Origin of the sequence: Streptomyces hyaluromycini (assembly GCF_002217755.1) — a bacterium.
In the GTDB taxonomy this organism is placed as follows: Bacteria; Actinomycetota; Actinomycetes; order Streptomycetales; family Streptomycetaceae; genus Streptomyces; species Streptomyces hyaluromycini.
This window is the reverse complement of the sequence record NZ_BCFL01000040.1, coordinates 1-115343: the sequence shown is the minus strand read 5'-3', so window position 1 is coordinate 115343 and position 115343 is coordinate 1. Positions and strand designations below refer to the sequence as shown.

The window sequence follows — 115343 nt, the reverse complement described above, 5'->3', positions numbered from 1 at the left end:
AAGGCTCACTGCAGCCACCTCCTCCTCGCCCACCTCAGTGCGTGTGACCGCTCGCAGCCGCGGACGGACCCGCGTTCTTGACCGTAAGAGGCAGCAGCTTCTTGCCGGTCGGGCCGACCTGGATGTGGGTGTCCATCTGCGGCCATTCACCAACGGGCCTACAAGCGCTACCGTGCTGGTCATGGGGAAACGAACGAGGACGCGCACGGCAACCGACCGCCGTAGCTACTCAGTTGAGGCTGAGTGGTCGAAGGCCGACTTAGCACTGTTAGAGGACCTCAAGAAGGCGGAAGCCCTCCTGCCCGACGATGCACCGCGCGCACTGCTGTCGGTCCGGCTTTCGGTACTCACCGACGACACGACCTCACCCGTCCGCCAGGAACTGGACCTCCGGATACTCGCCCGCGAGCGCGGTTGTCGGGTGGTCGGCGTCGCCAGCGACCTCAACGTGTCGGCGACGAAGGTCCCACCGTGGAAGCGCAAGGAACTGGGCGACTGGCTCAACAACCGGGCCCCGGAGTTCGACGAACTGCTCTTCTGGAAGCTCGACCGCTTCGTACGACGTCTTTCCGACCTCAGCACCATGATCGACTGGTGCCTGAAGTACGGGAAGAACCTCGTCTCTAAGAACGACTCCATCGACCTGACCACGACGGCCGGGAAGATCATGGTCACGATCGTTGGCGGTATCGCCGAGATCGAGGCAGCCAACACCAGCACCCGGGTGGCGAGCCTCTGGGAGTACACCAAGACCCAGAGCGAGTGGCTGGTAGGGAAGCCCGCGTACGGCTACGAGACCGCCGAGGACGAAAACGGCAAGGTCAAGCTGGTCATCAGCGCGACTGCGCATAGGGCACTGCACTGGAGCCGCCAGGTCGCGATGAGGGAGCGTCCCGCCTCTGCCCGCCGCATGGTCAAGGTCCTGGTCCGTGCCGGCCTGTGCGGAGCAGGTCTCACCGCGTCGACCCACCTACGGCGACTGCGTAACCCTGCGCTCCTGGGCTACCGGGTGGAAGAGGACAAGGACGGAGGCATCCGCCGGTCCAAGCTCGTCATGGGAGCCGAGGGGAAGCCCATCCGCGTGGCTGACGGCGTCTTCACGGAGGACGAGTTCTACAGCCTCCAAGAGGCCTTGAACGGACAGGGCAAGGATCAGCCGAGGCGCAACCCCGATGGTGCGACGAAGTTCCTCGGAGTCGTGATCTGCGCCGACTGCGGCACCAACATGACGGTCCAGAAGAATCGCAATAACGGGAAGCTCTACCAGTACCTGAGGTGCGGCAAGTGCAAGGCCGGCGGCCACGGCGCACCGAACCCCGAGGACATCTACGCCAAGCTCGTCGAGGACGTCTTGAGGGTGCTCGGCGACGAGCCCGTCATGACGCGGGAGTACCGGCAGGGCGCCGAGGCCCGCAAAGAACAGCAGCGCCTCGAACAGTCCATCAGTTACTACATGGCTGGCCTGGAGCCCGAAGGCCGCTTCACGAAGACGCGGTTCACGAAGGAGAGGGCGGAGAAGACGCTGGACGACCTGATCAAGCAGTTGGAGGCCATCGACCCCGAGTCGGTCAATGACCGGTGGGTGGCGGTGCACAACGGCAAGTCGTTCCGAAGTCGTTGGGAGGAGGGGGGCATGGAGGCCATGGCCGCCGATCTACTCCGGGTCGGCGTGAGGTGCAAGATCACGCGGACGAAGATGAAGGACGTACGGGCACCGCACATCCACATGAAGCTAATGATCCCCAAGGACGTGCGGAACCGCCTGATACTCAAGGAAGATGACTTCGCAGAAACCTTCTGACTCGCGCCTGGCATATTGGCGCCCTGAGCACCAGCCGCGTCAGATACTACCGTCAGCAGGCTCACCGCTTGAGGAATTATTGACCGAGCCACACAAGTCCGGGAAATTGTCGCAGAAATGCAGCACCCATTCTGCAAATACAACAACCTCGGACACTGCACTCTCGATGCCGTTAAGGATGTCGCCAAACCTGTTCTTTGGAGCCCAGAACTGACTTAGAACCACGACGGCAGTCCCTGGAGCGGCCGCGAAGGAGAACTGTTCATTCCTGTGCGCGGCTCCAAAAATCTGGGGATCGATTCCATAGGACTGAGTTGGCGACTCCCCGAGCTTTGTCCCATGCTCGTCGAAAAAGAGCAGCTTGACTCCTCCAGTGAAGCCAATCAACTTATTCGTGCAAGTGAGATGCACATTGCACGTGCCCTGCAGACTACTGATGTTCACCTCGGCATCGGAAACCATATAGTGACCGTTCCCCAGGTCAACAGTAGTCGGACCCACCGAAAGTGTCTGAGGAATTACAGCTTGAACCATCTGCGCGGACATAGTCATCTGATTCACCGGAGGAGGTTGGCCATCACCCGAGCGAAGCGCCAAGAGGTTCGCCAATGCTACAGTTTCCTGCGCTTTAGATTTCACCTGGAATCGGAGGACTACCCGCCTTGAATCCACTCCAGGGCATTGACCGGGACCAAGGTCCTGAACTTGCACTGAACCTACCGGAATGGGCACCCACTGCTTGCATGTCGCCGCCCCGCCTTCGGGAGAAAAGAGCAGTTCTCCCGCGGTTTCACCCTTACGGGCAAAACCACGTAGCGCCAAGCCACCGGCTAGCGGCCCCTCCGCGAGCGTCTTGACAAACTGATCGCCGCTAACCCAATTGCCCATATCAGCCACCCTTGACCGGAATACTGGATACCTATCCTGAAGTCGTCCTTTTCCTCTTTTATTGTTATCGGCCATCCGCGGGCTCGCCAGCCGAAGTGGGTACCTATAGCCCATCTGAGTTACGGCCATCACTGCCGCCTACGAGGTAGCAACGCGTCAAACGTATGCACTCACTCGGTCAGGATGCCTTCTCTCAAGCGGTTTGCTGCGCATCAGCGCAGCGGAGTGCTCTATCTGGCGAACCAAGACGCGGGGTCGAACGCCTCTTCGGTACCGTCATCGTGAATGATCACGATCTCGCTTTCGATCACCAGGCTCGCGGTCCTGTCCTCGGTAGTCCTGGGCAGCGGCGAGCGGCGAGGCTGTCTCAGCTCACGTGTGGTCGGAGCGGTTATCAGTAACACTCCCCCTCATGCCTCGCCTCCAGGCCAAGCCGTCGAGACTCTGCGAGGTCATCGGCAACTCCCGCCGCGATGAGTACGGCGCCGGGGGTGTGGCCTGAGCCGACGTAGCGCCACTGCCGTTCTTTGACCGTGCCGGGGATGTCGGCATGACCCATGTGATCGGCGCGTTCAGCGCGCAGGAACGCGTAGGTCGTCGAATAAGCGCGGGACTTGGTGAGGATGTGACCCCGATAGCCGAGCGTGTGGGCCCAGGAGCGCAGGCGCAGATACTCGAACTCTGGTAGTCCGCCGAGGCTCCAGCAGGTGTGCATGAGGGCGCGGACGTGGTCGCTGACACGTGCCGACTTGATGTCGTCCCTGGTGGCAACCGGGTGGTCGAGGCCAGCGCCTGTCTCGCTCGCGCCCTTGGTGACGTATTTGGCCACATACGCGGCCACGGCGTCATCGTGAGGTCCGTCGCCGTCCACACGCAGAGACCGGGCGTCGACCTGATTACCCCAGCGCAGTGCCAGTTCACCCACGGCCGCGCTGTAAGGCGTGTGGACAAGGACCCGCCGGGCGGAGGCGTGTACCGCGTCGATGAGCAGTTGCGCCGTGGCCCAGGCCGGGGGTTCGTCGTCGGCCCCGGACGGCCCGTCGAGGCGTACAACGGCATGGACGTGGACGGCCGCGCGTTTCTGGTATTCGGCGACGCGGGCGAAGGACAGCCGGGCGTGGTGGGCGAAGCGGGACTGTACAAGGCCGACCGATGAGGCCAGGCGCCGCCGGACATCGATGACGAAGCGGTCCCACAGCTTGGACGCGTGCGCGTGCCACAGCACGTGGGCGGTGTAGTCGTAGCAGTCGGGGCACAGAGGTTGGCCGAGGGCGGGGGCGTCGGGGACGTGGACGGCGGCGCAGCCGAGGGGCCGCCCGTGTTCACAGGTTCCGCCGTGGCGGCGGGGACGGCATGCTTCCCCGGACCGGTGGACGGGGCCGAAGGATGGCGCGGTCAGGGTGACGAAGAGTCGGGGCCGATGGCGGACCGTCGCGGGGATGTTCTTGCCGCCAAGGAGGCCGGCGCGGACGAGGTGGTAGGTATCTCCGGCGTGGAGTCGGGAGCAGGCGGGACAGATGGTCGCCCGGCGGTTGCGGCAGCGGACGAGGAGACGTTCACCCGGTTCGGTGCGGGTGTCGTAGTGGTGGAGGATCTCGCCGGTCGTGTCGTTCAGGGTGGTGGTGGAGCCGGAGAGGTGGACGGGGTGGGCGCATCCGCCGGTTGCGGTGACCTGCTCCAGCCAGCGGGGGAAATGCGGATCCTGGACGAGGCGGATGGCGTCGCGGTCGGTTTCGGGGAGCTGACGCAGGCGCGCCGCGCGGTCGAGGGCAACGCGCCTGTCAGCCCGGGTGAACTTCGGGGGAATGGTGGTGACCTTCCAAGGTGAGCCGCCGAGGCGGCCGGTTGGGTGGGTTGTGGTGCGCCGACGTCCATGGGGTGGTCCCTTCGGTGGTCCAGTGGGTGGGGTGGTGAGTCAGCGGATGGTGCCGGTGCCCCGGCAGATGCGGCAGCGCCGCAGCCGTCCGGTCCAGGTCTTCCGTGCTCCGTCGCCCTTGCAGTGGGGGCACCTCACGCGAGGCATGGGCATGGTGGTGGTTCCTTTCTGCTCAGTTGTGGGAGAAGCCGCTGATGAACCAGGTCACGAGTTCGTGCACGGTCAGGCCCACGGGGGTCTGGCCGACGTACAGGCCGAAGAGGCCGACGCAGACGGCTTCCCAGGGGCGGACGTCGCGGGAGCGGACGAGGAGGACGGTGATGATCCCGAAGATCACCGCGAACCCGTAGGCCGTACCTTCGCCGATCACTTGCTCTCTCCTTCCACCACCGCGAGAGCGCGGACGAGGGCGGGCAGTTGAGGGGTCAGCGCGCTGTACTTCCGGGCCGTCGACACGGCCTCTTCGGTCGGGGTGAGGTGGGAGCGGGCGCGGCTCCAGCCGCCGTCCGGGCCCGTACACACGGCCACCCCGCGTTCCTGAGCGGTGATGGACTGGGCGACGGCCACGGCGTCCTTGTTGAGGTCGCCCAGGGTCATCTCTGCGGTGCCGGGGTCGTTGACCCGGTGGCAGATACGTCCGCCGAGCTGGGCGCGCAAGGCGGTGACGCCGGGGCCCAGGTCGGAGCCGACGCGTTGCCCGGCGACGACCAGGTGCAGGCCGAGGGCGGCCCCGAGCTGGGCCAGGCGCAGCAGGAGGGTGGAGCACTGCTCCGCCTCGGTCTTGCTCTCGCGGGTGCCGTCCGACAGGTACAGTTCCGCGATCTCGTCGACGATCACGACGACCGGCACCGGCCGGAGTTTCTCGGGGAGCTCCCAGATCGAGCGGACGCCGGCCGAACGGCAGGCACTCATGCGTTCCCGCATGTCGGCCGCCAGCGCGAAGAGCACGGAGACTGCTTCCTTCCGGCAGGTGGCCAGCGCGCTCAGCCGTTCAGCGAACAGGCCCAGTTCCATGCCGCCCTTGCAGTCGATCCCGATTAGAGCAACCCGCTGCGGGGCCAGCTCCGTGATCAGCCGGGCCAGCAGAGTGGACTTGCCGGACCGGGTAGCCCCGGCGATCAGCCAGTGCGGCACGAGCCGCAGGTTCATCACCCAGGCGCCACCAGATTCCAGGACACCGATGAGGGCCGACAGCAGCTCAGCCGGAGCCGTGGCTAAGCCGGGCCGCTCCAGCGGATCCGTGGCCGTCGCCGTCAGCAGGACGAACCCGCGTTCCGGAGAGGTGACCCGGACCGCATGCACCTTCCACGCATGCACCAGTGCATCCGCCGCCTTCATGTACGTCGCGGGGGTCTGCCCGGCATGCAGGCGCACAGTCACGGTCAGGCCCATGCGGGTCGCACGGGGAAAGGAGGCGCGCGGGATGAGCGGCCGGAGCGGATCGCCCTTGACGACCAGGTCGCCGAGGATCCCGCGGGGCGGGCGCCGGGACACGGCCAAGTCGTTGAGCATCGCGAGCTTGCGCCAGGTCGCCACCACTCGGAAGGCGGTGGTCGGGTAGCCGACGAGGTACCAGTGCCAGACCGGACGATGCCGGCGCACCAGGTCACCGATGACCAGCATCCAGGCCAGCACGGCGAGAGCGAACGCGATCAGGACGGGTCCCATCAGGCGTTACCGCCCTTGGTCTGTGCGGGGGTTCCGTGCACGGGGGTGATGGCGTCGGCGCGGAAGCTGAGGCCGTGCCGGTCGCCCATCGCCCATGCGAACGCGGTCAGCCCGGTGACACGGACGATCTGGCCTTCCTCGATGCCCTTGGGCTGGCCGCTCACGGCGATCTCGATTACGGAGATCCGCCGCCCGTCCTGCCGCACGGTGACCGCGACGGTCCAGACCGGGTTGCCGTCCCGGTCCCTCTTCACCTCCTGTGTCTCGGTGTTGGTGATCTTCGCTTCGGGCGCGATGGCGCACCGCAGTACGCCCAGTCGCGTCGTGTCCACGGGAATGGACTGCATTGCTTCGGTCTCCTTGGCCAGTCGATGACGCCAGACTCGCCCTGACGTCACTTGTCCTTACGAGTGATGACTATGAAGTTCTGTACGGCGAATGCGCAAGTACTTATGCTGACGAGTGATGTCGCGCGTGCGACGTGCCTACGACGACACCCCGGAGAGCCGATGTCGGAGATCCAACGCCCCGGAGCCCTCTACCAGCAGGTGGCCGCCGCGATCCGCGAAGCGATCCTGTCGGGCGAGTTCGCCCCCGACACCCTGCTGCCGTCCGAAGCCCAGCTCATGACCCGCTACGGCGTCTCCCGCCCCACCGTCCGCAACGCCATCGCGGCCCTGCGGGCGGAAGGACTGATCGACGTCCGGCACGGCAAAGGCAGCTTCGTACGCTCCAGCGGACACCCCACCCTCACCCTGGAACGGCGCATCAGCCGCACCAGTGAGGGCAAGTTCGTGATGCCCAACGGCGACACCTGGCAGGAAGCCGAGGAACCGAACACCTACCGCACCCTCACCACGAAGACCACCGGCCGACTTCTCCAACTCGGTGAAGAGGAAGCCCTGTTCGGCTGTGACCGGCTGCTCATCGACCCGGCCACCGGCACGCGTGCAATGCACCGCACGCTGATCCCGTTCGAGGTCGCCGAAGCCGTCCCCCTGCTGGGCGAAGAACCCTGCAAGCCGCCGGCGGCCATCTACTGGGTGCTCACCCAAGTCGGCGGACATGCTCTGTCGTGGACCGAGACGGTACGCGCGCACATGCCGCTGCCCGACGAGCGCACCGCACTCCAGCTCCCGGACGCGACCCCGGTCCTGCACGTCGCACGCGTCGCCCACGATGCCGACGACCGCCCCCTGGTCCTCGAAGAGCTGCGCTTCGGCGCGGACCGTGCCGAACTGGCCTACCGGATCACCGCCGACAAACAGCCCACGCGACGCGCCCGCCCCTGAGCGGAGATCCCCATCGGTCGAAACAGCCTTCACTTCCTCAAGGGCGCGCCTGCGGCGCGCCGGGGCGCCCGGCCGCCCCGGCCGGGCGTGCGGCGCGACCGCCGATCCCGTCCGGTCGCCCGACGCCCCCACCCACAGCACGCCCAGGGAGTCGAGGCGTCGACCGGCCGATGTGGGCCGGTGCCCGCGGGGCTGGGGGTCGCCGGCTGCCAAGACTTTAGGCAGCTCCCATGGGGCGAGCCTCGAAGAACAGGGGGCCGATCGGGCTCTTGCGGGCAGGTCCAAGGACTGCCCGATCCGCTGGCGAGCGTAAGGCCCCCTGTTCACTCGCCCCATGGCAGCTACCGCCCAAAGTCTCGGCCGCCGGCGACGTGCCCACGCACACCACTCACCAGCGAAAACGCCGCTCACGCTGCACCACCATCGCCATCCGCACGCGCCTCCAGGAGCGCGGCGAGCCGCTCCACCGCCCCAGGCCAGCCCACGAAGCGCACGACCCCGCGCCCGTCGTCGTACGTCGAGCCGACCGCCCTTAACTCCGACAGCTCGAAGCCCGCACCCAGAAACGCGCGGTTGAGCCGGTCGGCACTCTCCCTCGCATCCCGCCAACCAGCGAGGTAATCGACCCCAGACACCCAGAGCCCGAAGTCCGTGCCCATCGCGTCGAGCCCGTCACCGATCCACTCATCATTAGCGCCAGTCACCGCGTCACTCCCGCTCTGGTAACAGATCGTCAACTCTCTTTGGCCCAGGGCGGATACGCAGCACAGCGACCCCGGTACCATCAGGCACCGGGGATCGCTGTGTCCCCTCCCGGACCACCCCGGTTGCTGCCAGGCGCGGGGGTGGTCCGGTCTCGGTATGAGGTTGTGAGGCGTGGCCCCTGGGGCCGGGTGGGGATCCCGGCGGACAGTCCCGAGGAGCCACGCCCCGATCACCGGAGGATCTACCTCCGGCCCCTGACTGCCGCTCCCTCAGCACGAGTCGGGCGCAGGAGCGGCAGCCTGGAGATCATCAGGACGGAACGAGTCCGACTCCGTCGTCAAGATCGAAGCGGCACCAGACCGTCTTGCCTCCGCCTTGTTTCGGTGTCCACCACACCGCCGCCGCCATCCGCTGGGCGAGCATCAGCCCACGACCGCTGTCGGCCAGGACCGCCTCTGAGAACTCCGTCACCAACTCCGGCGAGTAGAAGTCACCCATGGGCAGCAGCGGGGGCGTCGAGTCCTCATCCGCAACCCCGATGAACAGCCACTTCGGGTAGAGCTTGAAGGTCACGTCGATGCGCCGAGCGCCGCCGGCATGGGCCCGGCAGCGGTCCGGCACCACGTGGTTGACGACGTTGCCGACCAGTTCCGAGACGACCAGCTGCGCGTCATACATGACGTCGTCCGGAACCGCGTCGCGGAGGAAGACGGACGTCGTGTCACGCGCGATGCGAGCCGTGCTGCTGCACTCGGCGAAGAGCGTCAGCGTCAGGAAGTGCCCGGAGGACGGATCCGGCGCCACGAACCAGTGGGCGTACGCGTCTAACTCGCTGGCCAGGTCTTCCAGCCGCCGTTCTCTCCTCGCACCCATGACACCGATCACCGGCCCTGATCACCTTTGCCGAGGCTCTCCCGGCAGGGTGACCCGAGGGTATACCCGATGTCACAGCCGTCGCTCCCCCCACTTGGGGACCCCCCTCTTGGGGACCCCCGAGCCAATCGGGCACTCTCGGGGACCACTTGGGCCCCTCCACTTGAGAAAGCCCCTGGGTAGACTCGCCAGCAGGACACGGCGCGAAGATCAACCAGAAGAGACATTTGGTCAATCACGATGGGGAAGTGAGATGACCGCAGCCGCACCGACACCAGCCGCTCTGCCGCCTCACGTTCTGGAACGCGCAGACGTGCGATCGGCGATCGCCAACCACGACTTCGGCGAGGTCTTCAGACTCGCCAAGATCCACGGAAATGTCAGCTACGCCAAGATCTCCGAGGCCGTCGGTTACAAGCGCGAGCACATCGGCAAGATGGCCCGGCCCGAGACCGACGGCATGGGTGTCCGCCCGCGTATCACGCAGTTCCACAAGATCCTGGAAGTGGTGGACGGTCTACGCATCCCCGGCCATCTCGCAGGACTCGCCCCACGCCCATGGGAGCTGGAGCAGTCGGCGAAGACCACCCAGTCGGAGGACCCGAGCACCCTGATCGCACAGGGCGGTGCGGGCATATGGGACATCGCCGAGATGCTGCGCCGCACCGAGATGTCCAGCATCAACAGCGCCGCCCTGGAGTCGATCGAAGAGGGCATCAACCAACTCGCCCGTGCATACCCGTACGCCAACGCCGACTACCTCCACGAGCGCACCCGAAACGGACTGCACTACGTCACCAAGCAGCTCGAAGGCCGAGTGACCCTGCGCCAGCACCGGGAACTACTCGTCGACGCCGGATGGCTGTTCCTGCTCAACGCTTGCGTCCAGTACGACCGAGGCCAACGTGAGGCCGCCAACCTCAGCAAGGCCGCAGCACTGCGGATCGGTGAAGAAGCCGGACACGGCGAGATCAAGGCATGGGCGTGGGAGATCGAGGCCTGGTTCGCCCTCACCCAGAGCCGCTGGCAAGACATGCTCAACGCCGTCGAGGCCGGGCACATGGCCGACCAGACCCACTCCGTCGGCGTCCAGCTCTACGCCCACAAGGCCCGCGCCGCCGCCCGCATGGGAGACGCCCGCCTGGTCCGCGACTCCCTCGACGCCGGCCGCGCCCGCCTGGACCGACTCCCCAGGCCCGACCACCCCGAACACCACTTCATCATCGACCCCGACAAGTGGGACTTCTACGAGATGGACGCCTACCGCCTCCTCGGAGACGACGAACGCGCCGCCGCCCACGCCCGCTCAGTGATCCGCATCAGCACCGGTCCCGACGGAACCGAGATCTCCCCCATGCGCGCCGCAGAAGCCCGCCTCACCCTCGGAGTCGCCGCCGCCCGCATGGGCGAGATCGAAGAAGCCATCGGCATGGGCACCACAGCGCTCGAAGCCGACCGCAAGTCCCTCCCGTCCCTGCTTTTAGTCGCCGACGAGCTGGACAAGGAACTCAGGGCCCGGTACCCCCGCGAAGCCGCCACCCGCGACTTCCACGAGCAGATCATGACCATCAAGCGAGGAACTGCACACACAGAGCTCCCGTTCTGAAGTCGACAACCATGACACCGGTTTCGGTATCTGTTGACTGACCGAGCGCATAATTCTGTGCCCCTACGCATGCAGCAAGGGCACAAAAGACGCACTTTCAAAATCTCCAGCGGAATACGTTGCTAATTCAACCAGAATTGACCTTGCGACTGTTGGCTACCTGACCCAATGTACATAAGATGGTGCATAGCGAAGGTCATGGTTCCTGCGCCTGCGACTTATTAACCTCCAGGCATCAGGGGGCGCCACGCCGGCACCTCATAATTGACCCAATACGAGGAGACTGTTGCTTCCAGTCCCCGAGAGTTGGTATGTGCCATGGATGCACTAGTCAAGACAATAGGCTGGTTTCTCGAAAAAATAATACAACTGATCATTCTCTATATCTGGCTCGCGATCTGGATAGTATCAGTTGTCGTCAAGCTTTCGATGCTTGCTTGCACGCGAGGAAAAGCAGATGTAAGGGTGATTGGCTGGAATCACAGCAAGGCCGCAAAAAGCCTACTCAACGAGGGCGAAACAGCCCAATACGTGGGCCCTGGCGGTTGGTATCACCATTACATGCAGAACTACATGAGCACAGTGGCGTACATATACTTGACGCCATGGCGGGTTCTCGTAGTCAGTAAGAACCGAGGTTGCCACGAGTTCCCGTACGCCAGTCTATATTTGCAACCAGACGCGAACGGCGGACATCTTGGGCTAGCTAATCCAGCCGATGAAGTGCATCTGGGGTTCGTTTCCGCCGAATCAATCCAGGCGGTAAAAAACGCCCGACAGAGAGCCATCTCCGCTTGACAGAAAAATTCTAGCTTCTCCCGGCTCAAAAAGGCTTCACTTGACAAAGATCGACGGGTAATTGCTTCCCAGGAATGAAATTGGGCCCGGCCGGCCGATCAATTTCTCGGCTACAAACGCATCGACGACGGAATAGGCCGGACCAGCAAACATTCCCACCACTGGAATAAAGCCGAGGCCATTTCCTGTAACAAAGCGAATAACTTGACCAGTCTTCGTGTGAGTTAGCTTGGCAATACGCTCTTGCAAGCTCTTAAAGTGTTCAGAGATTTCCTGGTCAGTCTCGGAATCGATTTCACGAAGCCAACTGCGTAGATCGCGACATTCTTGCGTGTCCCGCAATTTCAGTACTTGCTCGACGTCAATCTTTTGCTCGGGGGCCAGGGAGTCAAGTCCTGGTAGCCCACTAATTGCAACAATGCGTTCGAAGCGACGTTCCTGAGATTCAGGATCCAACTGTTCTGCGAGGAACTGGAGTCTACTTGCAAAGATCGGAACCTCCGCTTCCCGAAAGCCGCCAAGCGAGTCAAACTGCTTCATAATTTCGAGGCGTTGTTCCAGCGATGCCACCCCAAGAAGGCTTCGCTCAATAACTTTATGAACGTCAGCATCCGTAAGGCCCGTGAGCTCTTCCAGATTATTCACAACACGGAAGTCGCCATCATTTTCCAAGTCTTCCGTATAGAGTGTCACCCGTTTCGGGAGGCTCAATCCGTGGCTAGAATTTAGCTCGTAATCTACTGCAGCCCTTAGAGCATAATCCTGTCGATTAACGATAAAATCAAAGCTGTCTTTCGCGACTTGAGCTACACCCTCAGGGTAGCTGCACAGCTTTTCAACGACCCTTTTCTTGATCTTAATCTGTCGCCTCAGGTTTGTTCCTGGGATTTGATGAACCACCTGAAGTGCATTGTGAATATATTGCTCTCGCTCGCCGATCGAAATAGAGGCGATTCTATATGAATTATTCGGAAGAGGTCCACCTCTGGCTTCGGTTACGCGAAGTTCGGTGTTTTGCCCAACACTCCCAACCGTAAGGGCATCGCAGATAATTGATAGCGCACTGGAGTCTAGGAGTGCCTCAAGCCCATCCACTCCGAAGGAGCGGACAAGTGCAGGAATCTCCTGCAAATGATTTGATTCGATCGTGCAGTGTTCGAAGAGCAGAAGGCGGCGCACCAGAGCACCGACGTCTACAGCGACCCCGTCTCCTCCGGCGCTTTCTTTCCTCGTGATGGGGCCGATGTGGCGTTCTCTGATGTCCATTCAGGCATTATTGCCTATGCCTAGCCCTTAGGGGATCGATTCAGCACAAGCCGGCACCATCAGATCCGAGGCTCAGCCATGAACCGTCCAACAGCAATCCGTCTCGCTCCCGTGGATCACGGAAGCGAGACCCCCTACGAACCTAGCGGCCCAGCTGTCCGCCTCAGAACCGCTGCTGGATGAGACCAACAGCATCAGGCGTCACGTAGATGATCAGCATCGTGGGGCAGAGATGCACAGCCCAGCGGAATACTCGGGCGCCATTGCCTACGGTCTCGTACCAGGTACGGCCGTGCTCGCGGCTGAAGATCACGGACAGCAGGGCAACAATCACCGCGAACTGAATCGCGATGATCACCGCTTCAACCTCAGACACTAAAACCCCTCCTCGCGAAATGGGCGAAAAGGGGCATCCCGGGCACGCCAAGGAAGGCACCTTCCGCCTTCCTCGTCTCACCTTCCTCGGTGTTCGGCAAGTAACTGCCTAAACACCATGCGTAACGGTAGAGCCCAGGCCGCCAGCGCGCAACTCGATCATCACCGCCCCCCGCAGCGCACCGACCTCTGGAGTGGACACGCGAGAGACTCCCACCATCCAGTGCGCTAGGCCCACAGCTCTTGTGGTGCTTCTAGCAAAGCGTTGACTCCAGCGGTTCAGGCGCCACAACTCAACATGGGGCCAGGACCGGCGGGCACGCCTGCAAGAACTGGACCGTGGACCCCACCCATAGTCTGCGACTTGCAGGCTCGACATCACTGGGCCCTGCCTTGATGAGGAGAGGGCCTTGGCTGTACGCGCTCCATCCTTGACCGCGATCCGCCTTCCACGGGTCGCCCCCGCCGGGACAGGACACGCCGGTGCCGCCCAACCCGCAGTACCCGCCGGGGTTTTTGCTGCCCGAGAGGTACTGCTGGTGGTGACGCTCAGCCCGGCAGATACTGCTCGGCGCCTCCTACTATGGCCCGTTGCCACCCGCAGTGCGGGCAGCCACAGACGGCCACTTCGGGGGCCGCCGCTTCCCTCACGCCCATTCCACCTCGGAGACGATCTGCGAGGCCCGTGAAGGACCTGGCAGCGGTGTCCGGGAGGGAACCGACGGCGCCGCCGGGCGAGAACCTGGAAGGCTCACCGCAGCCAACGCCGCAGCCACCTCCTCCTCGCTCACTCCCGCCAGCGCCTCAACCACCCGATCGAGTGCCTCGCCCACCTCAGTGCGCGTGACCACTCGAAGCCGGCGACGGACCTGCGTTCTTGACCGTAAGAGGCAGCAGCTTCTTACCGGTCGGGCCGATTTGTATGGCCGTATCCATCTGCGGGCACACCCCGCAGTCGAAGCAAGGTGTCCAGCGGCAGTCCTCGACCTCTGTCTCGTCGAGGGCGTCCTGCCAGTCCTCCCAGAGCCAGTCCTTGTCCAGGCCCGAGTCGAGGTGGTCCCAGGGGAGGACCTCCTCGTAGGTGCGCTCGCGGGTGGTGTACCAGTCGACGTCCACGCCGAAGGGGGCCAGGGCCTTGTCGGCGCAGGCCATCCAGCGGTCGTAGGAGAAGTGCTCGCGCCAGCCGTCGAAGCGGCCGCCGTCCTCGTAGACGGCGCGGATGACGGCGCCGATGCGGCGGTCGCCCCGGGAGAGCAGGCCTTCGACGATGCCCGGCTTGCCGTCGTGGTAGCGGAAGCCGATCGAGCGGCCGTACTTCTTGTCGCCGCGGATCTTGTCCCTCAGCTTCTCCAGGCGCGCGTCCGTCTCCTCCGCCGACAGCTGCGGGGCCCACTGGAAGGGGGTGTGGGGCTTGGGGACGAAGCCGCCGATGGAGACCGTGCAGCGGATGTCGTTGGAGCGGGAGACCTCGCGGCCCTTGGCGATGACCTTCGTCGCCATGTCGGCGATCTGGAGGACGTCGTCGTCGGTCTCGGTGGGCAGGCCGCACATGAAGTACAGCTTCACCTGGCGCCAGCCGTTGCCGTAGGCCGTCGAGACGGTACGGATGAGGTCGTCCTCCGAGACCATCTTGTTGATGACCTTGCGGATGCGTTCCGAGCCGCCTTCGGGGGCGAAGGTCAGGCCGGAGCGGCGGCCGTTGCGCGTCAGTTCGTTCGCCAGGTCGATGTTGAAGGCGTCGACGCGGGTGGAGGGGAGGGAGAGGCCGATCTTGTCCTCGGTGTAGCGGTCGGCCAGGCCCTTGGCGATGTCGCCGATCTCCGAGTGGTCCGCGGAGGAGAGGGAGAGGAGGCCGACCTCCTCGAAGCCCGTGGCCTTCAGGCCCTTGTCGACCATCTCGCCGATGCCGGTGATCGAGCGCTCGCGCACCGGGCGGGTGATCATGCCGGCCTGGCAGAAGCGGCAGCCGCGCGTGCAGCCGCGGAAGATCTCGACGGACATGCGCTCGTGGACCGTCTCGGCCAGGGGGACCAGCGGCTGCTTGGGGTACGGCCACTCGTCCAGGTCCATGACCGTGTGCTTGGAGACGCGCCACGGGACACCCGACTTGTTGGGGACCACGCGGGCGATACGGCCGTCGGGGAGGTACTCGACGTCGTAGAACGCGGGGATGTAGACGGAGCCGGTCTTCGCCAGGCGGAAGAGGACCTCCTCGCGGCCGCCGGGGCGGCCCTCCGCCTTCCACTCGCGGATGATCTTCGTCATGTCGAGGACGGCCTGCTCGCCGTCGCCGATGATCGCCGCGTCGATGAAGTCCGCGATCGGTTCGGGGTTGAAGGCCGCGTGGCCGCCCGCCAGGACGATCGGGTCGTCGAGCGTGCGGTCCCTGGACTCCAGGGGGATGCCGGCCAGGTCCAGGGCCGTGAGCATGTTCGTGTAGCCCAGCTCCGTGGAGAAGGACAGGCCGAACACGTCGAAGGACTGCACGGGGCGGTGGCTGTCGACGGTGAACTGGGGGACGCCGTGCTCGCGCATGAGCGCCTCCAGGTCCGGCCACACGCTGTACGTGCGCTCGGCGAGGACGCCCTCCTGCTCGTTGAGGACCTCGTAGAGGATCATGACGCCCTGGTTGGGCAGGCCGACCTCGTAGGCGTCCGGGTACATGAGCGCCCAGCGGACGTCGCAGGTCTCCCACGGCTTGACCGTGGAGTTGAGCTCTCCGCCGACGTACTGGATCGGCTTCTGCACATGCGGGAGCAGAGCTTCGAGCTGCGGGAACACAGACTCGGCGACCTGAGAGGCGGCTTCGGCAGGCATCTCGCGGACCTTTGTGAGGTGGCTGGGGGGGTGCCCTCCGGCCGGAGACCGGGAAGGGTGACCATCTAGCCTAACCCGGTCGGCGGACTCCCCCGTACGTCCGGATCACACCGGCGCCCCGGCCTTGATCCTCTGCCAGGCCTCCGGTGCCCCGGCCTCCACCGCCGCCGCCCGCTGTTCCTCGTGGCCGTACAGCAGCCCGTACGTGAAGGTGCTCTCCCCTGCCGCGTGGGCCACCGCGGACAGCTCGCGCAGGGTCTCGCGGGCCATCACGCTGTCCTGGTGCTCGCCGAGCATGGTCTGGAGCGACTTCATGGACTTGAGCATGGTCTTCGCCGGCCTGCCCAGCGCGGGGCCGGCCGCCTCGGCCGCGTAGCGGGTGCGCTTGGCCTTCTTGCGGGCCTCGTGCAGGCCGAGGTCGCGGTCGTGGCCGGGGGGCTGTGCCATGGCCGTCTCGATCAGGTCGGTCACCTTGGCGAAGTCCCTCCGCACGGCCTTGGCGAGGACCTCCCCGGGGTCGCCGGCGGCCGCCTTCAGCAGGGGCGGGTCGGCGGCCAGGGCGTCCAGGGTGTCGAGGAGCGCCAGGTAGCGAGCCGAGTCGAGAACGCCGAGGAGGCGGCTGCGGGAGCCGCGTTCGCTCGCCTCGGCCCAGTGGTGCAGGCGGGCGTGGACGGGACCGTCGACGAGGGCGGGGGGTACGTCGGCGAGGCCTGCCATCAGGCGTTCGGCCAGGACCTCCTGGTCGCGGCCCACGCCCAGTTCACCGGCCAGCCATTTCAGCTCGTCGGCGATCGGGTCGGTGGCCCGGCGGTCCAGGACCTTGCCGAAGGTGCGGAAGGTGCTGCGCAGCCGGCGGGTGGCGATCCGCATGTCGTGCACGCCCTCCTCGGTGTCCAGGCGGACGGCCGGGTCGAGCTCGACGATCGCGTCGCGCTGGGCGCGGACGTAGGCCATGACGTGGTCGCCGGCCGTGTGCGGTGCACCGGGGCCCGTCTTCGGCGGGCGCGGTTTGCCGCCCTTGGTCTCGGCCAGGGCGCGGGCCAGTTTCGACGCGGACTTCGAGGGGTGTACGCCCGCCTTGCCCAGCCGTTTCTCGACCTTGTCGAGGAAGGCGGGGTCGCCGTCGTCGGCGAGTTCCACCTCGATCTCGGTCCACTGTGCCTTGCCCTCGCCGCCGAAGAGCCGGTCGGCCCGGACGCGGTCCACGCTCACCTCGGCGAGCAGGGTGCCGTCGGCGTCGACGAGGTGCCGGATGTCGCGGGTGGTGCGCAGGCGGATCACCGGGACCAGCCGGCCCTCGCGGACCCGGGAGCGGGCCAGGCCGGCGAGTTCGCCGGGGAGTGTGTCGGAGAGGGGGGCGTGGATCTCGTCCCGGACGCCGGGGGCGACGGGGAGTTTGAGGTGCCAGCCGGCGTCGCTGCCTCCGCTGCGGCGGCGCAGGGTGACTCTGGCCGAGGCCAGCCGCAGGTCGGAGGTGTCGTGGTAGGTCGCGTCGAGTTCGGCGGTGCCCTTGTCCACGACGTTCGCCACCCCGGCGACGCCGGTCAGGTCGGGCAGGCCGCTGTCATCGGATTCGTACTTGCGCTCGATTTCACGCTTCGCATCCGCCATGAACAGAATCTAATGGCCCGAGCGCCGCAGGGGCCAGCGGGCGAAGCGGGTAAATCGAAGGGAAAAACAAAACAAGCCACAGGTGAACACATAGAGAACGATGTGTGCACCTGTGCGCTTTCACCCCGGTTCCGCCCTGGTTGCGCCCTGGGCTACGCCGACATCGGGCGCTGCACTCTGATCGACTGCAGCAGTCCCACCGCCACCCACACCGCGAACATCGACGAACCGCCGTACGACACGAACGGCAGCGGAAGGCCCGTGACCGGCATGATGCCGAGGGTCATCCCGATGTTCTCGAACGCCTGGAACGCGAACCACGCCACGATCCCCGCCGCGACGATCGTGCCGTACAGCTCGGTCGTCTCGCGGGCGATACGGCAGGCGCGCCACAGGACGACGCCGAGGAGCACGATGATCAGGCCCGCGCCGACGAAGCCCAGCTCCTCCCCCGCGACCGTGAAGACGAAGTCGGTCTGCTGCTCGGGGACGAACTGGCCGGTGGTCTGCGAGCCGTGGAAGAGGCCCGCGCCGGTCAGGCCGCCGGAGCCGATCGCGATACGGGCCTGGTTGGTGTTGTAGCCGACGCCGGAGGGGTCGAGGCTGGGGTTGGCGAAGGCGGCGAAGCGGGCGATCTGGTACTCGTCCAGGATGTGCAGCTGCCAGATGGCGATGCAGCCGGTCACGCCGGCGGCGAGCAGGCCGAAGACCCAGCGGTTGGAGGCACCGGAGGCGAGCAGCACGCCGAGAATGATGGTCACCATGACCAGGACCGTGCCGAGGTCGGGCATGAGCAGCACGATCAGGATCGGGACCGAGGCCAGGCCCAGGGACTGCAGGACGGTGCGGTGGTCCGGGTACTTCTTGTCACCGGCGTCCACCCGCGCCGCCAGTATCATCGCCATGCCCAGGATGATCGTGATCTTCACGAACTCGGCGGGCTGCAGTGAGAAGCCGCCGCCGAAGACGATCCAGTTGCGGCTGCCGTTGATGGTGGCGCCCAGCGGGGTGAGCACCGCGAGGATGCCGAGGACCGAGAGGCCGTAGAGGATCGGCACGGCGTTGCGCAGCTGGCGGTGGCCGATCCAGATGGTGCCGATCATCAGGGCGAGCCCGATGCCGGTGTTCATCAGGTGCCGGATCAGGAAGTAGTACTGGTCGCCCTGGTTGATCTCGGTGCGGTTGCGGGTCGCCGAGAAGACCAGCAGCGAGCCGAGCAGCGACAGGGCGAGGGCGGCCAGCAGCATCGGCCAGTCCAGCCGGCGGGTCAGCGAGTCCCGGGCGAAGACCCGGGTCCAGCCGGCCCGTGCCGGGCCGTATCCGGAGACGGAGAAGCTGTTGACGCCGGTCATGTGAGCATCCTCCGGCTTCCCCTCTTGCGCGGTCGCCTGCGGGTGGTGCGGTTGCCCGTGGACGGGGAGGCCGTGGTGGCGGCCGGGGTCTGCCCGTTGTCGGTGCTCTTGTCGCCCTGCTGGGAGAAGACCTGGAAGTCCTTCGCCGGGTCCTTGGAGATCTTCGGGGAGGCGATGGTGCCGTCCGTGCGGACCTTCGGCAGGCCCTTCTGCGGGGTGTACAGCAGCGCCTTCGACTTGTCGATGGAGCCGTCCGCGCTGACGCCGTAGAGCGCGCTGTAGATGTTGCGGACCGCCTCGCCGGAGGCACCGGAACCGGTACCGGCCTGGGCGATGGTCATGATGACCGTGTAGTCCTTGGTGTAGGTGGCCAGCCACGACGTGGTCTGCTTGCCGTAGACCTCGGCGGTACCGGTCTTGCCGTGCAGGGCGATCTTGTCCTGCGGCCAGCCGCCGAACTTCCAGGCCGCCGTACCGCGGGTGATGACGCCCGCGAAGGCGTCGTCCATGCCCTTGAGGGTGGCCTGGCTGACCGGGAGCTTGCGCACCGCCTTGGGCTTGATCTCCTGGACGGACTTGCCGTCGGCGCTGACGATCGCCTTGCCGATGGTCGGCTGGTACTCGGTGCCGCCGTTGGCGACGGCGCTGTAGATCATCGCCTCCTGGATCGGCGTGACGAGGGTGTCGCCCTGGCCGATGGAGTAGTTGATCTCGTCGCCCTCGCGCATCTTGTTGCCTTCGAGGCAGTTCTCGTACTCGATCTTCTCGACGTAGGTGCCGTCCTTCTTCCCGGACTTGCACCAGGCGTCCTTGTTGGCCTTCCAGTAGTCGAGCTTCCACTGGCGGTCGGGGACGCGGCCGGTGACCTCGTTGGGCAGGTCGACGCCGGTCTCCTTGCCGAGGCCGAACTGGTGGGCGGTCTTGAAGAACCAGTCCTTGGGCTCGCCCTTCTTCGGGTTGATGCCGCCGTCCTTCTTCCACTGGGCGTCGGCGAGGCCGTAGAAGACGGTGTCGCAGGAGACCTCCAGAGCGCGGCCCAGCGAGATGGGACCGAAGTTCTCGCCCTCGAAGTTCTTGAAGACCTGGCTGCCCACCGAGTAGGAGCTGGTGCAGGGGTAGCCGCCGTTCCAGGCGTAGCCGGCCTGGACCGCGGCGGCGGTGGAGACCACCTTGAACGTCGAACCGGGGGCCGCCTGACCCTGTATGGCCCTGTTGAGCAGCGGGTAGTCGGAGTTCTTGCCGGTGAGGGCCTGGTAGTCCTTGGCGGAGATGCCGCCGACCCACACGTTCGGGTCGTAGGTCGGGGCGGAGGCCATGGCGACGATCCGGCCGGTCTTGGCCTCCATCACGACGACGGCGCCCGAGTCGGCCTTGTAGTTCTCCTGGGTGATCTTGTCGTACTGCTGGCGGGCGGCCTTCATGGCCTTGTCCAGCTCGTTCTCGGCGACCCGCTGCACGCGCGAGTCGATGCTGGTGACCAGGTTCGAACCGGGCTCGGCGGCGTCGGACTTGGCCTTGCCGATGACCCGGCCGAGGTTGTCGACCTCGTAGCGGGTGACGCCGGCCTTGCCGCGCAGCTCCTTGTCGTACTCGCGCTCCAGGCCCGAACGGCCGACCATGTCGGAGCGCAGGTAGGGCGAGGAGGTGTCCTTGGCCTGCTCGATCTCGTTGTCGGTGACCGGGGAGAGGTAGCCGAGGACCTGCGCGGTGTTGGACTTGCCGGGGGCCGGGTAGCGGCGCACGGCCTCGGGCTCGGCGGTGATGCCGGGGAAGTCCTCGGAGCGCTCGCGGATCTGCAGGGCCTGCTTGGCGGTGGCCTCGTCGGTGATCGGGATCGGCTGGTACGGCGAGCCGTTCCAGCAGGGCTGGGGGGTCTTGGCGTCGCAGAGGCGGACCTTCTGCATGACCTCCTCGGGCTTCATCCCGAGGACGCCGGCGAGCTTGGTCAGGACCGCCTTGCCGTCGTCCTTCTGCTTGAGCAGGTCGGTGCGGGAGGCGGAGACGACCAGGCGGGTCTCGTTGTCCGCGATGGGGACTCCGCGGGCGTCCAGGATCGAGCCGCGCACGGCGGGCGCGACGACCTGCTGGACGTGGTTGCCGGAGGCCTCCTTCTGGTACTCGGCGCCCTCGCGGATCTGCAGGTACCACAGGCGGCCGCCGAGGGTGCCCAGCAGGGAGAGGACCAGGATCTGGATCACGACGAGACGGATCTGGACCCGTGGGGTCCGACCGGTCTCGGGAATGTTGGTCACTGGGCTGCCTCCCCCTCTCCCTGCACAAAGGCGCGTGCGCGTACGAATGATGAACGATGGACCTGTGAGGCCGCGTTCCGCCCCGGTGCACCCGTTCGGGTGAACTCCCCCGCGTTCACAGACGCTTGACCCCCTTGATGCGGCCGACGCGGACGTTGCGGGTGCGGGCCCTGGCCTTGAGGGCGCCGAGGCCGCTGCGCTGGCCGCCGATGCGCATCCCGGTGCCGGAGGAGATCCAGCCCGAGGAGATGTCGCCCGCCTTGCCGCCGGAGTTGGCCTCCGTGAGCGGGTCGTTGTCGGCACGGCGGGCCAGGGCCATGACGCCGGGGACCACGAACGGGGCGAGCAGCAGGTCGTACAGGGCGGCCGTGATCAGCAGGCTGGTCATGCCGACGTGCCGGGCGGCGGTGTCGCCGACGAGGGCGCCGACGCCCGCGTACAGCAGGGTGGAGCCGATGGCGGCGGCGACCACGACGAGCATCGGGCCGGTCGCGGACTTCAGGCGGCCGTTCTCCGGCTTGATGAGGCCGGCGAAGTAGCCGACGACGCACAGCACCAGGGCGTAGCGGCCGGCCGCGTGGTCGGCGGGCGGGGCGAGGTCGGCGAGGAGTCCGGCGCCGAAGCCGACGAGGGCGCCGCCCACATGGCCGTACACCATGGCGAGGCCGAGGACGGTGAGCAGCATGAGGTCGGGGACGGCGCCCGGCAGGTGCAGGCGGGCGAGGACGCTCACCTGGATCACCAGGGCGACGACGACCAGGGCGGAGGAGAGCAGGATCCTGTTGACGCGCATGGGGGATTCAGCTCCTACTGCTGCTGGCCGGTGGTGTCGGTGCCGTTCGCGCTCGCGTCGGCGGACGGGGTGACCGTGACGGTCACCGTCGGGGTCGGGGTCGGCTTGGGCTTGGCCGGGAGCACCTCGTCGCGCGGGTCCTTCTTCGGTGCCTCGACGACCACGCCGACGATGTCGAGCTTGGTGAAGGACACGAACGGCGTGACGTACAGGGTGCGGGTGAGGCCGCCGTTGGACGGGTCGACGCTGGAGACCGTGCCGACCGGGACACCGGGCACGAACGGCTTGTCGCCCTGGGAGCCGAAGGTGACGAGCCGGTCGCCCTTCTTCACCTCGGCCTTGCTGTCGAGGAGTTCGACGCGCAGCGGGCGGTCGCCCTGGCCGGAGGCGAAGCCGAGTTCGTCGCTGCCCTCCATGCGGGTGCCGACGGTGAAGTCGGGGTCGTTGGCGAGCAGCACGGTGGAGGCGTCCGGGCCGACCGTGGTCACGCGGCCGACCAGGCCGTTGCCGTTGAGGACGGTCATGTCCCGCTTGATGCCGTCGTTGTAGCCGACGTCGATGGTGACGGTCCAGGAGAAGCCCTGCGCCGACCCTATGGCGATGACCTGGGCGCCCTTGATGCCGTACTGGCCCTCGGCGGCGACGTTGAGCATCTTCTCTAGCTGGCTCAGGCGGCTGCGGTTGCGGTCGTCGCTGCCGAGCTTCGCCTTGAGGGTCGCGTTCTGCTTCTCCAGCCGGGCCAGCCGGTCGTGCCGTTCGCCGGAGTCACGGACGGCGGAGACGGCGTTTCCGACCGGGTCCACCACCGTCGACATGCCGTTCTCGATCGGGCCGAAGACCGCGGCCGCGGCCTGCCGGGCGCCGTCTACCGGGGAGTTCCTGCCACCTCGGATGTCCACCGTGATCAGCGCGAACGCGATGGCGATCAGCAGCACCAGGAGCAGCCGGCTCTCTTTCGTGTCCCTCACGTGCGGCGGCCGTGCCTTCCTCAATAGGAACTTGCGGGAGCGTGTTCTGAAAGCTTGTGGAGCGTGGGGGGCTTGTCGTGGAGCGTGGGGGTGGGGGGTGGGGCGGAGCTCGTTTTGTGTGAGCTTATGCCTCCATATCAACGATCCGCCGCACGAGAGGGGGTCATCTCGTACGGCGGAATCGAAGAGTTACGTCATCTGCGCGGCTGGGCGTCCAGGACCTGCTGGAGCGCCTCGAACTCCTCGACGCACTTGCCGGAGCCGAGCGCCACGCTGTCCAGCGGGTCCTCGGCGATGTGGATCGGCATGCCGGTCTCCCGGCGCAGCCGCTCGTCCAGACCGCGCAGCAGGGCTCCGCCGCCGGTCAGAACGATTCCCCTGTCCATGATGTCGCCGGACAGCTCCGGCGGGCACTTGTCGAGTGTGGTCTTGACGGCGTCGACGATGGCGTTGACGGGTTCCTCGATCGCCTTGCGTACCTCGGCGGCCGAGATGACCACGGTCTTGGGCAGGCCGGACACCAGGTCGCGGCCGCGGATCTCGGTGTGCTCGTCGGAGTCGAGTTCGTACGCCGAACCGATCGTGATCTTGATCTGCTCGGCCGTCCGCTCACCGAGGAGGAGGCTGTACTCCTTCTTGATGTGCTGGATGATCGCGTTGTCCAGTTCGTCGCCCGCGACACGGATGGACTGGGCGGTGACGATGCCGCCGAGCGAGATGACCGCGACCTCCGTGGTGCCGCCGCCGATGTCCACCACCATGTTGCCCGTGGCCTCGTGGACCGGCAGGCCGGAGCCGATGGCGGCGGCCATGGGCTCCTCGATGATGTGCACCTGGCGGGCACCGGCCTGCGAGGACGCCTCGATGACGGCACGGCGCTCGACACCCGTGATACCGGAGGGCACACACACGACGACACGCGGACGGGCCAGATACCGCCGCTTGTGGATCTTCAGGATGAAGTAGCGGAGCATCCGCTCGGTGATCTCGAAGTCGGCGATCACGCCGTCCTTCAGCGGGCGTACGGCGACGATGTTGCCGGGCGTGCGCCCGATCATCTTCTTCGCCTCCGCACCGACCGCCAGAATTCCACCGGTGTTCGTATTGATCGCGACAACGGACGGCTCGTTGAGTACGATCCCGCGACCCCTGACGTACACCAGCGTGTTGGCGGTCCCGAGGTCGACAGCCATGTCACGGCCAATGAACGACATTGAGTTCCCCATCAGGATTCGTCTGGCCTTCCCGGGAGCTTTTGAGGGCATTTCAGGTCGGCGAAGTACGTGCTGTGACGTGAAGGCTTCCATCGTAGACGCGCCTGCACGAACACTGCGCGAGGGTCTTCGCCATTGTCAGCACGTGCCGGGCCGCGTCGCTTGTGGAGACGGGCCGACGGGGGCACTCGTTCCCCCGATCGGCACGCATATGCCGAGGGACGGCCGAAATCGATCGGCCGTCCCAGGTCATGCAGCTCAATGGGCTGACGCCTCGTCAAAAACTTCCACGAAAACTCCGTACGGACCCGTCGCGGGACCCGGAAGGCCTAGGGCCTGTCTGACAATTCCCGTCGTCGCCCGGAGGGCGGCCTCGCGGCGTCAGGTGCGTGCTCTCGGCGTGCCGGGCGTAGGCCCTCGTACTGGACGTACTCGGGTCTGCGCCCGGTGCGGCGAGAGTGCGTGCATGGCGTCGCGAGGCAGACGGGAATTGACAGACAGACCCTAGGGCCTGTCGTTTGGATCATTCCGGCGTCGCGGGGCGGGGCACGCACTCCCCCACCGCCTTAAAGGCGTGGGGCCCCCAGCGGCGTTGTCGTCGGTTGTCGACGTCCCCCAGCCTTCGGCCGGGAGGTGCCCCCACCGCGTCGCCCGCCGCGGCAGCGGCTGATCGTCTACGCCTCCTCCGCCTTGCAGCTGCACGCACCACGCCCCGCTCGGGTCGGCCGACAAGGCACCGTGAGCCAGGGCGGCCTGACCCGAACGACAGGCTTTAGGCGCGGCCCGGGAAGAAGATCTTGACCTCGCGCTCGGCGGACTCCTCCGAGTCGGACGCGTGGATCAGGTTCTCGCGGACGATCACACCGAAGTCACCGCGGATGGAGCCGGGCGCTGCGGCGATCGGGTCGGTGGGGCCGGCCAGCGCGCGGATGCCCTCGATGACGCGCTCGCCCTCGACGATCAGGGCGACGGACGGGCCGGAGGCCATGAACTCGACCAGCGGCTCGTAGAACGGCTTGCCGACGTGCTCGGCGTAGTGCTGCTCCAGCGTGGCACGCTCCAGGGTGCGCAGCTCCAGCGCGGTGATCTGCCAGCCGGCCTTGCGCTCGATACGGCTGATGATCTCGCCGGTCAGGCCCCGACGGACGGCGTCGGGCTTGAGCAGGACGAGGGTGCGCTGGGTCACGGGAGGACTCCTTCAGGTACTGGCAGGTGCGGTGGGGAGAGGCTACAGGGCCGGTCTGAGCGTCGGTTACGCAGTGTGCGGGTGCGCTGGTGCGGGCCGCCGCTTTCGGGGGCTGCCGCCCCCGGACCCCCGCTTCGGCCTGAACGGCCTCGTCCTCAGACGCCGGACGGGCTGGAGAGTGGGGGTGCGGACCGGTGCTCGTCCTCACACACCGGACGGGCTGTCCTGCGTGCTCTGCGCCGCGAAGCGGGCCTTGGCCTCGTCGATCTTCTTTCCGTAGTGCACGGACGCCCACCACAGGCCCGCGAAGAGCGCGCCCAGGAAGTACATCGTCGGGACGAAGATCCCGGACGCGACCAGGGCGATCTGCAGGGCCCAGCCGAGGGCCACGCCGCCGGGGCGGGTGATCACCCCGCACAGGGCCACGCACAGGACCATCGCGATGCCGCTGACCAGCCACACCGTGGAGGCGGACAGGTCGGCGTCCTTCATGGCGACCAGGGCGGCGAAGCCGATGACGAAGAACTCGCCGATCAGCGTGGAGGAACAGAGCGTACGCATGGTCAGCCCCTCCCGAGGAGCAGTCGGGCCTCGCCCACGGTGATGACGGAGCCGGTGATCAGCACCCCGCCGCCGGCGAACTCGCCCTCCTCCTCGGCCAGTGTGATCGCGGCCTCCAGGGCGTCGGGCAGCCGCGGCTCGACCTGGACGCGGTCCTCGCCGAACACCTCGACGGCGATCGCGGCCAGCTCGTCGGCGTCCATCGCGCGGTGGCTGGAGTTCTGGGTGATCACGACCTCGGCGAAGATCGGCTCGAAGGCCTCCAGGAGGCCCCGGACGTTCTTGTCGCCGCTGGCCCCGACCACGCCGATCAGCCGGCTGAAGTCGAAGGCCTCGCCGACGGCCTCGGCGGTGGCGCGGGCCCCGGCGGGGTTGTGGGCGGCGTCGAGGACGACGGTGGGAGAGCGCCGTACGACTTCCAGGCGGCCCGGGGACGAGACCGCCGCGAAGGCCTTGCGGACCGTGTCGATGTCCAGGGACTCGGGGCGCTGCGAGCCGACCCCGAAGAACGCCTCCACCGCGGCGAGCGCGACGGCCGCGTTGTGGGCCTGGTAGGGGCCGTGCAGGGGGAGGTAGACCTCGTCGTACTCGCCGCCGAGGCCGCGCAGGGTGAGCAGCTGGCCGCCGACGGCGACCTGGCGGGCGACGACGCCGAACTCAAGGCCCTCGCGGGCGACGGTGGCGTCGACCTCGACGGCCTTCTTGAGGAGTACCTGCGCCGCGTCGACCGGCTGCTGGGCCAGGATGACCGTCGCGTCCTGCTTGATGATGCCGGACTTCTCGCCGGCGATCTGCGCGGTGGTCTCCCCGAGCCGGTCGGTGTGGTCGAGGTCGATGGGGGTGACGACGGCGACGTCGCCGTCGATGACGTTGGTGGCGTCCCAGCTGCCGCCCATGCCGACCTCGACGACGGCGACGTCGACCGGGGCGTCCGCGAAGGCCGCGTAGGCCATGCCGGTGAGCACCTCGAAGAAGGAGAGCCGGTACTCCTGCCGGGAGTCGACCATCTCGACGTAGGGCTTGATGTCCTGGTACGTCTCGATGAACCGCTCGGCGGAGATCGGGGCGCCGTCGAGGCTGATGCGCTCGGTGATCGACTGCACGTGGGGGCTGGTGTAGCGGCCGGTGCGCAGGTCGAAGGCGCCGAGCAGGGCCTCGATCATGCGGGCGGTGGAGGTCTTGCCGTTGGTGCCGGTGATGTGGATCGAGGGGTACGACCGCTGGGGATCGCCCAGCACGTCCATGAGGGCGGCGATCCTGGTGACCGACGGCTCCAGCTTGGTCTCGCCCCAGCGGGTGGCGAGCTCCGCCTCCACCTCGCGCAGGGCCCGGTCGACCTCGGGGTCCTCGGGGCGGCCCGGGACGTCGCCCTGCTGCGGGCCGCCCTGGGTACGGAGGGTCCGGCTGCCGGCCTCGATCACCGCGAGATCGGGATCGCGGTCCGTCTCGGCCTCGACGATCTCGTCGAAGTTGTCGTCGAAGCTCTCATGGGGGTCGTGCGGAGGCAGATCACTCACGGCACCAGTCTACGGAGCCCGGCGGGCGCGTGGACGCGCCGGCCGCCGGGAGCGCCTGCTCGCACCAGATCGTCTTGCCGGCGGAGGTCTGCCGGGTCCCCCACCGCCGGGTGAGCTGGGCCACCAGCAGCAGGCCCCGGCCGCCCTCGTCGAAGACCCGGGCCCGCCGCAGGTGCGGGGCGGTGCTGCTGCCGTCGGAGACCTCGCAGATCAGCATGGTGGTGTCGCGGATGAGCCGCAGCTGGATCGGGGAGCCGCCGTAGCGGATGGCGTTCGTGACGAGTTCGCTGACCACCAGTTCGGTGGTGAACGACAGTTCGTCCAGCTTCCAGGCGTCGAGCTGGCCGGTGGTCAGGGTCCGGGCCGTGGCGACGTGCTCGGGGTCCGCGGGGACCTCCCAGGCGGCCACCTGGTCGCAGGGCAGGGCGCGGGTGCGGGCGAGCAGCAGGGTGACGTCGTCGGTGGGTTCGCAGGTGCGCAGCGCGGTCACCACCCGGTCGCAGGACTCCTGCAGCGACTCCCCCTCCCCGGGCGCCGCCAGCGCGCCGCGGAGCCGTTCGAGGCCGTGGCCCAGGTCGAGGTTGCGGGAGTGCACCAGGCCGTTGCTGAACAGCGCGAGGGTGGTGCCCGCGGTGAGGTCCAGGTCGGTGGTCTCGAACGGCAGCCCGCCGAGCCCGAGCGGCGGGCCGGCCTGGCCGGGGGCCTGCTCCACCGTCCCCTGGGGAGTGATCACGAAGGGCAGCGGATGGCCCGCGCTGGCGAGGGAGCAGTGCCGCGAGATCGGGTCGTAGACGGCGTACAGGCAGGTCGAACCCACCTCACCGGCCTGTTCCCCGGCGCCGTCGTCGAGGTGCAGGACCAGGTCGTCCAGGTGGGTGAGGAGTTCGTCGGGGGGCAGGTCGACGTCCGCGAGGGTGCGGACCGCCGTGCGCAGCCGGCCCATGGTGGCGGAGGCCTGGATGCCGTGGCCGACGACGTCGCCGACGACCAGGGCCACCCGGGTGCCCGACAGCGGGATCACGTCGAGCCAGTCGCCGCCGACTCCGGCCCGGGTGCCGGTGGGGAGGTAGCGGTAGGCGAAGTCGACGCTCGGGCAGTCGGGCATGACGTGCGGCAGCAGGCTGCGCTGCAGCCCCAGCGCGGTCTCGCGCTCCCGGGTGTAGCGCCGTGCGTTGTCGATGGCGGTCGCGGCCCTCGCAACGAGTTCCTCCGCGTCGGACAGGTCGTCCTTCTCGAACGGCGGTGAGTCCCGGGTGCGCCAGAAGACGATCACCCCCATCAGGACGCCCTGTGCCGACAACGGCGCGGTGATCAGCGAGCGCATGCCGTAGTCGAGGAGCCGGTCCGTGCGCGGCGCGTCGGGAAACCTCGAACTACGGGTGACCCGCAGATCGGCTATGAGGGCCGCCCCGGAGTCGGTGTGCCGACGTGCCCCGGGCGGCGGGTCCACGGCGATCAGGGCACCGGCCGGGTCCAGCGGGGAGTCGTCGCGGACGCCGCCCCGGGCCACGCGCCGCAGGGCGGTCTCGGCGGCCGTCGGCTCCCCGCCCCGCAGCACGGACTCCTCCAGGTCGACGGTGACGAAGTCGGCGAAGCGGGGGACGGACACCCGCACCAGCTCGTCGGCGGTCCGCCCCACGTCGAGGGTGTTGCCGACAGCGGTACCGGCGTCGTAGAGCAGCCTCAGCCGCCGGTGGCTCTTCTCCAGCGAGCCGGCCATGGTGTTGAACGCCGTCTCCAGCTGGCCGATCTCCCGGCGCCCGGAGCGCGGCACCCGTGCGCCCAGGTCTCCGGCGGCGAGCCGGGTCGCGAAGCGGGCCATCCTGCGCACCGGCCAGACGATCACCCGGGTCACATAGGCGCCGTAGGCGACGATCAGGAGGACGGCCACGCCGACGCCGACGGACGCGGCGATCGTCAGCGTGCGCATCCGGCCCTCCAGCGCGTTCTCACGCTGGTTGATCGAGACGCGCTCGGCCTTGAGGTAGCGGGAGAACTGGTCCCGGAGCGCGTCGAGCCGCTGCTTGCCCTCCATCGTCCGCGCCGTGCTGCTCGCGTCGGGATCGCCGCGCCGGGCCTCGGTCACGAGCGGGACCGAGTAGTCGTCGACGAAGGACTGGCCGGCCCGCTGGATCCGCCCGGCGAGCTGCCGCTGGGCGGGGGACGTGCTGACGTCCACGAGCCGCTGTGCCTGCGCGGGGAACGCGGCCCGGGCGGCCCGCCAGGGCTTGAGGAACTCGTCCTGCCGGGTGATGACGTAGCTGCGCTGGCCGCCCTCCATGTCGAGGACGATCCCCTGGACCACCCCGATCTGCTCCAGGGCCGGCCGGCCGCTGCGGGCGGAGAGCAGGGAGTGCCGCGCGTCCTGGACCGCCAGCGCCAGTACCAGGAAGACGAGGCCGATCAGCACGGCGAGCAGGCCGCCCGCGACAGCCGTCAGGGGGACCAGCCCCCGGTGCGGAGGTTTCCTCGTCCGGCCCCAGCGCTGCATGTGGGCGTTCCCTCCGCCACCAAGCCAAAACGGAACATTAAGGTCATGTTCCTACTTTTGGATTGTAGGGCGGGACCCTGAACGCAGGCGTCCGGCAGCCCCGTGGGACGGGACTGCCGGACGCCTGCGGGGACGCTTCGGCTACGCCTGCGGAAGGCGGTCCAGCTGGGCCTGGATGCGTGCGATGTCCTCGTCGGCCTTGGCGAGCCGGGTGCGGATCTTGTCCACCACGTTGTCCGGGGCCTTCGCCAGGAACGCCTCGTTGCCCAGCTTGCCCGTCGCCTGGGCCTTCTCCTTCTCGGCGGCCGCGAGGTCCTTGGCGAGGCGCTTGCGCTCCGCCGCCACGTCGATGGTGCCGGAGAGGTCGAGGGCGACCGTGGCGCCGGCGACCGGGAGGGTGGCCGTCGCCGCGAAGGCGTCGCCCTCCGGCTGGAGGCGCAGCAGCTGGCGGATGGCCGCCTCGTGCGGGGCGAGCGCCGTGCCGTCCAGGGTGAGGCGGGCCGGGACCCGCTGGCCGGGCTGCAGGCCCTGGTCGGCGCGGAAGCGGCGGACCTCGGTGATGACGGACTGGAGGGTCTCGATCTCCCGCTCCGCCGCCTCGTCCCGGAAGCCGCCCGGTGCGTCAGCACCAGGAACCAGCACAGTGGCCGGCCAGTCGGCGATGACGACCGACTCGCCGCCGGTCAGCGTCGTCCACAGGGTGTCCGTGACGAACGGGACGACCGGGTGGAGCAGCTTCAGGGTGACGTCGAGGACCTCGCCCAGGACGCGCTGGGAGACCTCGGCGCCGCGGCCGCCCGCCTGGAAGGTGGTCTTGGACAGCTCGACGTACCAGTCGAAGACCTCGTCCCACGCGAAGTGGTAGAGGGCGTCGGAGAGCTTCGCGAACTGGAAGTCGTCGTAGAACGCGTCGACTTCGGCGACCGTCTTGTTGAGGCGGGAGAGGATCCAGCGGTCCGTCGCCGACATCTCGGCCGGGTCCGGGAGCGGGCCCTCGACGGTCGCGCCGTTCATCAGTGCGAAGCGGGTCGCGTTCCAGATCTTGTTGGCGAAGTTCCGGGACGCCTGGACCCAGTCCTCGCCGATCGGCACGTCGGTACCGGGGTTGGCGCCGCGGGCCAGGGTGAAGCGGACGGCGTCGGAGCCGTACTTGTCCATCCAGTCCAGCGGGTCGACGACGTTGCCGAAGGACTTCGACATCTTCTTGCCGCGCTCGTCGCGGACCAGACCGGTCAGCGCGATGGTGCGGAAGGGGACCTCGCCGTCCATGGCGTACAGACCGAACATCATCATCCGGGCGACCCAGAAGAAGATGATGTCGTGGCCGGTCAGGAGGACGTCGGTCGGGTAGAACTTCCGCAGGTCAGCGGTCTGTTCGGGCCAGCCGAGGGTGGAGAACGGCCACAGGCCGGAGGAGAACCAGGTGTCGAGGACGTCGGTGTCCTGCTTCCAGCCCTCCGCCTCGGTGCCGGGCGGCTCCTCGTCGGGGCCGACGCAGACGACCTGGCCCTCGGGGCCGTACCAGACCGGGATGCGGTGGCCCCACCACAGCTGGCGCGAGATGCACCAGTCGTGCATGTTGTCGACCCAGTCGAAGTACCGCTTCGACATGTCCTCGGGGTGGATCTTCACCCGGCCGTCGCGGACCGCGTCACCTGCGGCCTTCGCCAGCGGGCCGACCTTGACCCACCACTGCATGGACAGCCGCGGCTCGATGGTGGTCTTGCAGCGCGAGCAGTGGCCGACGCTGTGGACGTACGGCCGCTTCTCGGCGACGATCCGGCCCTGCGAGCGCAGCGCCGCGACGATGGCGGAGCGGGCCTCGAAGCGGTCGAGGCCCTCGAAGGGACCGTGGACCGTGATGACGGCCCGCTCGTCCATGACGGTGATGGACTCCAGGCCGTGGCGCTGGCCGATCGCGAAGTCGTTCGGGTCGTGGGCCGGGGTGACCTTGACGGCACCCGTGCCGAACTCGGGGTCGACGTGCGTGTCCGCGACGACCGGGATGCTGCGGTCGGTGAGCGGCAGCTTGATCCGCTTGCCGATCAGGTGCCGGTACCGCTCGTCGTCGGGGTGGACGGCGACCGCGGTGTCGCCGAGCATCGTCTCCGCACGCGTGGTGGCGACGACCAGTGTCTCGTCGCCCTCGCCGTACTTGATGGAGACCAGCTCGCCGTCGTCCTCCTGGTACTCCACCTCGATGTCCGAGATGGCCGTCAGACAGCGCGGGCACCAGTTGATGATGCGCTCGGCGCGGTAGATCAGCTCGTCGTCGTAGAGCTTCTTGAAGATGGTCTGGACGGCCTTGGACAGGCCCTCGTCCATGGTGAAGCGCTCGCGGTCCCAGTCGACGCCGTCGCCGAGCCGGCGCATCTGGCCGAGGATCTTGCCGCCGTACTCCTCCTTCCACTGCCAGACGCGCTCGACGAACTCCTCGCGGCCGAGGTCGTGACGGGACTTGCCCTCCTCGGCGAGCTGCTGCTCGACCTTGTTCTGGGTGGCGATGCCGGCGTGGTCCATGCCGGGCAGCCACAGCGACTCGAAGCCCTGCATGCGCTTGCGGCGGGTCAGCGCGTCCATCAGCGTGTGCTGGAAGGCGTGGCCCAGGTGCAGGGAGCCGGTGACGTTGGGCGGGGGGATGACGATGGTGTACGCGGGCTTGTCGCTCTTGGCGTCGGCCGCGAAGTAACCGCGCTCTACCCAGCTCTCGTACAGCGGCCCCTCTACGTCGGCCGGCGCGTACTGGGTCGGCAGTTCGGTGCTGGGCGCTGTGGGCTGCTGCTGAGCGTTCTCGGTCACGGGGCTCAGTTTAGAGGTGTCTCAGGGCTGTCCCGAAACGCGTTTGTTCCGTAACGGTGGGCACCCCCGAGCCATGAGTCCCCTGTGACTGCGCCAGGATGTCAGGAACACATAAGCATCTGGAGGGGAACCCAGAGATGAGCTACAACCAGCCGGGCCCGTACGGAGGGCCGCCGCAGCAGCCGGGACCGTACGGGCAGCAGCCGGGACCGTACGGCCAGCCGCCGCAGGCGCCCCAGCCCGGCTACGGCTACCCGCAGCAGGCTCCTCCGGCACAGCCGGGGCCCTACGGGCAGCAGCCGCCGCAGCCGGGTTACGGCTACCCGCAGCAGGGCGTTCCCCCGCAGCCGAACCCGTACGGCCAGCAGCAGCCCTACGGCCAGCCCCCCTACGGCGTTCCGCAGCCGCCGGCTCCGGGGGGCGGGAAGAAGAAGACGGGGCTGGTCATCGGCGCGGTGGCGGTGGTCGCGGCCGTCGCGGTCGGCGCGTACTTCGTGCTCGCCGGGGGTGGCGGCGGGCTCAAGGACGACGGGCCGCACAAGCTGACCGCGCCCGCCTCCGTCCTGTCCGCCAAGTACAAGCGGGTGGGTGACTCCAGCGAGCAGAAGGCGAGTTCGAGCGACGCGGAGGACCTCGCCAAGTCCGGTGTCACCGACGCCACTTCGGTCACCGCGATCTACTCGACCGTCGACCTGGAGTCCCTGGACACCAGCGACCCGACGGACGTGGCGAAGGCGGAGACCGCCGAGAACGTGACCCTCTTCGGGGTGTACGGCTCGGTGAAGGACCCGCAGGCCGCACTGGACGCCACCTTCGCCAACATGAAGAAGGACGGCACCTCGGACGACAGTGTGCAGCTGGTCGGCGACGCCCAGTCCGTCTCGCCGGCCGGACTGGACGGCGCGGTGATGAAGTGCCAGCAGGCGAAGGGCAAGAACCAGCTCACCGGCAAGGCCCAGACGGCCTACCTGTGCATCTGGGCGGACTACAGCACCATCGGCATGGTGGAACCGACGGCGGCGGTGAAGACGTACAGCCTGGACGAGTCCGCGAAGATCGCGGCCGACGTACGGAGTGAAGTGCGCGTCGCCAAGTAGCCGCCGGCACACGCGAAAGCGCCGGGCTCCTCCGAAGAGGGCCCGGCGCTTCGGTGTTGCGGGGGTTACGCCGACTTCTGCTCGCCCGGGCCACGGCCGTTGCGTGCGTCGCGCGGGATGAGGGTCGGGTTGACGTTGGAGTGGACGACGTCGGCCGTGATGACGACGCGGGCCACGTCCTTGCGGGACGGGACCTCGTACATCACCGACATGAGGACCTCTTCCATGATGGCGCGCAGGCCGCGGGCGCCGGTCTGGCGGAGGATGGCCTGGTCGGCGATGGCCTCCAGGGCCTCGCGCTCGAAGTCCAGCTCCACGCCGTCGAGTTCGAACAGGCGCTGGTACTGCTTGACGAGCGCGTTGCGCGGCTCGATGAGGATCTGGAGCAGGGCCTCGCGGTCCAGGTTGTGGACCGAGGTGATGACCGGGAGGCGGCCGATGAACTCCGGGATCATGCCGAACTTCACCAGGTCCTCGGGCATGACGTCCTCGAACTGGTCCTTGGACTGCAGCTCCCGCTTGGAGCGGATCGTCGCGCCGAAGCCGATGCCCTTGGCGCCCGCCCGGGACTCGATGATCTTCTCCAGGCCGGCGAACGCACCGCCCACGATGAACAGCACGTTCGTCGTGTCGATCTGGATGAACTCCTGGTGCGGGTGCTTGCGGCCGCCCTGCGGCGGGACGGAGGCCGTGGTGCCTTCGAGGATCTTGAGAAGGGCCTGCTGCACACCCTCGCCGGAGACGTCTCGCGTGATCGAAGGATTTTCGCTCTTACGGGCTACCTTGTCGATCTCGTCGATGTAGATGATCCCGGTCTCGGCCTTCTTGACGTCGTAGTCGGCGGCCTGGATCAGCTTGAGGAGGATGTTCTCCACGTCCTCGCCCACGTAGCCGGCCTCCGTCAGCGCGGTGGCGTCGGCGATCGCGAACGGGACGTTGAGCATGCGGGCCAGGGTCTGTGCGAGGAGCGTCTTGCCGGAGCCCGTGGGGCCCAGCAGCAGGATGTTGGACTTCGCCAACTCGATGGCGTCGTCGCGGTTCTGGCCGCCGCCGTTCTCCCCTGCCTGGACCCGCTTGTAGTGGTTGTACACCGCGACCGAGAGGGCCTTCTTGGCGGGCTCCTGGCCCACCACATAGCCCTCCAGGAACTCGTAGATCTCGCGGGGCTTCGGGAGTTCCTCCCAGCGCACCTCGCTCGTCTCGGCGAGTTCCTCCTCGATGATCTCGTTGCAGAGATCGATGCACTCGTCGCAGATGTACACACCGGGCCCTGCGATGAGCTTCTTGACCTGCTTCTGGCTCTTGCCGCAGAACGAGCACTTGAGCAGATCGCCGCCGTCACCGATGCGTGCCACGGTGTGCTTCCCCTTCGCCTGGGAGACGCCTGGACTCTTTCGAATCCAGCGGCTCCTGGTGCTGCCTTATGTCGACGGTACCTTGCCGGGCCCCCCGTACGGGCCCCCCTTGGCACGGTTCACTTTGACGTGCACCTTGCCGTGCGCACGGTCAAACCGGGCCAAGGGCGGCAGAGACTACATCCTCTGTCGGTGGCCCCGTCAGCGGACTGACGAGTTGTTCATCTTCCGGGTGGAGATGATCTGGTCCACGATGCCGTACTCCAGCGCTTCCTCGGCCGTGAGGATCTTGTCGCGCTCGATGTCCTCGCGGACCTGCTCGATCGGCCGGTTGGAGTGCTTGGCCAGCATGTCCTCCAGCTGCTCGCGCATCCGCGTGAACTCGTTGGCGATGATCTCCAGGTCGGAGAGCTGGCCGCGGCCGGTGGAACCGGCCGGCTGGTGGATCAGCACACGGGAGTTCGGCAGCGCCATGCGCTTGCCGGGCGTGCCGGCGGCCAGCAGGATCGCGGCGGCGGAGGCCGCCTGGCCCATGCAGACCGTCTGGATGTCGGGCTTCACGAACTGCATCGTGTCGTAGATCGCCGTGAGGGCGGTCATGTCGCCGCCCGGGCTGTTGATGTAGATCGAGATGTCCCGGTCGGGGTCCATCGACTCCAGGCACAGCAGCTGCGCCATGACGTCGTTGGCGGAGGCGTCGTCGATCTGGACGCCGAGGAAGATCACGCGCTCCTCGAAGAGCTTCGCGTACGGGTCGTACTCGCGGATGCCCTGGGAGGTGCGCTCGACGAAGCGCGGGATGACGTAGCGGGCGTCGGGCCGGGGCCCGTCGTAGCGGGCGTCAGCAGCGCCGGGGATGTTGCTCATGAGGGTGTTCACCGTCCTGGTGGCGTTCGGGGGCTGGAGTCTCGGCGGAGCGTGGCGTGGCCGGGCTCAGGAGGCGCCGGTACCGCCGCCTCCCGGAACACCGGAGGCATGCGTGATGATCCCGTCAATGAGACCGTACTCCTTGGCCTCTTCCGGGGTGAACCAGCGGTCGCGGTCGCCGTCGCGGACGATCGTCTCGACGGACTGGCCGGAGTGCAGGGCGGTCAACTCGGACATGGTCTTCTTGGTGCGCAGCAGGTACTGGGCCTGGATCTTGATGTCCGAGACCGTACCGCCCAGGCCCGCGGAGCCCTGGTGCATCATGATGTCCGTGTGCGGCAGGGCGAAGCGCTTGCCGGCGGTGCCGCCGGTGAGCAGGAACTGGCCCATCGAGGCCGCCATGCCCATGGCGATGGTGACCACGTCGTTCGGAATGAACTGCATGGTGTCGTAGATCGCCATGCCGGCCGTCACCGAGCCGCCGGGGCTGTTGATGTAGAGGAAGATGTCCTTGTTGGGCTCCGCCGCGAGCAGCAGCAGCTGCGCGGTGATCTTGTTGGCGATGTCATCGTCCACCTGCTGACCCAGGAAGATGATCCGCTCGCCGAGCAGCCGGTTGTAGACCTGGTCGCCGAGGCCACCACCGAAGGAAGGCTCGCCGGCGGCGGAGGGCATCAGATTCGTCACGTATCCACCTGCTCGTCTTACGACGGCGCCGGGCCGTCTCACGTTTCCGTAGCCGGGGGCTTGGCTGCCCTCGTACTCATGGACCCTAACGCGATGGTCCCTTCGGGGAATCCCGGTAACAGGGCTGTTCGCCGGGGGCGTAGCCCGGTGCCTCCGGCGGAAGGGCCGCTGTCAACCCGCCGTGACCGTGGCGGTGGATGGGCGGGTGCAGCGCCGTCGTGGCTTGTCGCGCAGTTCCCCGCGCCCCCAGGCGGCGGCTGCGCCGCCTTCCGGGGCGCTTCCCCCGGCGTATGACAAAGGGGCCCCCGGGACAGGTCCCAGGAGCCCCTGTGCGCCGTTACGGGCGCCGTAGGGCTCAGCCCTCGGTCGTCTCCTCGGTGGGCTCGTCCGTGGCCTCGGCGGCGGCCTCAGGGGCCTCCGTCCCGGTCTCGTCCTCGTCCTCGTCGTCCAGGTCGACGATCTCGCCGTTGGTGTCCTTCACCGTGGCGGCCTCGACCACGACGGCCAGGGCCTTGCCGCGGGCGACCTCGCCGACCAGGAGCGGGACCTGGCCGCCCTCGACGACGGCCTGGGCGAACTGGTCGGGGGACATGCCGGAGGAGGCTGCGCGCCGCATGAGGTGCTCGGTGAGCTCCTCCTGGTTGACGTTCAGCTTCTCGACCTTGACCAGCTCGTCGAGGACGAACTGGGTCTTGATGCCCTTGACCGCGGCTTCCCTGGTCTCGGTCTCGAACTCCTCGGCGGTCTTGCCCTGGATCTCGAGGTACTTCTCCAGGTCGAGGCCCATCTGGCCGAGCTGGTGGTGCTCCAGGTTGTGCTTGCGGGTGTTGATCTCGTCCTCGAGCAGCTTCTCGGGGACCGGCACCTCGACGAGCTCCAGGAGCTTCTCCAGGACGCGCTCCTGGGCCTGGGTGGCCTGGTCGTACGTCTTCATGTTGGCGAGGCGCTTGCGGCTGTCGGCCTTGAGCTCGTCCAGGGTGTCGAACTCGGAGGCGAGCTGCGCGAACTCGTCGTCCAGCTCGGGGAGTTCGCGGGCGGCGACCTGGGTGACCTTGACGGTGACCTCGGCCTCGCGGCCGGCCGCGGAGCCGCCCTTGAGCTCGGAGGTGAAGGTGGCCTCGCCACCGGCCTCCAGGCCCTTCACGGCGTCGTCGATGCCGTCGAGGAGCTCACCGGAGCCGATGGTGTAGGAAACACCGCTCGCGATGCCGTCCTCCAGGACCTCGCCGTCGACCTTGGCCTCCAGGTCGATGGTGACGACGTCGCCGTCCTCGGCCGCGCGCTCCACCGGGGAGGTGGAGGCGAAGCGCTCGCGGAGCTGCTCGACCGACTTCTCGACGTCCTCGTCGCTGACCTCGACGGCGTCGACCTCGACCTCAATGCCCGAGTAGTCCGGGATCTCGAGGGCCGGGCGGACGTCGACCTCGGCGGTGAAGTTCAGCGTCTCGCCGTCCTTCAGCTCGGTGATGTCGACGTCGGGCTGGCCCAGCGGGTTCAGCTCGGCCTCGTTGACCGCTTCGGTGTAGAACTTCGGAAGCGCGTCGTTGACCGCCTCCTCCAGGACCGCACCGCGGCCGAACCGCTGGTCGATGACGCGGGCCGGGATCTTGCCCTTGCGGAAGCCCTTCACCGTGACCTGCTGGTTGATCTTCTTGTACGCCGCGTCGAGGCTGTCCTTGAGCTCCTCGAAGGGCACCTCGACAGTGAGCCGAACCCGGGTCGGGTTCAGGGTCTCCACGGCGCTCTTCACGGTTCGGTCTCCTTGTGGCTGACTTCTCGGGTTCTGCCGGTGCCAGAGGGGCCCGGCGGAGTTTCGTCGCCCGGCGGAGTTCGTAAGCCGCCGTGCGGGGGCCGGGACACGCGGGCGCGCAGCTTGCATAGTAACCGCAGCGGCTCAGCGCCCCAAAAGGCGATCAGGACGGACGCCGTCAGGTGATGGTCGGGGTGGCGGGATTTGAACCCACGGCCTTCCGCTCCCAAAGCGGACGCGCTACCAAGCTGCGCCACACCCCGTATCGGTGCGACACGTAGGGTACATGCCCGGGCCGCCTGCGTCGGCCGCTTTGTTCACCCGCATCGGCATGACATCCGCGCAGACCAACACGTTGGCCTACGCACCGGACGACCCGCTACGATGCCTTCAGTGCCGCGGTCAGCGACCTGCGGCGCGTGTTGTGCGGGCGTAGCTCAATGGTAGAGCCCTAGTCTTCCAAACTAGCTACGCGGGTTCGATTCCCGTCGCCCGCTCTTGACGGTTCAGGGCCAGGTCGGAGGATGTTTCCTCCGCCTGGCCCTGTTCGTTTTCGCGGGGTGCGTGGCGGGTGCCGGAGGCCCGCCGCGGAACGGGCGCGGATCCGACCGGATCCGACCCCGGGCGCGCCCGCCGCTCCACCCGGTCCTCCGCCCGCGAGATCACCCGATCCGGTGACGTCACGGGCCGTGGCGCCGGGGCGCGGTACTGGGTGTCACCGTCGGGGGCGCGGCGTACGCGGCCGTACTCAGAAGTTGATCGAATTTATGGTCTGGGCCAGCGAGTCGAGGAAGCGCTGGATGGAGGGGGCCATCCCGGTCGACGCGAGGAAGAAGCCGAAGAGGACGGCGACGATGGCAGGTCCCGCCTTGATGTTCCCCCCTCTCATCATCACCACAAGGATGATCGCCAACAGCAACACCACAGACAGTGAAATGGCCACAACTGATCACACCCTCGGTCGGTCCGCTCTCCGGCCCTGGGGTACGGCCCCGCACCCCCGGCAGATCCATCGTGCCACCAACCCGGCCGCACTATGCGGTTCGTGACACAACGTCGACAATGCACCGCGCGCCGACAACCGCCCGCACCGCATTTCGAGGGTCCACCCGCCCCTGGATCCAAGGCAATTGACGGACATGGTTTCGGTGTCCACACAACATGCGCGCAGCCAATTCGAATTATTGACACAGGCACGGCAAGGGAAGACCATCCGCGGGCGTTATGCACTAATTAGCAGGGATTAATGCGGACATCACGGGTGTAAGTGCCGCATGGAACTGCATAGGCGCAGCCATCGACTTCGGTAAATCAGGCACCCGTTCACAGGCCGTCTTCGGTGATTACCGGGATTCGCATCGGCGGTTTTACGAAATCCCACAGGCGACGCTAGGGTGCCTCAGATGTTTGACGCCGCCACGTCCCCCGGCCAGAACCGAACACCGCGTCCCCCGGCCCGGCCGCCGGCGGGCGCAGCGCGCGACGCGTTCTTCGACAACGCCAAGTACCTGGCCATCGCGCTCGTCGCGATGGGTCACTCGTGGGAGCCGCTGAAGGGCGACAGCCGCGTCCTGGAGGCGGTGTACTGCGTCGTGTACGCCTTCCACATGCCGGCGTTCATCATCGTCTCCGGCTACTTCTCCCGGAACTTCGACATGCGCCCGGACCGGCTGAAGCGGCTGGTCACCGGGGTCGTCGTGCCCTATGTCCTGTTCGAGACCGGCTACTCGCTCTTCGAGCGCTACGTGATCGGCTCCCCCGGCCAGGACATCAGCCTGCTCGACCCCTGGTACCTGACCTGGTTCCTGTGCGCGCTGTTCGTCTGGCGCCTGACCACGCCCCTGTGGAAGGCGGTCCGCCATCCCCTTCCGGTCGCCTTCGGCATCGCGATGCTGGCGTCCGTGTCCCCGAGCATCGGTGACGACCTCGACCTCCAGCGGGTCCTGCAGTTCCTGCCGTACTTCGTGCTCGGGCTGTGCCTGCGGCCCGAGCACTTCCGGCTGGTGCGCCGGTGGCCGGTGCGGATCGCCGCGGTGCCGGTGTTCGCCCTCGCGCTGGTGTTCTCCTGGTGGTCGGTGCCGCGGATGAACACCGCGTGGTTCTACCACCGGGACTCCGCGCAGGAGCTGGGTGCGCCGTGGTGGTGCGGACCGGTGATGGTGCTCGCGATGTTCGGCTGCTCGATCCTGCTGACCGCCGGGTTCTTCTCCTGGGTACCCGGCCGGCGGACGTGGTTCACGGCGCTGGGCGCGGGCACGCTGTACGGCTATCTCCTGCACGGCTTCGTCGTGAAGTACGGCGTCCACGCGGGCTGGTTCGCCCCGAAGTGGCTGCACGGGCCGCTCGGCGAGATCCTCGTCACCGTACTCGCGGGTGCGTGCGTGACGCTGCTGTGCACCCGGCCCGTGCGACGGGTGTTCCGGTTCGCCATGGAGCCGGGGATGGAGTGGGCGTTCCGGCGGGACGCGGCGGAACTGGCCCGGGAACGGGAACGGGAGCGGGAACGGGAGCGGGGGCCGCGGGGCCGGGAGATGGCCGACGCCTGACGCGGCCTACGCGGGGAGGCCGAGGAGGGCGCGCATCCGGGCGTACTTCTCGGTCAGCCGTTTCCGGGTGCCCTCGTCCAGTACGGCGAGACGGCCGGGGTCGGCGTTGTGCGCGAGGTCGGCTTCCTTGACGAGCAGGGCGCCGGGGGTGGCGAGGACGCGGTGGGCGTACGACTCGGGGGGCTCGCCGGGGTGCTTGGTGAGGGCGAGCACGATGGCCCTCGTGCGGGGGCTCACGGCGGCGGTCTCCAGCCACTCCTCGGTGAGGGCGTGGTCCTCGACGGAGTCGTGCAGCCAGGCGGCGGCGATCTGGTCCGGGTCGCCGCCGCGGGCACGGACGCCGTGGGCGACGGCGGCGAGGTGCTCGGCGTAGGGGCGGCCCGCCTTGTCGGTCTGCGCCGCGTGGGCGGCCCTGGCCAGCTTCTCGACTTCGGGGAGGGTGAGGAGGGGGGTCGGGGTCGGGGTCACGGTGCGAGTATGTCGTGGCCGGGGCGGGGGGTGTCACTTACCGGCGCTGGCAGGGTGCCTCCCCCAGCCTTCGGCCGGGGGGACCCCCAGCGCCCACCCGTGCCGCCCTGCGGCACGCCTGCCCGCAGCTGAGTAGCTGACACGGCCGCGCGCGGCTATGTGGGACGCGGCTGGGCAGCGCCCCGTAAGAGGCGCGGGGAACTGCGCGACCAGCCCCCACCGGCCCGCGGGTGAACCACAGCCCGCAGCCCCCACCGGCCCGCGGGTGAACCACAGCCCGCAGCCCCCACCGGCCCGCGGGTGAACCACAGCCCGCAGCCCCCTCTCGGCTACCTCACCTCGCCGCCTCCCGGCAGATCAGCAGCAGTGCCCTGTCGTCGTTGACGTCCTTCGCCACCGCCTCGATCAGGTGCCAGGCCGCGCCGTGGAAGCCGCCGGCCACATAGCGGTCCGCTTCTCCCGTGAGGCGGTCCATGCCTTCCATGATGTCGCGCTCGGACGTCTCCACCAGGCCGTCCGTGAAGATCATCAGGACGTCGCCCGGGCGCAGGGAGCCCTTCACCGGGTCGAACTGAGCGCCGTCGTACACACCGAGGAGGGGCCCTTCGGCGGCCTTCTCCTCCCAGCGGCCGCTGCCGGCACTGAGCTGGAGACCGGGCGGGTGGCCCGCGGAGTACAGCTCGTAGTCGCCGGAGTCGAGGTCCAGGACCAGGTGTATGGAGGTCGCGAAGCCCTCGTCCCAGTCCTGGCGGAGGAGGTAGCCGTTGGCGGCGGGGAGGAAGGCGTGCGGCGGGAGGGAGCCGAGGAGGCCGCCGAAGGCGCCGGAGAGGAGCAGGGCGCGGGACGCCGCGTCCATGCCCTTGCCGGAGACGTCGGTGAGGACGACCTCCATGGTGCGGCCGTTGTTCGTGCGGGCCGCGACCACGAAGTCGCCGGAGAAGGACTGGCCGCCGGCCGGCCGCAGGGCCATCTCCCGGTGCCAGCCCGGCGGCAGCTTCGGCAGCTTGCTCTGCACCCGGATGCGTTCGCGCAGGTCGAAGAGCATGGTGCCGCCGCGCCGCCAGGGCACGCCGACCCGGCTGCGGAACTGGGCGGTGAGCAGACCGAAGAAACCGCAGGCGGCCACGACGAGGACCACGCCCGGGGTGACCCGGGAGGGGCCCTCCGTGTAGGGGCCGAGCCGTACCGACTCCACGATCAGGGCGGTGGCCGCCGCCGCGTACAGGCCGAGCAGGCTCGCCGGGCGCAGCAGCAGGCCGCCCGCGATGATCGGCAGGACCAGCGCGGCCGGGGAGAACCAGACCGAGTTGGCGAGGGTCATGGAGGCGAGGACCGGGACGGTCAGGAGCAGCCCGATCAGCGCGATCCAGTCGGAGCCGTCGCCGCGGAAGTAGTCCACGGCGCTTCTGCGCACGCCGACGCGGGCCCGGTGCCACTGCACTTTCCACCGGGCCGGGAGGGTCTCGGCCTTCGCGCGCCGCTCTCGGTCTACTGCCATTAGTTCGGGACCCTATCCATCGGACCAGCTGCTTGGCACGGGAGGTCCCACTTGTCCCCCGTCCGAGGCTCACCTTCGGGTGCGACTTCACAGTGAACTTCACCGGAAGCCCTCACGTCGCCGTCCGGGAGAAATTCGCTGGCTCGTCCCGCAATGCCCTGGTAGGCATGGCACATGGCGAGCGAGCGTGCGACCGAGTTGAAGGTGCTGCGGTCCGAGGAGTTCGACGGGTGGTGGGATCACCTGGTGCGGGCCTTCGGCGCCGGTCCCGCAACGGCCGAGGAGCGTGCGCTGGACCGGTCCCTGACGGAGTCCGAGCGTGCGCTGGCCGCCTGGGACGGGGACGAACTCGTGGGAACGGCCGGGGCGTTCAGGTTCCGGATGACCGTGCCGGGCGGTGCCGTGCTGCCCACCGCGGGGATCACCATGGTGAGCGTGGCCGCGACGCACCGGCGGCGCGGGGTCCTGACGTCGATGATGCGCCGCCAGCTGGACGACGTGCGGGAGTGGGGCGAGCCGCTGGCCGCGCTCACCGCCTCGGAGCCGGCGATCTACGGCCGCTTCGGGTACGGCGCCGCGACCTTCCAGCTGCAGGCCGAGATCGACACGAGCCGGGTGACGCTGGACGTGCCGGCCGGCACCGGTGACGTACGGCTGCGGTACGCCGGCCCGGCCGACGTGCTCGACGCGTGCGAGGCGGTGTACGCGGAGCTGGTGGCGCGGCGGCCCGGGATGCTGACCCGGCAGCCCGGCTGGGAGCGGGTGGGCCTGCTGGACCCGGAGAGCGAGCGGGACGGTGCGTCGGCGCTGCAGTGCGTGGTCGCCGAGCGGGACGGGGAGGTCACCGGGTACGCCCGGTTCCGTACGAAGCTGGGCTGGTCGCCGAGCGGGCACGACGGCACGGTGTCGCTGGAGTACCTGGCCGCGCTCGATCCCGCGAGCGACGCTGCGCTGTGGCGGTTCCTGTTCGGCATCGACCTGATGTCGACGCTGACGGTGCGGGGGCGGCCGGTCGACGACGCCTGGCAGCACCAGGTCTCCGACATCCGGCGCTGCCTGACGCGGGTGCGGGACATGGGGTACGTCCGTCTCGTCGACGTCGGTGCGGCGCTCGCGGCGCGCACCTATCAGACGCCGGTGGACGTGGTGCTGGAGGTGGCGGACGCCTTCTGCCCCTGGAACGAGGGCCGTTGGCGGCTGACCGGGGACACCAAGGGGGCGTCCTGCGAGCGTACGACGGACGCGGCCGAGCTGACGCTGTCGGTACGGGAGTTGGGGGCGGCGTACCTCGGTGGTGTGTCCCTGGTGTCGCTGGCGCGGGCCGGGCGGGTGGGCGAACTGCGGCCGGGGGCGCTGGCGGAGACGTCGGTGGCGTTCGGGTCACCGGTGCTGCCGTGGCTGCCGCACGGGTTCTAGCGCGCGCTCAGCGTTTCTGGCAGGTGGGGCACCAGAAGAGGTTGCGGGCGGCGAGGTCGGCGGTGCGGATCCCGGTGCCGCAGAGGTGGCAGGGCAGCGTGGCCCGGCGGTAGACGTACACCTCGCCGCCGTGGTCGTCCACGCGCGGCGGGCGGCCCATCGCCTCGGGGGTGTGCTCGGGCCGGACGGTGTCGATGCGGTTGTTCCGGACGCCCTCGTGCATCAGCTCGACGAGGTCGGTCCAGACGGCGTCCCACTCGGCGGGGGTGATGTCCCTGCCCGCGCGGTACGGGTCGATCCCGTGCCGGAACAGGACCTCGGCGCGGTAGACGTTGCCCACGCCGGCGATGACCTTCTGGTCCATCAGCAGAGCGGCGATCGTCGTACGGCTGCGGGAGATCCTGCGGTACGCCGCGTCCGGGTCGGCGTCGTCGCGGAGCGGGTCCGGGCCGAGGCGGGCGTGTACGGCGTTCTTCTCGTCGTCGGTGATCAGGGCGCAGGTGGTGGGGCCGCGCAGGTCGACGTAGACGGTGGGGTTCGCCAGGCGGAGGCGGACGGTGTCGGTGGCCGGGGGCGCGGGGGCGCCGCCGAAGGCGACCTTGCCGAAGAGGCCGAGGTGAATGTGGACCCAGTCGCTGTCGCGGAAGCCGAGGAAGAGGTGCTTGCCGTGGGCCTCGGTACGGGTGAGGGGGGCGCCGTCTATCAACGCGGCGGCGTCGGAGAACTTGCCCTGCGGACTGGTGACCCGCACGGCGCCGCCGCTGAACCGACGGTAGTCCAGCGCGAGCCGGTGGATCGTGTGCCCCTCTGGCACTGAGGTGATTCCTTTCCCACCCACCCACCCGACTCGGTCAGTGGAGAGGTGCACGTCGAAGGGCACAGCGCCCCGTAAGGGGCGCGGGGAACTGCGCGACCAGCCCCCGCGCGCCCGCGGCCGAACGTCTACCGGCCGTCCCCTGCCTCGCCTCTCGGGCGACCGAGTCGGGCGGGCGAGTGGGCGACGCTACGGCTGGGGGTGGTGCGCCGGGATCGGGGGCAGGTCGCCCGTCGTCTCGTACTCCGTCAGCATGTCGATGCGGCGGATGTGCCGCTCGCCCTCGGAGAACGGCGTGTTCAGGAAGGTCTCGACGAACTTCGTCGCCTCCTCCTGCGTGTGCATGCGCGCGCCCACCGCCACGACGTTCGCGTTGTTGTGCTGCCGGCCGAGCGACGCAGTCTCCTCGCTCCAGGCGAGCGCCGCCCGCACGCCCTTCACCTTGTTCGCGGCGATCTGCTCACCGTTGCCGGAGCCGCCGATCACGATGCCGAGGGACTCGGGGTCGGCCGCCGTCCGCTCGGCCGCGCGGAGGCAGAAGGGCGGGTAGTCGTCGTCGGCGTCGTAGATGTGGGGGCCGCAGTCCACGGGGTCGTGGCCCGCCGCCTTCAGCCACTCGACGAGGTGGTTCTTGAGTTCGAAGCCCGCATGGTCGGAGCCGAGATACACGCGCATGGGACGAGTGTGACACGGGCGTGAACGCACGGCAGGGGCGGGGCCGAACCCCAGAAATTGTGAGTAACACTACAGAACCTCAGGAAAACCTCAAGTAACGATCTGGATTCAAAGGTTCAGGAATCAGTCCACCTCCGTTTCACTGGACCGACTCGTACGCCGCTCGTACGAGAGCCCGCTCACCCGGCGCAAAGGAATTCCCCCCATGACTGGCAACGGTCCCCAAGACGGTCTCCACGCAGGACTCAAGAACCGGCACCTGTCGATGATCGCCATCGGCGGCGTCATCGGCGCCGGCCTCTTCGTCGGCTCCAGTACCGGCATCGCCACCGCAGGCCCCGGCATCCTGCTGTCGTACGCACTCGTCGGCACGCTCGTGGTGCTGGTGATGCGGATGCTCGGCGAGATGTCCGCCGCCAACCCGACCTCCGGATCGTTCTCCGCGCACGCGGACCGCGCGCTCGGCCGCTGGGCCGGGTTCTCCATCGGCTGGCTGTACTGGTTCTTCTGGGTGGTGGTGCTGGCGGTCGAGGCGACCGCCGGTGCCACGATCCTGGAAGGGTGGATCCCGGCCGTACCGCAGTGGGGCTGGGCCCTCATCGTGATGGCGGTGCTCACCGCCACCAACCTGGTCTCCGTCGGCTCCTACGGCGAGTTCGAGTTCTGGTTCGCCGGCATCAAGGTCGTCGCGATCGGCGCGTTCATCGTCGTCGGCCTGCTGGCGGTGCTCGGCGTGCTGCCCGGCGCGGACACCGACAAGGCGGGCTTCTCCAACCTCACCGGCCACGGCGGTTTCCTGCCGCACGGCCCCGGCGCCATCCTCACCGGCGTGCTGCTCGTCGTCTTCTCCTTCATGGGCAGCGAGATCGCCACCCTGGCCGCCGGTGAGTCGGAGGACCCGCAGCGCGCGGTCACCAAGTCCACCAACAGCATCATCTGGCGGATCGGCGTCTTCTACCTCGGCTCGATCCTCATCGTCGTCTCGCTGCTGCCGTGGAACGACCCGTCCATCAAGGAGAAGGGCTCGTACGTCGCCGCCCTCGACTCCCTCGGCATCGCGCACGCCGGCCAGATCATGAACGTCATCGTGCTGACGTCCGTGCTGTCCTGTCTCAACTCCGGCCTGTACACGGCCTCCCGGATGGCCTTCTCGCTCGGGCAGCGGGGCGACGCGCCGAAGGCGTTCGCGCGGACCACCGCGCGTGGTGTGCCGTTGGCCGCGATCGTCGCGTCCGTGCTGTTCGGGTTCGTCGCCGTCTTCTTCAACTACAAGTTCCCGGACTCCGTCTTCCTCTTCCTCGTCAACTCCAGCGGCGCGGTGGCCCTGTTCGTCTGGCTCGTCATCTGCTTCTCGCAGCTGCGCATGCGGAAGATCATCCAGGCCGAGGCGCCGGAGAAGCTCGTCGTGAAGATGTGGCTGTACCCGTACCTGACCTGGGCGACGGCCGGTCTGATCGTGTTCGTGCTGGGCTACATGCTGACCGACACGGAGGGCGAGAGCAGCGGTCGTACGACCGTGCTGCTCTCGCTGCTGGTCGCGGCGGTGGTGGTCGTGGTCGCCGTGGTGAAGCAGAAGGTGACGGGCGGCCGGACGGCCCAGGCGGTCGCCGAGCCCGCCGACAAGGTGTCCGTGGGCTGACGCTCACGGCAGGCTGACCCTCACAGCAGGGTGAAGCTCTCCTTCACCTGTTCGTAGGTCCGCACGCCCTGGGCTTCGACCGCCGGCTGGTACCAGGTGTTGATCTGGTACGACTTGCCGTCGGCGTCGAAGCCCAGCAGCCGTGCGTGCCAGGGGGTGCCCTTGAGGGTGAAGGTGTACTCCCAGACCACCGCCGGGTAGCCGCGGAACGTCGTCTCGGCCAGCCGGATCTTGGTGTAGTCCTGGCCCTGGTGGGCGCTGCGCTCGGAGGCGCTCCAGGTGTTCATGAGGTTGCCGCGGGCGAGCGAGGACTTGGCGACGAGTTCCTGGCTGCCGTCGGGGGAGGTGTAGTGGACCTCGGCGCCCGTCTTCACGTCCCTGCGCCAGCCGGCGGGTGGCGCCCAGGCGAAGCCGCCGGCCTCCTCGTGGGCGCCGGGTGGGAGTGAGCGGGGGCGGGCAGTGCCCGCCACGGTGGCCGACGGGTCGGTGGTGGCTGAGGGGGTTGAGGAGGTGCCGGTCGCTGTGTTCTTGTCGCCGCCGCCTGTTGTGGTGGTGAGGAGGATGGCGAGGGCGGTGGCTACGGCTGCGGTTCCCAGTACGGCGAGGAGAGTTGTGCGTTTGGGGGGCTTGCGGTGGTGGGTCGCCGCGGGTGTGCGGGGGCTGGTCGCGCCGTTCCCCGCGCCCCTTTCGGGGCGCTTCGGTTCGGGGCGTTGCGACGTGGGGCCCGGCTGACGACGGGTCGGGAGGGTCGGGCCCGTCGAACTGCTCGACGGGGTTTCCGAGCGGACCTCTGCGCGGGGTTCTGAGGGGGTCTCTGTCGAGGCGCTGACAGGCGGAGACGGCTGTATCTCCGTCGGCGGCGGCTGCGGGCGTTCGTCCTCGGGTGCCGGGAGGTGCACCACGTACGCCGGTGTCGGGCGTTCCGCCGGGCGCGGGGCCGGATACCTCTCCGTCGGGGTCCGGGTCGGGTACGCCACCGGGCGCAGTTCCTGTTCCACCTCCGCCAGCCCGGGCCGTACCGTCGGTTCCTTCTCCAGCAGTGCTGCCAGCAGCTCGTGCAACGGGCCTGCCGTGGCCGGGAGTTCGGGCTCCTCGTAGAGGACGGCGTGCAGGGTCGCCAGGGTGGTGTCGCGGGAGAAGGGGGAGCGGCCGGCGAGGGCCGCGCACAGGGTCGCGCCGAGCGACCAGAGGTCGGACGGCGGGCCCTGCGGGCGGCCGGAGACGCGTTCGGGCGCCATGTAGTCGGGCGAGCCGACGAGCATGCCGGCCATGGTGAGCGCCTTGGCGTCCTGGATCGCGGCGATGCCGAAGTCGGTGAGGACCACCCTGCCCGCGGTGTTCTCGACCAGGACGTTCCCGGGTTTGATGTCGCGGTGCAGCACTCCCCCGGCGTGCACCTGGTGCAGCGCCGCGACCAGGCCGAGGCCGATCCGGGCCGTCGCGCGCGGGCTCAGCGCCCCCTCCTCGGCCATGATCCACTCCAGGGAGCGGCCGTGCACCAGCTCCATGACGATCCACAGGCGTTCGCCCTCGTCGACGACGTCGTAGACCCGCACCACGTTGGGGTGGTCGATCCGGGCGGTGGCCCTGGCCTCGCGCAGGGTGCGTTCGCGGCGGGTGCGGGTGTCCTCGGCGTCGAGGCCGTCGATCCGCATCTCCTTGACGGCGACCTGCCGGTCGAGCGTCTCGTCGGCGGCCCGCCACACCCGCCCCATCCCGCCCTGCCCGATGCTCTCGGCCAGCCGGTAGCGACCGGTCACCAGCAGCCCGGGAACACCACCCTGCCCCGCATTCTCCGGACTCCCGGGATTCCCCGGACTCCCCGGACTCCCCGGACTCCCCGGACTCCCCGCGCCAACAGAATTCCCTGGATTCTCTGAATTCCCCGGCAATTCGCTGCACCCCCTCAACGACCGCCCCTGCTGACACACAATGGTCACACTTACGGCCGTACCAGCATAGTGCGGAGAAATCTTGTGGTACCTCTTCAAGTGGCCGCGAATTCAGGCGCGGTCCAGGGGGTTGCAAGGGGGACGAACATGAGTTCTCGTCGTACGGCCCGGCGGCTGACCGTGGTCACGGGATCACTGGTCACGGCATCTTTTTCGGCCGTGATGATCCTGCCGTTCACGGCCGTCGCCGATGACCAGGGACCGGGAAGCAGTAAAGGGGGAAAGGCGGTTGACCAGGCAGCGGACGGCGTGAAGCTGACGACCACGCTGCCCGAGAAGATCTCGGTCGACAACAGTTCGCAGAAAACGGCGATCACCGCCACCGTGAAGAACGAAGGGACCAAGGACAGCGGCGACATCAGGCTTTTGGTGGTCGGTTTCGACGGCCTGAAGGTCACCGGCGTGCAAGGCTGCGACGCCGTCGCGGCAAAGGATCTGCCGGCCGGTTCGAACAGTGCGTTCAGCTGTTCCGTCGGCGCGCTCGGCGCGGGAAAGTCGAAGTCGTACGCGGTCGACGCGACGTTCGATCTGGGCAAGACCGGGAAGATCTGTCTGCCCGTGCAGAGCGCGGACGGGAAGAAGACGTTCTGGCAGCAGGGCCCGGTGCCGTTCGGTACGACGAACCCGTCGCCGAACGCTCCGGCCACCCCGCTGCTCCTCGGCACCGACAACAAGCCGGTGGGGCCGAGCGGCGACCAGCTGCCGAAGACCGGCGCGGGACGTGACGTGCTGCCGCTCGGCGCGGCCGGCGCGGCGCTGATCGCGGCGGGAGCGGCGGGGGTGTGGTGGTCGCAGCGGCGGCCGCGGCAGCAGTCGTAGCACCCGGTACGACAGCGGGGCCCGGGGTGCCGAAGCATCCCGGGCCCCGCTGCGGTCGGGCCGGGTCAGCGCTTGTCGGCGAGCTTCCACGCCGCGGGCAGCGCGCCCATCGCCAGGGCCGCCTTCACCGCGTCGCCGATCAGGAACGGGGTGAGGCCGGCCGCGATCGCCGCGGACGCGGACATGTCGGCGGCGTAGGCCAGGTACGGCACGCCGACGGCGTAGATGACCGCCTCGCCGAGCAGCATCGTGCCCGCCATGCGCAGCACACCGCGGTCGGCGCCGCGCCGGGCCAGGGCGCCGACGACGGCGGAGGCGAGCATCATGCCGAGGATGTAGCCGAAGGAGACGGAGACGCCGGAGGTGCCGCTCGCGAACCAGGGCACGCCCGCGAGGCCGGCCAGCGCGTACAGGGCGAGGGAGAGCAGGCCGCGGCGGGCGCCGAGGGCGGTGCCGACGAGCAGGGCCGCGAAGGTCTGGCCGGTCACCGGGACCGGGGAGCCGGGCACGGGGACGGCGATCTGGGCGGCGAGACCGGTGAGCGCGGCGCCGCCGGCCACGAGGGCCGCGTCGCGCACCCGGGACGCGGGCAGAAGATCGGCGAGGACGATGCCGGTGCGGGTCGACGCGGCGGCGGTGGCGGTGCTCATGGGGACTCCGCGGGATGGAGGCAAGAAGGGGACACCGTGACGCTATCCCGGGCCGTCTGAGCCGGACACGTCAGCGATCGACAAAGGCCGGAAGCGGCACTTGGTGGGCTCTCCACAAAGGATGCGGGTTACACGCGGTACGGGGTGACGCCGATCACTGAGGCCGGGATGTTTCAGTCACGTCAACGGCGTTGAACGGGCCTGTGGAGTTCCACCAATCGAATCCCAGCGGTCTGGCGGGATTCGAGGTTTCTGGCCTACGCTTCCGGACATGGTCGCCCAGTCCCGGAACTTCACGTCGCGTCGCTATGTCGACCTGCGACGCCAGGGGGCTGCCACCTGTCGCCGTACGCCCTGAGGCCGCGCGGCGGGAGACCGGTCCGGCGCGCCTCGACGTCCGAGACGTGTCGGCCCCGTTCCCGAGGACGGTTTCCCATGCCCCGTACCGCGGCACCCCCGCCCACCTCCGCGCCCCGTGACCGGCGGCGGACCAGCGCCAGTGTGGTCCTGCGCTCGGTGCTTGAGCACGGGCCGGTCGCCCGCTCCACCATCGCCCGGCTGACCGGGCTGTCCCCGGCCTCCGTCACCGACTACTGCGCCCGGTTCACCGAACTCGGCCTGATCCGGGAGACCGAGGTGCCACAGCGGCTCAAGGGCGTGGGCCGGCCGCATGTCCCGGTCGACCTGGACGACTCGCGGTTCGTGGTCGGCGGGGTGCACGTGGCCGTGCCGTACACCACGGTCGCGCTGCTCGACCTGCGCGGACGGGTCGTCGTACGGCGGGAGTTGAAGCACCGGGACACCGACCCGCGCGGGGTGCTGACGAGGGCCGCCGCAGGGCTCGCCGCGCTGCTCGGCGAGGTGCCCGGCAGCCGGCCGCTGGGTATCGGCGTCGCCGTCGGCGGCTGGGTGGACCGGGACTCCGGGACCGTCGTCGAGCATCCGCTGCTCGGCTGGCGCGAGGTGCCGGTGCGCGAGCTGCTCGGCGCGCACACCGGGCTGCCGGTCCATGTGGACGGTCACGCGCGCGCGTTGGTCAACGGGGAGCGGCTGTTCGGGCGGGCCCGGGGCAGCCGGAGCGTGCTGCACCTGTTCGTCGGGAACGTGGTCGACGCGGCCTTCGCCACCGGCGACGAGGTGCACCACGGCCCGCGCTCCCAGGCCGGCATGATCACCCATCTCCCGGTACCGGGCGGCACCGAGCCCTGCGGCTGCGGACGCACCGGCTGCCTCCAGGTGGAGCTCAGCGAACGCACGCTGGTGCGGCGGGCACGGGCGGCCGGGGTGACGGACGGCGCCAACCCGATGGACGTCCTGGCGGCGGCCGGTGCCGGCGACCCGGCGGCCGCGGGGCTGCTGGTGGAGCGGGCGCGGCTGACCGGGCGGGCGGCGGCGCTGCTGCTCGACGTCCTCAACCCGGAGAGCGTGGTCGTCACCGAGGTCGGCGTGCTGTACCGCGAGGACTGTCTGCGCGCGCTGCGCGAGGCGGTCGGGACGGAGCGGGCGGCCGTGGTCGCGCCGACCAGTTTCGGGGCCTCGGTGCTGGCGGTGGCGGGCGGTTCGGTGGTCCTCGACGTGCTGTACCGGGACCCGCTGAGCGCCTCGTCGCCGACGGCTCCGGCCGCGGCTCCGACGGCAGCTCCGGCCGCGGCTCCGGCCCTGTCACCAGAGCTTATTTAATTCAGGAACTCGGAATATTGACAGCCGTCGCACACGGCAAGGAACATCCTGTTCATGACCTGTCGCACCCTCTGTTGCTGACGTCTTGACGCGCCCCGGGCGCGCATTTCCCTCTGCGTGAGATCTCTCTTTCCGGCCTTCCGTCGCCGGGAATTCGCCCTGCCTTTCTGCTGCTTTTCCCTCGGAGCACTCCCATGCCTTCTGCGTCCTCTCCCGGCATCGACCGCCGGCTCTTCCTGACCTCACTGCTCGGCGCCTCGGCGGCCGTGGCCGGGCTGAGCGGCTGCGCGGGCGGCAGTGCCGCCGCCGACACCGCGGGCGCCTCGACCGCTCCGCTGGCCGACAAGGTGCCGTCCGGCACCAGCCTGAAGATCGCCTCGTATCTGAACACCCAGCAGTTGCAGTTCAAGCTGGCGAAGCTGCCGGCACTGCCGTTCACGGTGTCGAGCTGGGTGAACATCGGGGCCGGTCCCGACGTCATCAACGCGTTCCGCGCCAAGTCCCTGGACCTCGCGAACAACGCGGGAATTCCGCCGATCCAGGCGCAGTACCAAGGGTTCGCCGCAAAAATCGTGGCGATCAACATCACCCGCAAGCCGAACTACCTGTTCGCCACCAAGCCCGGCAGCGATATCCGCACCGTCGCCGATTTCAAGGGCAGGAAGCTGGCCTTCTCGCAGGGGCAGGCCCAGGGTGTCGTGCTGCTGCGGGCCCTCAAGGAGGCCGGGCTCGCCTACGGCGACGTGAAACTGGTCCCGCTGACCAGCAACCAGTTCTTCACCGCCCTGCAGTCCGGCCAGGTGGACGTGGCCCCGCTCGCCAACACCCAGGCGCCGGCCTACCTCCAGCAGTACGGCTCCAAGGGTGCCCACGCCATCACCACCGACGTCGTCGACCTGCTCAACCTGCTGTGGGCGCCGCAGGCGGTGCTGAACGACAAGGCGAAGGCGGCCGCGGTCGCCGCGTACATCCCGCAGTGGGCCAAGGGCCTGGTCTGGCAGTGGGAGAACCCGGACACCTGGAACGAGGAGTTCTACGTCAAGACCCAGAACCTGACCCTCGCCCAGGCCCAGGGCATCACCAAGCTCGCCAACAAGCCGCTTTTCCCGCCGAGCTGGGACGAGGCGGTCAAGTGGGAGCAGGAGACCGCGGACCTGCTGGCGGAGGGCGGGTTCGTGAAGAAGACCGACGTCACCTCGCTCTTCGACCACCGCTTCGAGTCCATCGCCGCGAAGGCCGTACCGGCGGAGTACCGGAAATGACCGCCGTGACCACCGGCACCGTGCCGGTTCCCGTGGCAGAGGAGGCGCACCGGGTCCGGCCGCGCCGCCGGCTCTCCCCCGGCCGCCGGCTGCCCGCCGCCCGGCTGGCCGGCCCGCTCGTCGTCCTCGCCGCCTGGGCCATCGCCTCCGCCGCCGGGCAGCTCGACCCCGGCGCGATCCCGGCGCCCTGGACGGTTCTCGACACCGCCGTCCACCTGTGGACGGCCGGGACGCTGCGCACCGACATCCTGACCTCCGTGGAACGGGCCGGATACGGCTTCGCGATCGGCCTGACCGCCGGGGTGCTGCTGGCCCTGGCCGCCGGGCTCAGCCGCACCGGCGAGGCGCTGATCGACGGGACCGTGCAGATCAACCGGGCGATCCCCACCCTCGGCCTGATCCCGCTGTTCATCCTCTGGCTGGGCATCGGCGAGACCTTCAAGATCGCCATCATCGCGATCGTCGTCTACATACCGATCTACCTGAACACCCATGCCGCGCTGTCCGCCATCGACAGCCGGTACGTCGAACTCGCCGAGGTGCTGGACCTGTCGAGGGTCCAGTTCATCCGGCAGATCGTGATCCCCGGCGCGCTGCCCGGATTCTTCGTGGGGCTCCGGCTCGGCGTCACCGGCTCCTGGCTCGGCCTGGTCGTCCTGGAGCAGATCAACGCCACCAGCGGCCTCGGCTACATGATGTTCCAGGCCCAGAACTACGGGCGCAGCGACATCATCCTCGTCGGTCTGCTGATCTACGGCGTCTTCGGCCTCGTCTCCGACACCGTGGTCCGGATCATCGAACGGAGGGTGCTGTCATGGCGCCGCACACTGAGCAGCTGACCCGCCCCGCCGTGCAACTCCGAGGCCTCACACGGTCGTTCGGGGATCGTACGGTCCTCGACGGCATCGACCTCGACGTGCCGGCCGGGCAGTTCACCGCCCTGCTCGGGCACAGCGGCTCCGGCAAGAGCACCCTGCTGCGGGCAGTCGCCGGGCTCGACCACGGGGTCACCGGCAGCGGGCAACTGACCGCCCTGGAACGGGTGTCGGTGGTCTTCCAGGACTCCCGGCTGCTGCCCTGGCGCCGGGTGCTGGACAACGTGGTGCTGGGTCTGGAGGGCAAGGACGCCGGCGAGAAGGGCCGTGCGGCGCTGACCGAGGTCGGGCTCGCGGGCCGCGAGCGGGCCTGGCCGGGCGAGCTGTCCGGCGGCGAGGCACAGCGGGCCGCGCTCGCCCGGTCCCTGGTCCGCGAACCCGAACTGCTCCTCGCCGACGAGCCGTTCGGGGCGCTGGACGCGCTCACCCGGATCAGGATGCAGCACCTGCTGCGCGAGCTGTGGAAACGGCACCGGCCGTCCGTGCTGCTCGTCACCCACGACGTCGACGAGGCGATCGTCCTCGCCGACCGGGTGCTTGTCCTGGAGCGGGGCCGGATCGGTCTCGACCTGACCGTGGACCATGACCGGCCGCGCGGCGAGTACCGGAGCCGGCTGCTGGCGGCGCTGGGCGTCACGGAGGACGTCGCGTGACCGTCGGTTGCGGTGGTCGTCCCGGGGGCTGCCGCCCCCGGACCCCCGCTTCGGCCTTCGGCCTCGTCCTCAATCGCCGGACGGGCTCAAAACATCACGCAAAGGACCCCGCATGACCCGCCAGCTCCACCTCAACGCCTTCCTCATGACCACCGGTCACCACGAGGCCTCCTGGCGTCTCCCGGAGAGCGACCCCTACGCGCACGTCGACCTCGCGCACTATGTGCGGCTGGCCCGGACCGCCGAGCGCGGTACCTTCGACTCGCTCTTCCTCGCCGACGGACCGCACCTGTGGGGCAGCGTCGCGCAACGCCCCGCCGGGGCCCTGGAACCGCTCACCCTGCTCACCGCGCTGGCCACGGCCACCGAGCACATCGGCCTGATCGCCACCGCCTCCACCTCCTACAACTCCCCCTACAACCTGGCCCGCAAGTTCGCCTCGCTGGACATCATCAGCGGCGGCCGGGCCGGCTGGAACATCGTCACCACGGCGGGGGCGGAGGCGGCCCGCAACTTCGGCATCGACGAGGAGCCCGCGCACGCCGAACGGTACGCGCGGGCCGCCGAGTTCCTCGACGTGGCCCTGAAGCTCTGGGACAGCTGGGAGGACGACGCGATCGTCGCCGACAAGGCGGCCGGTGTCTGGGGCGACGACGCGAAGATCCACCCGCCCCGGCACCGGGGCACGTACTTCAGTGTCGAGGGCGCCCTCAACGTGCCGCGCAGTCCGCAGGGCTACCCGCTGCTCGTGCAGGCGGGCTCCAGCGAGGACGGCAAGGCGTTCGCGGCCCGGTACGCGGAGGCGGTGTTCACCGCGCAGCAGACCGTCGAGGAGGCGCGGGCGTTCTACGCCGACCTCAAGGCCCGGACGGTCGCGGCCGGCCGCGACCCCGACCACATCAAGGTGCTGCCCGGCATCGTCCCCGTCATCTGCTCGACGGAGGCCGAGGCGCGGGCGCACGAGCAGCTCCTGGAGGACCACATCGTGCACCGGCACGGCGTCGCCAACCTGGAACGGCTCCTCCATCTTCCCGCCGGAACCCTGGAGCTGGACGCCCTGCTGCCCGCCGAGCTGCCGCCCGAGGACGCCATCGAGGGCGCCAAGAGCCGCTACACGCTGGTCGTCGGACTCGCCCGCCGGGAGCGGCTCACCGTGCGGCAGCTGATCGGGCGGCTCGGCGGCGGCCGCGGTCATCTGACCTTCGCCGGGACCCCGGAGCAGGTCGCCGACGCGATCGAGAGCTGGTTCACCCAGGGCGCCGCCGACGGCTTCAACATCATGCCGCCCGTGCTGCCCTCCGGCCTGGAGACCTTCGTCGACCACGTCGTCCCGATCCTGCGCGCCCGCGGCCTGCTGCGCACCGCCTACGGCCCGCGCCGGACTCTGCGGGAGCGCTACGGCCTCCCGCGCCCCGCCAACCAGTACGTCACTCCCGCACTCGCCACCGCCTGAAAGCCCGAAAGCCCGAAAGCCTGAAATCCTGAAAGGACACCCCCGCATGTCCATCGAGATCCGCAAGGTCACCGCGAACATCGGCGCCCAGGTCCTGGGCGTGGACATCTCCAAGCCGCTGGACGAGGAGCAGGTCGCCGCGATCCGCGAGGCCCTGAACGCGCACAAGGCCCTGGTCTTCGACGACGTCCGCCTCGACGACGCGGGCCAGGAGGCCTTCGCCCGGCACTTCGGCGACCTCACCACCGCCCACCCGACGGTGCCCGCCGTCGACGGCGCCCCGAACGTGCTGCCCGTCGACAGCGAGCGCGGCCGGGCCAACCACTGGCACACCGACGTGACGTTCGTCCTGAACCCGCCCCAGGCCAGCACCCTGCGCTCCATCACGGTCCCGCCGTACGGCGGCGATACCCTGATCGCCAGTTCGGCCGCCGCCTACCGCGACCTGCCCGAGCCGCTGCGCGCGCTGGCCGACACGCTGTGGGCGGAGCACACCAACGACTACGACTACGCCGTACCGGACGAGGAGATCGACGAGGAGAAGGCCGCCCAGCGCGCCCAGTTCACGTCGATCAAGTTCCGCACGGTCCACCCGGTCGTCCGGGTGCACCCGCTGACCGGTGAACGCGGGCTGTTCATCGGGGGGTTCGCGCAGCGGATCGCCGGCCTGTCGAAGGACGAGTCGCGCAAGGTCCTCGACCTGCTCCAGGCGTACGTCACCCGCCCCGAGAACGTCCTGCGCCACCGCTGGTCCCCGAACCAGCTCGTCCTGTTCGACAACCGCATCACCCAGCACTACGCCATCGACAACTACGACGGCCGGCCGCGCCGCCTCAACCGCGTCACCGTCGCCGGTGACGTCCCGGTCGGCATCGAGGGCAAGGAGAGCTACTCGATCGAGGGCGACGCCTCGCACTACACGTCCTTGACACGCTTCTCGGGCTGAAGCCCGAGGATTCTGGCCTTCTCGGCTGGTTGCCGTGCCGCTACGCGGCACGGTTTCCGGTCGGGAATCCGTGGCTTCCTGTTTCTTCGCGCTGTGCCAGAACGGGTTCTGGTCTTACCGGCGCTCGGCAGGCCGATACCGCCAGTCCGGCGGCCGTCTTCACATTGAGTGCGGCGTTGTGGTCCCGGTCGTGGACGGTGCCACAGGCACTACAGGTCCATTCCCGCACGTTGAGGGGTTTGGGTCCGTCCACCACACCGCAGGTGGAGCAGGTCTGGGAGGTCGGCGTGAACCGGCCGATCTTGACCAGGGTGCGGCCGTAACGTTCTGCCTTGTACTCCAGCATGCGGATGAACTGTGCCCAGCCCGCGTCATGGACGGACTTGGCCAGCCTCGTGCGGGCCAGTCCCGCCACCGACAGGTCCTCCACGGCGATCCCTTGGTTCTCGGAGATCAGCCTGGTGGAGAGCTGGTGGTGGAACTCACGGCGTGCGTCGGCAACTCTGGAGTGGGCGCGGGCGACCTTCAGACGGGCCTTGGCCCGGTTCTTCGATCCCTTACGCCTGCGGGACAGCTCCTTGTGGGCCTTCTTCAGTTTCTTCTCCGCGCGCCGTAGAAAGCGCGGGGAGTCGATCTTCGTGCCGTCGGACAGGACGGCGATGGGGGTCCCCCCGGACGGAGTCTGGGGGAGGTTCAGGCCGAGGTCGATGCCGACAGTGCGGTTGGTCTGGGCCATGCGGGCCTGGTCGGCGGCAGGGTCGGTGTCGATGACGAAGGACGCGAAATACCTGCCGGCGGCGTCCTTGACGACGGTGACGGAGGTGGGGGCGGAGGGCAGGGCGCGGGACCACTTCACCTTCACCGCGCCGATCTTCGGCAGGCTCAGCCGACCGCTGCCGGTGATGTTCCAGCGGGCGTTGGCGGTGAACCGGATCGACTGCCGGGCATCCTTGCGGGACTTGAACCGTGGTGCTCCCGTCTTCGGCCCCTTGCGTGCGCCCTTGAGGGAAGCGAAGAAGTTGCGGTATGCGCTCTCAGCGTCCCGCAGAGACTGCTGGAGGACCACCGCGGACACCTCACCGAGCCAGGACCGCTCCTTGGACCGCTTCGCCTCGGTGATCAGCTTCCGGGACAGCTGCCCGGCCGTCGGGAACGGCTGCCCGGCCTTACGGGCGTCCTCACGGGCGCGGACCGCGTCGTTGAAGACGACGCGGGCACACCCGAACGCTCTGGCCAGCGCGGTGCGCTGACCGGCATTCGGGTAGAGCCTGAACGCGTACCGGAGCTGCATGCCGAACACGCTAGAGAGCCCGAACATCCATTGCTACCGGGAACATGCGTGCGGGATGTCACCTGGGTCCTGCACTGCCCGGCTCCACCGGGACAACATCGCGACGCTCCGCGTCGCCACCACGAGATTCGCTTCACACCCGGCCCGAAGGCCGGAGCACTGCGAATGAATCCCGGTAGCCGAGTGAACACATCACGTTGACAGGTACGTCCGGATGACGGGCGGCCTCTCCTGCCGAGCGGAGAGGCCGCCCGCACCGTGGGCGCTTTCTGCCCATCTCACCCATGGGACGAGCCTCGCCCATGCCGCATCGCAGCGCCCCGGCCGACGCCGGCCGGCATGGTGGTGATCTTCGTCCCGCGCCCGGCGGGGCCGCCGGGCGCGGCGGGGTGACCTACAGGTTGCTGAAGTCGGGGCCCTTGGTGCGGGTCCGCTTGATCTCGTAGAAGCCGGGGACGGAGGCGACCGCGAGGGTGCCGTCCCACAGGCGGGCCGCCTCCTCGCCCTTGGGGGCGGGGGTGACGACCGGGCCGAAGAAGGCGATCTGCTCGCCGTCGGAGCCAGGGACCGCGATCACCGGGGTGCCGACGTCCTGGCCGACCTTGTCGATGCCCTCCTTGTGGGAGGCGCGCAGCTCGGCGTCGAACTCGAAGTCCTCCTGGTCGGCGTAGTCGATCAGGTCGGCCGGCAGGCCGACGTCGGCGAGCGCGCCCGCGATGGCCTCCACGGTCGGGCCCTCGCCGTTGTTGTGGATACGGGTGCCGAGCGCGGTGTACAGCGGGCCGAGGACGTCGGCGCCGTGCTTCTGCCAGGCCGCGGTGACCACGCGGATCGGCTTCCACGCCTTGGTCTCCAGCAGCTCGCGGTACTCCTCGGGCAGCTCGTCGAGCTTGGGCTCGTTGAGGACCGCGAGACTCATGATGTGCCAGCGGACCTCGATGTCGCGGACCTTCTCCACCTCCAGGACCCACCGGGAGGTCATCCAGGCCCAGGGGCACAGCGGGTCGAACCAGAAGTCGACGGGGGTCTTGCCGGAGCTGGTCACGGTCTCGGACATGGTTCTCCTCGGAATAAGGCCCTTTTCCAGCGGCAACACCGTCACCGGCCACCCCATTCCCGGGTACCCGGCGTCAGGGGCACGTGGGAGGATCGGTGCTGTTCCGGCGTACCGACAACGATCAGGGAGTGCCGCCCGTGCCCGGTGAGAATCTGTCCCGCGACGAGGCCCGGGAGCGGGCCGCCCTGCTGTCGGTCGACGGGTACGACGTGTCACTGGACGTACGGTCCGCCGTCGGGGAGGCCCAGGACGAGCCGCGCACCTTCCGCTCGGTGACCACGATCCGCTTCCGCTGCAACGAGCCGGGGGCGGCGAGCTTCGCCGACCTGATCGCACCGAGCGTGACCGCCGTGACCCTGAACGGCAAGGACCTCGACCCCGGCGAGGTCTTCGACGGCACCCGGATCACCCTGGAGGACCTGGCCGCGGAGAACGAGCTGGTGGTGGACGCCCGGTGCGCGTACTCCCGCACCGGCGAGGGTCTGCACCGCTTCGTCGACCCCGAGGACGGCGAGGTCTACCTCTACACGCAGTACGAGCCGGCCGACTCCCGCCGGGTCTTCGCGGGCTTCGAGCAGCCGGACCTCAAGGCGCCGTTCCGCTTCGAGGTGCGGGCGCCCGAGGAGTGGCGGGTGTGGAGCAACGGGGCGGGGGAACTCGCCGACGGCGTGTGGCGGTTCGCGGAGACGAAGCCGATCTCGACGTACATCACGTGCGTGGTGGCGGGGCCGTACCACTACGTGACGGACGCCTACTCCCGGACGCTCCCCGACGGCACGACGCTCGACATCCCGCTCGGCGCGCTGTGCCGCAAGGGCCTCGCCCCCTACTTCGACGCGGACGACGTCTTCCTGATCACCAAGCAGGGGCTGGACTTCTTCCACGACCACTTCGACTACCCGTACCCGTTCGGGAAGTACGACCAGGCGTTCGTGCCCGAGTACAACCTGGGCGCGATGGAGAACCCGGGACTGGTGACCTTCCGGGAGGAGTACATCTTCCGGGGCAAGGTGACCCAGGCGTCGTACGAGGCGCGCGCCAACGTGATCCTGCACGAGATGGCGCACATGTGGTTCGGCGACCTGGTCACCATGGTGTGGTGGGACGACCTGTGGCTGAAGGAGTCCTTCGCGGACTTCATGGGCACCTTCGCGAACGTCGGCGCGACCCGATTCGAGAACGCCTGGACCACCTTCGCCAACCGCCGCAAGGCCTGGGCGTACCGTGCCGACCAGCTGCCCTCCACGCACCCGATCACGGCCGACATCCGCGACCTCCAGGACGCCAAGCTCAACTTCGACGGCATCACCTACGCCAAGGGCGCCTCGGTCCTCAAGCAGCTGGTGGCGTACGTCGGCCAGGACGCGTTCCTGGAGGGCGCCCGCCGCTACTTCAAGCGCAACGCGTACGGCAACACCCGCCTCGGCGACCTGCTGTCGGTCCTTGAGGAGACCAGCGGCCGGGACATGAGCGCCTGGGCCGGCAAGTGGCTGCAGACGGCGGGGGTGAACTCGCTGACCCCGCAGGTGCTGCTCGACGGGGAGGGCCGGGTGGCCGAGCTGGCGGTGGTGCAGGAGGCCGCCGGCCCCGCTCATCAGTCGGCTCCGCCGACGGGCACCCCGGAGCTGCGTCCGCACCGGGTCGCGATCGGCCTGTACCGGCTGGAGGGCGGCGATCTGGTCCGGTACGCGCGTGCCGAGGCGGACGTCGACGGCCCGCGCACGGTGGTCGCGGACCTGGCCGGCGCCGACGCCCCGGAACTGGTCCTGGTCAACGACGACGACCTCACCTACTGCAAGATCCGCTTCGACGAGACCTCGCTGGCCACCCTGCGCGGCCACCTCGGCTCGCTCACCGACCCGCTGGCCCGGGCGCTGTGCTGGTCGGCGCTGTGGAACCTGACCCGGGACGCGCTGCTGCCCGCCCGGGACTTCGTCGGCCTGGTGCTGCGGTTCGCGAGCCGCGAGTCCGACATCGGCGTGCTGCAGATGCTCCAGGCGTGGGCGGAGTCGGCGCTGGTGCACTATGTGGCGCCGCAGGGGCGGGAGACGGCCGGGCGGCTGCTCGCCGAGGGCGCCCTGCGGGAGCTGCGGCAGGCGGCGCCGGGCGGCGAGCACCAGCTGGCCTGGGCGCGGTTCTTCGCGTCGACGGCGGCGGGCGGCTCCGACTTCCGGCTGCTCCAGGAGCTGCTGGCGGGTACGGCGACGATCGACGGCCTGGACGTCGACCAGGAGCTGCGCTGGGCGTTCCTCGAACCCCTCGCCGCGCACGGCGCCGCCGACGAGTCCGCCCTGGCGGCCGAACTGGCCCGGGACGACACGGCGTCCGGCAAGCGCCACCAGGTGCGCTGTCTGGCCGCCCGCCCGTCGGCGGCCGTGAAGGCGCAGGCGTGGGCGCAGGTCGTGGAGTCGCAGGCGCTGTCCAACGCGCTGGTGGAGGCGACGATCGCGGGCTTCGCCCAACCGTCGCAACGGGAGCTGCAGGCGCCGTACGCGGAGAAGTACTTCGAGGTCATCGCCCGGATCTGGGAGGACCGCTCGATCCAGATCGGCATGGACGTGGTCCGGGGTCTGTACCCCTCGCTGCAGGACCGTCCCGAGACGCTGGAGGCGACGGACGCGTGGCTGGCGGCCCACGCCGACGCGCCCCCGGCGCTGCGCCGCCTGGTCCTGGAGGCCCGGGACGACCTGGCACGGACGCTGCGCGGACAGGAGTGCGACACACGGGCCGCAGAGGCCTCCGCGAGCTGACCTTTGGCCATAGGTCAGCCTCCTGGTGACCGTTACGCAATTCAGTCAATCATGGCCGTAACCCCTGGCCTCCACCCGTCCGGACCAGGGGTTTCCGGTCCCTACTCGGCACCCGAACATCCGTCCTTTAGTACCGCCTTGTCCGCATTTATCGACGAACGCGTAACACCGGTTAAAGACCCGGCCGGCCCCGGGAATCCCGAGGCCATGACCCACAACACCCCGCTCTCCCCCCGCCCCCTCAGCCGCCTCTCCGACGTCCACCGCCGGGTGCTGACGACGGCCCAGCTCCGCACGCACGGCGTCGCGGCCACCGAGATCGCCGAGCAGTGCCGGCCGGGCGGCCCCTGGCAGCAACTGCTGCCAGGCGTGGTGCTGCTCCACCCCGGCCCGCCGACCAGCGAGGAACGCCTGCACGGAGCCCTGCTCTTCACGGCCCGCGAGGCGGCCCCGGGCGTCCCGGCGCAGCCGTCCCCGGACTCCCCGCACCGCCCGGTCTACGCGGACGCGATGATCACCGGGCTGGCAGCGCTGACCCTGCACGGCTTCTCCGCCACCCCGCCACTGCTCTCCCTGGACCACGTGGACGTCCTGGTCCCGCGGATGCGCCGGCTGCGCTCCACCTCCTACGTCCGCGTGCTGCGCACCCCGGCCCTGCCGGCCCCCGAGACGGTGACGGGCCTCCCGGTCGCCCCGGTCCCGCGCGCCCTCGCGGACGCGGTGGCAGACCTCACCGACGCGGAGGCGGTACGGCGGCTGCTGACCGAGGCGGTGCGCGGCGGCCACTGCGAACCGGCGGCGGTGGTACGGGAGCTGAACCAGGCGAAGCTGCTCGCCCGCCCCCATGTGGTGGACGCTGTCGACTCCCTCGTCGCCGAGGGCCGGGCCATCGCCGAGGACCGCCTCTACCGGATGGTCCACGAGTACGGCCTCCCCGACCCGGTCTGGAACGTGGACCTGAGGCTGCCCGGCGGCCCCCACCTGGGCGGCCTGGACGCCTACTGGCCGGAGCAGGCGGTCGCCGTCGAGCTGGACACCCGGGCACCCCGCCAGGAGGAGGACGCCCTGTGGTCCGAATACGCCCGCAAGCGGGAGCACTTGGAGCGGCTCGGCATCACGGTCGTGTACGTCACCCCGAAGAAGCTCCGGAACTCGATGGAGCAGCAGGCGGCGGTGGTCCGTACGGCCCTGATGGCGGCCGGCGACCGCGACCCGGCCGCGTACGTCGTGGTGTTGCCCCGGTAGGCGGGGAACGCGCAGAGAAGGGGCCGCCGGTTCGGAGGGGGACCGACGGCCCCTCCGCTGCGCCCGGCGGAGATCAGCGCGCCGGCGGCGGCTACTGTGACCACGATGAGCGACGAAGCCTCCGTGATACTGCGCCCCGCCCGCGAGGACGACCTCCCCCTGCTGGAGCGGTTCCTCTTCGACCCCGAGGCGGCGAGCCACTTCCAGTGGTTCGGCTGGCGGGACACCGACCGCTTCCGGCGCCGCTTCGCGGAGAGCGGTCTGCTCGGGCCGGACGGCGGCCAGTTGATCGTCGACGCCTCCGACGGCGCCGCGTCCGGCGGCCCGTTCGGCTTCGTGTCCTGGCACCAGCTGACGACCGGTCCCACGTCGTCCTGCTGGAGCGCCGGCATCGCCCTGGCGCCGGAGGCCCGCGGCCGGGGCATCGGCACCCGCGCCCAACTCCTGCTCGTCCGCTACCTGTTCGCCCACACCCCGGTGCAACGGATCCAGGCCGACACCGATGCGGAGAACATCGCCGAGCAACGCGCCCTGGAGAAGGCCGGCTTCACCCGCGAGGGCGTGATGCGCTCCCTCGTCTTCCGGGACGGCCGCTGGCGGGACAGCGTCCTGTACGCCGTCCTGCGCGACGACCCGCTGCCCGGCTGAGCGCTCCGCTGGTTGTGCGATTCGTCTGCCGCGGGCCGGTGGGGGCTGGTCGCGCCCACGCGGCGGTAGCCGCATATCGGATACCGGCCCCCGCCCCTTGCGGGGCACGGTCCGCAGCCGACTTCACCAGGTCCGCCCGGTGCGCCGCGGTGGCGGCGGACCGGGCGGACCTGCGGGGTGCTACTGCCCGCTGACGCCCGGGCGCAGTTCGTCGCGCACGTCGCCGACGACGTGGTCGAGCAGGTCGGCGTACGCGGCGATCATCCGGGTACGGCTGAACCGCTCGCGGCTCGCCTCCAGTGCCGGAGCGAGGAGCTCCCTGTCGGCCACCGCCGCCGACCAGGCGAAGGCGATCGCGTCGGGGTCGAAGGGCGTCACGAACCCGTGTCCCTCGACGATCGACGCGCTGTCGCCGACGTCCGTCGTGACCGGCACGGCGCCGCACATCATGCCCTCGATGAGGCAGAGCGGCGCCGCCTCGCCGGAGGCGGAGGTGAGGGCGACGACATCGGAGCCGGCGTAGACGGTCTCCATGTCGTGCCGTACGCCGAGCAGGTGCAGCCGGTCCCCGAGGGCGGCCCGGTCGGCGCCGAAGGCGACCTCGATGTCGGCCCACAGGGCGGGGTTGTCCTCGGTCATCCCGGCCCCGCACATGACGACGTGCCCGCCGCCCTCGCGGGCCAGCCACGCCCTGGCCGCCCGCAGGAACAGCGGCACGTTCTTCATGCCGGCGTACCGGGCGGCGAAGACGACCACGGGGGCGTCCGGGGCGGTGGCGGGGATGCCGAGGGACTCGCGGAAGGCGAGCCGCAGCGCCGCGTCCGGCCGGAAGCGGAGCAGGTCGACGCCGTTGGGGATCACGTGCAGCAGCTCGCCGGGGATCCCGGCGGCCTCGTACGCGTCCCGGGTGGACTCGGCGCAGCACACGCAGGCGACCACCGTGCCGTCCGCGATGGCGGCCTTGAGCTCGTCCAGCGCCTGGCCCTGGTTCTCCGGGTCGGACCGGTGCAGGCAGACGACGACGGGGCGGCGGGGCAGCCCGGCCTGGTTGAGCAGCGCGAGCGGCTGCTCCTTCAGTGACAGGATGACGTCCGCACCGGCCATGGCCCGCGCCGTATCGGCCAGCTCGGGCCCGCTGAAAACCGACGCCGCGACGGTGCCGTCGACGAGACCGGCGGTCCGGCCCAGCGACGTGACCTCGACGCCGCCTGCCGTAAGCGCGCGGTAACAGGCGTCGTCCTCCATGCGCTGCGTGGTGGATTCTCGGTGGACCTCACCGTGCAGACTCAACACACGATGCCACTGCTGTCCGCCCTCTACCAGGCCGAGCAGCACATCACTGTGCACGATCCGGGCTCCCCCGGAGAAAAAGCCCTCGTAGACCGAGAGCACACGAAGTCCGAGCCGAGCGCCCACACGAACACCTGCCTTGCACCAGATCGAGCCATCCCCGGGATCCGCGGGTTAGCCGATATGAGGCGGTACGGACGTTTCATTCGGATGAACGGAGTGTCTCGTGTCGGAGTCGGCTGCGTTTACAGGACGAGCGCCGGACCCCCGGTCGCCAACATCATTCCGTTTCCCTCGCAGCCACCCTTCTGACCTGCGCTTTCACAAGGTCATCCGCATCCCTCGCGGCGTCCGGTCGAGGGCGGCCGACGGCAAAAAAACGGCAAGCGGGGTACCCGGACGCACGACGATGTCACCTGTCGCGGTCGGCGTCGGGGTCGGCGTCGAGGTGTGCGTCGAGCTGTGCGTTGAGGCGTGCGGCCCGGCGGGTCAGGTGGTCGCGTTCGGCGAGGTTGGGGGCCTTGCGGGCCGCCTCGGCGTACAGGCGTGCCGCGGTCGTCCGGTCGCCGTCGCGTTCGTGCAGGTAGGCGGCGACCGCGGTGTGCCGGGGCAGGGCGGCGTCCAGCTCGGCGAGTGCGGCGAGGCCGGCGCGGGGGCCGTCCGCCTCGCCGACGGCGACCGCGCGGTTGAGCCGGACGACCGGGCTGTCGGTCAGGCGCGCGAGTTCGTCGTACCACTCGACGATCTGCACCCAGTCGGTCTCCCCGGCGGTGGGCGCGTCCGCGTGCAGGGCGGCGACGGCAGCCTGGGCCTGGAACTCGCCGAGGCGGTCGCGGGCGAGGGCCGTCTGGAGGATGGCGACGCCCTCGGCGATCAGGCGGGTGTCCCAGCGGCTCCGGTCCTGCTCGGCGAGGGGCACCAGGCTGCCGTCGGGTGCGGTCCTGGCGGCCCGCCGGGCGTGGTGGAGCAGCATGAGGGCGAGCAGCCCGGCCGCCTCGGGGTGGTCGATCGCGGCCGCGAGCTGCCGGGTGAGCCGGACGGCCTCGGCGGCGAGGTCGACATCGCCGGAGTAGCCCTCGTTGAAGACCAGGTAGAGGACGCGCAGCACGGTGGCGACGTCGCCGGGCCGGTCGAGGCGGACGCCGGAGACCGTGCGCTTGGCGCGGCTGATCCTCCCCCACTGCCTTAAGGGCGTGGGAGGTGCCCCCAGGCCATGGTCGCCTCGGGCACCAGGTAGGCCCGGGCGATCTGGCGGGTGGTGAGGCCGCCGACGGCACGCAGGGTGAGCGCGACCGCGGCGGAGGGGGTGAGGGAGGGGTGGGCGCAGAGGAAGTAGAGCCGGAGGGTGTCGTCCGCCGCGGGGACGGGACCGGGCGGCGGCTCCTCGTCCACGCGGTCCTCGCGCCGGCGGCGGGCGGTGTCGGCGCGGGTCGCGTCGAGGAACCGCCGCCAGGCCACGGTGACCAGCCGGCCCTTCGGGTCCCGCGGCGGGTCGCACGGCCAGACGCGGACCGCCTCGACCAGTGCCTCCTGCACGGCGTCCTCGGCCGCCGCGAAGTCGGCTCCGCGGCGGACGAGGACGGTGAGCACGCTCGGGGTGAGGCTCCTGAGCAGGACCTCGTCCATCAGTGGCACTGCGGGACGGTGGGCGGCGCGGACAGGAACGGACGCACCTCCGGCCACTCGTGGATCGGCTTCCCGCCCGCCCCGGGGGCGGCCGAGAGCTCACCGGCCAGCTCCACGGCGCGCTCGTGGCTGTCGACGTCGATCACCATCCAGCCGGCGATGAGGTCCTTGGTCTCGGCGAACGGTCCGTCGGTGACCGGCGGGCGCCCCTCGCCGTCGTACCGGACCCACATCCCCTCGGGGGCGAGGGCCTGGCCGTCGACGAACTCGCCGGTCTTCTCCAGCCGGGCGGCGAAGTCGTTCATGTACTGCACGTGGGCCGAGATCTCCTCGGGCGTCCACCGGTCCATTCGAGTAGGCGCGGCTGCTCGGGCGCGGCAGGGTGGTGCGGGTGCCGGGCAGGGAGGTGCCGGTCAGGTGGGGGGGCCTGATCACCCGGTCGGTGATCTCCTGGGCGTACGAGTGGCCCGTCACCGCCTTGATCACCATGCCGGCGAGCACGTTTTTGGTGTTCGAGTAGGCCCAGCTGGCGGACGGTGATGCGGCGGCCGTCGTTGCCGTGGCCGGCCACCACGCCCGGCAGCCACCTGTCCACCGTGTCGTCGAGGGACAGCCGGCCCTCCTCCGGATCGAGGAGGACCGTGGCCACGAAGATCTTCGTGATGCTGCCGACCCGTTGACGTCCTCTCCAGCCCGAGGACTGCAGATTCCGGTCCGTACCGCCTCGCGGTACCACCCTGGGTTCCTGCTTCACGGGTCCGTGCCGGCCGGTGAGGACCGGTCTTACCAGACCTCCACAGGCCTGACTTCCCGCCCGTCCGGCGGTAGATCCGACAACTACGTCGTCGGACAAGGTGATCACGCCATGACTCTGCGACCCTCCGGGCCGCCAGGGCACGGATGCCCTACACCTCCACCCCGAAGGGTGGAGCGCTGGGCAAGTGTTCGGTTGTGGTCGGAACGCCGGTTGAGTGATTGTCAGCCCTTCTTCAGCACCAGCTCCGTGTTCCGGTCCGTCGTGCTGCCGCCCAGGACCTTGCTGGAACCGGGGGCGTTGAAGGCCAGTTCGCGGTAGAGGGCGGCGAGGCCGGTCTGGGAGAGGTCGGAGAAGTCCGTGCGGTGCGGGGCGGCCGACTCGATCAGGGTGGTGAAGAGGGAGATCGTGCCGTCCTTGTTGTCCGCCAGCTCGACGACCCTGGCCAGCTGGGGGTAGTCGACGTGCGAGGCGGTGGTGATCTCCCAGAAGGAGTTGCCGTTCGAGGCCTTGTGCGGGGTGATGAGGTTGCGGTGGATGTGGCCGTTGACCCAGGCCAGCACGTTGGCGTGGCGGTTGAGCAGGGTGACCAGCTCGGCGCCCGGGTGGCGGCCGTCGCTCGGGTGGGCCGGGTCGGGACGGGTGTTGGTCATCGTCTGGCTGGTGTGGTGGCTGAAGACGACCGCGTAGGAGTCCTTGTTCTCCTTCAGGGTCTTCTCCAGCCAGGCCAGTTGGGCCGAACCGATCGATCCGTCGTAGTGGCCGCCCGCGTCCGTCGTGTCGAGGCTGATGCCGATGACGTCGTCGGAGATACGGAAGGCGTAGTACTGGGTGCCCGCGGCCACGTTGGCGCTGGAGTAGCCGTGGCCGACCGGGCCGAGGCCCTGGTAGGCCGGGTCCAGGTGGGCCTTGAGGTAGTCGGCGGCCGTGTAGGGGGCGCGCTTCTCGTCGGCGGTGACCGAGCGCATCGACCGGGCGTGGGCCTTCAGGAAGTCGCGGTAGCCGCTGCCCTTGGGGTCCTGGGCCTTCCGGATGGAGTCCTGGAGCTTCTTGGCCTCGGCGTCGGTCACCGTCATCAGCTTCTTGCCGCCGATCGCGGCCGCGGCGAGGTAGGGGTCGGCGTGCGAGCCGAAGCAGCCGAGCGGCAGGGCGTCGTGGTTGCCGACCGTGGAGTACCAGGGCAGGTTGAGGCCGGGGCTCTTCACCTCGCGGACCGCGGCGGCCAGGAAGCCGGCCAGGTGCGGGAAGCCGAGCGCCTTGTCGCCGTCGCGGACGGTGGAGGAGGCCTGCCAGTACAGCTTGAGGCCGCTGTTCTGGACGCCCTCGTAGTGCTTGGGGTCACCGGTGTTGGGGGTGATCCTGCCGCCGCTCATCACCTTCATGAACCACTCCAGTTCGGAGTGGGCGTTGTTGTCGGTGTTGTCGCCGGTGGTCATCACGAAGTGCAGCGGCGAGCCGGTGACCGGGGCGCCGCGCAGCGCGTTGACCCGCTCGACGAGCGAGATGGCGCCGGGCACGGTGAGCGCCTCGTGCGGGCGCCAGGCGTGCGGGTCGTGGGCGCGCAGGAACTCAAGACGCAGCGGGTGCTGGACGTCCATCAGGTGCAGGTCGGTGAACTGCACGAAGGCGGCGAGGGCGGTACGGCGGCCCGCGCGGCCGGACTTGGCGGCGGCCAGGTCGGAGCGCACCACGCGCGACCAGCCGGCGCCGTCGCCGAGCCGCCGGTAGCCGGAGCCGGAGCCGGTGCGGGGCGCGGCGACGGAGGTGAGGGTGGTGCCCTTGGTGTAGGGGGCAAGGGGGGCCGCGGCGGCCTGGCGGCCCTCGGCGACCGGCTGCTGCTCCTCGGCCGCGGCGGGGGATGCGGGGGCGGCCTCGCTGCCGGTGGGGCGCAGGGCCAGTCCGACGCCTGCGGAGAGCGAGACGGCTCCGGCGGCGGCGAGCACGGTACGGCGGTTGATCTCCAGTGCCTCGCGGCCCTTGTGGGCCGCGGAGGTGGCGACAGAGCGTATGCGCGACATGGCGCGATCTCCCCGAGTACGAACGCGTCGGCAGTGGTCACGGGCGATCGCTTCCGCGAACTTCCCGCTCACTGTGGATCGTTGGCACCGGGGGTGACCTGCGCGTGAACACGGCGGCAACGCGCAGCGCCGATCACCGTACGTGGATCAGGCGAGGTGGGGACCGGCCATGGAGCAGATCACGGGCGTCCGGGGCCCGGCTACTCCGCGTTCATCTGCCGGGGTAGGGGAGGGTCTCCGGCGCTTACGAGTGCTCTTCTGCAAACCGCCCGGCCGCCGGCTTCTCCCGCCACAGCCGCAGGGCGACGTCGATCAGCCGGATGTGCCTCAGGTCCGATACCGCGTCCAGGTCGTGCCAGGCGGCCATGTCGGTGGAGCCGTCGACCTCGTTGCGCAGTTCGCCGCCGACGATCTCGCCGGTGTAGATGATCCGCACGCTGTGGTGGTCGGTGGGGAGGCGCAGCGGGCCCTCGGCGGCGAAGTGGTGCCGGTAGGAGTCGATGCCCAGCAGGCCGGTCACCTCGATGCGGTAGCCGGTCTCCTCCATGAGTTCGCGGCGGACCGTGTCGTAGGGGTCCTCGCCGTGCTCCATGCCGCCGCCGGGCAGGACCCACTCGGGTGTGCCGTCGTCGGCCGGTGACCGGGCGAGCAGGATCTGACCGTCACGGACGCACACGGCGTAGGCCGCCACCCTGAGCTTCTCGCGCACGTCGGCACGTTAGGGCGTCGAGCGCGCGGTGGCCACCGGGTTTCCGCGACGGGACCGGGAAGCGGCGGCGGGACGGCCGGGGAGTGATCGGCGAGCGATCGGGGGCTGACCGGGGGGTGACCGGGGGTTTTCCCCATACGTTCATATCAATTCGGTCAACGTTCCCAAAAGTCCGTTCCCTTGGGGAAAGCTGTGCGCCTACGCGCCGGGCATGACCATGCCCGGTCGCTCCAGGCTCGTTCCTTTACCTACAAGGGATGCAGATGACCCTCACCCCCCAGCACGACCCGATACCGGGCCACAGACGCCTGGGCCGGATAGCCGTCGCCGTCGGCGTCGTGGCCGCGCTCTCCGCCGCCGGGCCGGTGCCCCTGGCCGCCGCCGTGACCCCGGCGCCCGCCGCCGCCACCGCCGACCCCGGCGTCAAGTCGGCCCACGACAAGCTCGGTTCGGACGACGCGGCGCTGCTCGCCGAGGCCAAGTCCGACGGCGCCAAGAACGTCACGATGATGATCGCGACCGCGCCGGGGCAGACCGAGCAGGTCACCGAGGAACTGGACGCGGTCAAGGGCGGCCTGGTGGGCCGTACGTACGACAAGCTCGGCTACGTCCGGGCCACCGTCCCCACCGGGCGGGCGGACTCGGCGATCGCCGCCGCCGCGAAGCTGTCCTCGGTGCACGCGATCGACCTGCGCCAGGAGATCCAGCTCGACGACCCCACGGTGACGGACGGCAACTCCAAGGCCGCCGGGACCACTTACTCGGGGCCGAACAAGAACACCCCCGCCGCGAACCCCTACAACCCCTCCTTCGAGACGGGCGCCGTCGACTTCGTCAAGGAGCACCCGAAGGCGGACGGCCGGGGCATCACCATCGGCATCCTGGACTCCGGCGTGGACCTCGGCCACCCGGCGCTGCAGAAGACCACCACCGGCGAGCGGAAGATCGTCGACTGGGTGACCTCGACCGACCCGGTCAACGACGGCGACGGCACCTGGCGGCGGATGACCGCCCCGGTCGCCGGCCCGGCGTTCTCCATCACCACGGCGAGCCAGGGCACCGAGACGTTCAAGGCACCCGAGGGTTCGTACAAGTTCAACTACATGTACGAGTCCGCCACCACCGGCGGCGACATGAAGGGCGACCTGAACCGCGACGGTGACACGACCGACGCCTGGGGCGTGCTGTACGACCCGGCCTCCGGCACCGTGCGCGTGGACACCAACGACAACCTGGACTTCACCGACGACGTGCCGATGAAGCCGTACAAGGACGGCTACCAGATCGGCTACTTCGGCACGGACGACCCGGCCACGGACGTCGTCGAGCGCATCCCGTTCGTGGTCGAGATCCGCAAGGACGTCGTCTACAACGCGTCCGGCGCGAAGGCCGACTACGTCAACATCGGCGTCATCGAGTCCGAGCACGGCACCCACGTCGCCGGCATCACCGCCGCCAACGGCCTGTTCGGCGGCAAGATGAACGGCGCGGCCCCGGGCGCGAAGATCGTCTCGTCCCGCGCCTGCACCTGGACCGGCGGCTGCACCAACGTCGCCCTCACCGAGGGCATGATCGACCTGGTCGCCAACCGGGGCGTCGACATCGTCAACATGTCGATCGGCGGCCTCCCGGCGCTGAACGACGGCAACAACGCCCGTGCAGAGCTGTACACGCGGCTCATCGACACCTACGGCGTACAGCTGGTGATCTCGGCGGGGAACTCCGGCCCGGGTGCGAACACCATCGGCGACCCCGGTCTCGCCGACAAGGTGATCTCCGTCGGCGCGGCCATCTCCAGGGAAACCTGGGCCGCCAACTACGGCTCCCAGGTGACCACCAAGTACCAGCTGCTCCCCTTCTCCTCGCGCGGCCCGCGTGAGGACGGCGGCTTCACGCCGACCCTGGTCGCACCGGGCGCCGCGATCAACAGCACCCAGACCTGGCTGCCGGGCTCCCCGGTCGCCGAGGCGGGCTACTCGCTGCCGGCCGGCTACTCCATGCTCCAGGGCACCTCGATGGCCTCCCCGCAGGCGGCGGGCGCGAGCGCGCTGCTGCTGAGCGCCGCCAAGGAGAAGGGCATCGCCCTCTCCCCCGCCGACCTGCGCACCGCGCTGACCTCGACGGCCCATCACATCAAGGGCGTCCAGGCGTACGAGGAGGGCGCGGGCCGGATCGACATCGTCGACGCGTGGGAGTCCATCCGCGACCACGCCACCGCGCACGACTACACCGTGAAGGCGCCCGTCGACACCGCGATCGACTCCGCGCTGAAGACCCCGGGCTACGGCACCGGGCTCTACGACCGCGAAGGCGGCCTGAAGGCCCGGCAGAAGAAGACGTACGACATCACGATCACCCGTACCTCCGGCGCCGACCAGGCGATCCGGCACGAGCTGCACTTCGAGAACAACGCCGGGCACACCTTCAAGATCCTCGGGTCCGACGAGGTGAAGCTGCCGCTGAACCAGCCGGTGACGGTCAAGGTGCAGGCGAAGCCGAGGAGTTCGGGCATCAAGTCCGCGATCCTGGAGGTCGACGACCCGCGGACCGAGGGCGTCGACAAGCAGATCCTGACCACGGTCGTGGTGTCGGACCCCGTCGACTACACCTACTCGGCGTCGGGTTCGGTGCAGCGCAACAGCTCCACCTCGTACTTCGTGACCGTCCCCGAGGGCGCCAAGTCCCTTGAGGTCGCGATGAGCGGGCTCGCCGACAAGAGCCAGACGCGGTTCATCGCCATCCACCCGTACGGCGTCCCGGTCGACAACACCGGCACCCCGTACTGCTACAACAACTACCTGAACGGCAACGGCTGCAAGCCCGACGTGCGTGCGTACGCCGACCCGCAGGCCGGGGTCTGGGAGATCGAGGTCGAGGCGCGCCGCACCTCGCCGCTGCTCGACAACCCGTACAAGCTGGGCGTCACCGTGCTCGGCGCGGCCTTCGACCCGGAGACCGTGACCGTGCCCGAGGCGAAGGTCGGCACGCCGGTCACCGCCTCCTGGAAGGTGACCAACGAGTTCGCCGCCCTCGACGGCAAGCTGGTCGGCGGCCCGCTCGGCTCCTCGAAGACGGCCCGCCCGGCCATCAAGGAGGGCGAGACCCAGACGACGACGGTGACCGTGCCGGAGGGCGCGACCTCGCTGGACGTGGCGATCGGCAACGTGTCGGACGCCTCCGCCGACCTGGACCTGACCGTGTACGACGCGTCCGGCACGCAGGTCGCGCAGTCCGCCGACGGCGACTCGGAGGAGGCGGTCTCCGTCGCTTCGCCGGCCGCCGGGACCTACACGATCGAGGTCGTGGGCTACTCGGTCCCGTCCGGCTCCACCGACTACGACTACCGGGACGTCTTCTTCTCCGCGGCGCTCGGCTCCGTCACGGTCGACGGGTCCACTCCGGTGAAGCTCGGCACGGGCGCCTCGGCCACGGTGACCGGCCAGGTCACGGCGGCCGCGGCGGCCCCCGAGGGACGTGAGTTCTTCGGCCGGGTCCAGCTGGTCAACACGCTCGGCACGGCCGCGGGCACCGGCAGCGTGAAGATCGAGAAGGTCACGCAGTAGGCAACTGCGGTGCCGGGGGCGGGCGTCCTGCGGGGCGCCCGCCCCTCCGCTTTCACTTCCGGCAGGTCAGGGTGCGCGACTCGGGCAGGTCCCGGACGATCCAGGACCGCTCCGGCGCGATCTCCGACTCCCCGACCGCGTACCGGTCGGGCACCTGCTGCCCGGCCGTGATGCCGACCAGGAGGCGGGCGCCCGTGCGCACCCGGGCGTCGGTGCCGTCCTCGAAGAGGAACTCGACCTCCTTGGCGGTCTTCGCCGGTTTGTAGGCGCGGGTCACGTGCAGGGTGACGCGTTCCTCTCCGGAGCCCGGGAGCCGCTGCACCTCGGTCACCGTGCCCTCGACGACCAGCCGGGCGCAGGCGAGGTAGCCGGGGCCGGCGGCCTGCTCCGTGCCGCCCTGGCCCGCCGTGCCCGACGCGCTGTCGGCGGCCTTGTCGGAGCTGGCACCGTTCGACATGGCGCTGCTGCCGCCGTTCGCCGCGAGCCAGCCGATGCCGAACACGGCCCCGGCGAACGCGGCCGCGAGGGCACCGGCGAACCCGAGGGCACGGACGCCGGGGTGCTGCCAGGGGCGGCGACGCGCGGCCGGACGGGGCCGGAGTGCCGCGGGCGGCGGCTCGGCAAGGGCGTCGCCGATGATCCCGAGCTGTTCGCGCAGGAGCGCCAGGTCGGCGGTGGCGGCCCGGTGCTCGGCCATGAAGGCGGGATCGGCGCGCTGCTCGTCGGAGAGCGGCTCGTCCATGAGGACGGCGAACAGGGCGTCGGTCTCCTCCTCGCCCCGGCCGTCGTATCGCTCGTGGTCGTCGTGTTCGGCGGTCATGCTCACACCACCTCGTCCTCGTGCAGGCGGGCGCGCAGGGCCCGTACCGCCGTGTGCAGCCGGCTCTTGACCGTGCCCTCGGGGATGCCCAGTTCCTCGGCTATCCCGCGGACCGGCAGGTCGGCGTAGAAGCGCAGGACGAGGATCTGGCGCTGGGCGTCCGGCAGTTCGTCCAGGCCGCGGGCGACGGCGACGGAGAGCAGCCTGCTGTCCTCTCCGGAGGCGTGGTCGGGCTGGCGGAGGGAGGCGAGCCGCTCGCCGAGGCGTTCCTGGCGGCGCTTGGCGCGGTGCCAGTCCATGGCGAGGTGGGAGGCGACGACCGCCGCCCACGCCGAGACGTCCCGCGGCGCCTCCTGGCCGTCGGCGGCCCGCTCCAGCAACCGCAGGCGGACCTGCTGTACCCCGTCCAGCAGGTCCGCCTGCGGTACGCCGCCCAGCGCGAGCACCGCGCGCACCCGGCGCTCCTGGTCCGCGTCCAGAGGATCACCGTGCTGGTCCCCCTGGGCGCGGCGGGCCATTCTGCGCAGCACAACCCACCCCCTCACCGCGTTTCTCCTACGACGCCGCAGCCCCCGGAAACGTTCGGCCGGATTCCCGGAAATCTTCTCCGAGCCGTCCGAGGGGGCATCCGAGAGGCTTCCGAGGCGTACGTCACACCGGCGCGCGGCGCAGCACAGCTTGCGGCACCACGGCCAAGTGGAGGTAATTTCTGCAGCTCAGCGGGGGTGCGGGCGGGAGTTCCACGGGCCGGCTGGTCCGGTCGGTGGGCATGGCGCGCAAAGAATTGGACAGGTGGACCCGGGTCGGCCGCATGATGGAAAGGCCGCAGACACAGGTCAACGTATGCAGAGGGAGTCGCCGTGAGGGTCGGAATCGTCGGAGCCACCGGTCAGGTCGGCACGGTCATGCGCAGGATCCTCGTGGAGCGGAACTTCCCGGTCGACGAGCTGCGCCTGTTCGCCTCGGCCCGCTCGGCCGGGACCGTGCTCGACGGTGTGACGGTGGAGGACGCGGCGACCGCCGACTACACCGGCCTGGACATCGTGCTGTTCTCGGCGGGCGGGGCCACCTCGAAGGCGCTCGCGGAGAAGGTCGCCTCCCAGGGGGCCGTCGTGATCGACAACTCCTCCGCCTGGCGCAGGGACCCCGAGGTCCCGCTGGTCGTCTCCGAGGTGAACCCGCACGCGATCGCCGACCGCCCGAAGGGCATCATCGCCAACCCGAACTGCACCACGATGGCCGCGATGCCGGTCCTGAAGGTGCTGGACGCGGAGGCGGGCCTCCAGGCGCTGGTCGCCACCACCTATCAGGCGGTGTCCGGCTCGGGTCTCGCGGGCGTCGCGGAGCTGCACGGGCAGGTGCAGAAGGTCGCCGCCGACGCGGACAAGCTCACCCACGACGGCGGGGCGGTCACCTTCCCGGAGCCGCAGGTCTACAAGCGGCCCATCGCCTTCAACGTCCTGCCCTTCGCCGGCAACCTCGTCGAGGACGGTCTGGGCGAGACCGACGAGGAGCAGAAGCTGCGCAACGAGTCCCGCAAGATCCTGGAGCTCCCCGAGCTGAAGGTCTCCGGCACCTGTGTCCGCGTCCCGGTGTTCTCCGGGCACTCCCTCCAGCTCAACGCCCGGTTCGCCCGCCCGATCTCCCCGGAGCGGGCGACCGGGCTGCTCGCCGGCGCGCCCGGCGTCGAGCTGTCCGACATCCCCACCCCGCTGCAGGCGGCCGGCCGGGACGCGTCGTACGTCGGCCGGATCCGCAGCGACGAGACGGTGGAGAACGGCCTCGCGCTCTTCGTCTCCAACGACAACCTCCGCAAGGGCGCCGCGCTGAACGCCGTGCAGATCGCGGAGCTGGTGGCGGCGGAGCTGTCGGCCGAGTAGGGGGCCGTGCGCGCCACAGGAGGTGCCGCGTTCTGCCGTCGGGCGAGTGCGGCGCCGTCCTGGCCGGTCGCGCAGTTCCTCCCCCAGCCTTCGGCTTGGGGTACCCCCAGCGCCCCGTACGGGGCGCTGATGCTCACGTTCGCTTTCCAGGGGGCCACCACACATGAGCGACACCCAGCATGCCTGCGGCACCTCACGCGTCCTCGACGGCAAGGTCGCCATGATCACCGGGGCCTCCAGCGGGATCGGGGCCGCCGCCGCCCGGCTCTTCGCCCGTGAGGGGGCCGCAGTCGTGGTCACCGCCCGGCGGGCGGAGCGGCTGGAGTCGCTCGTCGAGGAGATCCGTGGCTCCGGCGGGCGGGCCCTCGCCGTACCGGGGGACATCGCCTCCGCCGACGACGTCGACCGGGTCGTGCGCACGGCCGTCGACGCCTTCGGACGGCTCGACTGCGCCTTCAACAACGCCGGGTTCGGCACCGCCGGCACCGACCTGCACGAGACCGGCCAGGACGTCTACGAGCAGACCATGGACGTCAACGTGCGCGGCGTCTGGAACTGCCTGCGCGCCCAGATCCCCGTGCTGCTCCGCGACGGCGGCGGCACCATCGTCAACACCTCCAGCGTCGCGGGGCAGCGGGCCACCGGGGCGTCGGCCGCGTACGTGGCCGCCAAGCACGCCGTCCTCGGGCTCACCCGGGCCGCCGCGGCCGAGTGCGGCAAGCGCGGCATCCGCGTCAACGCGCTGGTGGTGGGCAGCACACTCACCGAGATGATGGACCGGGTCGTCCGTGAGCTGCCCGAGCTGGGCAAGCAGTTCGAGGAGGAGACGCTGCAGAAGCGGATGGCCGACCCCGTCGAGGTGGCCCAGGCGGCGCTCTGGCTGTGCAGCGACCGGTCCTCCTTCGTCACCGGCGCGGCCGTCCCGGTCGACGGAGGCACCACGGCCGTCTGAGGCACCGCACGGCTCGGGGAGGCGGCCCGAGGCCCCCCGACCGTGCGATCTCTGGGGTTTTCCCTCGTCGCCCTCGTCCCCGCTCCCGTGGAAGGATGGCGCAACCCACACATAACGAGGAGATGACCGCGTGCCTGGCACAAACCTGACTCGCGAAGAGGCACAGCAGCGGGCGAAGCTGCTCACCGTTGACTCGTACGAGATCGCTCTCGACCTCTCCGGCGCGCAGGAGGGCGGTACCTACCGGTCCGTGACCACGGTGCGCTTCGACGTCGCCGAAACCGGCGTCGAATCCTTCATCGACCTGGTGGCCCCGGCGGTCCACGAGGTCACCCTCAACGGTGATCCGCTGGATCCCGCCGAGGTCTTCGCCGACTCCCGGATCGCGCTGCCCGGCCTGCTGGAGGGCCGTAACGTCCTCCGTGTCGTCGCCGACTGCGCGTACACCAACACGGGTGAAGGTCTGCACCGGTTCGTCGACCCCGTCGACGAGCAGGCGTACCTCTACACCCAGTTCGAGGTGCCGGACGCCCGCCGGGTCTTCGCCTCCTTCGAGCAGCCCGACCTGAAGGCGACCTTCCAGTTCACCGTGAAGGCGCCGACCGGCTGGACGGTCGTCTCGAACTCGCCGACGCCCGAGCCCAAGGACGACACCTGGGTCTTCGAGCCGACGCCCCGCATCTCGTCGTACATCACCGCCCTGATCGTGGGCCCGTACCACTCGGTGCACAGCGTGTACGAGAAGGACGGCCAGTCGGTGCCGCTGGGCATCTACTGCCGTCCCTCGCTCGCCGAGTTCCTCGACTCGGACGCGATCTTCGAGGTGACCCGGCAGGGCTTCGACTGGTTCCAGGAGAAGTTCGACTACGCCTACCCGTTCACCAAGTACGACCAGCTGTTCGTGCCGGAGTTCAACGCGGGCGCGATGGAGAACGCGGGCGCGGTGACCATCCGCGACCAGTACGTCTTCCGGTCCAAGGTGACCGACGCGGCGTACGAGACGCGCAGCGAGACCATCCTGCACGAGCTGGCCCACATGTGGTTCGGCGACCTGGTCACCATGGAGTGGTGGAACGACCTGTGGCTGAACGAGTCGTTCGCCACCTACACCTCCATCGCCTGCCAGGCGTACGCCCCCGGGTCGCGCTGGCCGCACTCGTGGACAACGTTCGCCAACTCCATGAAGACCTGGGCGTACCGGCAGGACCAGCTGCCCTCCACCCACCCGATCATGGCCGAGATCCGCGACCTGGACGACGTGCTCGTCAACTTCGACGGCATCACGTACGCCAAGGGTGCGAGCGTCCTGAAGCAGCTGGTCGCGTACGTCGGCATGGACGAGTTCTTCAAGGGCGTGCAGGCGTACTTCAAGCGGCACGCGTTCGGCAACACGCGCCTGTCCGACCTGCTGGGCGCCCTGGAGGAGACCTCGGGGCGTGACCTGAGCACCTGGTCGCAGAAGTGGCTGCAGACGGCCGGCATCAACATCCTGCGCCCGGAGGTGGAGACGGACGCCGATGGTGTCGTCACCTCCTTCGCCATCCGCCAGGAGGCCCCGGCGCTGCCCGCCGGCGCGAAGGGCGAGCCGACGCTGCGTCCGCACCGGATCGCGGTCGGCCTGTACGACCTCGACGAGGCGACCGGCAAGCTGGTCCGCACCGACCGGATCGAGCTGGACGTGGACGGCGAGCTGACGGCCGTACCGCAGCTGGCCGGCCGCGCCCGTCCGGCGGTGTTCCTGCTCAACGACGACGACCTGTCGTACGCCAAGGTCCGCCTGGACGAGCGGTCGCTGCACTTCGTCACCGAGCACCTCGGCGACTTCGAGTCCTCGCTGCCCCGCGCGCTGTGCTGGGCGTCGGCCTGGGACATGACCCGGGACGCGGAACTCCCCACCCGTGAGTACCTGTCCCTCGTGCTGTCCGGCATCGGCAAGGAGTCGGACATCGGTGTCGTCCAGTCCCTGCACCGCCAGGTGAAGCTGGCCATCGAGCTGTACGCCGACCCGGCCGCCCGCGAGGCCCTGCTCACCCGCTGGACCGACGCCACGCTGGCCCACCTGCGGTCCGCCGCGCCGGCGAGCGACCACCAGCTGGCCTGGGCGCGCGCCTTCGCGGCCACCGCCCGCACGCCGGAGCAGCTGGACCTCCTGGACAGCCTGCTGGAGGGCACCCACACCATCGAGGGCCTGGCCGTCGACACCGAACTGCGCTGGGCGTTCGTGGAGCGGCTGGCGGCGGTCGGCCGTTTCGACGAGGCGGAGATCGCGGGCGAGTACGAGCGGGACAGGACCGCCGCCGGCGAGCGCCACGCGGCCACCGCCCGCGCCGCCCGTCCGACCGAGGAGGCGAAGGCGGAGGCGTGGGCGTCGGTCATCGACTCCGACAAGCTGCCGAACGCCGTGCAGGAGGCGGTGATCGGCGGCTTCGTCCAGACCGACCAGCGTGAGCTGCTGGCGCCGTACACCGACAAGTACTTCGAGATCCTGAAGTCGGTGTGGGACTCCCGCTCGCACGAGATCGCCCAGCAGATCGCGATCGGCCTCTACCCGTCCCTCCAGGTCTCCCAGGAGACCCTCGCCAGGACGGACGCCTGGCTGGCCGCGGCCCAGCCGAACGCGGCCCTGGCCCGGCTCGTCTCGGAGTCCCGCGCGGGCGTCGAGCGCGCCCTGAAGGCCCAGGCGGCGGACGCGGCCGCCCAGTAGGCGACACCTCGTCGGGGCGCCCGGTGGGATCTCCACCGGGCGCCCCGCCCTATGCGCGAAGTACCCATCACCCAGGACGAGTTGAGTATCCGTGCTCACGCCCGGGGCGGCTGCGCGTTGCGAGTATCGACGCACCGGCGCGGCAGAGAGCGCCGGGTCCATTCGGCTGAGACAGCCTGAGCCAGCCTGAACCAGTTACGGAGAACTCGCCATGTCCCGTCGTATCGCCCTGTCCGTGGTCGCCGGTGTCGTCGTGCTCGGAGGTGCCGGGGCCTTCGCCCTCGCCTACGCCGGCGACCAGGACCCGTCGCCCGCCCTGGCGCACAGCACCGTCCGCTACACCGCCCCCGACGGCGGCCGGGACGGCTCGCTCTCCTTCACCACCGAGGTCACCGCGCCCTCCGGCGTCAAGAACCTGAAGGTGCTGGCCTGGCCGGAGAAGTCCGAGTTCGCGAAGAAGCCGCTGACCGCCAAGGACATGGCCGAGGTGGCGTCCGCGACCTGCACGCCGGCCGGCGGCCACACCGTCCGGTGCGTCTACAAGGGCGGGATGACCGCCGCCGACATCGCGTCCTCCCCGCACGGCGCCTGGCACATCGCCGTGCTCGCCACGGCGAAGGACGGCCACACCACCCTCGACACCAAGGCCGCGGGCTTCACCCTCGCGTGAACCGGTCACCCGACGTGGGTGGACAGCGCCTTCTCGATGTCCGGCGCCCGGGCGTCCTCGCCAGCCCAGGCCACGTATCCGTCGGGGCGCACCAGAACGGTCGTACGACGGCCGCTCCGCCACTGCGCCACGGCCAGCCGGCCGGCGTACCGCGTGCCCGTGTCGTACGGGTCCGGACCCGGGGTGACGAGGACGAACCGGCCGCCGCGCAGCGCCTCGTACAGGCGGCAGCCGTCGGCCGAGACGCCGGCCGAGGTGCCTGCCGAGGTGCCTGCCGAGGTGCCTGCCGAGGTGCCTGCCGAGGTGCCTGCCGAGGTGCCGGCCAGGGCGAGGTCGGGAGCCCGGGTGCCGGTGAGACGGTGGGCGCCCCGCGGTGCGGGGTAGCGGTAGCCGATGCCGGTGATCTGGCCGATGATCCTGCGGCGGACCGGGCCGGCGTGGCCCAGCGCGCGGATGAGCACGCTCCGCGCCGCCAGCAGCGGGCCCCTGGCCATCGCGAGGCGGACCAGGGCGCCGCTGCTGCGCAGGACGGACCTGCCGACCGGGTGGCGTTCGCTCTGGTAGGTGTCGAGCAGACCGGGGTCCGCGTGGCCGTGCAGCACGGCGGCGAGCTTCCAGCCCAGGTTGGCCGCGTCCTGCAGGCCGGTGTTCATGCCCTGGCCGCCTGCCGGGGTGTGCACGTGCGCCGCGTCGCCGGCCAGGAAGACCCGGCCGACCCGGTAGCTGGGCACCTGGCGCTCGTCGCTGTGGAAGCGGGACATCCAGCGGGCGTCGTGCATCCCGTAGTCCTTGCCCAGGGCCAGCCGGGTGATCTCCCTGACCTCGTCGAGGCCGACCGGCTCGTGGTCGGGGACGTCGCGGTCGCGCTGCCAGCAGATGACGCGGTAGTAGCCGTCGCCGAAGGGCGCCAGGAACGCGAACGCGTCGCCGACCGCGGCGGCCGTCAGCAGTGTCGGGGGCTTCTCGGCGAGCAGCACGTCGGCGAGGACGACGGACCGGATCGCCGACCTCCCCGGGAACGGCAGCCCGACCGCCTCCCGCACGGCACTGCGCATCCCGTCGGCGCCCACCACGTACGCGGCGCGCAGGTCCTCGCCGCCCCTGACGTGCACGGTGACACCGGCCGCGTCCTGGGTCAGGCCGGTCACCTCGGACTCGTTGCGGAAGTCGACGCCGGCCTCGGCCGCCCGGCGCTCCAGCACCTTCTCGACCTCGTACTGCGGGAGGACGAGGACATGCCGGAAACGGGAGGGCAGGGTGCCGAGGTCGAGGTTGAAACGGCCGAAGAGGCTGAACCGGGAGAGAGGCTCGCCGACGGCTTCGAGTTCGTCGGCGAGGCCCCGCGCGTCGAGCTGCTCCAGGGCGCGGGCGTGCAGGGCGAAGGCGCGGGAGAGGTTGCTGATCTTGTGAGGGCGCTTTTCGAGGAGGGTGACCGGGATGCCGGCGGCGGCGAGGTCACCGGCCAGGAGGAGGCCGGTGGGGCCGGAGCCGACGACGATCACACGGGAGGTTTCGGAGCCGAGGGCGGGGGCCGGGCCGGTGGTTCCGGGGGTGCCGTTCGTGCCGTTCGTGCCGTTCATGGGGGCCTCCTGGATGTGGATGCCTGCACTCGTCCGCCAACGGGTGTTGATCAGCGTTCACTGATCAACGATCGTTGACCAACACCTGTTGACCAACACCTGTTGGCCAACGCTTGTTGACAAGCCTAGGCCAGACCGATTCCGCGGTCAACACTTGTTGGCCCACACTTGTTGACCCACAATTGTTGGCCTACGCTCGTTGGCATGACCGGCACCCCCAGTAGAAGCACGGATTCCGCGAACGGCCCGGCGGCGCGCCGCTCCGACGCCAGCCGCTCCGCCATCCTGGCCGCCGCCCGCGAACGCTTCGCAGCCGACGGCTACGAGCGCGCCACCATCCGCGCCATCGCCAAGGACGCCCGCATCGACCCCTCGATGGTCATGCGCTACTTCGGCAGCAAGGACGGCCTCTTCGCGGCCGCCGTCACGCTCGACCTGCGGATGACCGACGTGTCCCAGGTGCCGCCCACCGAGGTCGGGCGGGCGCTGGTGGGCCACTTCCTGGACATCTGGGAGGCGAACGAGGAGCTCACCGCGGTGCTGCGGGTCGCCGTCACCAACAAGGCGGGGGCCGAGCGCCTGCAGGGCATCTTCCGGGACCAGGTGGTACCGGTGGCCCAGCGGGTGTGCCCGGACCCCGAGCAGGTGGCGACGCGGGCGGGGCTGTGCGCCGCGCAGCTGATGGGGCTCGCGCTGACCCGGTACGTGGTGCGGCTGCCGCCGGTCGTGGCGCTGGCCCGCGAGGAGATCGAGGCGTGGCTCGGGCCGACCGTGCAGCGGTATCTGACCGCGCCGAGCCCCTGAGCGACGCGCCCTGCGGAATGCGCCGAGGGCGCCGGTCAGCTCCCGTACGTGCGGTACGTACGGAAGGCGACCGGCGCCCTCGGTGGAGAAGCGGGTGTCAGGCCTTCGCCTTGGCCTTCGAGCCCGGCTTGATGACCCGGACCTTGGACTTGTCCAGCACCATCACCAGGCCGGCGATGACCGCGAACAGCACGAGCGGGGTCAGGACGTAGAGACCGAGCGTCTGGACGACGCTCAGGCCCTTGCCGGGATCGTCACCGTCGTCACGCGTGAGCGCGAGGGCGGGCGACGACATGAGCAGCATCATCAGCGTCGTACCGGCAGCCAGGGCGCCGGCGCGCAGGGCGTTCTTCTTGTCCACGAACCCAAAGTTAGCGGGCCGACTTGGGGGGCGCGCGCCCGGGGGTACCTGTACCGGCCGCCGCGGGCTGCGGTGACCGTCCCGGGGGCCGCCGCCCGCGCGCCCCCGCTTCGAGCCGAAGGGGGATGCGCGGGCGGCAGCCCCCTCACACCGCGGACGGGCGGTCGGTGTGCAGGGTCCGGAACAGCGCGCGCACCCGCTCCGAAGCCGTCAGCTCCTCCAGGGTCACCGGGCGGCCCTTCGCGTCGGCGATCGGGAGGCGCCAGTTCGGGTACTGGTCCCAGGTGCCGGGGAGGTTCTGGGGGCGGCGGTCGCCGACGGTGTCCGGGAGCCAGACGCCGATCATGCGGGCCGGGGTGCGGAGCAGGAAGCGGTGGACGGCCCGGATCTCGGCCTCCTCGTCGCCGGTGTCGGCGGCGGCGAGCAGGCCCAGGCGGGTCAGCAGGGCCAGCCACTCCGCGGTGTCGGCCGCCGCTTCGGCCCGTTCCTCCGCCAGCGGGCGGGTGAGCAGGCCGAGGCGGTCGCGGAGTTCGACGTGCTCGCCGGTGAGACGGGCCGCGGTGGGCGGCAGGTCGTGGGTGGTGGCGGTGGCGAGGCAGTCGGCGCGCCAGCGTGCCGGGGGCAGCGGGCGGCCGTCGCCGTCCCAGTCCCGTTCGAACCAGAGCACGGAGGTGCCGAGCACCCCGCGCCGCTCCAGCGTCTCGCGCACCCCCGGCTCCACGGTGCCCAGGTCCTCCCCGATCACCACCGCTCCGGCCCGGGTCGCCTCCAGGGCCAGCAGGGCGAGCATGGCCTCGGCGTCGTAGCGGACGTAGGTGCCCTCGGTGGGCGGGCTGCCCTGCGGCACCCACCACAGCCGGAACAGGCCCATCACATGGTCGATGCGCAGGGCTCCGGCGTACCGGAAGAGGGCGCGCAGGAGTTCGCGGAACGGGGCATGGCCGCCGGCGGCGAGGCGGTCGGGGCGCCAGGGCGGCAGGCCCCAGTCCTGGCCGCGGGCGTTGAAGGCGTCGGGCGGAGCGCCGACGGACATCCCGGCGGCGAAGTAGTCCTGCTGGGCCCAGGCGTCGGCGCCCGCGGGGTGCACGCCGACGGCGAGGTCGTGCACGATCCCGACCGGCATGCCGGCCTCGCGGGCGGCGCGCTGGGCGGCGGTGAGCTGGGTGACGGTGAGCCAGGCGAGGCGGGAGTGGAAGCCGACCCGGTCGGCCAGCTCGGCGCGGGCGCGGGCGGTCTCCGGTGAGCGGGGGTCGCGCAGCGCCTGCGGCCAGCGGTGCCAGTCGGAGCCGTGCCGCTCGGCGAGCGCGTACCAGGTGGCGTGGTCCTCCAGGGCCTGTCCCTCCGCGGCGCGGAAGGCGTCGTAGGCGGCCTGCCGAGCGGGGGCGAGCGGTGCGGCGGCCGCCTCCTCCAGCGCCTCCCGCTTCAGCTCCCACACGGCGTCCCGGTCGATGAGGCCGCCCTGGTCGAGGACGGCGGAGCGCAGTCCTTCGGCACGGTCCGTGACGGCGGGGGCCGCGGTGTACTCGGGGACGGCCTCCGGCCGCAGGTGCACCGGGTCGGGGAAGCGGCGGGAGGAGGGGCGGTAGGGGGACGGGTCGGTCGGGGCTCCGGGTACGGCCGCGTGCAACGGGTTGACCTGCACGAACCCGGCGCCCGCGGTGCGTCCGGCCCACTCGGCCAGCTCGGCGAGGTCCCCGAGGTCGCCCATGCCCCAGGAGCGGCGGGACAGGAGCGAGTAGAGCTGGACGAGGATTCCGTACGAGCGGACGGCGGGGGTGGGCAGCCGGTCGGGGGCGACGACCAGGTGGGCGCGGGCGGTGCGGCCGTCCGGGGCGGCGGCGGTCAGCAGGTGCACCCCGAGCGGCAGACCCGCCACGTCGTCCCGGGTCTCCCCGTCCTCCGTCCGCACCTCCAGGCGGGTGCCGGCGGGCAGGCCGAGGGCGATCTCGCCGGTGCCCGCCCAGTGGACGACCGTCGGCGGCAGCAGCCGTTCGGCGAGTTCCCGCTCCCGGTCAGCGAGGGCGGTGCGGACGGCGTCCGGGCCGCTCGCGTCGACGCCCAGGGCGCCCAGCGCGGCGGTCACGGCACCGGCGGAGGCGGCGACCGTACGGTCCGGGGCGGGGCTGTAGGAGGTGGCGACGCCGTGCAGCTCCGCGAGCCGGCACAGCCCCGGGTCCAGGGCTTCGTTCATCTACAACCCCGGCTCGCTGGTCAGCGGGGCCGCGTCGGCGAGCGGCGGTTCGCTGGTGAGGGGCTCGGCGTCGGGCAGCGGCGGCTCACTGGTCAGCGGGGCCTGCGCGCACGCCCCCTCGGCGCTGAACACGCACAGGTGGGGCCCCTCCTGGGTCTCCACCGGGGGTTTGAACTGGGCCGGGATCGGATGATGCACCGTTGCGGCCACGGCGGCCTCCTCGTCCTGACGTCGGTTACGGCGGCGATTGCCGGGTCAGAGGAGCCCTACCCCGTCGTCGCGAGGGCACGCGTGACGGCCGGGCCCCGCCCCCGCGAACCGACCGCGTCCGGGTGATCGATAGAGACGGTGTGAGACTGTTCCGCCCCATGGGGGGCCGCTGGGAGAACGACGACACGCACGCGGACGCGGGCGGTGACGCCAGCGGCGACGCGGTGCTGCTGCGGGCCGTCGCCGCCGGGGACGCCTCGGCGCTGGCCGAGTTGTACGACCGGCACGCGGGGTGGCTGCATGCCCGGCTGACCCGGCGCTGCGCCGACCCCGAGGTCGTACGGGAGGTGCTCCAGGACACCTTCGTCACCGTCTGGCGCTCGGCGGCCGGGCACCGCGGGCAGCAGGCCGGCGGCTGGCTGTGGACGATCGCGGCCCGCCGCCTGGTGGACGCCCGCCGGGTGCAGGAGCGGGCGGCACGGGTGGAGACCCTGCCCGCGCCGGCCGCCGTCGCCCCGTCGGCGGAGGACCGGGTCCTCACCGCCCTGGAGTACGGCGACGTGGGCACCGCCCTCGACCGGATCTCCCCCGAACTGCGCGAGGTGCTCCGGGCGACGGTCGTCGACGGCCTGAGCACCCGGGAGGCCGCCCGCCTGCTCGGCATACCCGAGGGCACGGTCAAGTCCCGAGCCCTCAGGGCAAGGGCCGAACTCCGCGCGGCCCTGACCCAGCTGAACCCCTCACCGACAGGAGGCCCGGCATGACGACACCCTGGCACGCCTCCGAGGACCTCACCCTGCGCTACGCCGACGGCTCCCTGCCGGAGGCGGACGCCTGGTCCCTGGAGAAACACCTGGAGACCTGCACCGCCTGCGCGACCCGAGTCTCGACGGCGGTGCGAAACACACCGGCGGGACTGGTCCTCGACGAGGTACGCGACTTGATCCTGACGGCCACTGCAACGCGCCCCAAGGGGGCGCGGGGCTCTGACATGTGCGGCTCCGCCGCGTGGGCGCGACCAGCCCCCACCGGCCGGCACCTGACGACTCACCTCAAACCCACCCTCTGGTCCCTCGGCCCCGCCCTACGAGGAACCTGGCTCCTCGCCCTCCTCACCGTCGTCGTCGGCGCCCTCCTCCTGAACCGGGCCGCCGGCTACGAAGCCACCCGCACCCTCCTCCTCACCCTCGCCCCGGTGATCCCCGTGGCCGGCGTCGCCCTCTCCTACGGCCCGCACGCCGACCCCCTGCACGAGATCACCGCGGCCACCCCCTCCGGCGGCCTCCGCCTCGCCCTCACCCGCACCGCCGCCGTCCTCGGCCTCAGCCTCCCCGCCCTGACCCTCACCGGCGCCGCGCTGCCCGCCTCGGGCGCGCCCGGCGCCGCCGCCTGGCTGCTGCCGGCGCTGGCCCTGACCCTCGGCTCCCTGACGCTCGCGTCCTACGTCGGCTGCCGTACCGCGACCGCGGTGACCGGCGGCGGCTGGCTGGCCGCCGTCCTCGTCCCGGCGTTCGCCGCGCACGGCGGGAGCCTCACCGCACGGCTGGCCGGCCGGCTGGCCGTCTGCTTCGACGGCGCGCAGCCCGGCTGGGCCGCGGCCGCCGCCGTGTGCGCCGTCCTGCTGGCCGTCCGCCGGGACGCCTACGACCACCTGGAGAACCGTTGAGCATACGAGTGACCGGCCTGCGCGTCCGGCACCGCAGGACCGTCGCCCTGGACTCGGTCGACCTCGCACTCGGCACGGGTGTGCACGGGCTGCTGGGCCCGAACGGCGCCGGGAAGACCTCGCTGATCAGGGTGCTGGCGACGGTCGCCGGGCCGTCCGCCGGCCGGGTGGAGCTGCTAGGCCGGGACACCGCGGAGCACCGCGCCCTGGGCGAGGTCCGTGGCCGGCTGGGTTATCTGCCGCAGGAGTTCGGCTACTACCCGGGGTTCACCGTGCGGGAGTTCGTGTCGTACGTGGCCTGGCTGAAGGAGATGCCCGCCGCCCGGACCCCCGCCGCGGTCGAGCGGGCGGTGGCCCGGGTCGGGCTCGCCGACCGCGCGGACCGGAAGATCCGGACGCTGTCGGGAGGCATGGTCCGCCGGGTCGGCATCGCGCAGGCGATCGTCAACGCGCCGGAGGTCCTGCTGCTCGACGAGCCGACCGCCGGACTGGACCCCGAACAACGCGTGGAGTTCCGGGAGTTGCTGCGCGAGCTGGGCGCCTCGGCGACCGTGGTCGTCTCGACCCACCTGGTGGAGGACGTGGCGGCGGCCTGCACGGAGGTCACCCTCCTGGACTCGGGCCGGGTCGCCTACCGGGGGACACCGGACACCCTCACCGCCCTCGGCGAGACGTCCGACGGCCCCGGCGACCATCCGATCGAGCGCGGCTACACGGCGGCCCTGCGCGCCCACCGCGCGACGGAGGTACTGCGATGAGCGTCCTGGCGGAGGCGAAGGCGCCCCTCCTCGTGGAGGCCCGCCGGGGCTTCGCCCCCTGGGCCGGTCTCACCGTGCTGCTGACGCTGGGCGTGCTGCTGGCCGCCTCGGCCGACCGGTGGCAGGGCGGCTGGGCGGAGACGGCCGCGCAGCTGCACGACGCCGTGCTGATCACCGTCCCGGCGGCCGCGGCGGCGGGCTGCTGGCAGGGCGGCCGGGAACGGCGGCGCCGTACGGAGGAGCTGTGGGGGACGGTCGTACGGCCGCCGCTGTCCCGTCTCCTGGTGTCCGCGCTGCCGGTGGCCCTCTGGGTGGCCGCGGGGTACGCGGTCGCGGCGGGGCTGGCGCTGCTCGCGACCTGGCCGTACGCCCAGGGGCCCCTGGGGGACGGTCCGCGCCTGGCCCGGATGGCGGCCGACGCCTTCGTGTCGGGGGCCGCGGTGGCGGCCGGTCATGTGGTGGGGCGGCTGGTGCCCTCGCGGCTCGCGGCGCCGCTGCTGGCGACGGCCGGGTATGCGGGGCTGGGGGTGACGGCGACGGCGCACGAGGGGGCCGGGCAGTCGCTGAACCCCGCGTTCCAGGTCCTGGCGACCTGGGTGCCGGTGTGGTGGCAGCCGGCGGCGACGGCGGTGTGGGCCGGAGGTCTGGCGGGGGCGGCCGTACTGGCGTACGCGGCCCGGCGCCGGTGGACGGCCCTGCTGCCGCTGACCGCCGCGACCGCCGCGGGCGTGCTGCTCGTGCAGACCGGGGACGGGCTGTGGCACACCGACCCGCTGGCCGACCGGCAGGTGTGCGACACGTCCGTCACCCCGGCGGTGTGTGTGAACGCCCGGTTCGCGGACGCGCTGCCGCAGGTCGGCGCGGCACTGTCGGGGGTGACGGGGAAGCTGGCGGGCGTACGGAACCTGCCGGTGCGCTGGGAGGACCGGGACGGGAAGGCGGGCCGCGACGAGGCGTCGCTGCCGTCGCTGACCCCGCTGGGCTGGTCGTTCGTGCGGGGGCGGCTGACGGATCCGGCCGGGTTCGCGTGGCAGGCGGTGGGGGCGCTGGGGCTGAGCGGCGACTGTCCGGACGACCCGGACGGCGGCCTTGACGACCGGATCGCCGTGGCCGACGACGCCGTCGAGAACTACCTCGCGCCCGACCCCGCCCAGCAGTACTTCGACAGCCTCGACGCCGGGTCCGACGCCCGGCGGCGCGCCGCACTGACCGCGCGCCGCGCCGCCCGGGCCCGCCTGCTGGCGATGGACGAGGAGGAGCGCCGGACCTGGCTGTCGGCGTACTTCGCGGCCCGCGCCGACTGCAGGCCGAAGGAGGTGCCGGCCCTGTGACGACCGCCGGTCAGGTGCTCTACGCGCGCTCCCGCGCGCTTCCCGCCACCCTTGTCGCGCTCGCCGGGACGGCCGCCTTCGCGGTCTGGGCGGCGGCCCGTCTCGACAGTTACCTCGACCCCGACCGCCGGGTGCCGGTGGTCGCGCTGGCCCCGCTGCTGGCGGCCGCGGTGATCGGGGTGAGCCTGTCCTCGCCCTCCGACGAACTGGACCGGACGGCCGTGCGGCCGTGGTGGCCGCGGCGGCTGGCGCAGCTGGCCGGGCTCACCGCGCTCGCGGCCGTGCTGCTGCCGGTGGCGGTGCTGGGGCATCCGGAGACCTTCGGGCCGCCGGCCATGATCCGCAACACACTGGGCTGTACGGGTGTCACGGCGGCCGCGGCCGCGCTGCTCGGGGCCCGGCTGAGCTGGCTGCCGGCCTTCGGTTACGTCAGTGCCGTGTATCTGGGCTCGGCGGGGGCGCACGGAAGCGCGGTGACGGTGTGGGCGTGGCCGGTGCAACCGGGGGCGCAACCGGGCGCCTGGGCGGCGGCGCTGGGGGCGTTTGCGGTGGGCGGTGCGCTGTTCGTCGTACGGGGCGCGCGTGCCGAAGGGCCCCGTGGCTGAGCGGGCAGCCACGGGGTATGCGAAGGCCCGGACCGTCAGGCGGAGATGCCGTCGATCCGGGCCAGAGCGTCGTCCGCGCCGTACGGTTGCAAGTACGGCAGCCAGCGCGGGTCCCTATGGCCGGTCCCGATGATGCGCCAGGCCAGGCCGGTGGGTGGGGCTGGTTTGTGCCGCAGCCGCCAGCCGATCTCGAAGAGATGGCGGTCGGCCTTGACGTGGTTGCAGCGGCGGCAGGACGCCACCACGTTGTCCCAGACGTGCTGACCCCCGCGGCTGCGCGGGATGACGTGGTCGACGCTGGTTGCGACGCCACCGCAGTACATGCACCGGCCCCCGTCGCGCGCGAAGAGCGCCCTGCGGGTGAGAGGAACGGGCCCCCGGTAGGGAACCCGTACGAATCGCTTGAGCCGGACCACGCTGGGTGCGGAGACTGTGACGGTTGCGCTGTGCATATAGGCGCCGGATTCCTCCAAGGCGACTGCCTTGTTCTCCAGGACGAGGACGAGCGCGCGGCGGAGCGGTACGACGCCGAGCGGCTCGTACGACGCGTTGAGGACCAGGACATGCGGCACGGGGGCCTCCTTGGGCGTCGGCGGCGCGTGGCTCGCGCCGGGACGATCTGTGGTCAGTCTCCCCTCCTGCCTGGTGGACGCGCCACCATCTCCCGGTAACGGGCTGGGAGTGTTTTCGACCACACCGCATTCATCCCCCGGTTGTACCCCTTTTCAAGCGGGCCTGTTCAAGCGGGAGCAGCCGGCCTGTCCAACCGGGAGTAAGGAGCCGGCGTGAGGACGGTCTCTCCTTCTCGTATCGGCGGGGCCCACACACAATGCCCCGTTAGTGTGGTGTTCCTGCCCGTCCGGTGACCTTTCCGTGACCTTGAACGCCGTACGTGACCCTGAACGCCGTACCGGAGGGCAGTAGCGCACCGCCTGGAGGTACCCGCCGTGTCCTTGCCCGCCGTCCTACCGGCCGCCGGTTCGTCGCCGTCGCCGACCCCCTCGGAGTCGCCGACCACGACCGTCCCCACGCTCCAGGACGCCCAGGAGAGCGCCGCCCACACGGCCAGCTGGGTCGAGCAGAACTGGTCGACCTGGCTGGCGATCGGGCTGAAGGTGCTGCTGGTCGTGGTGATCGCGGTGGTGCTCAGAAAGGCCGTGCTGCGGGCGATAACCAAGTTCATCGACCGGATGAACCGGACGGCCGAGTCGGCGGAGGGCACCACCCTCGGCGGGCTGCTGGTCAACGCCGAGCGGCGGCGGCAGCGCTCGCAGGCGATCGGGTCGGTGCTGCGGTCGGTGGCGAGCTTCCTGATCCTCGGCACGGCCGCGCTGATGGTGCTGAGCAGCTTCCAGATCGACCTGGCCCCGTTGCTGGCCTCCGCCGGTGTCGCCGGTGTCGCGATCGGTTTCGGCGCCCGGAACCTGGTCACGGACTTCCTGTCCGGCGTGTTCATGATCCTTGAGGACCAGTACGGCGTCGGCGACTCGATCGACGCGGGGGTGGCCTCCGGCGAGGTCGTCGAGGTCGGCCTGCGGGTGACCAAGCTGCGCGGCGCCGACGGCGAGATCTGGTACGTCCGCAACGGCGAGATCAAGCGCATCGGCAATCTCTCGCAGGGCTGGGCCACGGCCGGCGTCGACGTCACCCTGCGGCCCAGCGAGGACCTGGACCGGGTGCGGGCCACCCTGGACGAGGTCGCCGAGAAGATGTCCAAGGAGGAGCCCTGGAACGAGCTCCTGTGGGGCCCGATCCAGATCCTCGGCCTGGACTCGGTGCTCATCGACTCGATGGTCGTCCGGCTCTCCGCCAAGACCATGCCGGGCAAGGCGCTGACCGTGGAGCGCGAGCTGCGCTGGCGGATCAAGCGGGCCTTCGACGCGGCGGACATCCGGATCGTCGGCGGTGTGCCGACGGGCCTCTCGGAGGAGGAGCCGCCGGATCCGACGGCGGCCGTGGCCGCCCCGTCGGCGTTCGCCGACTCGGACTCGCCGCAGGTGGCGGCGACGACGCCGATCGCTTCACAGCGGTCGTCGGCGGCAGGGAAGTAGCGGAACGGTTCAGCACACTCGTTCGAGTGAACGGTGGGGCATTCCGGCGTCTTACGACGTCCGGGGTGCCCCACGCTTTCGGTCGTGAACACCGACCGCCGCCCTGCGGAGCCGGACCTCCTCGCCCGCATGGAGCCGGTCCGGCTCTTGGCGGCCTACGAGGCGGCCTCCCCCATGCCTGTACGCCCCGAGTTCCTCGAAGGCCGGGCCTGCGTACCGCAGTCACCACCGGATCATGGGCACAACAGTACGGTCATGACCCTGCTCGTCCAGTTCCGCTCGGCGGGAGTCCGGCACGCCGGCACCGGCAACGGATACCGGTTCGCCGACAGCACCGGTGAAACCACAGCGCTGCTCATCCCCGACCTGTATGTAAAGCACCGCAAGCCGACCGGCTCGGACGAGTCTCATTACCTCAGGTACCCGGGCTGGTACCCCGGCGACCTGCTCGCCCTCGTCGGTGAGGTCACCTCCACCAACCACGAAACGGACACCGGTCCCAAGTTCCGCACCTACGCCGCCGCGGGCATCCCGGTCTACGTCCTCATCGACCGCCACACGAAGTCCGCCCACTGCTACACCGACCCGGTCCTCCCCGGCGACGACCCCACCGAGGCCTACTACAAGACCGACGAGAAGGTGAACCTCGGCGACCCGCTCCCCCTCCCCGCCCCCTACCCCGCCCTCGACACGGCCCCCTTCCTCGACGACTGAGCGGCCCCCGGCTCAACGCCCTTCGAGCGTGCCCGCTATCCGGCAGAGCGCGGTGAACGCGGCGCCCCGGAAGAGGCCGCTCTCAAGGTTTCCGGAAGTACGGACCTCTATGCGGGCCTCGCCCGAGGTGTCGTCGTAGGCGACCGAGGCCTCGACGGACACCCGGGAGCGGTAAGGGTGCCAGCGGAAGCGGACCGGGTTGCCGTCGGCGAGGTCCGACACCTGGCGCGCCGCTGCCAGCTCGGCGCGGATGCGGTCGATCGGGATGCCGGTGACGGTGTGGGCCTGGGTGTCGTCCAGCACCTTCTCGGTGGCCTCGACGCCCAGGCCGCGCGCCCGGCGCACCAGCGAACCGGTCCGCCAGCCGGCCCACAGCAGCGAGAGCACGATCCAGGCCAGCGGGTACCCGGCCATGGCACGCGCGACCGTCGTCCAGGAGAAGCCCTCGTCGAAGATGCACAGCGTGAGGATCGGCACGGCAAAGTCGCCCAAGGCGCTGCGCGACAGCCGTACGAACAACCGCCTTCGAGGGGTCATGATCAGTCGCCGTTCTCCTGGTCGGTGTTGGCATCCCAGAGCAGGAAACTGCGAGAAGAGGACCTGCGACCTGCAGCGACGGACATCGTGACGCAGCCGTGATCACAAACCGGCCGTCGGCCGGATTCAGACGGTCTTCACAGGCCCCCCGCATTCTCCGCGCGTCGATGATGATCTAGGGTCGCCCCACTACGGGCCCTTGTTCTGGAGCGCGACGTCGCCCCGGGGCCCGTCTCGAATGTGGGGATACATGAGAAAGCTCGCCATAGGCACCGCCCTGTCCGGTGCCCTGGCCCTGGCCGGCATCGCGGCGCCCGCCGCCTCCGCGGCCACTCCGAACCTGGTCTTCTCCGACGTGACCGTGAACAAGGGCAAGGCCATCGTCGTCGGCACCACCAAGACGGTGACCGTGCCGGTGACGTACACCCTGACCCGGCCCGCCGACCTGGTCATCGACAACAAGAAGACGTTCGCCGCGGTGATGCTCTACCGCGGCACGCTGAAGTCCCTCGACAACGAGCTGGACCCGGAAGTCATGCCCACCTGCACGACGACCGCCACCACGGACACCACGGTCACCGAGAGCTGCTCCGAGAACATCCCGGCCGACCCCGAGTACCTGTACGAGGCCGCGGACGCCACCACGTGGAAGGCCGCGGGCCTGTACGCCCACATCGACGGCACCGTCTCGGACGACTTCCTCAGCTCCGAGACCGACGTGGCCATCTGGGGCAACCTCGGCACCGCCAAGGTGCAGCGCGCGGCCAAGCTGACCGCCGACGCCTCGCCGGAGCCGGTGGCCAAGGGGAAGACGATCACCGTCAAGGGGAAGCTGACCCGGGCCGACTGGGACGCCATGGCGTACAAGGGCTACTCGGGACAGAAGGCCGTCCTGCAGTTCCGCGCCGCGGGCAGCAACACGTACACGAACGTGAAGGGGATCACCTCCGGCACGGGCGGCTCCCTGTCCACCACGGTGAAGGCGTCGAAGAGCGGCTACTACCGGTACGTCTTCGCGGGTACGACGACCACCGCGGCGGCGACGGCCACCGGTGACTACATCCAGGTGAAGTAACGGTCCTGCGCTGAGACCGTCCACACACCACAGGGCCCGTCCGGATCTTCCGGGCGGGCCCTTGGCATGCCCAAGCCCAGGTAACGACTGCATTGCCGCCCCGGCGGGCTATTGACGCTCTCCTTCCGGCGGCTTACGTTTTCCAGCCAACAGGAAACTTTCCTAACAGTGATCAAGGAACGGGCGGCTCAGGTGGTCCACCCGGGTGGACCGATCGTCCGCGTCACTGGGAAACTGAGCGGCTGGAAAGGCAGGTGTCGAAACCCATGGCAGGAACCGCCGGTACGCCGGGCACCCCGCGCGTGCTGCGCGCCATGAACGACCGCGCCGCACTGGACCTGCTGCTGGAGCACGGCCCGCTGTCCCGCACCCGGATCGGCAAGCTGACCGGCCTCTCCAAGCCGACCGCGTCCCAGCTGCTGGCCCGCCTGGAGGCGGCCGGGCTGGTGCTGGCGACCGGCACCAGCGAGGGCCGGCCGGGCCCCAACGCCCAGCTGTACTCGGTGAACCCGCGCGCGGCCCACGCCGCCGGGCTTGACGTCAACCCGGGCCGGATCCGGGCCGCCGTCGCCGACGTCACCGGCCGCACCGTCGGCGAGTACGAGCTGCCGACCCCCGGCCGGCGCTCCGCGCAGTCCGTCGTACGGCAGGTCACCGACGCCCTGGACGGCGCCGTGAAGGCGGCCGGGCTGGCCCGGGACGACGTCCGCCGGGTCGTGATCGGCACGCCCGGCGCCTTCGACCCCAACACCGGCCGGCTGCGGTACGCCTCGCACCTGCCCGGCTGGCACTCCCCCGCACTGCTCGACGAACTCGCCGCCGCGCTGCCGATGCCGGTCGAGTACGAGAACGACGTCAACCTCGCCGCCATCGCCGAACAGCGGCTCGGCGCGGCCCGGGGCCACAACGACTTCGTGCTGCTGTGGAACCAGGAGGGCCTCGGTGCCGCCCTGGTCCTCGGCGGCCGGCTGCACCGCGGCTGGACCGGCGGCGCCGGCGAGGTCGGCTTCCTGCCGGTGCCGGGCACCCCGCTGGTCCGCCAGGTCACCAAGGCCAACAGCGGTGGCTACCAGGAACTCGCCGGTTCGCAGGCCGTGCCCCGGCTGGCGCGCGAGCTGGGCATCGATGACCTGCCGGCCGGGCCGTACGACGAGGCGGCCGCCGAACTCGTCGCCCGCGCCGCCGACCACGCCACCGGCCCCTACCACCAGCTGCTCCGGACCTACGCGACCCGGCTGGCCACCGGTCTCGCCTCCCTCGTCTCCGTCCTCGACCCCGAACTCGTCGTCCTCAGCGGCACCGCCCTGACCGCCGGCGGCGAGGTGCTGCGCGCCCTCGTCCAGGCCGAACTGGAGGAGCTGGCGGCCGCCCGGCCGCGGCTCGTCGTCGGCGACGTCCGCGAACACCCCGTGCTGCGCGGCGCGCTGGAGAGCGCGCTCGCGACCACCCGTGACGAGGTCTTCGACACCTCGCGCTGAGCCCCTGCCCGTTCCTGCCTCCTCACCCGCTTCACCCGCCTCACCCTCAGCTTCCCGCACTGCCGTTCCCTTCCCACACCGCCCGCCCCGGGAGACCTCGCCATGCCCATACCCTCCGCTGCCCGAAAGACGGCTTTTGCCCTGACCGCGGCCGCCAGTTCGCTGGCCCTGCTCACCGCCTGTACCGGCCAGTCCTCCTCCGGAGCCGACGACGACGCCTCCGCGAACACCACCATCAACTTCTGGCACGCCTGGAGCGCCCCGAACGAGGTGAAGGCGGTCAACGCGCTGATCGCCGGCTTCGAGAAGGCGCACCCCAACATCCACGTCAACGTCGTCAGCAACATGACCGACGACAAGATCAACCAGGCGCTGCGCAGCGGCGGCGACAAGGCCCCGGACGTCATCTCCTCGTTCACCACCAACAACGTGGGCAAGTTCTGCTCCTCGGGCGCGCTGGTCGACCTGAACCCGTTCTTCAAGAAGTCCGGCATCGACCCGGAGACGACGTTCCCGAAGGCGATGAACGAGTACACCCAGTACGACGGCAACCGCTGTTCGGCTCCGCTGCTGGGTGACGCGTACGGCCTCTACTACAACAAGACGGCGTTCAAGGCGGCCGGTATCGCGAACCCGCCGAAGACGTGGACCGAATTCAAGGCGGACGCCAAGAAACTGACGATCGCCCAGGGCGACAGCTACAAGCAGCTCGGTTTCATGCCGGACTACCACGGCTGGGAGACCACGACCGAGCACTACGCGGCGCAGTTCTCGCCGACGTACTTCACGGCCGACGGAAAGTCGAACGTCGCCAAGGACCCCGCTTTCACCGAGGCGTTCACGCTGCAGAAGGACCTTGTCGACGAACTCGGCGGATTCCAGAAGCTGGAGAAGTACCGGGCGACGCTGGGCGACGAGTGGGGCGACAAGCACCCCTTCCAGACCGGCCAGGTCGCCATGCAGCTCGACGGCGAGTGGCGGCTCGGCATGGCCCTGGACGCCAAGACGAAGTTCGACATCGGCGTCGCCCCGCTGCCCGTTCCGGACGACCAGGTCGCGCAGTATGGCAAGGGCTACATCACCGGCACGATCGCCGGTATCGCCGCGAACAGCAAGAAGCAGAACGCGGCCTGGGAGTTCGTCAAGTACATCACCACGGACACGGACGCGGTGGTGAACTTCTCCAACGCCATCCACAACGTGCCGTCCACGCTGGCCGCCCTGAAGTCGCCGAAGCTGAAGTACGACCCGCGCTTCAAGACCTTCCTGGACATCGCCGCCAACCCGAACTCGACGACGTCTCCCGCCTCCATCAACGGCGGTGTGTACCTGGCGACGATCCAGAACTTCGGATACGACTACGAGAGCGGCAAGGTCAAGGACCTCAAGTCCGGCCTGGGGGACACGGCCAAGCAGATCGACACGGACATCGCGCAGGCGAAGTAGCGATGAGCACCATCACCCTGGCGTCGAAGCGCCGCAGGTCGGCGCTTCGGACGGTTGCCTTCATGTCGCCCTGGCTGATCGGGTTCGCGGTGTTCTTCGCGTACCCGCTGATCTCCACGGTCTATTTCTCCTTCATGCACTACGACGGCTTCAAACCGCCGACGTGGACCGGCACGAAGAACTGGACGTACGTCTTCGAGCACTATCCCTACTTCTGGCCCGCGTTGCGCAACACCCTGTGGCTGGTGGTCGTGATGGTGTCGCTCCGGGTGGTCTTCGGACTCGGCGTCGGCATGCTCATCACGAAGATCAAGACGGGTACGGGGGTCTTCCGCACCCTCTTCTACCTGCCCTACCTGGCCCCGCCGGTCGCGGCGACCATGGCCTTCGCGTTCCTTCTCAACCCCGGTACCGGGCCGGTCAACTCGATCCTCGAAAAGGTCGGCATCCCGGCCCCGGGCTGGTTCAACGACCCCACCTGGTCCAAGCCGGCCCTGACGCTGCTGGCCCTGTGGGGCGTCGGCGACCTGATGGTCATCTTCATGGCCGCGCTGCTCGACGTGCCGACGGAGCAGTACGAGGCGGCGGAGCTGGACGGCGCCTCCGCGTGGCAGCGCTTCCGGTACGTCACCCTCCCGAACATCTCGCCGATCGTGATGTTCGCGGTCGTCACGGGTGTCATCCAGACGATGCAGTACTACACGCAGCCGCTCATCGCCGGAAAGGTCGCCTCGGGCGTGATCCAGGGCGCGGGCACGCAGTTCGAGCCCGGCTATCCGGAGAAATCGACGCTCACCCTCCCCCAGCTCGTCTACAACCTCGGCTTCCAGCGCTTCGACTACGGCTCCGCGTGTGTCGTCGCCCTCGTCCTCTTCGTCCTGTCCATGGCGTTCACCGCGATCCTGATGCGGCGCCGGGGCGGTCTCATCCAGGCAGGTGACTGACGATGACCCAAGTGCTGGACCGGCCGGCGGAGCTGAAGGCCCCGGTGTCGGAGGCCGAACGCACCGCCCGCCGCAAGGCGTTGCTGAACTGGGTGGCGGTGCACTCCCTCGGCGTCGCCGCCGCCCTGTTCTTCACCCTGCCCTTCGTGTTCGTGTTCCTGACCTCGCTGATGAGCGACAGCCAGGCGCTGAGCCGGGACCTGATCCCGCACACCTGGGAGTGGGGCAACTACAAGAAGGTGTTCGACACCCCGGGCTTCCTGACGTGGTGGAAGAACACCCTGATCTACGCCGGACTCGGCACCGTCCTGACCGTCGTGTCGTCGCTCCCGGTGGCGTACGCGCTCGCGAAGTTCCGTTTCCGGGGCCGCAATCTGTCCCTGATGCTGGTGATCTCGATGATGATGCTGCCGCCGCAGGTGGTCATCATCCCGATGTACCTCTTCTGGGCGAAGCAGCTGGACCTCTCCGGCACCCTGTGGCCGCTGATCGTGCCGATGGCGTTCGGCGACGCGTTCTCCATCTTCCTGCTGCGCCAGTTCCTGATGACGATCCCGAACGAGTACCTGGACGCGGCGAAGGTGGACGGCTGCGGGGACCTCAGGACGCTGCTGCGGGTGGTGATCCCGATGGCGAAGCCGGGCATCGCCGCCGTCGCCCTCTTCCAGTTCTTCTACGCCTGGAACGACTACTTCGGCCCCCAGATCTACGCCTCGGAGAACCCGGGCGCCTGGACCCTCTCCTACGGCCTGGAGTCGTTCAAGGGCATGCACCACACCGACTGGAACCTGACCATGGCCGCGACCGTGCTGGTCATGGCCCCCGTGATCCTCGTCTTCTTCTTCGCCCAGAAAGCGTTCGTCGAGGGCGTCACGCTCACCGGAGTGAAGGGTTAACCCGTACATGAAACTCACTGTGGTCGGCGGAGGCTCGACCTACACCCCTGAACTCATCGACGGTTTCGCCCGCCTGCGGGACACCCTGCCCGTCGAGGAGCTCGTCCTGGTCGACCCGGCCGCCGAACGCCTGGAACTGGTGGGCGGACTGGCCCGCCGGATCTTCGCCAAGCAGGGCCACGGCGGCCGGATCGTCACCACCTCCGACCTGGACGCGGGCGTCGAGGGCGCCGACGCGGTGCTGCTCCAGCTGCGCGTCGGCGGCCAGGCGGCCAGGCAACAGGACGAGACCTGGCCGCTGGAGTGCGGCTGCATCGGCCAGGAGACCACCGGCGCCGGCGGCCTCGCCAAGGCCCTGCGCACCGTGCCCGTCGTCCTGGACATCGCCGAACGCGTCCGCCGCACCAACCCGAACGCCTGGATCATCGACTTCACCAACCCGGTGGGGATCGTGACCCGTGCCCTGCTCCAGGCCGGCCACAAGGCGGTCGGGCTGTGCAACGTGGCGATCGGGTTCCAGCGGAAGTTCGCGAACCTGCTGGGTGTCACACCTTCCGAGATCCACCTGGACCACCTCGGCCTCAACCACCTCACCTGGGAGACGGCGGTCCGCCTCGGCGGTCCCGAGGGCGAGAACGTCCTGCCCAAGCTGCTCGGGGAGCACGGCGACACCATCGCCGCCGACCTCAAGCTGCCCACAACCCTTCTCGACCGCCTCGGCGGCGTCATCCCCTCCTACTACCTGCGCTACTACTACGCGCACGACGAGGTGGTGCGGGAGCTGCGCACCAAGCCGTCCCGGGCGGCCGAAGTCGCCGCGATGGAGAAGCAGTTGCTGGAGATGTACGGCGACCCGGCCCTCGACGAGAAGCCGGAGCTGCTCGCCAGGCGCGGCGGCGCCTACTACTCGGAGGCGGCGGTCGACCTGGCCGCGGCACTGCTCGGCAGCACCGGGAACCCCTACCAGGTGGTGAACACCTACAACGGCGGCACGCTGCCCTTCCTCCCCGACGACGCGGTGATCGAGGTGCAGGCGGCGGTGGGCGCGAACGGCCCGGTGCCGCTGCCCGTCCCGGACGTCGACCCGCTGTTCGCCGGGCTCGTCGCGAACGTGACGGGGTACGAGGAGCTGGCCCTGGAGGCGGCCCTGCGCGGCGGCCGGGACCGGGTCTTCCGCGCGCTGCTCGCCCACCCCCTGGTCGGCCAGTACGAGTACGCCGACGCCCTGACCGACCGACTGATCGCGCACAACCGGGAGCACCTCGCGTGGGCCTGACCGCAAGTGTCCTCGCCATCGACGCGGGCAACAGCAAGACCGATGTCGCGGTGGTGGCGGCGGACGGCGAGATCCTCGCCACGGCCCGGGCCGGCGGTTTCCGGCCGCCGGTGGTGGGCGTGGAGCAGGCCGTGGACGAGGTGGCGACGGCGGTGGCCGAGGCGTACGCCGCCGCCGGGGTCACCTCGGTCGCCCACGTCTCCGCGTGCCTGGCCAACGCCGACTTCCCGTTCGAGGAGGAGCAGTTGGCCGCCGCGCTGGCCACGCGCGCGTGGGGGGCGACGGTGGCGGTCCGCAACGACACCTTCGCGATCTTCCGGGCCGGTGTCACCGAGCCGCGCGGGGTCGCCGTCGTGTGCGGCGCCGGCATCAACTGCGTCGGCATGCGCCCCGACGGCCGTACCGCCCGCTTCCCCGCCCTCGGCCGCATCTCCGGTGACTGGGGCGGCGGTTGGGGGCTGGCGGAGGAGGCCCTGTGGCACGCGGCACGCGCGGAGGACGGGCGCGGGGAGCGTACGGCGCTGGCCCGCGCGCTCCCGGCGTACTTCGGGTACGACAGCATGCTCGCGCTGATCGAGGCGCTGCACCGGGAGGATGTCGAGCCCGCCCGTCGGCACGAGTTGACGCCGGTGCTGTTCGCGACGGCGGCCGACGGCGACCCGGTGGCGCGGGCGGTGGTGGACCGGCTGGCGCAGGAGGTGGTGGCGATGGCCGTGGTCGCGCTGACGCGCCTGGAGCTGCTGGACGAGGAGACGCCGGTGCTGCTGGGGGGCGGGGTGCTGGCGGGCGGGCATCCGCAACTCGACGACGGGGTGCGCGAGTTGCTGGCAGCGCGGGCGCCCAAGGCGGTACCGAGGGTGGTGAGGGCGCGGCCGGTGCTGGGGGCGGCGTTGCTGGGGCTGGATGTGGTGGGGGCGGGGGTGTCTGTGCAGGAGCGAGTGCGGGCGTACTTCGAGGGGTGACCCAGGGTGGGGACGGGGGGTGGGGACGCTTACCGGCGCTGGCAGGGTGCCGCTGCGCCCACCCGTGCCGCCCCAGCGGCACGACTGCATCCGAATTCGACGCAGCGCGTCTTTGGAGAACTTCAAGGCAGACACCGATGCTCCGCAGTCGGGAGAACTACCCCAGATGGGGGCTGAGCGGTGGCCTTGGCCCTGGCTGCTGCCTGGTTCGCCCGACTCGACAGCCACGCCGCCGAGCACAGATCCAGTGGATCACACCGGTTAGGTCCAGTGTTGCTACCTGGCTCAGCGCGTTGACGATGTGGTCTCGGTAGGGGGCTTTGGGCCAAGGGTATGAAGTTACCGGCCGGAGATCGTTGTCAAGGGAAGCGCAAATCGGCGGGTCTGCCTGACACAGGAGGCGCTGCCCTGGTGCGGGTTGGGGTCAGTCCGTCGCCATGGCCTGGTGCGCTTGTCCGGCCGCGAGTGGTGGCTCCGGGAGTGGGTGCGCAGCCGCGGCGCGGAAGCCGTCCAGGAGGAGCGCGAGATGGCGGCGCCACAATCTTGGGGTGTGGTCGCCGGTCATGTCGACGGTGCGTGAGATGCCCCAGACGACGAAGGCAAGATCGTCGATGGTGGTATCCGCGCGCAGCGTGCCGGCTCGCTGGGCGCGGTCGAAGATATCGCCGAGCGCGGCCGTGGCCGTGGCCTGGAGTTGTTGCGCGGCCGGGGAGGTCATGCCGCGGGTGACCGCTTCGTTGTAGCCGCGGTCGGCGGCCTGCAGCTCGCAGATGCCGGTCACGTAGTCGACGAATCCCTGCCAGGGGTCGTCGGCGACCCGCGCCTGTTCGGCGAGTTCGACGTTCTTCTCCAGGCGGTCGAGGAACACCGCCTCGATCAGGTCTTGCCTGGTCGGGAAGCGGTTGTACAGCGTTCCGTTGCTCACCCCGGCACGTCGTGCGATCTCCGCCATCGCCACGTCGACGCCTCGCTCGGCGAACAGCGCGCGGGCCGCGTCCAGCAGCAGCTCGCGGTTGCGTCGTGCGTCGCCGCGCAACGGGCGTGGCAGGTCGGGTGAGGCCATGCATCCATTCTATGAACTTGACGACATCGTCATGTTATCCCTAGCCTCCAGTAACATGACGACGTCGTCAAGTTAGGTTGTGGAGGCACTGCATGCCCAAGACGATCGCCGTGCTCGGAGCCGGCCCCGGCCTCGGCCGCTCCGTCGCACGCCGCTTCGGCCGGGAAGGGTTCCAGGTCGCCCTCGTGGCCCGCACCCCCTTACGGCTGAACACCCTGGCCGAGGAACTGACCGAAGAGGGAATCGAGACGGCCGGGTTCGCCGTCGACCTCGCCGACCGCGGCGCGCTGCCCGGCATGATCGAGGCCATCACCTCCCGCTTCGGCCCCATCGACGTACTGCAGTACGCCCCCGCCGGACCCGACTGGCTCCCCCGGCAGACCCCGATCCGCGACACGGACGTCGAAGCCTTCGACTTCCCCCTCGACCTCCTGCTCCGCACCCCGGTGGCCCTGGTCCGCCGCATCCTGCCGGGCATGATCGAACGCGGCCACGGAGCGGTGCTGTTCGGACTCACGGTCGCCGCCGGCACCCCCGTCCCCCAGATCGGCAACGTGGCCGTCGCGGCCGCGGCCGCGCGCGCTTACCTGCACAACCTCCACACCGACTTGGCCGGCACCGGGGTATACGCGGGCCTGCTCCAGGTCGCGGGAATGGTCGGCGAGAGCGACTCGTCGAAGTACGTCGCCGAGCACTGGGATCCGAGCACTCTGCCGAAGCCACTCGACCCGGCCGACCTCGCCGACGCCTGCTGGGACCTCTATCTCAAGCGCGACAGGTTCGAAACCGTCGCCGCCAACGCCGACACGTAACCGACACCATCCGAGGAGGGCAGGCGAGCGGCTGGCCTCCTCGCCAAGACCCGCCTCATCGCTGATGTGTCACGCCCTGTTCCAACGAACTTCAACGAATAGAGACGAGGGGCGGGACGGGGCCGTTGACAGCAGGAACGACTTGCCCTCCGAAACGGACCGTTACCGATCACGGGAGCTCCGCTGTCTGGTCAGAGTCTCATTCGTCGCGAGAGCGCGGTGGCCGACGGCGTCTTCGCCCCCGGCCATCTGGGTGAGTTGACGCAGATCGTGCCGTTCGAGATGGTCGATGAGGTCCTCGCCGAGTGTGGCACCGCCCAGCAACGGCTGCGGAAACTGCCCGCCCGGGTGGGGGTCTACCTGCTGCTGGCCGCCGCGCTGTTCGAAGAGTGCGGCTACCCGGCCGTGTGGTCCAAGCTCACCGGTGCGCTGGGCAGCCTGCCTCTACCGAAGATCACGGCGACCGGGCTGTGGCATTCCCGGTGCCGGCTCGGGGTGCGCCCGCTGCGGGCCCTGTTCGACCTGCTGCGCGGCCCGGCGAGCGCGATCCGCACCGCCGGGACCCGCTGGGCTGGACTGTTGGTGGTCGCCATCGACGGCACGTACCTGGACGTCGCCGACGACCCGGACGTGCGGGCCCGGCTGGGCAAGGGATCCAACCAGTACACCGCCGCCTCCGGCTACCCGCAGGTCCTGCTGGTCGGTTTGGTGGCCTGCGGCACCCGCGCGGTCATCGATGCGGTCTTCGGCCCACGCAAGCCGGGCGAGCCCGTGCTCGGACGCCGACTGCTGCGCTCCTTGCACGCGGGCATGGTCGTGTTGCTGGACAGGGGATTTGCCACCAACGCCTTCCTTCAAGCCTCGGCCGACACCGGTGCCGACTTCCTGGCACGGATCTCCGCCGCACGCAAGCCGCCCGTCCTGCACCGGTTCGACGACGGCTCGTTCCTGTCCAGGATCGGCACGGCGGAGGTCCGCATCATCGAGTGCGAGATCACCATCGCTACGAGCGCCGGACGCACCACGGGCGTCTACCGCCTGGCCACCACCCTGCTCGACCCACGCCGTTACCCGGCGTTCGAGCTGGTCAGGCTGTATCACGAGAGATGGGAAGTGGAGTCCGCCTATTTCGCGGTCAAGCAGTCCATGCTCGGCCGCCGCGTGCTGCGGGCCCGTACCTTGCCGGGCATCGCGCAGGAGATCTACGCGCTGCTGACTGTCTACCAGGTGATCAGGATCGCCATCGCCGACGCCGCCAGCACCGTCCCCGGCGCCGACCCGGACAGGGCCAGCTTCAGCGTCGCCCTTCAGACCGCCCGTGACCAGGTCATCCAGGCCACGGGCGTGATCGCCGACACCACCATCGACCTCGTGGGCACCATCGGACGGGCAGTCCTGGACAATCTCATGCCCGCCCGCCGACTGCGCCTCAGCCCCCGCGCCGTCAAACGCCCACTGTCCCGCTACGCGTACAAGAGCCTGCGCGTCGACCGTCGCACCTACAAGGCCACCATCAGCATCGACATCCTGTTGACAGAGCCGATCAGCCCATAACTTCATGGCCTTGGGCTTTGGGCTGTTAGGTTCCGCGGCTGTCAGTTGACCGTGGGAGAGCCTGGTGCCTTACTTCTTCGCCTCGTACGACAGCATTGCCCGGCATCGGGCGGCGCTTGCCGACCTCGGGTTCGACGCAGTGGAACCGCTGTCTGGACCAGAGGCGCTGCCGGAGGGAACGCCTTTCTTCGTCGACGAGTTCATGCGGCCGCGTGAGCCGATGTGCTCGTACTTCTTCGATCTGGCCCGGCACGTGGGCGCGAAGAGCCTGTGGGAGTACGCGTATGACCTGATGGGTCTGGAGGACTTCCTGGCCGGGGTGCCGGACCCGCCGACCGATCTGGTGGCGGCGAGAGAGCCTGATCTGGTGGCCTTCCGCCGGTGGCGTACCTAGCTGGCGCCGATACCGGTGGGGCCGACAACGTGGCGGCGTAACCGGGCGGCGATCAACGGCTTCTACGACTGGGCAGTGGGCGCCGGTCTGATCGGACAGCGTCCGTACCAGCGGCGTCGTAGTGGTCGGGACGTTCTGTCGTGGCGTGCGGTGTCGGATATCGATGTGCGGCATCTGTCGCGGGCTCAGTGGGTGATGCTGCACCGGGTGGGGCTGGGCGGTGACCTGCCGGACGGAAGTCCGGATCCGGCGTTCGGTCGGGCGAACCGGCTGCGGAGCATGGTGGCGGGTGAGCTGGCGGTGACGACGGGGATGCGGTTGCGGGAGTTCGGCTGCCTGCTGGACATCGAGGTGCCCCGGCCGGTTCCGGGTGGTTCTGCGGTGCCGGTGGCGTTGGGGGCGATCGCGAAGTTCGGTCTGCCGAGGGCGGTGATGGTGCAGCAGTCGGTGCTGCGCTCGGTGGAGCTGTATCGGCGTACGGAGCGTGCGGCGCTGGTTGTGCGCAGTCGGCGGGCCCTGTGGCGTCCTCGGTCATCGGCAGCCAGGCGACGAGCAGTGCGTCTGAGTCGGCCAGCTGCCAGATATAGCGTCCGCCCCAGTGACCGGCCAGCGGACCGCTGCCGTGGCGGCGGTAGTCGGCAAGCCGGCGAACGGGACGCCGCGACGCCAACACGCCAGACGTCTGAGCGGGCGGCAGGCGCGATTCAGGCGGCTGGCATGAGGTGAAGAACCGGCGGCAGCGACGACTCGTAGGCAAGGTCGACGAAGAACAGGGTCGCGTACGGGCTGCCCCAGCTGACGCCTCCATGGTGCGAGCACGCACCTTGCGTCCCGATCGACGAAGACAACCAACCGTCAGCGCAGGTTGTGGCAGCAGGCATGGAAACGGCTGCCGCCGTCTTCGGAAGCCGCGCTATCTCCAGCGCTCGGCTGACCACGTCCGAGCCAAAGCAGCCCTGATGGGCCACCACGACACTCGCCGCCTTGCCAGCCTGGGCCCTCTTGCTGGAATAGGCGTCCATGATGTCCTGCTGAGTAAGGTTCTCGTCCCCTGGGAGAATCTCGGACCCGAGGATCAACGGAATGCGGATAGCCTCTGCCCTCTGCCGCTCCTGCTCATACGTCGCCACCAAGGGCTGGCACTTCTCGGCTTCCTGCTCGCGACCCAAGGCGGCTAGACCGTAGATCGCTGCTGCGGCAATCCCAAGGATCACCGCCCAGACTCCGACGATGATGACACCCGCCAAGATCTTTTGACCGAGGACGGCGCCGCGTTTCGGGGTGTGAACCTCGCATAGATCATCGAAATACGCCGCACGCGTGCAAGGAATCTCACGGTCACTGAAAGTGAGAACATAGCTGCACTGCGGCCGAGGTTCTCTCTTCTTGCCCAACCCCATCTCAATCCCCCACCCCGATAGCAACCTCGCAGAACCGCGCCAAGGATACGGGCCACAGCGGCAGTGGCGACCCGGCGGTACACGGCCTCAGTAAGCCCAGCTCGAACACCAGAGAACAGGGAACCCGTCGGGCGCCTTCAGGGCTTCTGGGCGGCGCCAGCGGTCACGTCCCGCGACGTGGTGTAGTCATCCGGACGGTGCGACTCCGCAGCTCAATGGGGCGGTGTAGTTGTTTCCGCGCCGTATGACAGTGAGGACGCCCGTGAGCGGCTCGGAGAACAGGGGAGGCGGGGCGGTCGGCGCGAGCGTCATGACGCTGAACGGAGCCGCACGGTCCGCTTGGCTACACCACTCGGCGGGGCACCACCTCAGCTGCCAGAACACCGATCACGCGGTCAAAGTCTCCTGCTGCTACGGATCGATCATGGACCAGATCGGGCAACGAGGCCAGCAGGACGATTTCCGCCTCTTCGTACGCGGCATCGGGATCCGGCCGCTTATGGCGATAGCCGAGTGCAGTGAGTCGGGCGTCTTCACCCTTGGTGATCCACGCCAGCTGCAGGCCGTCAGAGAGCGTCTGCACGATCGCGCCGACGGAATCAGCGCAGGCCAGGGCCTTTGCGATCTGGCTAACGGGGGTCATGTGCTCGAAGTGGAACACCGCTCGCTTGGGATCAAACCTGGTCTGGGAATGCCACGTCTCTTGTCGCAGGTCGACCCCGATGGCTGTGGCCTTCTCTGCGGCCGCGACGCTGACCTGCGGATGTCGGGCATCGGGTACGAGCATGTCGCAGAGCTTGCGAACGTCGTCGGAGATGGACTCCCTGAGTCGGGCTCGCTGGTGCCTGTTGAATTCCAACTCGTCGAGCGCGCGGGTCTTGTCGAGCAGGCCCTGGGCGAACGGGCGACAGATGTAGGCGAAGCGCGTGGTGACCATGACTGATCCCGTTCAAGAGTTCGGGTACATGGAGTGGCCCGGGTTCCGCGGCGCCATGCACATGGCCCACCCTTAACCTCCCTGAGACCCAAAGCCAGTCGTATTGGCTGAGTAACGACGGCGTCGACCACCGGTTCCGCCATCCGTGACAGGTACAGCCCGGACCGCTGGCCTGTCGGTCCTTCAACTGGTGTGGGGCTTGGCCGACGTGCCGTTCATCGCTTTCTCGTACCACGCCCAGAAGGCGATCAGGCTCCCGTGGTCCGCTTCGAGTTGCGGCACGATCTTCGAGTCGTGGCCCGGCAGAAACTTTCCGCGGGCGGGGATGCCGCCACACCGGCAGCCGCAGACGCGGCCCTCGTTCGTCGTCACGGTCGGCATTCTCCCGCGCGACCGACCGGTCCCGCCACCGGCTGGGCGTCCTGGGCAAGAACCGGAGATCCGTCGGCCTTATCTCCCTGCTGGAGAAGGCACTTGCCGATGACGGAACGCCACGAGCTGCAGTCGCCCGAGAATCAATTCACTGGACAAGGGGCGCGGGTGCCGTCCCTGCACTTGAGAGTGAATGACAGTACCTGGACTGCCTTCGCTTGAGACACCGAGGTCTGCCTAAGCGCGGAGCTACTTGCTAAAAGGGGCGCCCGGACCATGCTTTCTAGGCAAGCCGGAAGGGTCTGCGACTGTCACCAGAAGTGTTGAGCTGACCCACGGGAGGTGAGTGCCGGCCGCGACCCGAAGAGCCGACCCTCAGCGTACGGACGGCCCCAGGGCGCGGGGTGGCGTCCCGGTCTTCCGTGGGGCCTCCGGCGGCCTCTCGTGCGCCGGGCGGGGCGTCCGGCCGTACCCACCTCCACGAACCCCGGGGACACCTCTCCGAAATCAGGCTTTTTGGCCAGCAACTCACGTCTCACCAGATACTGTTGCGTTGAGACCCCTACCGACACGCTCCCCGGGACCCGACGCCTCCCGGGCAGGGGCAACGGGCCAACGTCGGCCTCGGCGACCACGCGTGCATGGAAACCCTCTGACCTTAAAGGGAGCACTGCCCGAGAGAGCCCTGGCTAGGCATCGAGAGCCAAGACGCGTCGGCACGGCCTCAGCAAGACCTCACGTACATCGCGTGGTGGTCGGGCTGAGGGCTGCGTGCCACAGGTCCGAACCACCGGAAAGGTAACTCGGGCCGTGAACCTCTCTCTCGGTGTCAAGGTGCTAGTGGTCGTCGTCTGCGCCCTGGTCTCCGTCATCGTCGCCATGGTGGCCGCCTGGCTGAGCCACACCCCAGGCGCGCCCGCTGGCCAGGCCGTCCTGTACGGCGGAGGCTCTTTCGGGGGCTGCATGCTGCTGTGCCTAGCCGTGTTGAAAGCCCTCAAGGTGCTGTGACGCGCCGAAGCCCCGGAGGTGCAGCCGGCGCCCCCGGGGCTTCGCTGTCAGCGGTTGGAGTCGCCCAGGTTGATCTCCTTGGCCGGGTCACCGGGGAGCAGGCGTTGGAGCATCGTGTCAGGGTCCGGCTGGATGTTCAGCGCCTTCAGGGCGGCCGCCGAGTTCAGTCGGTCCTTGACGTTCTGGTCCTGCACGCGGTCGATGAGCGTCGTTGCAGTTTCGAGCTGATGGTCTGCGTCGATCTTGGCCTCATTGGCTTCGGCCGCCTTGGTCAGGTTGGTCATCGCCCGTTTGGAGTGCAGGGCCAGTGCCCCGCCACCCGTCGTGATCAGTACGCCCGACAGGCTCGTCACCAAGGGCACATAGCCGGAGCTGGCGCTACCTGCGTGTATCAGCGCCAGGACGGCACCGACGAGGATCACCACCGCACCGCCGGTCATGAAGTACACGCTCAGCCGGAAGGTCCACTCGGACTGCTTCATCGCGTGCTTCAGGAAATCGAAATGGAACTTCTGACGCTGCTCAGCGAGGCTGGGCTTGATATTCTCGGTGCGATTGGCCTGGACGGTGCCCATCCCGGGCCCGATGAAGACGTTGTGCACCTCGCCCGCTGTCTGCACCACTCGTTGACCGGCCTGGGGATCTTCAGAGCCACTTGCGCCTGTGGCTACCCCGAGCGCTTCTCGAAGTTCAACGAACCTCGTCGTCTCGGCGAGGTCGGCTAACCACAGCTCGGCAGCATTGCGCCTCGCTGTGTTGGCATCAGCCAAAGCAGAAGTTGGCTCCTGCTCGTCGGGGCGGTCGCCCCCGTTGTCTGCCATCGTCGCCATTCCTCGGCCCCCGATTGCACCACCTGACGCTCCACCAACTCATTTCATAGTAACGCCGGGTGACGACAACGGCCGTATGCTCTTCGACCATGGACATCACGCCCGTGATAACCACGCTCGTGGGAGCGGGGTTCGGGTCATTCACAACAGCGCTGGTCGCCCTGTCGGTTCAGAGAGCGACCCTGAAGCGTGAGCGCCAGCACAAGCTGTGGGAGCGCCAGGTCGCGGTCATCGAGGAGTCCCTCAAGTACGAGAGGGAGGTCGTCCGGAAGCGACACGAAGCTATGCGCAACCCAGACGGCGATCTATTCCTGGCCTTGAATGAAGTGTTCAAGGAGACGGACATGTCGAAGATCAGCGCGAATCTGGAGCTGTATGGGACACCGGCCATGCGCCAGGCCCATGACGCGACGTTTGCAGCCTTCCGAGACTGGATCGCAGCCTTCATCGGGTGGCAGGGCCATCACAAGCGGACGGGACCCGGCCACGAGGAGGCAGTACGCGCCGAGGCGGCCCGCGAGACGACGAGGCTATGGCCGGAGGTCGAGAAACTGGCGACTAAGGCAGATGAGACATACGACGACTTGGTGAAGGTAATGCGCGCAACGGCGATCTTCGAACAGGTCGTCAGCCGTGTGGACCCCGCGAACCCGGAACTCCCCACGTAGGTCAGAAACGCGCACCGACAACATCATCAACGGGGGTTCAGGACACGGCGGGCCGAATTGATGACGTTGTGGGCGTCGGAGCCGTAGACGGCGGACTCGCGGAGGGTACGCCAGACCTTCTTGTAAAGGGTGACGTTGTCGGCCGCGTCCAGCCACAGTTCCGCGTGCCAGTCCTCGGCGACGACCAGGCGGTCATCCAGGACCCAGAAGCCGTTGGCGGGCACGATCTTCACGGACGCGGTGAACGGGATGATCCCGAGTTCGATGGTGTCCATGCCGATCACGCCTGCGAGGCGATCGAGCTGGGCCGCGAGGACGGAGGGCGGGCAGATCAGCGACCTGAGTGCCGCCTCCCACATCAGGACATGGAGCTTGCGGCCGGGCCGGTACAGCCACTCCTGGCGCTGCACGCGGGACCGCACGGCGTCCTCGATGTCGCTGGCGGATCCCATCAGGTCGGCGTACCGCCGCAGGACGTGACGGGCGTACTCAGGTGTCTGCAGCAGACCGGCGACCACCGACTCTTCCCACATCCACAGCTCAGAGGTGCGCTCAAGCTCCTGGGTGAGGCCTTCATGGAGGGGCGCGAAACCGTTGGCCAGGGCTCGGCGCCACGACCTGATGTGGGACTCGAAACCGGCGAGCCGGGCGGCCAGCTCGGCGTACAGGTCAGGCTGGCCGGTCGCGTCGGCCCACGCCCTGAGGTCCTCGGGGGTGGCGGTCTGCTTGCCCAGCTCCAGCTTGGAGACCTTGGAGCCGGGCCAGCCGAGCCGCTGCGCGAGTTGCTGACCGGTGAGCCGGCCACCGGGACACGAGAACCTGAGTTCACGCAGTCGCGTGCCCAGGGCTTCCCTTGCCTGCTGGTAGTCGGTGCTCACCGGTCTCGCACTAGTCGGTCCGGGCCACCCGCTCGGCGAACTGCTCACGCGAGAAGGCGAGATGCATAGCCGCGTCGCGCACGATGGAGTACCGCACGACCTCGGCGGGCTCCGTGATCAGCTCGATGTTGAGCAGGTTGTCGGCGTCGTCGAAGTGCAGCAGGGCGACCAGCCGGGAGTCGAAGATCCAGAAGTCCTCGGCGGGCAGAGCGAGCCGGTCGGCGTCCGCGCGCCACAGGTAGCGGACGTCCTCACCTACCGACGCGTTGTGTCGGGCGTAGTCGAGCAGGAACAGCTGCTCGGTGGTCGGCGGACAGTCGGCAACGCGAACCCGACCGACACACTTACCGACGTCGGTCTGCGCCTTGATGTTCAGCAACCAGGGCTCGCCCGGGTCCAGGACCGTCGTGCCGGTGGTCAGGAACATCTGGAAATCGGGGTCCTCGCGGTCGGAGGCGTAGCCACGCCGGGTCTCCAGGCGCCAGGCGGTGTGCTCGAAGGTCTCGAACAGGCGCCGGAAGGTGGCGCGGTCGACCAGCTCCGGCACCCGCTCCATCTCCTTCGGTCCCCAGTTCACGAGCAGCTCTCGCGGTACGACCACGGCCGACTCGTCCCGGCCGAAGTGCTTTAGCTGCGCGAGGTCTTCCGGGTCGGTGACGGGTGTGCCCTGGACGATGATCTCGCCACTGTCGGCGTCGGTGTGCAGGGCGGGGCAGCCGTCGAGCTTGCTGTCCGTGCCGGTGAAGCGTAGCTGACGAGCCATGGACGCTCTCCCTTCAAGGGCGCTGATCCAATCAGCATGGCTGCGGCCCCAGTTCGGCACTATGGGGTCCAGCAGGACACAGGAGAAATTGCGAGCAATCTCAGCATGCCCCAGAGAAAACACGAGAAAACGGCGTAGTGCCAGCCAACTGGCCAGATCTAGCGTCCGGTTCATGGCACCGAAGAAAACACAGGACGTCAGCGACACGCAAGCGGCGGTGGAAGCGCTCAGAGTCGCCCTGGACGGCGCGGGGATCATCCTCCCCTCGCTCAGGGTCGATCCGGCCTCACCGCGCTTGCAGCTGGTCGAGCTGAGGCGGGTGCGCGCCAACGTGGCCGTCCGCCTCGCCAGGGCACTCCAGCCGGGAACCCGCGAGTGACCGCCCCCGAGGAGGAGCCCGACGGCACCCTGGTCATGGACACCGGTCGCGACCAGTTGGGCTACGTCATGGGGCGCGAGGGTCCGTACGTCCAGCTGCGACCGGTGGCCGGAGGGCGAGAGTGGGACGCCGACCCCGCTCACGTCCGGCGCGCCACAGACGAAGAGCGGCTCAGAGCCGTGGCCGAGCGCACCCGCGCCATGAACTCGTTCAGCAGCGGTGGCATCCGCCCGTGACCGCACCCACCGCCGACGACACGTCGACCATGAGTGCGGAATGCGCGCTGGCCCAGCAGTCGGGTTACTCAAAGCTGCACCAGGACTGCCGACAGACCAAGGACGTTCCCTTGCCGCACGGTCGCGGTGTCCTCCTGATACCCCGCTGCACGTGCCCCCACCACCGCTACTCTCCCGCCAGGTAACGCCCCCTCACCGAACCTCCAACCGCCTGACCAGCGCCGTAGCCTCACCCCAATTCGACCGGGGTGGGGCTCAGTTGCGTCTTGACGGAGATCACCGCCATATACGCCAGCCTGCGCGTGTGGGGCTTCACCTCCCCGCCGCACCTGAGCGCCCGCCGTTACGGGGCCAGGACTGATCGTCAGATTGGCTGGCTGAGCACCGCTAGTACAGGATGCCGTGTTCCTGGCGTGGCCTGTGCCGATTCTGACGACAGGACACTCAGTAGAAACCCTCTTGACCAGCGGGCCGATGAGTAGGCCCACCTGAATCACCGAGCACTTTGCGTACACGTCAGCGCGGGTGTCTTGGTCCGAACCGTGAGGGTTCGGACCGAGGCTGCCTGCGCACCCGATCCGACCCATGACAGGGAAGGTAAGGATCGGTGGACGGCACCGCCATCATCGTCATCATTCTCGCCATCGCTGGCGTGGTCACCTTGGCGATCTACGTCCTGAAGGGCGTGCTTGACCAACTGCCCGACCTCTTCGAATCCGCTCGTAAGGCGCGCGACGCCTGGAACGAGCTGACCACGAAGGAAGACGAGACAACTCAGCCGGACGAAACCGAGGAACAGTCGCTCCCGGCGATCAACCCCCCGGTTGACGACGCAGAGGAGCCGCCCCCGGTGGTCGTCCCCTCGACGGACGACGAGGAGCCGCCTACTGCTGCATAGGTGCCGTCGTGGGGTCTGTGTGGGCGTCCCCGGGCACAAGAGCGCCCGCCGGCTGAGGACCGGCGGGGCGTCTCTGAGTGTCGGGAGGGGTGTCTGTGGCCTCAGGCAGCGATGGCCAGGTGGAAGGGGATCGAGGAAGAACTGGTACCCCATTACCTTCTTGGTAGCCCCGCAACGGGGCGCCCGGCCTTCGGAGTTGGCATGACTTTCTCCCCCTGTCGATCGCATGTCTTGGGGGGTGGTGTCACCGGCTCCGGAGGCATCGACAGACCGCTGATTAGGGGCATGACCACCGGCTTCTTCGCAGGTCGGGAGGCTCTTCGTAATGTGGATGTGGCGATCGGTGCCGTGGGGCGGCCGGGCGAGAGCGACCGAAGGACGCACGTGATCGACGTCAGTGACATCGGCGCCTTCCTCGGCCTGGACGTCGGCAAGGGCGAACACCACGCCACCACCGTCACCCCGGCCGGGAAGAAGG

At 69.6% G+C, this 115343-nt stretch carries 98 protein-coding genes, 2 tRNA genes and 4 pseudogenes; 47 read left to right on the top strand and 57 right to left on the bottom strand.

Annotated features, from left to right (window positions below):
• The first annotated feature begins 181 nt into the window (after positions 1–181).
• Positions 182–1801: a recombinase family protein gene (locus SSP29_RS49085; RefSeq protein WP_089107521.1), complete on the top strand. Its 1620-nt coding sequence runs from the start codon at positions 182–184 to the stop codon at positions 1799–1801.
• Between the two features lie 39 nt (positions 1802–1840).
• Here SSP29_RS49085 and SSP29_RS52775 read toward each other — a convergent pair whose 3' ends face one another.
• The 5 genes from SSP29_RS52775 to SSP29_RS49065 all read right to left on the bottom strand — a co-directional run bounded on the left by SSP29_RS52775 (position 1841) and on the right by SSP29_RS49065 (position 6580).
• On the bottom strand, positions 1841–2764 hold the full coding sequence (locus SSP29_RS52775) for a hypothetical protein (RefSeq protein WP_145969074.1): 924 nt from the start codon (positions 2762–2764) through the stop codon (positions 1841–1843).
• Positions 2765–3083: 319 nt separating this feature from the next.
• Positions 3084–4439, bottom strand: a complete 1356-nt coding sequence (locus SSP29_RS58045; RefSeq protein ID WP_089107520.1) for a replication initiator — start codon at positions 4437–4439, stop codon at positions 3084–3086.
• 298 nt (positions 4440–4737) lie between these two features.
• Positions 4738–4935, bottom strand: a complete 198-nt coding sequence (locus SSP29_RS49075; RefSeq protein WP_089107519.1) for a hypothetical protein — start codon at positions 4933–4935, stop codon at positions 4738–4740.
• Positions 4932–6233: an FtsK/SpoIIIE domain-containing protein gene (locus SSP29_RS49070; protein ID WP_089107518.1), complete on the bottom strand. Its 1302-nt coding sequence runs from the start codon at positions 6231–6233 to the stop codon at positions 4932–4934. The genes SSP29_RS49075 and SSP29_RS49070 overlap by 4 nt, the downstream gene beginning before the upstream one ends.
• A complete protein-coding gene (locus SSP29_RS49065) occupies positions 6233–6580 on the bottom strand; it encodes an SCO3933 family regulatory protein (protein WP_089107517.1) in 348 nt (115 codons plus the stop codon). The genes SSP29_RS49070 and SSP29_RS49065 overlap by 1 nt, the downstream gene beginning before the upstream one ends.
• Before the next feature lie 162 nt (positions 6581–6742).
• Between SSP29_RS49065 and SSP29_RS49060 the strand changes: the two genes are divergently transcribed.
• Positions 6743–7525, top strand: a complete 783-nt coding sequence (locus tag SSP29_RS49060; RefSeq protein ID WP_089107516.1) for a GntR family transcriptional regulator — start codon at positions 6743–6745, stop codon at positions 7523–7525.
• 407 nt (positions 7526–7932) lie between these two features.
• On the opposite strand, the gene SSP29_RS49055 is transcribed toward SSP29_RS49060, so the two are convergent.
• Positions 7933–8184: a hypothetical protein gene (locus SSP29_RS49055; protein ID WP_438363852.1), complete on the bottom strand. Its 252-nt coding sequence runs from the start codon at positions 8182–8184 to the stop codon at positions 7933–7935.
• A 355-nt stretch (positions 8185–8539) separates the two neighbouring features.
• Entirely contained in the window at positions 8540–9103 is a 564-nt protein-coding gene (locus SSP29_RS49050) for an ATP-binding protein (RefSeq protein ID WP_089107530.1), read from the bottom strand.
• Between the two features lie 313 nt (positions 9104–9416).
• Between SSP29_RS49050 and SSP29_RS49045 the strand changes: the two genes are divergently transcribed.
• Positions 9417–10709 (top strand): NsdA family TPR-like regulatory protein, encoded by a 1293-nt coding sequence (locus SSP29_RS49045; RefSeq protein ID WP_150136436.1) that lies wholly within the window; start codon positions 9417–9419, stop codon positions 10707–10709.
• Positions 10710–11027: 318 nt separating this feature from the next.
• A complete protein-coding gene (locus tag SSP29_RS52770) occupies positions 11028–11507 on the top strand; it encodes a hypothetical protein (protein WP_145969073.1) in 480 nt (159 codons plus the stop codon).
• Between the two features lie 36 nt (positions 11508–11543).
• Here the strand turns inward: SSP29_RS52770 and SSP29_RS52765 are convergent, their stop codons facing one another.
• The 15 genes and pseudogenes from SSP29_RS52765 to SSP29_RS48975 all read right to left on the bottom strand — a co-directional run bounded on the left by SSP29_RS52765 (position 11544) and on the right by SSP29_RS48975 (position 32709).
• Positions 11544–12773: a hypothetical protein gene (locus SSP29_RS52765; RefSeq protein ID WP_145969072.1), complete on the bottom strand. Its 1230-nt coding sequence runs from the start codon at positions 12771–12773 to the stop codon at positions 11544–11546.
• A gap of 163 nt (positions 12774–12936) precedes the next feature.
• A complete protein-coding gene (locus SSP29_RS49040; protein WP_089107514.1) occupies positions 12937–13149 on the bottom strand; it encodes a hypothetical protein in 213 nt (70 codons plus the stop codon).
• A gap of 451 nt (positions 13150–13600) precedes the next feature.
• Positions 13601–13702: pseudogene (locus SSP29_RS59470) on the bottom strand (peptide-methionine (S)-S-oxide reductase MsrA); the annotation flags it as partial.
• A 280-nt stretch (positions 13703–13982) separates the two neighbouring features.
• Positions 13983–15965, bottom strand: coding sequence for a TIGR03960 family B12-binding radical SAM protein (locus SSP29_RS49030; RefSeq protein ID WP_089107512.1), 1983 nt, complete (start codon positions 15963–15965; stop codon positions 13983–13985).
• A 105-nt stretch (positions 15966–16070) separates the two neighbouring features.
• Complete coding sequence (locus tag SSP29_RS49025) at positions 16071–17576, bottom strand: CYTH and CHAD domain-containing protein (protein WP_089107511.1); 1506 nt, start codon at positions 17574–17576, stop codon at positions 16071–16073.
• 152 nt (positions 17577–17728) lie between these two features.
• Positions 17729–18928 carry a rod shape-determining protein RodA gene (rodA, locus tag SSP29_RS49020; RefSeq protein WP_089107510.1) on the bottom strand — a complete coding sequence of 400 codons (1200 nt, stop codon included), beginning with the start codon at positions 18926–18928 and terminating at the stop codon, positions 17729–17731.
• Complete coding sequence (gene mrdA, locus SSP29_RS49015) at positions 18925–21180, bottom strand: penicillin-binding protein 2 (RefSeq protein WP_089107509.1); 2256 nt, start codon at positions 21178–21180, stop codon at positions 18925–18927. Before mrdA ends, rodA begins: the two co-directional genes overlap by 4 nt.
• A gap of 115 nt (positions 21181–21295) precedes the next feature.
• Positions 21296–21973 carry a rod shape-determining protein MreD gene (mreD, locus tag SSP29_RS49010; RefSeq protein ID WP_089107508.1) on the bottom strand — a complete coding sequence of 226 codons (678 nt, stop codon included), beginning with the start codon at positions 21971–21973 and terminating at the stop codon, positions 21296–21298.
• Positions 21974–21987: 14 nt separating this feature from the next.
• A complete protein-coding gene (gene mreC, locus SSP29_RS49005) occupies positions 21988–22941 on the bottom strand; it encodes a rod shape-determining protein MreC (RefSeq protein ID WP_089107507.1) in 954 nt (317 codons plus the stop codon).
• Positions 22942–23135: 194 nt separating this feature from the next.
• The gene (locus SSP29_RS49000) at positions 23136–24155 is read right to left on the bottom strand and encodes a rod shape-determining protein (protein ID WP_046734341.1); all 1020 of its coding nucleotides are present in this window, start codon (positions 24153–24155) and stop codon (positions 23136–23138) included.
• Positions 24156–24927: 772 nt separating this feature from the next.
• Positions 24928–25341, bottom strand: a complete 414-nt coding sequence (gene ndk, locus SSP29_RS48995) for a nucleoside-diphosphate kinase (RefSeq protein WP_089107506.1) — start codon at positions 25339–25341, stop codon at positions 24928–24930.
• A gap of 204 nt (positions 25342–25545) precedes the next feature.
• The gene (locus SSP29_RS48990) at positions 25546–25902 is read right to left on the bottom strand and encodes a DUF4233 domain-containing protein (RefSeq protein ID WP_089107505.1); all 357 of its coding nucleotides are present in this window, start codon (positions 25900–25902) and stop codon (positions 25546–25548) included.
• A gap of 2 nt (positions 25903–25904) precedes the next feature.
• Entirely contained in the window at positions 25905–27419 is a 1515-nt protein-coding gene (gene folC, locus SSP29_RS48985) for a bifunctional tetrahydrofolate synthase/dihydrofolate synthase (protein ID WP_089107504.1), read from the bottom strand.
• Positions 27412–29910 carry a SpoIIE family protein phosphatase gene (locus SSP29_RS61060; RefSeq protein WP_089107503.1) on the bottom strand — a complete coding sequence of 833 codons (2499 nt, stop codon included), beginning with the start codon at positions 29908–29910 and terminating at the stop codon, positions 27412–27414. The genes folC and SSP29_RS61060 overlap by 8 nt, the downstream gene beginning before the upstream one ends.
• Positions 29911–30051: 141 nt before the next feature.
• Positions 30052–32709: a valine--tRNA ligase gene (locus SSP29_RS48975; RefSeq protein ID WP_089107502.1), complete on the bottom strand. Its 2658-nt coding sequence runs from the start codon at positions 32707–32709 to the stop codon at positions 30052–30054.
• A gap of 137 nt (positions 32710–32846) precedes the next feature.
• Here SSP29_RS48975 and SSP29_RS48970 point away from each other — a divergent pair, with 137 nt between their 5' ends.
• Positions 32847–33806: a hypothetical protein gene (locus tag SSP29_RS48970; protein WP_089107501.1), complete on the top strand. Its 960-nt coding sequence runs from the start codon at positions 32847–32849 to the stop codon at positions 33804–33806.
• A gap of 65 nt (positions 33807–33871) precedes the next feature.
• Here the strand turns inward: SSP29_RS48970 and clpX are convergent, their stop codons facing one another.
• From clpX to SSP29_RS48945, 5 genes are all read right to left on the bottom strand, one after another.
• A complete protein-coding gene (gene clpX / locus SSP29_RS48965) occupies positions 33872–35161 on the bottom strand; it encodes an ATP-dependent Clp protease ATP-binding subunit ClpX (RefSeq protein ID WP_089107500.1) in 1290 nt (429 codons plus the stop codon).
• Between the two features lie 201 nt (positions 35162–35362).
• The gene (locus SSP29_RS48960; protein WP_089107499.1) at positions 35363–36028 is read right to left on the bottom strand and encodes an ATP-dependent Clp protease proteolytic subunit; all 666 of its coding nucleotides are present in this window, start codon (positions 36026–36028) and stop codon (positions 35363–35365) included.
• A 66-nt stretch (positions 36029–36094) separates the two neighbouring features.
• Positions 36095–36703, bottom strand: a complete 609-nt coding sequence (locus tag SSP29_RS48955; RefSeq protein WP_089107498.1) for an ATP-dependent Clp protease proteolytic subunit — start codon at positions 36701–36703, stop codon at positions 36095–36097.
• A gap of 367 nt (positions 36704–37070) precedes the next feature.
• Complete coding sequence (gene tig, locus SSP29_RS48950; RefSeq protein WP_089107497.1) at positions 37071–38465, bottom strand: trigger factor; 1395 nt, start codon at positions 38463–38465, stop codon at positions 37071–37073.
• A 186-nt stretch (positions 38466–38651) separates the two neighbouring features.
• A tRNA-Pro gene (locus SSP29_RS48945) sits at positions 38652–38728 on the bottom strand.
• A 163-nt stretch (positions 38729–38891) separates the two neighbouring features.
• Here SSP29_RS48945 and SSP29_RS48940 point away from each other — a divergent pair.
• A tRNA-Gly gene (locus tag SSP29_RS48940) sits at positions 38892–38962 on the top strand.
• A gap of 251 nt (positions 38963–39213) precedes the next feature.
• Here the strand turns inward: SSP29_RS48940 and SSP29_RS58030 are convergent.
• Positions 39214–39408 (bottom strand): hypothetical protein, encoded by a 195-nt coding sequence (locus SSP29_RS58030; RefSeq protein ID WP_089107496.1) that lies wholly within the window; start codon positions 39406–39408, stop codon positions 39214–39216.
• Positions 39409–39868: 460 nt separating this feature from the next.
• Here SSP29_RS58030 and SSP29_RS48930 point away from each other — a divergent pair, with 460 nt between their 5' ends.
• Positions 39869–41011, top strand: a complete 1143-nt coding sequence (locus SSP29_RS48930; RefSeq protein ID WP_089107495.1) for an acyltransferase family protein — start codon at positions 39869–39871, stop codon at positions 41009–41011.
• A 6-nt stretch (positions 41012–41017) separates the two neighbouring features.
• Here the strand turns inward: SSP29_RS48930 and SSP29_RS48925 are convergent, their stop codons facing one another.
• Both SSP29_RS48925 and SSP29_RS48920 read right to left on the bottom strand, forming a co-directional pair.
• Positions 41018–41479, bottom strand: coding sequence for an HD domain-containing protein (locus SSP29_RS48925; RefSeq protein ID WP_089107494.1), 462 nt, complete (start codon positions 41477–41479; stop codon positions 41018–41020).
• Between the two features lie 334 nt (positions 41480–41813).
• Positions 41814–42977, bottom strand: a complete 1164-nt coding sequence (locus SSP29_RS48920) for a PP2C family protein-serine/threonine phosphatase (RefSeq protein WP_089107493.1) — start codon at positions 42975–42977, stop codon at positions 41814–41816.
• A gap of 174 nt (positions 42978–43151) precedes the next feature.
• Between SSP29_RS48920 and SSP29_RS48915 the strand changes: the two genes are divergently transcribed.
• Complete coding sequence (locus SSP29_RS48915) at positions 43152–44393, top strand: GNAT family N-acetyltransferase (RefSeq protein ID WP_089107492.1); 1242 nt, start codon at positions 43152–43154, stop codon at positions 44391–44393.
• A gap of 7 nt (positions 44394–44400) precedes the next feature.
• On the opposite strand, the gene SSP29_RS48910 is transcribed toward SSP29_RS48915, so the two are convergent.
• Together SSP29_RS48910 and SSP29_RS48905 are read right to left on the bottom strand one after the other, a co-directional pair.
• On the bottom strand, positions 44401–45207 hold the full coding sequence (locus SSP29_RS48910) for an Fpg/Nei family DNA glycosylase (RefSeq protein ID WP_089107491.1): 807 nt from the start codon (positions 45205–45207) through the stop codon (positions 44401–44403).
• 189 nt (positions 45208–45396) lie between these two features.
• Complete coding sequence (locus tag SSP29_RS48905; protein ID WP_089107490.1) at positions 45397–45882, bottom strand: ribose-5-phosphate isomerase; 486 nt, start codon at positions 45880–45882, stop codon at positions 45397–45399.
• Between the two features lie 205 nt (positions 45883–46087).
• Between SSP29_RS48905 and SSP29_RS48900 the strand changes: the two genes are divergently transcribed.
• Positions 46088–47521 carry an amino acid permease gene (locus tag SSP29_RS48900; RefSeq protein ID WP_089107489.1) on the top strand — a complete coding sequence of 478 codons (1434 nt, stop codon included), beginning with the start codon at positions 46088–46090 and terminating at the stop codon, positions 47519–47521.
• Between the two features lie 20 nt (positions 47522–47541).
• Here the strand turns inward: SSP29_RS48900 and SSP29_RS48895 are convergent, their stop codons facing one another.
• A complete protein-coding gene (locus SSP29_RS48895) occupies positions 47542–49281 on the bottom strand; it encodes a serine/threonine-protein kinase (protein WP_089107488.1) in 1740 nt (579 codons plus the stop codon).
• Positions 49282–49635: 354 nt separating this feature from the next.
• On the opposite strand from SSP29_RS48895, the gene SSP29_RS48890 reads away from it, so the two are divergent.
• Entirely contained in the window at positions 49636–50292 is a 657-nt protein-coding gene (locus SSP29_RS48890; RefSeq protein WP_438363851.1) for an LPXTG cell wall anchor domain-containing protein, read from the top strand.
• Positions 50293–50357: 65 nt separating this feature from the next.
• Here SSP29_RS48890 and SSP29_RS48885 read toward each other — a convergent pair whose 3' ends face one another.
• Complete coding sequence (locus SSP29_RS48885) at positions 50358–50942, bottom strand: biotin transporter BioY (protein ID WP_089107486.1); 585 nt, start codon at positions 50940–50942, stop codon at positions 50358–50360.
• A 435-nt stretch (positions 50943–51377) separates the two neighbouring features.
• Between SSP29_RS48885 and SSP29_RS48880 the strand changes: the two genes are divergently transcribed.
• From SSP29_RS48880 to SSP29_RS48855, 6 genes are all read left to right on the top strand, one after another.
• On the top strand, positions 51378–52622 hold the full coding sequence (locus tag SSP29_RS48880) for an ROK family protein (RefSeq protein ID WP_089107485.1): 1245 nt from the start codon (positions 51378–51380) through the stop codon (positions 52620–52622).
• 194 nt (positions 52623–52816) lie between these two features.
• Positions 52817–53884 (top strand): ABC transporter substrate-binding protein, encoded by a 1068-nt coding sequence (locus tag SSP29_RS48875; protein ID WP_089107484.1) that lies wholly within the window; start codon positions 52817–52819, stop codon positions 53882–53884.
• A complete protein-coding gene (locus tag SSP29_RS48870; RefSeq protein WP_089107483.1) occupies positions 53881–54723 on the top strand; it encodes an ABC transporter permease in 843 nt (280 codons plus the stop codon). The genes SSP29_RS48875 and SSP29_RS48870 overlap by 4 nt, the downstream gene beginning before the upstream one ends.
• The gene (locus SSP29_RS48865; RefSeq protein ID WP_089107482.1) at positions 54699–55412 is read left to right on the top strand and encodes an ABC transporter ATP-binding protein; all 714 of its coding nucleotides are present in this window, start codon (positions 54699–54701) and stop codon (positions 55410–55412) included. Before SSP29_RS48870 ends, SSP29_RS48865 begins: the two co-directional genes overlap by 25 nt.
• A 112-nt stretch (positions 55413–55524) precedes the next feature.
• Entirely contained in the window at positions 55525–56865 is a 1341-nt protein-coding gene (locus SSP29_RS48860; protein WP_089107481.1) for an LLM class flavin-dependent oxidoreductase, read from the top strand.
• A 46-nt stretch (positions 56866–56911) separates the two neighbouring features.
• Positions 56912–57811 carry a TauD/TfdA dioxygenase family protein gene (locus SSP29_RS48855; RefSeq protein ID WP_089107480.1) on the top strand — a complete coding sequence of 300 codons (900 nt, stop codon included), beginning with the start codon at positions 56912–56914 and terminating at the stop codon, positions 57809–57811.
• A 40-nt stretch (positions 57812–57851) separates the two neighbouring features.
• On the opposite strand, the gene SSP29_RS48850 is transcribed toward SSP29_RS48855, so the two are convergent.
• Positions 57852–59102, bottom strand: a complete 1251-nt coding sequence (locus tag SSP29_RS48850) for an RNA-guided endonuclease InsQ/TnpB family protein (protein WP_089107529.1) — start codon at positions 59100–59102, stop codon at positions 57852–57854.
• A 394-nt stretch (positions 59103–59496) separates the two neighbouring features.
• Complete coding sequence (locus SSP29_RS48845) at positions 59497–60159, bottom strand: mycothiol-dependent nitroreductase Rv2466c family protein (protein WP_089107479.1); 663 nt, start codon at positions 60157–60159, stop codon at positions 59497–59499.
• A gap of 137 nt (positions 60160–60296) precedes the next feature.
• On the opposite strand from SSP29_RS48845, the gene pepN (SSP29_RS48840) reads away from it, so the two are divergent.
• From pepN (SSP29_RS48840) to SSP29_RS48830, 3 genes are all read left to right on the top strand, one after another.
• Positions 60297–62909, top strand: coding sequence for an aminopeptidase N (pepN, locus tag SSP29_RS48840; RefSeq protein ID WP_089107528.1), 2613 nt, complete (start codon positions 60297–60299; stop codon positions 62907–62909).
• A gap of 207 nt (positions 62910–63116) precedes the next feature.
• The gene (locus SSP29_RS48835) at positions 63117–64154 is read left to right on the top strand and encodes a hypothetical protein (RefSeq protein ID WP_089107478.1); all 1038 of its coding nucleotides are present in this window, start codon (positions 63117–63119) and stop codon (positions 64152–64154) included.
• Between the two features lie 105 nt (positions 64155–64259).
• Entirely contained in the window at positions 64260–64802 is a 543-nt protein-coding gene (locus SSP29_RS48830; RefSeq protein WP_089107477.1) for a GNAT family N-acetyltransferase, read from the top strand.
• A 180-nt stretch (positions 64803–64982) separates the two neighbouring features.
• Here SSP29_RS48830 and SSP29_RS48825 read toward each other — a convergent pair whose 3' ends face one another.
• The 6 genes and pseudogenes from SSP29_RS48825 to SSP29_RS48800 all read right to left on the bottom strand — a co-directional run bounded on the left by SSP29_RS48825 (position 64983) and on the right by SSP29_RS48800 (position 71199).
• Positions 64983–66194 (bottom strand): glycosyltransferase, encoded by a 1212-nt coding sequence (locus SSP29_RS48825; RefSeq protein WP_089107476.1) that lies wholly within the window; start codon positions 66192–66194, stop codon positions 64983–64985.
• A gap of 310 nt (positions 66195–66504) precedes the next feature.
• Positions 66505–67718: pseudogene (locus SSP29_RS58025) on the bottom strand (RNA polymerase sigma factor).
• Positions 67718–68068, bottom strand: a pseudogene (locus SSP29_RS48815) (YciI family protein); the annotation flags it as partial. The pseudogenes SSP29_RS48815 and SSP29_RS58025, both read right to left, overlap by 1 nt.
• Positions 68069–68102: 34 nt before the next feature.
• Positions 68103–68367, bottom strand: a pseudogene (locus SSP29_RS60750) (serine hydrolase); the annotation flags it as partial.
• Between the two features lie 329 nt (positions 68368–68696).
• Positions 68697–70490 (bottom strand): TIGR03767 family metallophosphoesterase, encoded by a 1794-nt coding sequence (locus tag SSP29_RS48805; RefSeq protein ID WP_089107475.1) that lies wholly within the window; start codon positions 70488–70490, stop codon positions 68697–68699.
• Between the two features lie 244 nt (positions 70491–70734).
• Positions 70735–71199 (bottom strand): NUDIX hydrolase, encoded by a 465-nt coding sequence (locus SSP29_RS48800; RefSeq protein ID WP_150136419.1) that lies wholly within the window; start codon positions 71197–71199, stop codon positions 70735–70737.
• A 263-nt stretch (positions 71200–71462) separates the two neighbouring features.
• Here SSP29_RS48800 and SSP29_RS48795 point away from each other — a divergent pair, with 263 nt between their 5' ends.
• Positions 71463–74762, top strand: coding sequence for a S8 family serine peptidase (locus SSP29_RS48795; RefSeq protein WP_089107474.1), 3300 nt, complete (start codon positions 71463–71465; stop codon positions 74760–74762).
• A gap of 52 nt (positions 74763–74814) precedes the next feature.
• On the opposite strand, the gene SSP29_RS48790 is transcribed toward SSP29_RS48795, so the two are convergent.
• Both SSP29_RS48790 and SSP29_RS48785 read right to left on the bottom strand, forming a co-directional pair.
• Positions 74815–75582: a hypothetical protein gene (locus tag SSP29_RS48790; protein WP_089107473.1), complete on the bottom strand. Its 768-nt coding sequence runs from the start codon at positions 75580–75582 to the stop codon at positions 74815–74817.
• A 2-nt stretch (positions 75583–75584) separates the two neighbouring features.
• On the bottom strand, positions 75585–76100 hold the full coding sequence (locus tag SSP29_RS48785) for an RNA polymerase sigma factor (protein ID WP_089107472.1): 516 nt from the start codon (positions 76098–76100) through the stop codon (positions 75585–75587).
• 342 nt (positions 76101–76442) lie between these two features.
• Between SSP29_RS48785 and SSP29_RS48780 the strand changes: the two genes are divergently transcribed.
• The 4 genes from SSP29_RS48780 to SSP29_RS48765 all read left to right on the top strand — a co-directional run bounded on the left by SSP29_RS48780 (position 76443) and on the right by SSP29_RS48765 (position 81788).
• The gene (locus SSP29_RS48780) at positions 76443–77462 is read left to right on the top strand and encodes an aspartate-semialdehyde dehydrogenase (protein ID WP_089107471.1); all 1020 of its coding nucleotides are present in this window, start codon (positions 76443–76445) and stop codon (positions 77460–77462) included.
• 163 nt (positions 77463–77625) lie between these two features.
• Positions 77626–78414 (top strand): SDR family NAD(P)-dependent oxidoreductase, encoded by a 789-nt coding sequence (locus tag SSP29_RS48775; protein ID WP_089107470.1) that lies wholly within the window; start codon positions 77626–77628, stop codon positions 78412–78414.
• 130 nt (positions 78415–78544) lie between these two features.
• Entirely contained in the window at positions 78545–81118 is a 2574-nt protein-coding gene (gene pepN / locus SSP29_RS48770) for an aminopeptidase N (protein WP_089107469.1), read from the top strand.
• A gap of 211 nt (positions 81119–81329) precedes the next feature.
• Entirely contained in the window at positions 81330–81788 is a 459-nt protein-coding gene (locus SSP29_RS48765; protein ID WP_089107468.1) for a DUF5707 domain-containing protein, read from the top strand.
• Positions 81789–81793: 5 nt separating this feature from the next.
• On the opposite strand, the gene SSP29_RS48760 is transcribed toward SSP29_RS48765, so the two are convergent.
• The gene (locus SSP29_RS48760) at positions 81794–83368 is read right to left on the bottom strand and encodes an FAD-dependent monooxygenase (protein WP_089107467.1); all 1575 of its coding nucleotides are present in this window, start codon (positions 83366–83368) and stop codon (positions 81794–81796) included.
• 204 nt (positions 83369–83572) lie between these two features.
• On the opposite strand from SSP29_RS48760, the gene SSP29_RS48755 reads away from it, so the two are divergent.
• Positions 83573–84172 carry a TetR/AcrR family transcriptional regulator gene (locus SSP29_RS48755; protein ID WP_089107466.1) on the top strand — a complete coding sequence of 200 codons (600 nt, stop codon included), beginning with the start codon at positions 83573–83575 and terminating at the stop codon, positions 84170–84172.
• Between the two features lie 97 nt (positions 84173–84269).
• Here the strand turns inward: SSP29_RS48755 and SSP29_RS48750 are convergent, their stop codons facing one another.
• The 3 genes from SSP29_RS48750 to SSP29_RS48740 all read right to left on the bottom strand — a co-directional run bounded on the left by SSP29_RS48750 (position 84270) and on the right by SSP29_RS48740 (position 86934).
• Entirely contained in the window at positions 84270–84533 is a 264-nt protein-coding gene (locus SSP29_RS48750; protein WP_089107465.1) for a hypothetical protein, read from the bottom strand.
• A gap of 145 nt (positions 84534–84678) precedes the next feature.
• The gene (gene malQ / locus SSP29_RS48745; RefSeq protein ID WP_089107464.1) at positions 84679–86724 is read right to left on the bottom strand and encodes a 4-alpha-glucanotransferase; all 2046 of its coding nucleotides are present in this window, start codon (positions 86722–86724) and stop codon (positions 84679–84681) included.
• Positions 86725–86934, bottom strand: a complete 210-nt coding sequence (locus SSP29_RS48740; RefSeq protein ID WP_089107463.1) for a hypothetical protein — start codon at positions 86932–86934, stop codon at positions 86725–86727.
• 158 nt (positions 86935–87092) lie between these two features.
• Here SSP29_RS48740 and SSP29_RS48735 point away from each other — a divergent pair, with 158 nt between their 5' ends.
• The 5 genes from SSP29_RS48735 to SSP29_RS48715 are packed head-to-tail and all read left to right on the top strand — an operon-like array spanning position 87093 to position 91294.
• On the top strand, positions 87093–87698 hold the full coding sequence (locus SSP29_RS48735) for an RNA polymerase sigma factor (protein WP_089107462.1): 606 nt from the start codon (positions 87093–87095) through the stop codon (positions 87696–87698).
• Positions 87695–88600 carry a zf-HC2 domain-containing protein gene (locus SSP29_RS48730; RefSeq protein WP_089107461.1) on the top strand — a complete coding sequence of 302 codons (906 nt, stop codon included), beginning with the start codon at positions 87695–87697 and terminating at the stop codon, positions 88598–88600. The genes SSP29_RS48735 and SSP29_RS48730 overlap by 4 nt, the downstream gene beginning before the upstream one ends.
• Positions 88601–88608: 8 nt before the next feature.
• Positions 88609–89358 carry an ABC transporter ATP-binding protein gene (locus SSP29_RS58020; protein ID WP_089107460.1) on the top strand — a complete coding sequence of 250 codons (750 nt, stop codon included), beginning with the start codon at positions 88609–88611 and terminating at the stop codon, positions 89356–89358.
• Positions 89355–90689, top strand: a complete 1335-nt coding sequence (locus SSP29_RS48720; RefSeq protein ID WP_089107459.1) for a hypothetical protein — start codon at positions 89355–89357, stop codon at positions 90687–90689. Before SSP29_RS58020 ends, SSP29_RS48720 begins: the two co-directional genes overlap by 4 nt.
• The gene (locus SSP29_RS48715; protein WP_150136415.1) at positions 90686–91294 is read left to right on the top strand and encodes a hypothetical protein; all 609 of its coding nucleotides are present in this window, start codon (positions 90686–90688) and stop codon (positions 91292–91294) included. The genes SSP29_RS48720 and SSP29_RS48715 overlap by 4 nt, the downstream gene beginning before the upstream one ends.
• Positions 91295–91329: 35 nt before the next feature.
• Here the strand turns inward: SSP29_RS48715 and SSP29_RS48710 are convergent, their stop codons facing one another.
• Positions 91330–91866: an HNH endonuclease gene (locus tag SSP29_RS48710; protein WP_089107458.1), complete on the bottom strand. Its 537-nt coding sequence runs from the start codon at positions 91864–91866 to the stop codon at positions 91330–91332.
• Between the two features lie 375 nt (positions 91867–92241).
• Between SSP29_RS48710 and SSP29_RS48705 the strand changes: the two genes are divergently transcribed.
• Together SSP29_RS48705 and SSP29_RS48700 are read left to right on the top strand one after the other, a co-directional pair.
• Positions 92242–93345 carry a mechanosensitive ion channel family protein gene (locus SSP29_RS48705; protein WP_089107457.1) on the top strand — a complete coding sequence of 368 codons (1104 nt, stop codon included), beginning with the start codon at positions 92242–92244 and terminating at the stop codon, positions 93343–93345.
• A gap of 84 nt (positions 93346–93429) precedes the next feature.
• Entirely contained in the window at positions 93430–94059 is a 630-nt protein-coding gene (locus tag SSP29_RS48700) for a Uma2 family endonuclease (protein ID WP_150136414.1), read from the top strand.
• A 12-nt stretch (positions 94060–94071) separates the two neighbouring features.
• Here the strand turns inward: SSP29_RS48700 and SSP29_RS48695 are convergent, their stop codons facing one another.
• The gene (locus tag SSP29_RS48695) at positions 94072–94596 is read right to left on the bottom strand and encodes a hypothetical protein (RefSeq protein ID WP_145969071.1); all 525 of its coding nucleotides are present in this window, start codon (positions 94594–94596) and stop codon (positions 94072–94074) included.
• Positions 94597–94846: 250 nt separating this feature from the next.
• On the opposite strand from SSP29_RS48695, the gene SSP29_RS48690 reads away from it, so the two are divergent.
• The 7 genes from SSP29_RS48690 to SSP29_RS48660 all read left to right on the top strand — a co-directional run bounded on the left by SSP29_RS48690 (position 94847) and on the right by SSP29_RS48660 (position 102673).
• Positions 94847–95671, top strand: a complete 825-nt coding sequence (locus tag SSP29_RS48690; RefSeq protein WP_089107455.1) for a hypothetical protein — start codon at positions 94847–94849, stop codon at positions 95669–95671.
• Between the two features lie 266 nt (positions 95672–95937).
• Positions 95938–97149 (top strand): ROK family transcriptional regulator, encoded by a 1212-nt coding sequence (locus SSP29_RS48685; protein ID WP_089107454.1) that lies wholly within the window; start codon positions 95938–95940, stop codon positions 97147–97149.
• Between the two features lie 102 nt (positions 97150–97251).
• Entirely contained in the window at positions 97252–98595 is a 1344-nt protein-coding gene (locus SSP29_RS48680) for an ABC transporter substrate-binding protein (protein ID WP_089107453.1), read from the top strand.
• A 2-nt stretch (positions 98596–98597) separates the two neighbouring features.
• Positions 98598–99539, top strand: a complete 942-nt coding sequence (locus SSP29_RS48675; protein ID WP_089107452.1) for a carbohydrate ABC transporter permease — start codon at positions 98598–98600, stop codon at positions 99537–99539.
• 2 nt (positions 99540–99541) lie between these two features.
• Complete coding sequence (locus tag SSP29_RS48670) at positions 99542–100435, top strand: carbohydrate ABC transporter permease (RefSeq protein WP_089107451.1); 894 nt, start codon at positions 99542–99544, stop codon at positions 100433–100435.
• A 7-nt stretch (positions 100436–100442) separates the two neighbouring features.
• Positions 100443–101711 carry a 6-phospho-beta-glucosidase gene (locus SSP29_RS48665; RefSeq protein WP_089107450.1) on the top strand — a complete coding sequence of 423 codons (1269 nt, stop codon included), beginning with the start codon at positions 100443–100445 and terminating at the stop codon, positions 101709–101711.
• Positions 101702–102673 (top strand): N-acetylglucosamine kinase, encoded by a 972-nt coding sequence (locus tag SSP29_RS48660; RefSeq protein ID WP_089107449.1) that lies wholly within the window; start codon positions 101702–101704, stop codon positions 102671–102673. The genes SSP29_RS48665 and SSP29_RS48660 overlap by 10 nt, the downstream gene beginning before the upstream one ends.
• A 424-nt stretch (positions 102674–103097) precedes the next feature.
• Here the strand turns inward: SSP29_RS48660 and SSP29_RS48655 are convergent, their stop codons facing one another.
• Entirely contained in the window at positions 103098–103736 is a 639-nt protein-coding gene (locus SSP29_RS48655) for a TetR/AcrR family transcriptional regulator (RefSeq protein WP_150136413.1), read from the bottom strand.
• Between the two features lie 92 nt (positions 103737–103828).
• Between SSP29_RS48655 and SSP29_RS48650 the strand changes: the two genes are divergently transcribed.
• From SSP29_RS48650 to SSP29_RS48640, 3 genes are all read left to right on the top strand, one after another.
• A complete protein-coding gene (locus tag SSP29_RS48650; RefSeq protein ID WP_089107448.1) occupies positions 103829–104548 on the top strand; it encodes an SDR family NAD(P)-dependent oxidoreductase in 720 nt (239 codons plus the stop codon).
• A gap of 219 nt (positions 104549–104767) precedes the next feature.
• Complete coding sequence (locus SSP29_RS48645; protein ID WP_089107447.1) at positions 104768–106102, top strand: IS4 family transposase; 1335 nt, start codon at positions 104768–104770, stop codon at positions 106100–106102.
• A 64-nt stretch (positions 106103–106166) separates the two neighbouring features.
• Positions 106167–106496, top strand: a complete 330-nt coding sequence (locus SSP29_RS48640; RefSeq protein WP_089107446.1) for a hypothetical protein — start codon at positions 106167–106169, stop codon at positions 106494–106496.
• A gap of 704 nt (positions 106497–107200) precedes the next feature.
• Here the strand turns inward: SSP29_RS48640 and SSP29_RS48630 are convergent.
• From SSP29_RS48630 to SSP29_RS48620, 3 genes are all read right to left on the bottom strand, one after another.
• Complete coding sequence (locus tag SSP29_RS48630) at positions 107201–107890, bottom strand: DUF3761 domain-containing protein (RefSeq protein WP_145969070.1); 690 nt, start codon at positions 107888–107890, stop codon at positions 107201–107203.
• A gap of 349 nt (positions 107891–108239) precedes the next feature.
• On the bottom strand, positions 108240–108833 hold the full coding sequence (locus tag SSP29_RS48625; RefSeq protein ID WP_089107443.1) for a hypothetical protein: 594 nt from the start codon (positions 108831–108833) through the stop codon (positions 108240–108242).
• Positions 108834–109016: 183 nt separating this feature from the next.
• The gene (locus SSP29_RS48620) at positions 109017–109205 is read right to left on the bottom strand and encodes a hypothetical protein (protein ID WP_145969069.1); all 189 of its coding nucleotides are present in this window, start codon (positions 109203–109205) and stop codon (positions 109017–109019) included.
• 810 nt (positions 109206–110015) lie between these two features.
• Between SSP29_RS48620 and SSP29_RS48615 the strand changes: the two genes are divergently transcribed.
• Positions 110016–110213, top strand: a complete 198-nt coding sequence (locus SSP29_RS48615; protein ID WP_089107441.1) for a hypothetical protein — start codon at positions 110016–110018, stop codon at positions 110211–110213.
• A 47-nt stretch (positions 110214–110260) separates the two neighbouring features.
• Here the strand turns inward: SSP29_RS48615 and SSP29_RS48610 are convergent, their stop codons facing one another.
• Positions 110261–111034, bottom strand: a complete 774-nt coding sequence (locus SSP29_RS48610) for a TRADD-N-associated membrane domain-containing protein (protein ID WP_150136412.1) — start codon at positions 111032–111034, stop codon at positions 110261–110263.
• A 98-nt stretch (positions 111035–111132) separates the two neighbouring features.
• Here SSP29_RS48610 and SSP29_RS48605 point away from each other — a divergent pair, with 98 nt between their 5' ends.
• Positions 111133–111711, top strand: coding sequence for a hypothetical protein (locus SSP29_RS48605; protein ID WP_089107439.1), 579 nt, complete (start codon positions 111133–111135; stop codon positions 111709–111711).
• A gap of 26 nt (positions 111712–111737) precedes the next feature.
• Here SSP29_RS48605 and SSP29_RS48600 read toward each other — a convergent pair whose 3' ends face one another.
• Both SSP29_RS48600 and SSP29_RS48595 read right to left on the bottom strand, forming a co-directional pair.
• Positions 111738–112589 (bottom strand): helix-turn-helix domain-containing protein, encoded by an 852-nt coding sequence (locus SSP29_RS48600; protein ID WP_089107438.1) that lies wholly within the window; start codon positions 112587–112589, stop codon positions 111738–111740.
• Between the two features lie 10 nt (positions 112590–112599).
• Entirely contained in the window at positions 112600–113352 is a 753-nt protein-coding gene (locus SSP29_RS48595; RefSeq protein ID WP_089107437.1) for a DUF6879 family protein, read from the bottom strand.
• Positions 113353–113524: 172 nt separating this feature from the next.
• Between SSP29_RS48595 and SSP29_RS48590 the strand changes: the two genes are divergently transcribed.
• From SSP29_RS48590 to SSP29_RS48575, 3 genes are all read left to right on the top strand, one after another.
• The gene (locus SSP29_RS48590; RefSeq protein ID WP_089107436.1) at positions 113525–113731 is read left to right on the top strand and encodes a hypothetical protein; all 207 of its coding nucleotides are present in this window, start codon (positions 113525–113527) and stop codon (positions 113729–113731) included.
• 35 nt (positions 113732–113766) lie between these two features.
• On the top strand, positions 113767–113967 hold the full coding sequence (locus SSP29_RS48585; protein WP_089107523.1) for a hypothetical protein: 201 nt from the start codon (positions 113767–113769) through the stop codon (positions 113965–113967).
• Between the two features lie 607 nt (positions 113968–114574).
• The gene (locus SSP29_RS48575) at positions 114575–114865 is read left to right on the top strand and encodes a hypothetical protein (protein WP_089107434.1); all 291 of its coding nucleotides are present in this window, start codon (positions 114575–114577) and stop codon (positions 114863–114865) included.
• Positions 114866–115343 lie beyond the last annotated feature (478 nt).

Excerpts from the sequence above, each read along its gene's own strand:
- SSP29_RS49085 (WP_089107521.1), top strand. The coding sequence starts at position 182 with ATGGGGAAACGAACGAGGACGCGCACGGCAACCGACCGCCGTAGCTAC.
- SSP29_RS52775 (WP_145969074.1), bottom strand. The coding sequence starts at position 2,764 with ATGGCCGATAACAATAAAAGAGGAAAAGGACGACTTCAGGATAGGTAT.
- SSP29_RS49070 (WP_089107518.1), bottom strand. The coding sequence starts at position 6,233 with ATGGGACCCGTCCTGATCGCGTTCGCTCTCGCCGTGCTGGCCTGGATG.
- SSP29_RS49065 (WP_089107517.1), bottom strand. The coding sequence starts at position 6,580 with ATGCAGTCCATTCCCGTGGACACGACGCGACTGGGCGTACTGCGGTGC.
- SSP29_RS49060 (WP_089107516.1), top strand. The coding sequence starts at position 6,743 with ATGTCGGAGATCCAACGCCCCGGAGCCCTCTACCAGCAGGTGGCCGCC.
- SSP29_RS49055 (WP_438363852.1), bottom strand. The coding sequence starts at position 8,184 with ATGGGCACGGACTTCGGGCTCTGGGTGTCTGGGGTCGATTACCTCGCT.
- SSP29_RS49050 (WP_089107530.1), bottom strand. The coding sequence starts at position 9,103 with ATGGGTGCGAGGAGAGAACGGCGGCTGGAAGACCTGGCCAGCGAGTTA.
- SSP29_RS52770 (WP_145969073.1), top strand. The coding sequence starts at position 11,028 with ATGGATGCACTAGTCAAGACAATAGGCTGGTTTCTCGAAAAAATAATA.
- SSP29_RS52765 (WP_145969072.1), bottom strand. The coding sequence starts at position 12,773 with ATGGACATCAGAGAACGCCACATCGGCCCCATCACGAGGAAAGAAAGC.
- SSP29_RS49030 (WP_089107512.1), bottom strand. The coding sequence starts at position 15,965 with ATGCCTGCCGAAGCCGCCTCTCAGGTCGCCGAGTCTGTGTTCCCGCAG.
- SSP29_RS49025 (WP_089107511.1), bottom strand. The coding sequence starts at position 17,576 with ATGGCGGATGCGAAGCGTGAAATCGAGCGCAAGTACGAATCCGATGAC.
- rodA (WP_089107510.1), bottom strand. The coding sequence starts at position 18,928 with ATGACCGGCGTCAACAGCTTCTCCGTCTCCGGATACGGCCCGGCACGG.
- mreD (WP_089107508.1), bottom strand. The coding sequence starts at position 21,973 with ATGCGCGTCAACAGGATCCTGCTCTCCTCCGCCCTGGTCGTCGTCGCC.
- SSP29_RS49000 (WP_046734341.1), bottom strand. The coding sequence starts at position 24,155 with ATGTCGTTCATTGGCCGTGACATGGCTGTCGACCTCGGGACCGCCAAC.
- SSP29_RS48990 (WP_089107505.1), bottom strand. The coding sequence starts at position 25,902 with ATGCGTACGCTCTGTTCCTCCACGCTGATCGGCGAGTTCTTCGTCATC.
- SSP29_RS61060 (WP_089107503.1), bottom strand. The coding sequence starts at position 29,910 with ATGCAGCGCTGGGGCCGGACGAGGAAACCTCCGCACCGGGGGCTGGTC.
- SSP29_RS48970 (WP_089107501.1), top strand. The coding sequence starts at position 32,847 with ATGAGCTACAACCAGCCGGGCCCGTACGGAGGGCCGCCGCAGCAGCCG.
- SSP29_RS48960 (WP_089107499.1), bottom strand. The coding sequence starts at position 36,028 with ATGAGCAACATCCCCGGCGCTGCTGACGCCCGCTACGACGGGCCCCGG.
- SSP29_RS48955 (WP_089107498.1), bottom strand. The coding sequence starts at position 36,703 with ATGCCCTCCGCCGCCGGCGAGCCTTCCTTCGGTGGTGGCCTCGGCGAC.
- SSP29_RS48930 (WP_089107495.1), top strand. The coding sequence starts at position 39,869 with ATGTTTGACGCCGCCACGTCCCCCGGCCAGAACCGAACACCGCGTCCC.
- SSP29_RS48920 (WP_089107493.1), bottom strand. The coding sequence starts at position 42,977 with ATGGCAGTAGACCGAGAGCGGCGCGCGAAGGCCGAGACCCTCCCGGCC.
- SSP29_RS48915 (WP_089107492.1), top strand. The coding sequence starts at position 43,152 with ATGGCGAGCGAGCGTGCGACCGAGTTGAAGGTGCTGCGGTCCGAGGAG.
- SSP29_RS48905 (WP_089107490.1), bottom strand. The coding sequence starts at position 45,882 with ATGCGCGTGTATCTCGGCTCCGACCATGCGGGCTTCGAACTCAAGAAC.
- SSP29_RS48900 (WP_089107489.1), top strand. The coding sequence starts at position 46,088 with ATGACTGGCAACGGTCCCCAAGACGGTCTCCACGCAGGACTCAAGAAC.
- SSP29_RS48890 (WP_438363851.1), top strand. The coding sequence starts at position 49,636 with ATGATCCTGCCGTTCACGGCCGTCGCCGATGACCAGGGACCGGGAAGC.
- SSP29_RS48885 (WP_089107486.1), bottom strand. The coding sequence starts at position 50,942 with ATGAGCACCGCCACCGCCGCCGCGTCGACCCGCACCGGCATCGTCCTC.
- SSP29_RS48880 (WP_089107485.1), top strand. The coding sequence starts at position 51,378 with ATGCCCCGTACCGCGGCACCCCCGCCCACCTCCGCGCCCCGTGACCGG.
- SSP29_RS48875 (WP_089107484.1), top strand. The coding sequence starts at position 52,817 with ATGCCTTCTGCGTCCTCTCCCGGCATCGACCGCCGGCTCTTCCTGACC.
- SSP29_RS48870 (WP_089107483.1), top strand. The coding sequence starts at position 53,881 with ATGACCGCCGTGACCACCGGCACCGTGCCGGTTCCCGTGGCAGAGGAG.
- SSP29_RS48865 (WP_089107482.1), top strand. The coding sequence starts at position 54,699 with ATGGCGCCGCACACTGAGCAGCTGACCCGCCCCGCCGTGCAACTCCGA.
- SSP29_RS48860 (WP_089107481.1), top strand. The coding sequence starts at position 55,525 with ATGACCCGCCAGCTCCACCTCAACGCCTTCCTCATGACCACCGGTCAC.
- SSP29_RS48855 (WP_089107480.1), top strand. The coding sequence starts at position 56,912 with ATGTCCATCGAGATCCGCAAGGTCACCGCGAACATCGGCGCCCAGGTC.
- SSP29_RS48850 (WP_089107529.1), bottom strand. The coding sequence starts at position 59,102 with ATGCAGCTCCGGTACGCGTTCAGGCTCTACCCGAATGCCGGTCAGCGC.
- SSP29_RS48845 (WP_089107479.1), bottom strand. The coding sequence starts at position 60,159 with ATGTCCGAGACCGTGACCAGCTCCGGCAAGACCCCCGTCGACTTCTGG.
- SSP29_RS48835 (WP_089107478.1), top strand. The coding sequence starts at position 63,117 with ATGACCCACAACACCCCGCTCTCCCCCCGCCCCCTCAGCCGCCTCTCC.
- SSP29_RS48830 (WP_089107477.1), top strand. The coding sequence starts at position 64,260 with ATGAGCGACGAAGCCTCCGTGATACTGCGCCCCGCCCGCGAGGACGAC.
- SSP29_RS48805 (WP_089107475.1), bottom strand. The coding sequence starts at position 70,490 with ATGTCGCGCATACGCTCTGTCGCCACCTCCGCGGCCCACAAGGGCCGC.
- SSP29_RS48795 (WP_089107474.1), top strand. The coding sequence starts at position 71,463 with ATGACCCTCACCCCCCAGCACGACCCGATACCGGGCCACAGACGCCTG.
- SSP29_RS48790 (WP_089107473.1), bottom strand. The coding sequence starts at position 75,582 with ATGACCGCCGAACACGACGACCACGAGCGATACGACGGCCGGGGCGAG.
- SSP29_RS48785 (WP_089107472.1), bottom strand. The coding sequence starts at position 76,100 with ATGGCCCGCCGCGCCCAGGGGGACCAGCACGGTGATCCTCTGGACGCG.
- SSP29_RS48775 (WP_089107470.1), top strand. The coding sequence starts at position 77,626 with ATGAGCGACACCCAGCATGCCTGCGGCACCTCACGCGTCCTCGACGGC.
- SSP29_RS48765 (WP_089107468.1), top strand. The coding sequence starts at position 81,330 with ATGTCCCGTCGTATCGCCCTGTCCGTGGTCGCCGGTGTCGTCGTGCTC.
- SSP29_RS48760 (WP_089107467.1), bottom strand. The coding sequence starts at position 83,368 with ATGAACGGCACGAACGGCACGAACGGCACCCCCGGAACCACCGGCCCG.
- SSP29_RS48755 (WP_089107466.1), top strand. The coding sequence starts at position 83,573 with ATGACCGGCACCCCCAGTAGAAGCACGGATTCCGCGAACGGCCCGGCG.
- malQ (WP_089107464.1), bottom strand. The coding sequence starts at position 86,724 with ATGAACGAAGCCCTGGACCCGGGGCTGTGCCGGCTCGCGGAGCTGCAC.
- SSP29_RS48735 (WP_089107462.1), top strand. The coding sequence starts at position 87,093 with ATGGGGGGCCGCTGGGAGAACGACGACACGCACGCGGACGCGGGCGGT.
- SSP29_RS48730 (WP_089107461.1), top strand. The coding sequence starts at position 87,695 with ATGACGACACCCTGGCACGCCTCCGAGGACCTCACCCTGCGCTACGCC.
- SSP29_RS48720 (WP_089107459.1), top strand. The coding sequence starts at position 89,355 with ATGAGCGTCCTGGCGGAGGCGAAGGCGCCCCTCCTCGTGGAGGCCCGC.
- SSP29_RS48695 (WP_145969071.1), bottom strand. The coding sequence starts at position 94,596 with ATGACCCCTCGAAGGCGGTTGTTCGTACGGCTGTCGCGCAGCGCCTTG.
- SSP29_RS48690 (WP_089107455.1), top strand. The coding sequence starts at position 94,847 with ATGAGAAAGCTCGCCATAGGCACCGCCCTGTCCGGTGCCCTGGCCCTG.
- SSP29_RS48685 (WP_089107454.1), top strand. The coding sequence starts at position 95,938 with ATGGCAGGAACCGCCGGTACGCCGGGCACCCCGCGCGTGCTGCGCGCC.
- SSP29_RS48680 (WP_089107453.1), top strand. The coding sequence starts at position 97,252 with ATGCCCATACCCTCCGCTGCCCGAAAGACGGCTTTTGCCCTGACCGCG.
- SSP29_RS48675 (WP_089107452.1), top strand. The coding sequence starts at position 98,598 with ATGAGCACCATCACCCTGGCGTCGAAGCGCCGCAGGTCGGCGCTTCGG.
- SSP29_RS48670 (WP_089107451.1), top strand. The coding sequence starts at position 99,542 with ATGACCCAAGTGCTGGACCGGCCGGCGGAGCTGAAGGCCCCGGTGTCG.
- SSP29_RS48665 (WP_089107450.1), top strand. The coding sequence starts at position 100,443 with ATGAAACTCACTGTGGTCGGCGGAGGCTCGACCTACACCCCTGAACTC.
- SSP29_RS48655 (WP_150136413.1), bottom strand. The coding sequence starts at position 103,736 with ATGGCCTCACCCGACCTGCCACGCCCGTTGCGCGGCGACGCACGACGC.
- SSP29_RS48650 (WP_089107448.1), top strand. The coding sequence starts at position 103,829 with ATGCCCAAGACGATCGCCGTGCTCGGAGCCGGCCCCGGCCTCGGCCGC.
- SSP29_RS48625 (WP_089107443.1), bottom strand. The coding sequence starts at position 108,833 with ATGGTCACCACGCGCTTCGCCTACATCTGTCGCCCGTTCGCCCAGGGC.
- SSP29_RS48610 (WP_150136412.1), bottom strand. The coding sequence starts at position 111,034 with ATGGCAGACAACGGGGGCGACCGCCCCGACGAGCAGGAGCCAACTTCT.
- SSP29_RS48605 (WP_089107439.1), top strand. The coding sequence starts at position 111,133 with ATGGACATCACGCCCGTGATAACCACGCTCGTGGGAGCGGGGTTCGGG.
- SSP29_RS48595 (WP_089107437.1), bottom strand. The coding sequence starts at position 113,352 with ATGGCTCGTCAGCTACGCTTCACCGGCACGGACAGCAAGCTCGACGGC.
- SSP29_RS48590 (WP_089107436.1), top strand. The coding sequence starts at position 113,525 with ATGGCACCGAAGAAAACACAGGACGTCAGCGACACGCAAGCGGCGGTG.
- SSP29_RS48585 (WP_089107523.1), top strand. The coding sequence starts at position 113,767 with ATGGACACCGGTCGCGACCAGTTGGGCTACGTCATGGGGCGCGAGGGT.